This is a genomic window from Actinoplanes sp. NPDC051346, assembly GCF_040682215.1.
GTDB lineage: Bacteria > Actinomycetota > Actinomycetes > Mycobacteriales > Micromonosporaceae > Actinoplanes.
In genome coordinates this window covers 1-115,343 of sequence record NZ_JBFBAJ010000006.1, presented here as the reverse complement: position 1 = coordinate 115,343, position 115,343 = coordinate 1, and the positions used below count along the sequence as shown (strand labels likewise).

Below are 115,343 nucleotides of genomic sequence, written 5' to 3'. Positions count from 1 at the left end.
GTGTAATTGCCGTTGCCCAGCTTGTGGAACAACGCCGCCGACGACTCATCATCACCCTGCCACTGCTTGACCTCATTGCCGTTAGCGTCGTACAACACATGCTGGTCACCAGTCGTTGCGACATAGTTGTCGCCCCGGTACTCAAACGTCGTGACCTTGCCATCCGCACCCGTCTGCCGCACCAGATGACCACCGTCGGTGAACTCGGTGACGGCCCCGTTCGGATCGGTCAGCGTGTAATCACCGTTGCCCAGCTTGTGGTAGAACGACGCCGACGACTCGTCGCCGCCCTGCCACTGCTTGATCTCAGTGCCGTTAGCGTCATACAACACATGCTGATCACCAGTCGTCGCGACATAGTTGTCGCCCCGGTACTCAAACGTCGTGATCTGACCGCCCGTGGTCTGCTGCACCAGGTGACCGTCAGACAGATACTCCGTCACCGTCCCGTCCGGAGACGTCAGCGAATAGTGCCCACCGTCGAGCCGGTGATACAGAGCAGCCGAAGACTCGTCGCTGCCCTGCCACTGCTTGATCACAGAGCCGTTGGCGTCATAGAGCACATGCTGATCACCAGTCGTCGCAACGTACTGGTCGCCGCGGTACTCGAACGTCGTGACCCGCCCATCGGGCCAGGTCTGACACATGGCGCGGCCGGACGCGTCGTAGTCGACGACTGAGCCGTCCGGCTGGGTCCTCTGCTGATCGGGCATCGACGAGCTCCTCATGGACCGCGGACATCCACGGACGTTGCCGCGCGGATCTGACGACGCGGGCGCGAACCGTAGCCTGCCAGACAGTCGTGGGGACGCGGCAGTGACCGATTCGGACGACAAAAGAGGTGACCCCGTGAACCGCCGACCTTCGGCGTCCGTTAGACGGTCATGGTTGCCACCACACCGCCGCGCCCGCGACCGATCGCGGGTCGTGCAACGCAACGCGTCGCCGCCAAGGGTTGGGGAAGCCATCGCACGATAGGGGCGGCGCTGCGCGCCGCGAGCAGCGGTTCTGTCATCAGTGTCGGCCCCGGGTCGTACCACGAATGCGTCGTCATCGACCGTGACGTCAGCATCGTCGCCGACCGCGAGCGCGGCGCCGTGGAGTTGATCTCAACGAACGGTCCGGCGCTAGTCAGCAGGGCCGGCGAGGCGACGGTGCACGGTCTGACGGTACGCGGCGGCCCGTCCGGCGCGGCGGTGCAGATCAGCGCGGGGACGCTGACGATGGTGGACTGTGACGTCTCGGTCGGCTGGGTGGAGGCGGAGGGCTGGGCCAAGTCGGTGTTGCACGGGTGCCGCATCCACTCGGCCACGGGCACCGGGCTGCGCGTGCGCGGCAACGCACAAGTCGCCGTGATCGGGTCCACGATCGAAGACATCGACGGTGACGCCGTCCTGGTCGGGCAGTCGGCGCGAGCCGTGCTGCGCGACTCCACGGTCAGCCGGCCGACCGGCAATGGCCTGGTGCTGTCCGAGCGCGCCTCGGCCGAGCTGGACAACTGCGAGATCGGTCATACCGGCGGCGTCGGCGTGCACGCGCAGGAGGAGGCGCGGGTGGTGCTGCGCGGCGGGCGGGTCAACGACACCGCCGGCGACGGCATCCGCCTGGTCGGCCCGACACCGGGCGAGGGCGGTTCGGCCAGCGCGGACGCCGGGGCGGATGAGGACACCTGTGTTGCCGAGGTCACCGAGACGACCGTGGTGCGCAGCGGGTCGCACGGCCTGGCGGCGTACGGTGCGGCGCGGATGACCGTTCGCAGATCCACCGTGGACAGCGCTGGACGCAGCGGGTTCTATGCGGAGTCGGGTGGGCGGATCGCCCTCGACGAGTGCCGGGTGAATCTCAGCGGGAGCACCGGCCTGGTCGCTCGGGGCGCGGCCCGCATGGAGGCCTCCGAATGTACGGTGACCCGCGCCGGCGCCAACGCCGTCTTCCTGGACGGCGACGCTCGCGGCGTCCTGCGCCGGTGCGTGCTGAGCGGCTCGGCGTTCAGCGCGGTGCATCTGGCCGGTAGCGCCGCGGCGGAGCTCGACCAGTGCACGCTGTCCGGGACGCCACAGCACGGAGTGCGGGTGACCGGCCGGTCCATTCTGCGGATGACCGGCGGCAAGATCGACAACGCCAAGATGAGCGGTGTGCAGGTCGAGGACGATGGCGACGCCACCGTGCGGCACGCCTCCATCGAGCACGTGGCGGTTGGGATCCGGGTGGAGACGTCGCACCGGCCGCTGTTCGAGGACTGCTCGGTCGGCACCGCCGGCCAGGCCGGCATGGAGATCGCCCCCGGCTCCGACGCGACGGTACGCGACAGCCGGTTCGCCGAGAGCGGCGGCGCCGGAATCTTCCTCGACCGCGACAGCGCCGCGACCATCGAGGACTGCGCGATCCTGGACGCGGGCGGCAGCGGCCTGGTGGTGTGGAGCGCCGCCAGGCCGATCGTGCACACCCTGCGCATCGAACGCTGCGGCAAGAACGGGGTCTACCTGGCCGCGGACGCCCGCGGCGCGCTGGACGACGTGTCCATTTCGGCGAGCCAGCTCCCGGCGCTGTTCGTCGGCGAGCGTGCGAATCCTCGCGTACGGCGCTGCCACGTCGACAACACCGAACGCGACCTCAGTGTGGCGGACGGCGGGGAGCCGACGTTCATCGACTGCTCGACGAGCAACGTACGGTCAGTCAGCATGCCGGCGACCACGACGGCCGCACCTCGGGTGCTCACCAGTCAGCCCGGCGGTTCGTCGGCACCCGAGGCGGCTGGCACACCGAACGAGATGGACTTGGACAGCCTGCTCCATCAGCTCAACGGCCTCGTCGGTCTCGCCCGGGCCAAACACGACGTCAGTACCTTGGTGAAGCTGATGCAGATGGTGAAGTGGCGCCAGGAGATGGGGCTCGCTCCGCCGCCGCTGTCACGCCATCTCGTCTTCGCCGGCAACCCCGGCACCGGTAAGACCACTGTCGCGCGGCTGTACGGGCAGATCCTCAACGCCCTCGGCATGCTCGCCAAGGGGCACCTGGTCGAGGTGGACCGCGGACACCTCGTCGGCGAGTACGTCGGACACACCGCCCCGAAGACGCAGGCGGCGTTCAAGCGCGCGATGGGCGGCGTGCTGTTCATCGACGAGGCCTACGCCCTCGTGCCGGACGGCCAGTCGAGCGACTTCGGCCAGGAGGCGATCTCCACGCTGGTCAAGCTGATGGAGGACCACCGCGACCAGGTCGTGGTGATCGTGGCCGGATACCCGGACCAGATGGGCCGCTTCATCGCGGCCAACCCTGGCTTGTCGTCGCGCTTCAACCGCACGCTCACCTTTGACGACTACCTGCCGGACGAGCTGGTCCAGATCGTCGCGCAGCAGGCCCGCGAGCACGACTACGAGTTGCCCGGCGTCACGGTCGAGGCGTTGGCGGTGTACTTCTCGTCCGCCGACGCCGGCAACGGATCCGGCAACGGCCGCTTCGCGCGGCAGGTTTTCCAGGAGATGACCGAGCGGCACGCCTACCGGGTCGCCGATGTCGGCATCCCGACGAAGGAGCAGCTGAGCATGCTGCTGCCGGCCGACGTGCCGGAGCACGTCGGCGTTGACGCGGAATAGCCGACAACGAGGAGGTTCAATGGCCGACGACGACAAGAAGCCACCGCCCGACGTCAATCCGCCGACGCTGGAGATGAACGCCCCGGGCTGGCCACTGCCGGCTACCGGCGATATCCCGAACCTGAAGGGCGACGGTGAGGAGCCCAAGGGTCCGCCACCGGAGGTACCTCCCTTCTCGGTGACCGTGGAGACCATCCGCGAGGCGCAGAGCGCCGTGCTGCCCCATGCGGAGACCGCGGTGAACTCGTACGAATCGCTGAGGAACTCGACGAACGCGAAGAAGGGCTGGATCTTCCAGCAGAAGCATGGCGGCGACCTCGGTGAGACCCAGACCTGGAACGTCGCCTCACAAGGTCCGGGCCCCGTAACGAGCAATGAGGCCGACAAGTCTCTCGCGGCCGAGACGCCGGTCATCGCGGAGAGCCTGGACAAGGCGCTGCTGTCCATCGCGGATACGGTGCGTCTGGTCGGCGACTTCACGTCATACATGAACCTGGCCGTACAGACGTACGTCCGGGCGGACAAGAACTCGTTCCTGCCCACCGAGTGACCGCACGGCGCGGCGGCCCCGTCGTCGACGGGGCCGCCGTGAACCGAACTGGTAGATCGAAACTCGACGTCGTTACCAGACGCAGATGGTTACCGGGCCGGCAAGGATGGTGTAGCCGTCGTTGCTGAAGTAGTAGACGTCGTAGTCTCCCCGGCCGAAGTCGGCGGTGAAGGTGACGATGTTGTTGGTGCCCGGTGTGTACTGCCAGGCGGTGGAGTGCTCGTCGCCGGGTGTGTCGCCCGGCCTGTAGACGCCGATCCAGTTCGTGGAGCTGTTCATGGCCGGCGGCGTGCTGTACGAGAAGGTGATCGACTCGCCGTCCTCCACGGTCGGTGTCGAGGTCGTGAGTGTCGGGACGCGCCTCGGCGACGACGTCGGACGCGACGGCGGCGAGGGAGACTCCGCCGGCGACGTGGACGGAGACGCCGGCGGGGACGGCGAGGGGGACGCGGACGGCGACGCGGACGCGGACGGCGAGGGAGGCGGTGAGGTCGGGGTGGATGCCGCCGGGTCCAGCCTGGTGTCCCCGGAGTAGTAGTCGACATAGCCCATCGTCTGTTGGATCTGGCTCAACAGGACGGGGGACGGCGGTAGCCCGCCGGCCTGGCGCACGGCGGTGACGCCCCACCGGTGGGCGGCCAGCGCCAGCACGTACGCGTCCGACGAGGTCAGCGGCGCCAGTTGGGTGCTCAGGTCACACAGCGCCTGGCCGAGCGTCGTGATCGCCGAGCTGGGGTTCCACGGTGACACGTTCGCCGGCGCCTTCGGCCCGGCGTGCTGCTGCCACGTCTGCGGCGTGAACTGCGCGATGCCCTGGCCGCCGGTGGCGGACCGCAGGTTGGGGTCGAACTTGGAGGCGGCCATCAACTGGGCCGCGATCCGGGCCGGGGTGACCGTCGGGCAGATGTGGCCGGCGCGCACGATGTCCGCGACGTACGCGTCGGGTACCCGTCGTGCGTCGACGGTGGTCGAGCCGGACGGGGCGGCCGAGGCGGACGGGCCGACGTTCGGGCCGCGGAACTCGGGGCGGCTGGCATACCAGTTGGCGTACGAGCTGTTGAGGTCCACGAAGTTCCGCGCGCTGGCCGGTATTCCCTTGGCCGCGACTATGGCCGGCAAACCCACCCGGGTGGCGGCCACCGCCGCCAGCCACTGGTCGCCGCCGATGTTCGCGGCGCGCACCTGACCGGCCAACTCGCACGTCTGATGAGCCAGCGCCAGGATGTTCGCCCGGTCATCGGTACGCTTCGCGCCCTGCCACGGTATCCACTTCTTCCATGCGGCGTCATCCATGCCGGCCAGCCCCTGGCCGCCGTTCGCGCTCGCCGCGCTGGCCTGGAAGCCGGTGGTAGCCATGATCTGCGCGGCGAGCCGGGGGCCGGTCAGCACCGGGCAGGACAGCGCCGCGGTGACGACGGTTTCCACCTGGTCGGCCGGCACCGGCACCGGGGTAGTCCCGTCGGCCGCGGCCAGACCGAACCGGCCGTCGCTCGAGGTGCCGCCCACGGCCGCCACCAGAAGCAGGACCGCACCCAGGGCCGTCCACCTGTGACGCCCGCCGAGCAGGCCGTCCAAGAGGGCCTGACGTGCCCGGCGGCCCGCCCCGGCCGTGAGGCGGTTCTTCCACCGCGAGGGAGTCGCTGCCATGACTATTCTCCTAGTAAGACGGAATCAATACGACGACGAGCCGAGAAGGCAAACCGGATCACGGACCGCTCCTGCGCGGAGCAGGATCGCGGGCGAGGTGCGCCGACACCACGGCGCTTCCATCGCCATGCACGACGGTGAAGAAGGCGAGCGTCGACTCGAAGGCCGGGACGGTTCCCTCGAGATCCCGCACCTCCCTGGCGCCCACCCAGCCACACACCACGAAGGTCCGACCATCGGTGGTCACGGCGAACAACTCGTATCTGGCACCGGCCCGCAGGCCGACCACGGTGGCCCGCACGTCGGTGCCGGGCCCGTTGCCGACCACGGACACCGACAGGGACGCACCGCTGGAGGGGTCGGAGGCGGTCGCGGTAGCCGCGACCGGGACGGTCGGTCGCGAGTGGTCGCCCGGCTGACCGCCCAGGCGCAGTCCGAGCGCCACGCCCGCGGACAGGACGAGCAGCACGCCGACCATGGCTACGCTGACGGGTGCCTGGATCCGCCGTTCGCCCGCCCCGGTCCGGACCAGCAGCGCGCGGTGCGGGCGGCTCCGCGGTCGGCCGGGTGACCCTCGCGTGGCGGGCGGCGCCGGTGGCGGCGACTCGGCCGCCGTCGGGCCCTGAGGGTGCAGGTCCCGCACATCGGCGAGAGTCAGCCGCAGCATCGCCTCGGCCACCACGCCGAGCGAGTCCGCCTCCGCGCAACAGCTCTCGCACTCGGCGAGGTGGGCCTCCACCGCGTCCAGCCCAGCACCCCGCAGACCACCGAGCACATACAAGCCAAGCAGATCGCGTACCTGCGTCTGCGCGCCCCGCTCGCAGCGCTCGCTCATGGCACCAGTCCCTCCGCGTCCGAAGTCGTAGCCGAATCTCTCCCTCTACGACGTAGCGCGGCGCCGGTGGTTCACTCGACGTCACGATTTTCTCCCCGGGGTGCCACTGTCGACGGTCTCCTGGCCTGTCGGAACCCGAACCCGCACTCCGACCGACCAGCGGGCGCGGGGCACCTCACCCAGCAGGATCGGGAGCAGCCTTCCGGGGTTCGCGGTGGCCAGCCGGCGGGCGGACGCCGTGGCGCCCGGGCCGGCACAGAACACGACCCCGAACCGGTTCGCCGGTTCCGGCGGCTCGGCCGGGATTTCGTCCAGGGCGCGTGCGCCCGACGGCGGCTGGTCGCCCAGAGCGCCGGAGAGGACGAGAACGTCGGCTCCCGCCGTGGCGACGCGCTCGGCAAGCCGGCGGGCGACCCGGCGGCAGTTCTCCGTCTCCCCGGTGACGGTGAGCACGTCCGGGGTACGGGTGAGGTCGACGTAGAGCCGGCGCCCGCCGTGATCGCCCAGCAACACGAACGCGGGACCGTCCGGGGTCGGTTCGTCCGTGCCGCACCATACGAAGGCAGGCTCGTCCGCCTCTCCTCGCGCGCCGAGCAGCGAGACGCTCAGCTCGTCCTGCTCGCACGTCACCCGGGTCACCAACAGTTCCGGAATGGCCTCGCCCGGCATGCCCGCCTGCCGGGCGTCGACAGCCGCCGGGACGGTCGCGACCGCCGCGACCCCGGCCGCCGCGCCGTCCGGACCATGTACCGCGGCCGGGACCGGCGCCGCAGCCAGGACCGGGACCGCAGCCAGGACCGGGGCCGGGACCGGGACCAAACTGCCGGGCGGCTCCGTCGGTTTGCTCGGGCCGACGGTCGTCACGCCCACGGTCGCGACCGCGGGCCGAGGCGGTCGCGGGCGGCGCCGGCGGGGCGGTGCGGCCACGAACGTCCCGGCCAGCAACGCGAGGATCACCGCCAACGCCACGCCGCCCCAGCGCACGGCCGGCGTATCGCGCCACGAACCGTGGCCCGCACCGACCGGCGCGGGACCCGGCTGCGGTGAGCCGCTCGCCGCCTGCGGAGCGCCGGTGGTGGCCGGCGGCACCGTGGGCGGCGCGCCGACGCGTACCCCCGGCCCGGACGCGTCGGCCGGCAGCACGAGGATCCAGCCGACGTGCAGCCGTAGCGGGTCGGTGAGCCGGTCGCCGTCCGGCTGCGGCCGGTCGGCGTTGAGCTTGACGATCTCCGGGTAGCGTTTGCCGTTGCCCAACGTCCGGACCGCGATGTCGTACAGGTACTGCGGCTGACCGGTGGGCGACGTGCCGACGACGTAGTACTTCGCGTGGCCCGGGCCAGGCGGCGGTTTCGCGACAGCCGGTCCGGGGTGCGTCACCGTGACCAGGGCGACGATCACCGCCACGGTCGTCAGTCGCGCCCGCACCGATGTGTCACGTACCCGCCGCACCCAGCGCCGCACGAAGCCCTCGCAGGCCGTAGTGTGCCCGCGACCTGACGGTCCCTTCCGGAATGCCGAGCCGCTCCGCGACCTCACGCGCCGTCCGTCCGCAGTAGAAGATCTCGATCAGTACGGTGCGATGGTCCACGCTCAACGTGACCATGGCCTCCCGCACCGTCAGCCCGTTGACCACCTGGTCGACCTGGTCGTCGGTGGCGAGGAACTCGGCCGCGTCCACCTTCACCTCGATCGGCCGGACGTGGCGCTCCCGCGCCTGGTCGATGGCGATGCGCCGGGCGACGGTGAACAGCCACGGCCGCAGCGCGGCCACGTCGTCGCCCGGAGTCCGCGCCTTGCGCCAGGCCCGCAAGAGGGTCTCCTGCAACAGATCCTCGGCCAGATGCTGTTTGCCCAGCGTCAGGCGCAACAGGTACTGGTAGAGCGGTCCCGCGTGGGCGGCGTACACCGCCCGCATCCACGCCGCACCGCTGCCGTCCTCCGGACCCTCCGACGCCTCGAGTGGAGCCGAGCCAACGCGAGTCAACACGACACAACCGCCTCCCCCTCGGTGACAGCCGGACCGCCAACGCGACGTCTACCGCACACCGCCACCCGTCGCAGCGCATCGGCCATCCCCCTCACCCGACCGCGGGTATGTCGCGGCAAGGACGATGAATGGGACCCTCGGGTTCACGTCCGGGAACTATCGGTGTCAATGTCTAGCACCCTGGGCGATACCGGTGACCCGTCCGCGGACGATCGGGAAGGCACTCATGTCCGTCCGTACATGTGGGGCTCAGCGGGCCGCGACCGCGCGGTCGTCGTGACTGTCCTTCCGCGGACCGCTCGGCGCGGTGTCCGCGTCGGTGTCCGCGGGTTCCGACGCCACCGGCCCGTCCTCCGGCTCGTCGGCCGAGGTGCGCACCAAGCGCCGTACCCGGACCACCAGCAGCACGACCGCCGCGCCAACGACGGTGACCAGCACCAGCACCACCACTTGGCCGGCGCCGGACTGGTGGGACCGGCTGCCGCTTTCCGCGAGCGTCGGGGCGTCGGTCTTTTCCTCCGCCAGTACCGTCGTGACCGCCGAGGCCGGGTTGATCAATCCCCATCCGTGCTTCGCGTCCGGCGCCTGGCCGCCACCCTGCGGGTCCGAGGTGACCTTCACCCGATGGACCACCTGACCGGCGCTCAGGTTCGGATACGCCGCACGCACCAGCGCCGCCTCACCGGCCGCGAAGGCCACCGCGTACTGGGTTCCGCTGACGGTGGTGGCACCGACCCCGGTGATGCCGAGGGTCGTCACGTTCGCGCCGGGCGCCATCACGTCCACCGCTCCGGGTTGGTACTTGGCCGCCGCCTGGCCATCCACGCCCACGGCACCCACCCGGAGTACCCCCTTGGCCGCCTCCTCGGCGCTGACACCTCCGGCGCCGGGGGCGGCCGCGCCGACCACGACGACCACGTTGTGTGCCAACGCGTTGGCGACCGCCTTCGCCACACCCTTGTCGGCGACGTCGACGTACGCGCCGAGGGCGATGACCGTGGCGCCGGCCGCGACGGCCACCTCGATCGCGGTGACCTCGTCGCGGGGGCGCGGACGCGGCGAGTTGGTGACCACCTTGACCGGCATGATGGTGGCGTCCGGCGCGAGACCGACGAGGTTGCTGCCCTGGGCGGGCTGCGCGGCGATGATGGCGGCCATGGCCGTACCCGAACCGAGGCAGTCGGCGCCCCCGTTGCCGCGGCCGCTGACCACGTCGGCGCCGACGGCCATATGTCCCCGCAGCGGCGCGAGGTTCGCGTCCACGCCGGAGTCCACGACCGCGACCATCTGCCCCTGACCGCGGGTGTGGGCCCACGCCTGGTCGGGGGCAAGCCGCAGGAAGGCCCAGTCGGTCTGCGAGCTGGACCCACCGGATGCCTGGCAGGACCCCTTCGGCTTGGACTTCGACTTGGTCTTGGTCGCCGGCGACGACTTCGCGCCGCCCGGGTCCGCCAGGCGCTGGGCCGGCGGTTTCTGCCCCGCCGTCTGGTCCGGGCCGCCGGGCTTGACGCGGGGCGGAGGGGCGGCCCCGGCGGTCGTCGGCAGAGTGCCGTGCCGCACGCCGTCGCCGACCGCGTCCCACGGCAGGACGAGCTGCCACCCGGCGCGCAGGTTGGTGTGGCTGGTCACGGCGCCGCCGTCTGGCTGCGGCCGGCCCACGTTGAGGTTGTAGATGTCGGCCGCCCGGTTCGACGAGCCGAGGAACCGCCCCGCGATCTCCGCGAGGTCCTCCGGCTTGCCCTGGTACGAGGCGGCGACCGTGTAGTACTTCACGTAGTCCGGCTCCGCGGCCGCCGCCGACCCGGCCGCACCCGCCAGTCCGGCCCCCAGAACGCCCATGACGATCACCAGGACCAGAGCCGGGAACCGCTGCCTTCCACCGCGCACCGCGCGTCTCCCTCCACAAGAGCCATTCATTTGTACGAATCACTCGTACGCGACACGAAGCCCCGACTCAGCAGCGCCTCACGCAGCGCCTGGACCGCGTAGTACGTCCGGGACTTGACCGTGCCGGGCGGCACCCGCAACACCTCGGCCGCCTCGGCGACCGAGCTCTCCCGGAAGTACACCTCGATGAGTACCTGCCGCAGCCGCTCCGGCAGGGACCGCACCGCCTCGCGTACCTCACGAATGTCGATCATTCGTTCGATGTCGTTCGCGGGACCGGCCCGGGCGTCCAGCCGCTCGTCGGCCAACTCACCCGGCCGGGCCTGCGCCGCCCGGATGTGGTCGATCGCGATCCGCCGGGCGACGGTGAACAGCCACTGCCGGCTCCACGTGCCGCTCGCCCCCCTGGCCTGCGGATGCCGCCAGGCCCGGATGAGCGTCTCCTGCACGATGTCCTCCGCCTTGTGCCGGTCACCCTGCAGCAGCTTGATCAGGTAGCTGAGCAGCGCGGAGCTGTACTCCTGCGTCAGGACGTACAACGCCTCGTCAGGGGCCGTCTCCGCCCCCGCCGGGGCTCCGGCCGTCCTGGACGTTTCCGCACCGCCCGACACCGTAGAGCGCTCCTCACCGTCGCCGACACGACCGGGCATGCCCCGGGCGCGCTCCTCGCCCCCCAGCTACGAGCGGGCCCTGCGAACCCTTCAACGGATCGGCATATTTCTTTGAAAAAAGTGCCGCGTCGGTCCCGGCATTGACTCAGATCGGCCGCTCATCCGTAGAAGGGCGGGAACCTGGCAAACCCGGGACGACAGACGGAGGCGGCACGCGATGACAACCATCCCTGCACCGACCGGCCGCTCAGCGACGCGCACGACCGCGTACCGAGGCGTCAACGGCCTGGTCGACGTGCGGCTGGAGGCTGTCGACGGCGGCCTCGTGCGCCCCGGCACCGGGTACCGGCCCCTGACCGCCGATCAGGTCGCCGACCTGGTCATCAACCGCGGAGCAGCCGGTGAGGACGTCCGCGTGCTGCTCGACGACGGTGCCTCACACGCCGCGTTCTTCACCGAGCTGGCCGGGCTGCTCGGCCGCGACGTTCTCATCACCCCGGCCCACGCCCGACTCAGCGACCGGCCGGCCGCCGGACAGGGTCCGGGGCACGCCGTGCCCGTCGACGAGTCGGGCGAGCCGGTGGACTGGCTGGTCGTCCAGCCTTCCGGCCGGGCGACGACGCTGCCCGGCTGGTTCCAGCTGGCCGACGGAGAGGTGCGGCCGCACACCGGCGTCGTCACGCTACCCCTGCCGGACGGGGTCGTGCTGGCCACCCGGTCGGACTTCACCGCCCGCCGTGCCGCCGCCGCCCGGCTGCGCCCGCACGGCGACCCGGCCCTCGCCACCATCGGGGTCACGGTCCGCTCGGGCGCCTTCCTCGTCGGCGACTACCACGGCGGCCAGCAGGTCCACAACGGGCGCTCGCTCGCCGGAGTACTCGCCGACCTACCGCTCTACGGCGCCCACGCCAGGCTGTGGCTCGCCTGGCCGACCGATCCGACCGAACGGGAGCAGCTGACCGGCAACCTCCACGCGCTGGCCGACGCCACCGGCGCCACCCTGTGGACTCCGCCGCCCGGCGGCGTGGTCGAGGTGGCGAGCGAGCACGCCGACCTCGTCGCCTACGACGAGTCCGGCCGCACCACCACCTGGCGGCCGTGCCCGCCACGCGGAGCGGCCGAAACCGAGCAGGCGGCGTTCACGGTGGACGGTCGGCTGTTCACCGTCGGCTCCGACCCCCGTCTCCGCGACACGCCGTGGCAGCAGGCGGTGCCACCCCCCGCGCCGCTCCCCGCCATCGAGGCGGTGCAAACCCCGGCTCCGCCCCCCGTGGTCCGCCCCGCCACCGTCAACCGCCCCGCCGATGGTCGACCGTCCGGTCTGGAGTGGCTACCCCCCGACTCGCCTGTCAACGCGCACGCCTTCGACCTGTACGTGTCCAGCACCGCATCGCCGAAAGAGGCGGTCACCACCGGCATACCCAGCCCGCACCTGTACCTGCTGGGCTCGTTGCAGCCGCCGGCGATCGACCAGCTTCGGCCCGGCGAGAACCTGTTGAAACTCCGGATCGAACCCGAGGGCGCCGTCGCCCTGGCGGACCTGGCGGGTCGGGTACCGGCCAGCATGCAGCACCTGGTCACCGCGTCCGGCGTGTACCTGCTGCCCGCCGGCTGGCTCTCCCACGCCTGGTTGAGCGAGGCGCGGGGGCTGGACGGCACCGGCACGCCCGCCGAGCAGCCCACCGCCGACGGCACCGTCGTCCTACGCTGCTCCGGCGCCCGACACGGAGTCAACGGGCTGCCCGCCGAGCTGCAGCGGTGGCCCCAGCGGCGGACCACCGCGTACGCCCTCGTGTCGCAGAAGGCCCGGTCTCTGCCCGCCGGGTGGATGGTGCTGCACCGTCGACGGCCACCGGCCAAGCCGGGTCACTGGCTGCTCCGGCTACGCCTGCCCAGCCGGGTGGCCTTGGACGTACCCGGCTCGGCACATCTGCTGGAGCCGTTGGCGTCCGTGCGGTCCTGGTGGGGACGGCTGCACGCCGCCCGGGTCGAGCTGATCCTGCCGAGCCGCTCTTACGACCGGGTGATGGTCGTGGGAACGCTGACGTGCACCGGGCGCCGGTGGCGGCGACAGCGACTGCGCGGCACGGTATCCCTCCGCCACCTCGCTGTCGCCGCCCCGAAACCGGCCGGCCAGTGACCCGAGGCTGAACCACGACCAGGCACTGGACCTGGCTTTTCTGATCAGTGAGACGTTGACCGCCCACGCGTGAGCTCAGTCGGGGTCGCGGGGTGACCAGAACATCAGCAGAAACTCGATCGGCACGACGGCGGCGGAGTCGTCGTCGGGCCGGTTGAACTCCTCCATCAGGTCGTGCAGCCGGGATCGGAACTCGGTGGCACGCTCCGGGGAGAGCTTCCTGTCGAGCGCGACGACCATCGGAGTCGGCGCGCTCGACGTCTGTTCGGCCCCTGACGCCGCGCCGAGCCGGCCGGCCAGGATGTCCCGGACCAGCCGTTCGCGGAAGTCGTCGAGCGTCGCGCCGAACGCCTCCGCCAGCTCGCCGGCGTTCCCCGGCGCTGACAGCAGATCGCGGCTGAGCCGCACCGCCAGCTGGGCGACGCGGTACTGACTCTCCTGGATCCCGGAGACCATCCGGGTGCTCGCCACCCGGATGAGGTCGGCCGCCTCCAACACCTTCATGTGCCGGTAGAGCTTCGTCGTGGGCTCACCGAGCCGCTGCGCGATCTCCTTCACCGTGTACGTCGAACTGGTGTCCTCCATCAGCGAGCGCATGATGCCGAGCCGGATGGGGTCGGACAGCGCCTTGAGCGTCTCGACGTCGCTGACCTCGCGAACGACCTCCGGCTCGGTGGGGCCGCTGGGCTGGGCCATGGGAGACCTCCTTTTAACTCGTGGCCAACGTTCACCCTCGATGCTAGCATTCACGAATGGGTGAAAGCTTGAACAACAGTGAACGGTCAGACCAACGTGAACATGGCGCTTCGGGTGAATTGAAAACTTCTACCATGAGGACGCCCGTCCCGCTGCGCCGCAACCACCGGTTCCAGCTGCTGTGGGTCGGCGCCGCCGCCGCCAACCTGAGCCTCGAGGTCGTCGAGGTCGCCTATCCGCTGCTGATCCTGGCGCTCACCGGCTCTCCGGCCCTGGCGGGACTGTTCGGCTTCGTCCAGGTCGGCACGATCATCCTGGTCGGGCTGCCCGCCGGCGTGCTGATCGACCGCTGGGACCGCCGCCGGGTGCTGCTGATCGCGGAGGCCGTCCGCGCTCTCGCCATCGGCGCCATCGTGGCCGGCCTGGTCGCCGGCGTGCTGACCATCGCCTATCTGCTGGTCGTCGCGGTCGTGCTCGGCATGGCCAGCGCCTTCGGCGCCACCGCCCGGATGCTGATGATCCGCGCGGTCGTCCCCGACGAGCAGCTCACCACCGCGCTGAGCCAGGACGAGGTCCGCGGCGGGGTCGCCGCGCTGGCCGGTCCCCCGCTCGGCGGCGCCCTGTTCGTCGCGGCCCGCGCCTTCCCGTTCGTGACCGCGATCGCCGGCTTCGCCATCTCCTTCGTCTGCGCGCTGATCGTCAAGATCCCGGCCGTGGAGCACAGGGACCAGACCATCCGCAGTGCCTGGGCCCCGATCACCACCGCCTTCACCGGGATACGTGAGCTGGTCGCCGACCGGTTGCTGCGCGCCGCGCTGGCCCTGGTCAGCATCTTCTACTTCAGCGTGACCGCCGGCATCCTGATCGTGGTCTACAGCATGCAGCGGCAGGGCGCCCCCGCGAGCCACATCGGTTTCGCCGTCAGCGGCACCGCGATCGGCATGCTGCTCGGCGCGGTCGGAGTCCCCCGGCTCACCAAGGTGGTGCGTCCCGGCGCGATCCTGCTCACCGCCTCCGCCCTCACCACGGTCGCGGTCGGCCTGCTGGCCCTGCCGTACGGTGCGGTCTGGGTCTTCGCGATGCTCTTCGTCGCCGCCCTCGGCCTGCCGGCGCTCAAGATCCTGGTCGACATCCTGATCTTCCGGCAGACCCCCGACCACCGCCGGGGCCGCGCCATCTCGGCCACCTTCACGCTCATCGGCGTCGGCTCCCCGCTCGGCTCCCTCGTCGGCGGTCTCGCCCTGCAGGTCGCCGGCGTCACCGGCGCGGTCCTGCTCATCGCCGGCATCCAGGCGGTCATCACCGTCGCCGGTCTCGCCAACCGCCACGTCACTGCCGCCCGCTGGCCCTCCTGACCCGCCTCCCGCCCGTCAAGACTCTCCGAGCGAAAGGGGAATGTCATGCTGAAGCAGCCCATCTTCATCGTCGGCCACCCCGCTCCGGCACGAGCCTGGTCCGCAGCCTCATCGAGCGCAGCGAGCCCGACGTCGACGTCTCGGGAGTCTTCGCCGTCACCACCCTCGAACTGGGATGACCAGGCAAAGGTCAAGATCGGCATTGGGGCGGCCGCGACCAGACCGCGCAGCCCGCGCGCGACTGAGGTGAATCTAGGCGCAACCTATGAAATTTACAAGCATGGATGCATTGCTTTCGTGTGACTCCGCCGCTACGGTCGACGCTAATAGTTAAACAGTTTGTCAATCATGGTAGCCCTTCAGCCTCACCGCGCATGTCGGCACCTCCTCACCCCACCCCCAGGGAGGCGCCCGAACCCCGCCTTCTCCTCCTGGCTGGCCAGTCTGATCGGCCAGTGCGGCGTCCGCCGTCGGCGGGCGTCCGACTGACCTTCACGTTGGCTGCGCCAACGCGCCCCGCCGTGCGCCAACCCGACTGACAGCACGGCCTGCCACCACCCACCTCGAACAGCGCGGTGCCCGAGACCGATCGACTTCCTTGGCGGGCGTCGCGTCGATTCCCCCTGCCCGCATCGCGGTCCTTACCCCGTACCCGAAGGAGAACCATGCTGTGCGGAGTCATCACTTCGGCCGTCGCGGTCACGACCGCACTTCTTCCACCGGCCCTCCTCGCCGCCACCCCGACCGCGGCCTCGGCCACGCCGTCGGTGCTGTTCACCATCGCCGACGAGCGCATCCCGGAGCAGGACCAGGGCGACGTCTGGCCGGGTCCCGAATGACGCCCCACACCATCGGGCGACTTCCCCAGCGACGAGGTCGACACCAACGGCCCGGTCTTCAAGCGCGGCAACACACGCGAGATCGACGAGGAGCAAAGAGGAGCAGAGAATGAAAGCCATTCCGACCCGGGTACGGCGACGCATCGGCATCACGGCGGCGGCCGTTCTCGTCACCGTCGCCGCGATCGTTCCCGCCGGCGAAAGCTGGGCGCAGGAGACCCTGCTGTCACAGAACCGGCCCACCACGGCGTCATCGAACGAGGACGGCGCGCTCACCCCGGACCGGGCCGTCGACGGCGCCCCGGACACCCGGTGGGCGAGCGCCGAGGGTGCCGATCCACAGTGGATCAGTGTCGACCTCGGACGTACCGCGACAGTGAGCCGTGTCGTTCTGTCCTGGGAGGCCGCGTACGCGACGGCATACCAGATCCAGGTGTCGCCGGACGCGCGGACCTGGAGCCCGGTCTACCAGACCAGTACCGGTAACGGGGAAAAGGACGAACTCCACGGCCTGAACGCCGCCGCCCGGCACGTGCGGGTCTACGGCACCCGACGCGGCACCGCGTACGGGTACTCGCTGTGGGAGCTACAGGTATACGGCAGTACCGGCGCGGCCGACGCCCAGCCGCCCAGCACCCCTGGCAACCTGCGGATCACCGGTACCACGGCCAGCACGGCGACCCTGGCCTGGGCCGCCTCGACCGACAACACCGGTGTCGTCGGTTACCAGGTGCTACGTGACGGCGGCGTGGTCGCGACGGCCACCGGTACCGCCCACACCGACACCGGGTTGAGCGCGGCCACGTCATACACCTACACGGTGCGGGCGCTCGACGCGGCTGGCAACGTCTCGGCACCGGCCGGGCCGGTAAACGCCACCACCGCGCCGCCCGACGCGTCGTTCACCGCGGTCGCCGCCGGCGACATCGCCGAGGAATGCGGCACCGATGACGACGAGTGCGCCCATCCCCGGACAGCCGCCCTGGCCCGATCGATCAACCCGCAGTTCGTCGTCACGATGGGCGACAACCAGTACGACGACGGCACCATCGAACAGTTTCGCGCGAACTACGACAAGACCTGGGGCACGTTGAAGAGCCGTACCCGGCCGAGCCCCGGCAACCACGAGAGCTACGACTCCTCCGGCTATCTGGCCGGCTACCGGGCCTACTTCGGGTCGGCGGCGTTCCCCGCCGGAAAGCCGTACTACAGCTACGACGTCGGCAACTGGCACTTCATCGCGCTCGACTCCAACACCTTCGACGAGTCCGCTCAACTCGACTGGCTCGCCCGCGATCTGGCCGCCACCAGCCGAGGCTGCCTCGCCGCCTATTGGCACCACCCGCTGTTCAGCTCCGGCGAGCACGGCAACCAGCCGGTCGCCCGACCGGTGTGGGACCTGCTACTGCGGCACCGCGCGGACCTGGTGCTCAACGGTCACGACCACCACTACGAGCGGTTCGGCCGACAGAACGCGGCCGGACGCGCCGATCCGAACGGCATCGTCGAGGTCATCGGCGGCACCGGCGGTGCCAGCCCGTACGAAATCGACAACGTCCAACCCAACAGCGAGAAACGGATCACCCACGAGTACGGGGTGCTGAAGCTGACGTTCACCGATGACACCTTCGCCTGGAGGTACCTCGACGTCGACGGTAAGACCCTCGACGCCTCCCCCACCCACACCTGCGACCGGGGGTAGGCGTGTATCTCGCCAGTGTCCGGTCAGGCCGTCCACCCGGCGTCCCGGCCGGGGACCCGATGCTACCCGCGTCGGGTCCCCGACCCGCCGTCGCCGGTACCGTTGTCGCGCTCGGTGCGGTCAGCTTCTGCACCGACGTGTCCAGCGAGATGGTGGCTGCCGTACTCCCGCTGTATCTCGTCGTCGGGCTCGGCCTGAGCCCGGTGCAGGTGGGCCTGCTCGACGGTGCCCAGAATGGAGCGACCGCGCTGCTGCGCCTCGCCGGCGGTCACCTGGCCGACCGGTGGCGCCGACGCAAGCTGGTGGCCGGCATCGGTTACGCGATGTCCGCCGCGGCGAAGGCGGCCCTCGTGGCGGCCGACACCGCGGCGACCAGCATCGGCGCCGCGCTGCTGCTCGACCGGCTCGGCAAGGGCCTACGCACCGCACCCCGCGACGCGCTGATCTCGCTGTCGAGCCATCCCGGCACGCAGGGACGGGCATTCGGCGTGCACCGGGCCATGGACACCGCCGGGGCACTGCTCGGCCCGCTCGCCGCACTGGCGGTCCTGGCCGCCGCCCCCGGCCACTACCCGGCGGTGTTCGTCGCCAGCACCGCCTTCGCCGTGCTCGGACTGGTCGTGCTGGCAGTCTTCGTCACCGAGCACCCCGCACCGGCCCGGCGTGCGGCCGCACCGGTGCGGGCCGGCATCGCTCTGCTCCGCCGGCCCGGTGTGCCCACCCTGTGCGTCCGCGTCAGCCTCCTCGGCGCCGTGACGATCGGTGACAGTTTCGTTTACCTGATCCTGCAACGACGCCTGGACTTCCCCCTCGCCTGGTTTCCGCTGCTGCCCCTCGGCGTCGCGGCCGGATACCTGATGCTGGCCGCCCCGATCGGCCGCCTCGCGGACCGGGTCGGACGGTGGCGGACCTTCCTGGGTGGGCATACCGCGCTGCTGGCGACCTACCTGACGCTGGCGGTGCCGTCAGCCGCCGGTCCGCTGGTGGTGGGAGTGATCGCCCTGATGGGGTTCTACTACGCGGCCACCGACGGGGTCCTGATGGCCGCGGCGGCCCCGCTGTTTCCCGCCGAGCTGCGGACCACGGGCCTTGCCCTGGTGCAGACCGTGCACGCCCTGACCCGGGCGGTCGGCGCGGTGGCCTTCGGCGCGGCGTGGACCGCCTGGGGACTGTCGGCGGCGCTGACCGTCGCAGCCGGCGGCGCGGTTGTGGCACTGCTCGCGGGAGTCATCGGGCATGGGCGCGACAGGTTCCCCCGCCAGGTGACGGGCGGTGTGCGGTGAGCCCGCGATGGCGGCTGGCGGTGACGACCGCGGCAGCCCTGGCGCTGGCGCTCGGCGTCGCGGGCTACCTGCTCCTGGTGCCGCCGCACTCCACCACGCCGGCACTGGGTCCCACGATTGCTCCGGTGCTGGCCCAGCCGGGACGGCTGTGGTTCCGGATGAGCGCCGGGACCACACACGGCACCATCGCCAGCGCGCCGTCGGGCGCCGGTCAGGCGATGCCCGCGCCGGTTCCGCTGCACTGCGACCGCTTCCACACCGCGGGTGGGACCGGCGTGTGCGTGCGGTCGGTGCCGGGTCCCGTTCCGACCTCTGAGGCACTGGTGACCGACGCCCGGCTCGTCGTGCGGCAGCGCGTCGCGCTGCCAGGGGTGGCCTCGCGCGCCCGCGTGTCCGCGTCCGGCCACCTCGTGGCGTGGACCACATTCGTGACCGGTGACTCCTACGCGCAGGGCGGCTTCTCCACCCGCACCGGGCTGCTCGACCTGCGCGGCGGCAACCTCGTCACCAGCATCGAGGACATCCCGCTGTACCGCGACGGAAAGCGCCTGCGTAGCCCCGACCTCAACTACTGGGGCATGACCTTCGCGGCCGACGACGACCGCTTCTACGCCACCGTCGCCACGAACGGCCGCACCTACCTCGTCGAGGGGCGGCTCGGTCGGTGGCGCGCCGACGTACGGCGGGAGAACGTCGAATGCCCGTCGCTGGCGGCGGACGGGAACCGGGTGGCGTTCAAGAAGCGCGTCGACGGCGCGAAGGTGTGGCGGCTCGCCGTCCTCGACCTGGCCACCGGACGTGAAACCGAGCTTCCCGGCACCGACGGCGTCGACGACCAGGCCCTCTGGCTCGACGACCAGACGCTCGCCTACGGCATGGCGGTGGCCGGCGGACGCACCGACATCTTCGTGGTCCACGCCGGCGCCGCCACACCGCCCCGGCTGCTCCGCTCCGACGCCACCTCCCCGGCCGTCACCTGATCCTGTCCGCACATCCAACCCGTTCCAGGAGGTGCCATGAACGAACAGCGCGGCGCTCAGGCCGCGCATCTGGGGCATCGACCTCCAACCAGCGCCGGCGGTCTACCGGCGACGTCCGTCATTGACGGACGCCTGCTCCGTCTTGCGAACACGGCTACTGGCGCGACGGTCGCGAGCTCCTGCGACGCCGCCTGGCGACGTCGGCGGTCCGCACACCGTCCCGCCCACCGACGCACCGCGGTGTGGCCTCGGACTACAGCGGCGGCGGCCGGCCCTGCGTCGTGCTGACCGCCGGCCTGGACCGCCGCGCGAGGCTGCCGATCGAGGTGTCCTCGCCGAACAGCAGGCTGGCCCCGGCCGCCGTGGCGAAGCCGGCCGCGGTCAGCGCCGCCGGGCTGATCGCGGACCGCAGCCGGGCGGCCAGCCGCGGCTGCCCGACGTTCTTCGCCACCGCGTACGGATAGTCCGCCTCGACGGCGCCGTCGGCCGGATCGCGGCGACGAGCTTGACCGGCGAGCCGCCGCCGCGGTGGACGGCGAGCTGTTGCGCGGTCGTCGGAAAGACGCCGGGAGCATCTGGAGTAGACACGGTGAGAGCTCGCCGGAGCGTGGTTGCCGGATCGGCCGCCGCGTTCTTGAGCTTGCTGCGCAGGGTGAGGGCGCGCAGCTGGGCGATGCCCGGATCCGCGGTGGTACGGGCCATCGCCCGTCCAGCGCCGAGCTCAGGAGCAGACCGAGCCACAGCAGCACACCGGCGACCAGCACCGCTAGCGCGGCCGTGCCGGCGGCGGTAAAACCCAGCGCCGGGACCAGGGTCGATGCGGCTGTCACGCGTTCCTCCGCCTGTCGTCACGATCGCGGCGGCCGGCTGCTGGCCCCGAGCCGCGGCGCCGGCGAACGTAACAAGGCCCGCCCGGGCCGTGGCGGCGAAGTGCTATCGGGGGGATGCATCGATGCGCGTACGTACCTGCTGTCCAACGGGGAGCAGTGCCCCGGCCGCCACGACGGCCGTAACATCTTCGAGCATTGGTGTCCGCGTGCGCTTCAGTGAGCCGGTCCTCTGTGTTGCCTCGATGGTGTCCAGGCGTGGCTACGGGATGTCGTTACGGAGGAGGCGGCGGCTGGTGAGCTCGGACCGGCTGTCCAGGCATACCCGGTTGCGCCCCTCGCGCTTGGCCTCGTAGAGGGCCTCGTCCGCGCGGGACAGCAGGGTCGACTGGGTGCTCTCGGCGGTGGCCGAGGTGACGCCGACGCTGACCGTCACCGGGAGGTCGCCGGTGATCGGCTTCCAGTCGTGCTCGGCGACTGTGCGGCGCAGGTCTTCCAGGATGAACACCGCGGCCGACAGGTGGACGCCGGTGATGACCAGGAGGAACTCCTCGCCGCCGACGCGGGCCACCATGCCCCGGTCGCCCACCGGAACCTGGGCGAGCAGGGTGGCGCACTCGGCGAGGACGCGGTCGCCGACCTCGTGCGACAGGGTGTCGTTGATGCGCTTGAAGTAGTCGAGGTCCAGCAGGGCCGTGGTCACCTGGGCACCCTCCGCGGCCACGTCTTTCAGCAGCGACGGTAGAGCCTCGTCGACGAAGCGGCGGTTGCGCAGGCCGGTCAGCGGGTCCCGGCGGGCTTGGTCGCGGAACGCCTCGGCCTGGCGCCGGGCCTCGTCGACCTCGAACAGCGCCTGCCGGTTGCGGGCCTGCGCCTCGCGTTCCTGGTTCAGTTGCGCCTTCTCGACGGCGCGCTGCTCGCACATGGTGTGGAAGGCGCTCTCGAAGTCGCCCGACGCGGCGTAGAGTTGCGCCTGTTCCAGCAGGTTCTTCACGGTCAGGCGGTCGATGTGGGCCGCGTCGGACAGAATCTTGCTCGCGGTCAGTGACTCCTGTGCCTCCTCCAGGGCGCCGCGGTGCCGCTGGACGGCGGCGAGGGTCAACAGCAGGTCGGGTTCGGCGTCGGATTCCGAGTGGTCGCCGGTGCGGTAGGACTCCAGGGCGGCGAGCGCGGCGGTCTCGGCCTCGAGATAGTGGCGCAGCCGCAGCTCCACCCGGGCGATCGTGTCCAGGTCGCAGTAGTCGAGCTCCCAACCCTGCACCTCGCTGAGCGCGACCAGCCGGTCGAGAACCTGGCGTGCCAGGTGGGCGTCGCCGTGCTCGTACTCGCGGTAGGCCCAGTTGTTGAACACCATCGCCTGCAGGCGCAGGTCACCCAGGTCCTCGGCCATCCGGAACGCCTCTTCGTAGCGCTCGCGGGCCGCGGTCAACGACTCCGTCTCGGCGAACGCGTCGGCGAGCTTGATCAGGGACTTGACCGTGACGGTCGGCGGGGTGGTGTCGTCCAGGGCGTCGACCGACTGGATCCGGTGTTCCAGGTTCGCCACCAGGTCACCCATGTTGCGAAACGCCCGGCCGAGCATCTCGTGAGCGCGGGACAGCACCCGGTTGCAGCCCGCGGCGGTCGCCCACGCGTGCGCTTCCCAGGCCAGTTTCATGGACTCGATCAGGTCGCCCCGCCGTTCCACCAGGTCGGCCCGCAGCACGGTGCACCGCCAGCGGAGCACCGAGTCGCCGAGGTCCGCGGCGAGCTGTTCGAGCATCGCGACCCGGGGCAGGGCCACCTCGACGTCGATGCCGGCCTGCTCGGCGAGCGCGTCGATCTCGGCGTCCAGCGCGATCGCATCGAGGGCCGTCGCCGCCACCGCCTGCCCACTGCTCGCCGCATCGCTCATGCCGCCACCCGCCTCCTTCCGCGCCGGGCCGGTACCCGCGGCGCTGAGAAACCGGCCACCATCGCACCATATCGGCGCAGGCTCGCCTGGCTTGAGCCTTTGAATACCCGTTCGGATGACCGCAGCCGTGGAACAGACCAGTTGAGCATGGCGCCCTGGTCGCTGGCCTTCCCCTGTCAGATCTAGCAATCGTCTGCGCGAGGTTGCGAGGTCGCCTACTCTGGGCGGCGTTGGAGCGGGATCACCGTCGCCGGGGCTTCGCGGGCGAACTGAGCCATCGTTGCGCCCGGTGACGCTTGTCGTCGTCGCCGGACTCGTGTGCCGCCGCGAGTAGTCGCTCTCGCAGTTCAATCGGTAGTCGGCCGATGTCTCGTGCCTGGTGCGGGCGGCTCTTCCAGCCGCAGAGGTGCCGGACGGCACCGGCGTCGATCCGGGCGTCTGTGGGGAAGGACTTCACTTGGCCACCATCACGCAACAGGGCATCGCCGTCCCAGCCTGGCCAACGCAGCGAGACCCCGTGATGGAAGCCGACGACAGCGGCCCGACGATCGCTGCTGTCGAAGAACTCGAAAGCAAGATCCCCCAAGCACATGCAGTGCCCGTCGGTCGTCTGCTCCACGGCCAACGCGCCGCGGAGTAGTCGCAGTGCCGCCGGATCAGCTGTGTCCAACAGGATGTGCTCACCCAACACCCGGTCCTCGGACGCACCTCCTTCAGTTACCCGTACCCGGGCAACCTCGCGTAGCACCTGGTCGAGCGATTCCATCGATGTCACCGTGGCATCCTCCTATAGCGGGCAGTCGCAGCCTGCTCGGCCCGCCAGGCGGGTCGCTCGGCGAATTCCCGTACCGCCGTGGCGGAGAACACCGCCGACGCTTCCGACCACGGCTTGTGCGCCTGGTCGTGGTCACCGGCGGCGGGATGCGCTCTCCAGTGGTGAGGCCACCCACGAAGAGGCGAACCAGCGTGGAAGCCAGCAACGTGGCGGAACCTTCGGGTGCGGACGACGTCCGTATGTCAGGTGATTGCAATGCCTGAGACGGTCGGTGGATCGCTGGGCGGCCGCATACCGCTGCTGGCTCGGACCCGCCGTACTGGTGGCCCTCCAGACCGTCTGGATCCTGGTACTCGTGTACTACCGCGTTGCGTCGCCGAGTTGACCCACTGCCAGCGACGGCAGTGATCCACCCGCTGGATGCCACACGTCCTGCATGGCACCAACTCGCTAAGACGGCTGTCGAGCCTCGTGCGCTCTGCTCGATCAGCGCTCAGCGTGGTTTGAGGTGGGAAGACTTCGGGTTGTGAGTCGTCTCCGTTGCTGCAGCAATGACCCTGAGACTCTTTGGGCCTGGTTTGCTCTGCCGCTGTCGTCGAACGTGATCCCCTCGGAGTCCAGAACCTCCCGGCAGCTTTGTGTCATCGTCGGGTCAGTCCATCGGAAGCCTTCGGCCGGTATTCCGGTAGAGGTCAGCACCCGATAGGTGCCTTTTGGACACTCGATGCAATTCGCGATGTGTTGGCCCACGCTGATGGCCGGAACGCCGATGATCTGCGCAAGCTCACCATAGTTGGTCCACTCGCCCGGTTGAATGCGTTCGATCAACTGGTGAAGGTCTGCCCAGTCACGGGAAGTCCGGCCGAATGCGAGCGCAGTCAGGTCAACGCCGTCCTTGGTCACCCACCAAGCCGGACCCCGTCCTCCCCGGTCGCGCCCGGTGGCTTGCTTGATGATGTGCCGAACCAGGGGTGTCGGCCGCCATGTGTTGCCGTCACCTTCCCACCGCAGCGGACCGGCCGGTTCGGCCGTCCAGGTGGCTCGGCCGCGACGTGGTTCCTCAGCCACCCACGCTTCGATTGCTGCGCGCATGTCGGCCGGAATCTCCGTCGTCGGCTGCAAGGTCAACGCGGCGTCGACATCCAACAGGCCGTTATCGACGATCTGCCGCACGGTGTTTGCCGCCCGGGTGGCTTCGGCGGTCTTTTCTGCGATCGTGGATGTCGCCGTCGTGCCGATGTCTGTGGGTGACAACAGTTTCTGGTCAATCCCGACCACCGGGTACATCACGTCGAACCGTACGGCGATCTGGTCACCGATCCGCCACGCGTTCACTGTGCGCAGCTCGATCTGGAGCCGGTTAGCGCTGACCTCGCAAAGCCAATCCACCGCAGTGACCACCTGCGGTGGATGATCAGACGCGAGCAAGACGATCCGAGGATTGGCCAATACCTGGGGGTCAAGGTCGCCTTCGACATGATCCCGCAGCTGGGCCTCCGCCTCCTCCGGTGCGGTAGGCCGGCCGCGACGGGTCAGGAAATCGGCGTGCACAGCCGCCAGAGTCGTCGGTGTGAACCGTGAGACCAACGCGGCGTAGGTCAACGCCTGCAGGTGGATGTCGCGGTCCTGTTCCCTCTTCAGTTCGGCCACTACCAGCTGGCCGGCGCTGCTGAGTCCCAACACGTCCAACCGTTGGCGCGCCGTGGTACCTGAGCCAGTCGACCACTTGTCATATTCGATCGTGATGATCCGTACGCCGTCTCCGATGACCTCCGGATGGTCGACTACCCATTCCTGGAGATCGCCGCGCTCCTTCAAGCCCGCATCGGCCAACGATATGCGAACGGCTGGAGTCGCCATCGGTCCCTTGACGAGATAGATCAAGTCTTGTCCCATCGGCTCCTCCACCTGGCTTCGTTCGTGAATATTCAATCATCTCGCGAACGAAGCCACCCGAGCCTGGCGGTGACCGGCTTCAGGCACCGTAGGGCATCCAGGGCGCAGGCGTCGGGCACTGCGGGTACGGCTCAGGTTCGCCGCTAACCGGATACGCGACCGACTGCGCCGGGAAGCCGGCCTGGCCGAGGCCCGAATAGCCCCGGCTGAGTCTGTATCCCGGCCGCGCCGAACAGACCATGGACTGGAAACTCGGCTGACCGGGCGGGACGACTCACCGTGACAGTGAGGGACGTGGCTCCCTGAAATACTTAAGCCGGGGCGAGGCATCGGACCAGCCACTGCACCGCCCGCAGCGCAACGATGCCGAAGGCGCCGAAGGACATGTCGACCAGTACAGCAGGTGCCGACCGGGCCCCCGGGTGGCATCCGCTAGGCGCCGGGGGGTCTATGTCCATCGTCCTGTGGGCGGCGACAATCCGGTCCTTCGTGGTCGGCGTTATGGCCGGCCGGGATCATGTGTTCACTCCCCTGCCGGCGCGGCTGGGCCGTAGATGTGGCCGCGAACAATATCGTCCTGTTCGAGGATGGTGTCGACGATCTTCCAGAACTCGGCGAGGCGGACATGGCCCAAACCCTCGTCGCGGCTGAGCTTCTGGCCGTAGATCGGGCTGTCCGGCGCCGCCGCCCCGCCGTCAACGAGCGTGGCCGCAGGCACTGGCGAATCGGCAACAGGTCCGACACGACACCCGAACGTGATGTGATCGCCGAACTCATCGTGACCCCAGGTGCCGAGGATGGCGTCGATCCAAGCCTCGTGAACGCCGTTGTGGTGATAGCAGCTCGCGTAGTAGACGGCCACCGCCGCGCCGTCGCGGTACACATTCGCCCACGTAGGGTCGGCCTGAGCGCTACAGCAGTCGCAGACGAACTGTCGTACCTGTCGGCTGCTTTCATCGATCACAAGGTTCACGGACCGAACAGTACTAAGGACCAGGGACTGCCGAAGGAGGCATCCCGTCGCGCAAGCCTCGCTCGGCGCACCGGCACCACGCCGTCGGGCACCGCGATCGAGGTCAACCGCACGGTCAACACCAACCGAGCTGGTCCGCCTCCGCGACGCCCGGCCCACCGGCCCGCCACCCCAGCCACCCGGCCGGCCCGGCGCGGGTGGAGCGGCGGATCAGCTGCCGCGGCGCCCTAGCCGTGGCCGGGCAACGCATCCACGTCGTCGGTCCACGCCGGCCGCATGGTAGGCGGCGGGTCGTTGCGGCGACCTGCTGTGCTGACCGCGAGTATCGCGGGCTTGGAGTCCTCGGGGCCCTGGTCGGGACGTCGACACTGGCTGGTGATCGTGACGCGACTGCAGACGACCAGACCGGTGCGCGTGGCGTCCGAGATGGCCACGGCCAGGTAGGCGAGGCCGAGCGGGTTGTGGATAGCGACGTCGGTCAGCGCAGTGGGGTCGTCGGCGAGGTGGATTCCCCGGTAGCTGCGGTGAAGTTGCATGTATTGCACGGCCTCGAAGAGCAGGTCGATGTGGGAGGTTGAGTCGGCGCCGGATCGGCTGGAAAGCAGCAGTTGCGAGTGCCCGACGCCGTAGCGCCAAACCCGGAAGTCGCCCGGGCTGGTCCAGGGCAGGGCCCCGGGAATCGGTGCGGAGGTCTCTGATGGCACGGTTCGATCATCCATGGCCTCGCGTGGATCATGTTCGCTGACGGGGCAACTCAGTCTTACGGGGTCGGTGGGCCTTGATGCTGCGGACCGGTTGGTCGTTGGTGCGTACGAAGGTGCGAGGGCCGTCGTCGCATCCGACGACAAGTTCGGTGGCCGCTTGCGCCTGAGCGATCGAGAGGCCCAGCAGACGCGCCATCTCCCGGGCCGGCAACACCGCAGTCGCCGCGAACATCGTGGACAGGTCCGTGACCGGCACCGAGCGCGGCGACAGCCGCTAGATGCTGCCTGAACGGCTGCCCCTTGGCGCACCTGACACGGGGAGGCGCCAAATACCTTCGAGCGCGTCACACTCCGGTGATGCTGTGGAGGCGGCATGGCTACTGCTGAAGACCTTATGGCCTGGTTGCACGAACCGCTGGTCGATCTGAGACAGGGGTTGTCCGACCAGCCGGATCTGACATGGCCGCAAAGGCGCACCCAGTTCCTCACGGATCTGGGTATCGACGATGCCTACCGGCATCCGGTCACCGACGACCTGCTGGACCAACTGGACGCGATGCCTGACGAGAAACGCGATGACGTCCTGAACAGCGACGAACTCCAGGCGTTGGCCACGGCCGTCATCGACCAGGTCTGCGCGAGTCAGCCGCCCGACGAATACGACGCGGGTGAGCCGTACGACGAATCCGCATGGCTCGCACTGTTGACCGAAGTGCTGGCCGACTGGGACGGTTACGCGTCGTCATGGCCGGCATTCGCGGCCGACACCCTGCTCCCACGGGCGAAGCAGGTCGGGTTGGACGGCCCGACGGAACAGCTGGTGCGGTTCGTCGCCGACATGAGCAACGAAGACCGCATCGCCACCTTCGAGGCCTACGGCGTCACCATCGTGCAGACACCGCCGGCGAACTGGTACCCATTCCTCGCGCAGACGCTAGCCGAATGGGACGGCTACGCGTCGTCATGGCCGGCATTCGCCGCCGACACCCTGCTCGCCTGGGCACGCCAGGTCGGGTTGGACGGCCCGACGGAACAGCTGGTGCGGTTCGTCGCCGACATGAGCAACGAAGACCGCATCGCCACCTTCGAGGCCTACGGCGCCACCATCGGTTCCGTCAATACCGAGCCGGTGTTGCCGTCGAGCCAGGAAGAGGTCGTGATCGACGCGGCCGCGGAAGAGGTGTTGGCACGGGTCCTCGACAAGTATCCCGATCTCGCCACCCTCTCCGAAGAAGATCAGCGAGACGTGCTTCTGGACGTTCTCCGCGAACGTGTCGCGCGACAGGGCGACAGCCGGCCGGGGGACCACCTGCGAAATGGAGAACAGTCATGACGTACGCAGTGTCGTCGGGCGGCGGTTCCGGTGGCGACGACGGGGACCGCGATCGCGATCGAAAGAGAAAGACTCTGCGCGACAAGATCCTCGACGAATTCGGCGAGGAGCAGGACATCGACGACTACCTCGACAACAAGGACGAGGACGAAGACGAGGACGATCGACCCAAGGCGAAGAGGAAGAAGGCCACCGACCGAAGTCACGAGAGCACAAGCAGCACGCTGAGTTCCATCGCCGCTCGCGCCAAGGCGCGAAGCACCCTCAGTCGAGGCCAGGAAGGTAAACGGAAGTCCCTCCGAAGCTTCACCGCCGCACAGGAGGCCCTTGATGGGTCCGGCGGGGGCCGATCCTCTCAGCCGAAGAGCTATGTAGAGCCCAAGCAGAGGGGCGTCTGGGACAGCCAACGACGGGCGACCTACGACCCGGCGACGTGGCAATACGTGCTGTCGCGGATGCAAAGACGCGGCGAGCTATACGTGTGTCCGGAATGCGGGGAGGCCTTCGCGCGGTACGACCCGCGCCGGCCGCACGTGAATGGAATCACCATCGACCATGACACGAACTTTCGGGACTACATCAATGACAACGCCGCGCCGAACGACGACGGCAACATCAGCAGCAGCGCCGCCCGGGCGGCCTACAACGACGTGAACAACCTGCGGGGAATGTGCCGTAACTGCAACAGCGGCAAGAGTGGGCCCAAGGGAAAGTACTGATCATCTGTCGCGGCGCGCGCCGTCGGTCGTCGCGCCGGACCCGCCGAGATGGGATGGTCTCGGTCCCGGCGCCGGCCCGTACACGCTCAGCGAGGTCGCGGCGGGCGCTGGACGCCAGCTGCCCGGCTGGCGGTCCCCGCTGCTCAAGCTGCCGGCCGGACCGGCGCGACGCGCCGCCTGCCGGCCGTCCGCAGGACCGTGACGGAACAGGCGGACCGCGGTACGGTGACCTCGGCACGCTCCCGTGCCCAACCTCCTCCCGGGCGCCCACGCCGCCCGGCACCGCGGAGGCAAAGGGGTGTCCGGCCTCGGGAGAGCGACCGTCCAACGCTGAGACGCACCGACGGTTGTGCGCACCGCCGCCGCGTGGGGGTCGCGGCGTGCGCGTGACCGGACGGGACAGCGATGACCGAGCAGAAACACCTCAAGGCCCGCATCCGCGCGCGGATGGCCCGGACCGGCGAGCGGTACGCCGCCGCGCGCCGGCACGTCGTCGGCGACGCCGAGCGGCCCGGCACCGACCACGACTGGCCCTTGCGGGGTGGGCGGCATCCGGAGACAGCCGCGGTGGCGCACGTGCTCGCCGGCCACGGAGTTGAGCTGTCCGAGGCGATGGTCCTCGGCATCGGCGGCGGCCTCGGCGCCGGGTACATCCTCTGGGAGTTCGCCGCGCACGACACCACCCACCTGACGCTGGGCTTCCGGCGCCGGTGGAACTACCTCGACTGGACCGACCAGACCCTGGACCGGCTCGGCGCCCGCTACCGGGTCTACACCACGTCGGGAGCGAAGGGCGCGGCGGCTGCCCTGGACGATGCGCTGGCGGTCGGCGAGCGGGCGATCGTGGTCCCGGACCGGTACCTGATCGGCTACTGGCACCTGCCGTCGCACCTGGAAGCGCACGGCGGCCATGCGGTGGTCGCCTACGCGGCGACCGATGCGGGGGTACGCATCGACGACCGCAACACCCGTCCGCTGACCGTCCCCGCCGACGTGCTGCACCGGGCTCGAGCGCGCGTCGTCTCGTACCGGAACAAGCTCCTCGTGGTCGAAGCCGCGACCGCGCCGGAGAATCTCGCCGACCTGGTCCGCGACGGCGTCCGCGAGTGCGCCGGGCACCTGGGCGGCACGTCCGCGTCGTTCGCGCTGCCGGCCTGGCGGAAGTGGGCGAAGCTGCTCACCGACCGGCGTAACGCGAAGGGCTGGCCGACCGTCTTCGCCGACGGACGCGGACTGGCCACCGCGCTGATGACGGTGTGGGACGAGGTGGAGCCGGTCGGCATGAGCGGCGGCCACCTGCGCGACCTGTACGCGGACTTCCTCGACGAAGCCGCGCCGCTGCTCGGCGAGCGGGCGACGCAGGCGGCGGAGGCATTTCGCGAGGCCGGCCGACGCTGGCACGCGTTCGCCGAGGCCGCACTGCCGGCCGACGTTCCGGAGTATGCCCGCCTGCGCGACTTGATGGCGGCGGTGGCCGAGGGCGTCGCGCTGGGCGACGACGGCGCGGCCGGCCGGGCCGAGGCAGCGGCCGAGCTGTGGCAGCGCCGGGCCGAGCTGGACCGCAAGCCGCCGGTAGCGCCCGATCTGGGCGTCCTGGCCGACCGGCTGCGCGCGGTGCACACCGCGGAGGCCGAGGCGGTCGAGGTGCTGCGGACGCTGTGAACGCCGGTGCGGCGCCCGACTATTGAGCGACGGGTTGATGTCAGTGGCCGACGCCCGGGTTGTTGTCAGCGCTGACGGAGGTGGCCAAGGGCCGGATGCCGGTCAAATCGAATCGCCGGCCTCCCCTGCGAGATCAAGGTCAGGTCGGAGAACCGTGTTCTGCCGCCGGGTCCAATCCTGATGTCACGAACAGCGGCCGCCACTCAGTCGTCGTCCTCATCGTCGCCGTCGTCGCCGTCGTCGTCGTCATCTCCGGAGCCGCCCGGGCAGCCGGTGAGCGTCAGCAACACGCCGGCGGCGCCGGCGAGCCCAACCGTACGGCCGAAAAAGAGTCGCCGGCTCATCCCGCCACCGGCCCGGGTGTCGTCCTCTGAGGTGGTTCGCACATCCTCCATCCCGGCATTCTCGCAGCGCCGCACCCCTGCCAGGAACCCCACACCGAAACTGAAGCCAGAAGTGTCAGCCGCACCCCGGATTCGTGACCTGCTGAGTCTTGAGATAGAACACCGGCGCCTGCGCTGGTTTGGCGCTTTCGATGACGCCAGCCAGCAGGGCGCGAGAGGAACGTGGCGTCTGATCGCGCTTAGGCAGTCGTGTGCCGTTAGGCGTCGCGGTGTTGGTCACCCAGCGTTGGCCAGCAGTTGGGTCTTGTCCCCAGTGAGGGATCGTGTCGGCGATGACCTTGCCGCCGCGCTGGTGAATAACGCGAATCTCGGGACCATCAGGGGCAGCCGGCGACCACCCCTCAAATACCCATTACGGCTGCGCGAAGGTGGCCACCACGGGGGCGTGATCCGAGCTCGGGGCGTCACGGCGGGCAGTGGGGTCGGTCGCGTCGATAGAGGCCAGTGGCGCTTCGATGATCGCCTGGGCCGACACCCCGCTCACAGGCGTGACCAGGAACTTGGACGCGAAGATGTGGTCGATCAGCTCACGGCGGCCCTGGTTGACGCGCGAGTAGTCGTGGCCTGTCGGCATGAGCGGCGCCAGGTTCCACATGCGGGCGGCGTCGCCGTGATCCGGCTGGTCGAAGCCGCGGGTGCCGATTTCCGAGCCGGGTGGCCCTTGCAGCAGCTGGGTGGTCGCCGCCTGCACGGTGTCGTTGAGGTCTCCGGTGAGGATCACCGCACGCTGCTCGCCGTCACCGGCAAGGGACGCGGTGAGCGCGGCGCGCAGGGTCGCGGCCTCCGTGGCGCGGCGGTTGAGGGCGTAGGTGGCGTAGCGGGCGCGCTCGTCTTCGTCGCGGGGGTTGAACCGGCCGCCGGGGAAGCTGAGCAGCTTCGACTTGAGGTGGCAGTTGATCAGCCGGACACCGACGCCCGTGTCACTGGCGATGGTGACCGCGAGCGCGCCGCGGCCCATCCGAGCGACGGTGGTGCCGTCGTCGTCGATCTGGACCGGCTGCAGCGGTGGCGCGTGGGCGACGATCTCGGCTGGGTCACTGATCTGTCGGGGTGACAGCCACGCGACGCGGATACCGCGACCGTCGGGATGTGCGCTCACCTGCCGCTGCCAGGCGCCGTTGAGCAGCCCGGTCAGGTCATCCAACGCGGCCGGGTCACCGACCTCCTGCAAGGCGAGCGCATCGGGTGCCTGCTCGTTGATCATCTGAGCCAGGCCTTTGAGCTTCGCGTCGTACACCGATGCGGTGCCCGGCCCACCCGGCTCGTCGGGCCGGAACAGGTTTTCCACATTCCACGTCATCACCTTGAACACGACAGCTTGCCCTCGCCAGCACACGATCGAGATACGAATATCGCACCAGTATCACCACTTCCGCCGCCCTCAACGGCCTGTCGCACGCAGGACACGCGGCGCAACTCGAACGTGGGTCCTACTGAGTCGGCTGCCGGCCATACGCAGGGCATACCTGCGGGGACGGCGGGCAGTGCGGGACACTGGTGGCGTCAGTGCGTGGCCCCTGAGGCGGTCGGGCGAGAGCATGATTTCGGGGCGAAGACGGGCTCAGGGCCCTGTCCTGCCGCTCAGGGGAGCCAGCACGACCACCCGGCGCTCGGGCACCCCGAAACCCTCGTGCGGCTGCCAGATCTGGATGGCGAGCACGTACGCGGCGACGATGAGCACCGGGGACAGCCACGCGATCACCCGCGAGCGCCGCCCCAGGGCGATCAGGACCACCAGCACCGCGGTCGGAGCCGTTGCCACGACCACACCGAGCAGGCTGAGCAGCTCTCCGGGCCGGTGCATGCACTCGAACGAGTTGCCGCCGGTCCCCGAGCAGTAATCCCGCACGGCGGTCGCGTAGGCGAGCAGCGCTAGCAGTCCACCCAGCAGCCAGGCAACCCCGCCGAGCACCTGCCCGACGATGTGTCCCGCGGCGATCCGGTCCGCCCTGGACCACATCCGCGTCCGTCGGGTACGCACCGCGTCGATGACCACGAGGGCTGCCACCGCCCCGGTCACCGCCGCGACGACCAATGTCTTCAGGCCCCACCTCTCGAAGGAACCGCCGAGAGCGTCGCCCGACAGCAACACGAAGACCGCCACGAGCGCCGCCCAACCTCCGGCGATCCTGGCCAACTCCCCCCAGCCCTGCCGACTCTCCACCCCGCTATCGAAAGCCACGCCGCGAGGCAGCGCGAGTACTACAGGGCGCCTCGTGGAACCTGATCCCGTACGGGTACTACAAACTGGGCTTCCTGATCCACCTCGCCGCCGCCGCGGCGGCGCCTGCCCTGGCCGCCCGGCGTGGGTGGCACTGGCTGGGCGGCATCACCCTGATTCTCGCCACCGTCTGGGAGTTCACCGCCGTGGTGCCCTACGGCCTGCTCGGCGTCACGATGGTGCCGTTCCTGCCACTCCGCCAGCACCTCGCCATCCAGCCTGAGTCTCCACGGTGGAGGTGAAGCGGCCTATGCCAGAATCCCCGACGTTCTTCGATTTGAGCAGAGGTGTGAGATGCACGAACCAACGATGGAGACGACCCGTGACGGCGCGTCAGGGGCCGCTGTCCGCGCGCGGCGTGGCCGGCTGAGGCGTCGAAGGCCGTGGTTGATGATGGCGGCGGCAATGCGAGACCTGTCCCCGTCGCGCCGAAACTTGGCCACTGCCGCCATCTCGACCACCATTCTCGCTGTCCTCGGCGCCAGCATGCCCGGGGTGGCGACCGCTGCCGGCAGCGACGGCATACCGCCGGCGGCACCTCGGGTCGGCATCGACTGGCAGGGGCTGGGCTACAACCAGGACCCCCAACACGTGGACAGAATCAGGTGGGACGACGACCACACCGCATTCGAACTGATGAAGCAACGCGTCGGCTACATCAGTCCCGGCATCGTGCGCATCAATGTGCACCGCTTCTGGTTCGACCCCGAGGGCACCGAGGACCACCAACCGGTGGTGTACGACTGGGACGACAACGACAACAAGCAAATGGCGGACCTCTACAAGATTCTCGGCATGTACAAGGAAATGAATGTGCCGGTGCAGCTCGGAATCTGGGACACTACGCAAACGCCGAACAAAACGGACGAGCCAGACGAAGAGGAGTACATCAGCGACGCGTTTGCGAACGCTCAGGCGGCGCTGATGAAGCATCTGATCATCGACAAGGCGTTCACGAACATCACCCGCTACAGCGGGATCAACGAGCCCAACGGATACTCGGAAGAAAAAGGAAAGCACTACAGCTTCGTCGACTGGCAGACGGCGACCCAGAAGCTGCTGGATCGTCTCCCCCACAACGACCAGGACCCCTATCACCTCAGGAAACGCGTCGTCGGTCCCGACATGGCCGGCGCCGGCATCTCGGCCTATGAGGGTGACCTTGGCCTCAAGTCGGTGACTGCCGACAACTCGAGCACAGAACAATGGCTCACCTGGAAGCTCCCGGCAAAACCGAAATCCTTCACCGCCAGGTTCTACGTCAACCACATCGGTTTCGTCCCCGACTGGTCCTTCTGGAGCTCCGCCGATGGCAGTAACTGGAATCGGGTCGCCGGCACCAACTCACCCCAGCCCAAGACAACCTCGATTGAGAACGTTCAGTACCCCGTCGTCACGACAGGCGCCTTCCCGGCCGACTCCAACCAGCGCTACATCAAGCTGGTAATGTCGATCCGCCCGCAGGGCAACACCATCGAACGGGCGATCGCGAGCTTCGAGGCAACCCCAGCAAGAGACGGCGCCCCAGCTTTCGTGGATCCCATGAACGACCTCAGCAAGGTCTCCGGGTCCTCGACCGGCTGGACGTCTCCCCGGAACAAGGACAACTTCTGGTTGAAGTCGATGCAGACCAACCCGATCCTGGTGTCCGGGTCCGACGTGCATTTCTACGATTACGAGGTGGGTCTCAGGGACGACCCCACCTTCGACCCGAGCTATGCGGAGCGCACCGTCAAGACCGCGGTGGACCAGGCCCACGCACTACACCCGGGCGCTCCGGTGATCTTCAGTGAGACCGGCTATCAGAAGCCGAAAGTCGGTCAAGGCGACGACCCGTTCACGTTCGCCACTGAATTCGACCACGGCGTCCGGATGGCGGACCTCGCCGTGCAGGAAGCTCGCGCCGGTCTTGACGGCGCCGCCGCGTGGTGCCTCGACGGCTACGACGCCGACACGAAGTGCGGCATGTGGGACCAACATGACTACAAGCTCAGGCCGTGGTTCTACACCTGGAGCCTGCTGTGCCGATACCTGCCGGCCCACTCGCAAATGTACGCCCCCGCCCCACAAGACAACGGCACCACGCGTGAACTCCACGCCAAACTGCCCAATGGAGGTTGGACCTTCGTGCTGGTCAACCGGGACAAGACCAACCCGGCCCAGTTCACCGTAACGGCGCCGACCGGGCACCTTCCGATGCACAAGTACGTGTACAGCGCCAGCTCACAGAAGGTGGACGCCAACGGATTCCCGGTGCCAGTTGGCCGCCCGATCGACGTATCCGCCGACTCGGGTTTCAAGGTCTCTGTTCCGGCCAACAGCGTGGTCATGTTCACGTCGATGGCGCAGTAGCTCCACGCCAAGCGTCAACCCGGGCGTGGGCAGGTCGTAGGTGGACCTGCCCACCCGCGGGTACATCCCCCAGTCAAACGCGGTGCGCGCCGTTCCCGCGACTGTCAAGTGTGCGGACCCGAGCACTGGCGCGCATGGCGTGCGGTCCCCAGGTGGTCCCCGTCGGTCCCCCAGGTCAGCACGGGATCAGCGCGCACTGGCTGCGGCACACGGCCTCAGCCCAGCGCTTCCGTCGCTAGCACGTCATTCCCGAGCCGAACCCGAGTTCCTGCGGCAGATCTTCCCCGCCGATCCCGGTGTACAGCACGAACAAGATGCCTGTAGGCACGGCGGTCTCGGCCTTGGTGCGTCTGCGGCCCCAAGTACCGGTTCTGCAACTGTCCGAGTCCGGGAGGCGCAACCGGCACGGCCAACCCTGAGCAGATGTTTGACCAGGGCTGACACCGGAGGAATCGACGTTGGTACCACTGGCACCGCCGCAGGAGCGCGCGGGCGGCGGCGCGCCGGCGCAGGCCGATCCGACTAACGGGCTCGGCCGCTTCGCCGGCCCGCCGCCGTACACCGACGCGGCGCTCGCCGAGGCGATGGAGGCGATGGAGGTCGCCGCCGTCTTGGACTTCCGGTCGGTCGCCGTCCCGGCTACCCGCGCCGAACGGTTCGCCGCGGAGCGCGGCCGGGTGGACCTTCAGATGCGGGCACGGCTGCTCGGCGCCGCCGTGCGGTGCCGACGCGGAGACGTGGCCACGGCGGGGCGGATCGGCATGGAGGTCAACACGTGGGCCACCGAACGTCAAGAGGCCTACGTGCTGGCGCGTAGCCACTGCCTGCTGTCAATCGTCTTCCGAAACATCGGGGACCCGGCCGAGGCGCTCACGCACGCCGTGCAGGCGGTCGCCCACACCGCTGATGACGTCACGCCGTGGCTGCGCGCCAGCCCGCTGGTCGTCCTCGGCGTCGCGCTGACCATCAACAGTTCGGTCGAGGAGGGCACCCGCCGGTTCACCGAGGCGCTCGACATCGCCGTCGCCGCGGGTGACGCCGCCATGATCCTGATGGTGCTCAACAACATGACGTACGCGGCCTGTTCCACCGGCGACCCGCAACGAGCGTTGGAGCTGGCCAACCGGATGCGTACGATCGCGGCAACTCACGGCATGCCGCTGTACGGCCACTACCGCGACACCATCGCCCGGGTGGAAATGACGCTCGGACGCTACGCCGAGGCCGAGCAGCTCCTACGCCCGGTGCTCGACGACCCGGACGGGCCGCTGCTCAACGAGGGTGACGCGCTGGCCGACTGCCTGCAGGCGACCGCCGAGGCGCAGCGCCTGCAGGGTGCCACCGAACGCGCGCAGGTAACCCTCGACCGCTCCTTCCAGGTCTCGCGGGAACGCGGACTCAAGCAGGCCGCAGTCTGGGCGCACCAGGAACAGGCGGAGCTGTACGCCGCGACCGGCCGCTACAAGGAGGCGTTCGAAGAGTTCCGCCGGTTCCACGACGCGCTGCTGGCGCTACAGAGCGTCGAGCGGGAGGTCCGGGCACGGACCATGCAGGCCATCTTCGAGACCGAGGAAGCCCGCCGTGCCAGCGACCGGTTCCGCGAACTGGCCCTGCGCGACCCGCTCACCGGCCTGCACAACCGCCGCCACGTCGACCAGCAGCTACCGGCCCTCATCGCGCACACCGCCGAGCAGCAGACCCCGCTCTCGGTGGCCTTGCTCGACCTCGACTACTTCAAGCGCATCAACGACACGCTCTCCCACGATGCCGGCGACCACGTTCTCAAGCAGGTCGCCGACCTGCTCACCGGCGCCGTCGCCGCCCCAGCAGTCGTGGCCCGCATGGGCGGCGAGGAGTTCGTGGTGCTGCTACCCGACGCCGACGCGGCGACGGCCGCCACCACCTGCGAGCGGATCCGCCGGACCGTTGGCGACCATCCCTGGCACCCGATCACCGGCGACCTGCCGGTCACCGTCAGCATCGGCGTCACGACGGTCCACAGCGGCGCGGCCACGGCGTCGGCCTTGCTCGCCGATGCGGACCGCAACCTGTACGCGGCGAAGCGCTCCGGCCGCGACCGCGTCTTCAGCGACCCCTGCTGAAAACCTGGTCATCGGGCGGAAGTTGGCTCACCGCGACTCGCACCGTCGGACGGTGCTCAACGGACGGATGCGCCAAGCCCTTCGCCAACATCAGCCGGACCGGCCGGTAACGACACTGCTCGCCAGGCTGCGGGAATCAACGTCCACTGCTACGAACTCAAGGGGCTCGCGGATCCTTCGAACCGCGTCGTTGGCTAGAGGCGATGCTGGAACCTCCACGCAGTAGTCCCGCATGACAGCTGCGCCTCGGCGCCTGTCTCGGACATGCCGTGCAGACCACTGACGTCACGCATATGTCACGACGTGTTCGTCCTCGCGCTCGTGGACGACATCGTCGGCAAAGGGGTGTTCGGCCAGATAGCCGCGCGCATCGTCGAAGCTGAGGCGGAGCGGCTCGGTCCTGGCCGTTCGTCCCCCACAACGCTCGACCGGCCTGAGAGCTATCCCGCTGGTCACCTCGATCATGCCTGGCAGGGCAGCGGTCGTGCCACCAGCAGGTAAGTAGCCGATGAGCGGATGTCGCGGCGATCCGGTACCGGGCGCCGAGCCCGCGTCACCCCCGTACCCGAGAAAGGCTCTGCCGCGGGTAAGCGGCCCAGCCCGGCAATCGGTCGACGACCAACACCCCACCCTCCACGGAGAGCCAGGGGTCGAGGTCACGGGCTCGATCCAGACCGCCACTGACTACGCCGACATGACGCACGTACTGGATCGCTTCATCTGCAAAGGACCTCGTGAATGACGACATCACCGGCTGGCGTCGACGGCGGAAGCACCGCTGGGCAGCAGAGACTTCGCCGGGCGTTCGCCTGCGGCGCTCCACGTGATGCCGCGCTCCAGCGCACACGCACTCGTTGAATGGTGATCACGGTTTACCCGGACGTGCCAAGCGGCCAGACCGCCAGCCGTTATCCGGATCTAGCCGCCGATCGTGCGCGCGGCCTCCCGCCGTAGCGTCACGATCCGTGTCGCCGTCTCGGCGCGTCGAGCGCACACTCGTGCCGAGTTGAGCGCGTGCGACCGCAGGACCGAGCGCACCCGACCCTGCGGGCTTGGGGATGGCGTTAGGGTCGCCGAATGACGGGATTACCAGGGGCCACCGGAAAGTCCTTCGCTGGCCTAGACCTGCGGCACCAGATCCTCGACGGCCAATTCTTTAAGTTGTGTGACTTCCGCGGCGCAAACCTGCGAGGCGCCTCTCTCCGCGGAACGAGCTTCTCTGGTTGTGACTTGAGGGATGCCGACCTGCGCGACACCGACCTGTCCTACGCGAAATTCAGCGCCATCCGCACTCACGATCCGGAATACGGACGCACGAATGTTACCGGCGCGCTCTGGCAGGGGGCCACCCTCCGGAACGTCACCGTCGAACGCGTTGTGGGCTGGCCGGACGCTTTTTGAGGCCGACGCGGTTGGCTTGGCAGTTTGCGCCAGCCTGCGCCCTGAACCGCCGATGTGAGTGCGTCGCGCGCACCGTCGTGCCGAGATGAGTGCGTCGATCCGGTCTTCGAGTCCAGCCAGTTCTCAGCTTGATCACAGACGGCCGTTGACAGCGCCGGCCATCATGGATGTGTGACCGCTATTCAGGAACGAGCTTTGGTGAAACCGCCATCGCGCCAGGCCATCTGGGCCGCCTACGCGGCCGTCGCGGCGGCCACCGTCGGATTTCTACCTCTGCACGTGATCTGGGCACTTGGCATCCCGCTGTTCGCCGATCCCGAACGGTTTGCCGTGTGGCACGCCGATGGGGGTGGCACCTACCTGATCACGCTCAACGTGCTGGCGGTCCTGCCCGCGATTCTCGCACTGGCCTTGGTGCGACCGTGGGGACTGCAATTCCCGACCTGGACGCCGATCTGGCGGGGCAAGGCCGTGCCCCGGGCGCTACTGCTGGTGCCGGGCTACGGTCTTGCGGTGGTGCTGGGCGCGTACACAGCCTTTGCGGCCGTGCTCGCCGTTGTGCAATGGGGTGATCCGAGAGCCATCTTCAGCCCCTGGACCGGCGTCTACGGTATTCCGCAGTTCATCATCTGGGTCGCCGGGCTCACCATCGCCACCACGTCGTACGCCCGACGCACGGCGCGCTGACATCCACCGCCCTGCTGACGGCGCCGGCCGTCACGTCACCGCGAGTCAGTCGTCGAACTCGAACTCGTTGGACTCGCCGAGCCACGAGCAGGGGCGTCAGACAGCGAAACACTCACCATCGAGGCCATGGTTCCTGCCCTGATCCGCATGAGGCCACGAGCACTCTCTTCCGCGATCCGGGCGGTCGAAAGAGACTACGTTCCGCGCGTCGGCGCGGGCTCCAGCCGCACTCGGCGTCCCGGCCGGTCCACTTCGGTGATCGTGACGCAAACCGTCTCTCCCATCGCTGGCTGGTGGGTCTGGACTGACTCGTGAAGCAGTCCCGCGATGCCCGGCGCGACGCGAATGAAGACGCCGAACGGCACAATCTTGATGACCGGCCCGCACAGCGCCTCACCAACGCGGTTCGCGAACTTGATCAGTGGATCCTCCTGCAACGCTTTCAGTGAAAGCTGGACCTGTCCGCGGGTGACGTCGAAGTCGAGCACCTCGACGGAGACCTGCTGGCCTACGTGCACCACGTCGGCGGGATCATCGAAAAACTCCCAAGTCAGCTCCGGAATCCGAATAAACCCAGAGCCGGGTTGGCCAGCCGGATCCCCTTCGAGACGTACGAAGACGCCGAAGTTATGGATCTCTGAGACGATTCCACGCACCACCGTGCCTTGCTCCGGGCGACCTCCAGACATGGCAGAACTGTATAGCTGAGGTAGAGATTTGCGACTTCTGGCCAGGTGCACGCTTCTGCCGCGCTCCGTGCGCGCCACCAACCGGGGCCCAGTCACTGGGATTACGCTCCGCGCTTCCTGACCGTAGTGACGTCGGCCTATGATCCCACCGACGAACCACCTACCACAGGATCGGGCACGACTACGGAGCCCGACCCGCGTGCGTCGGCGAGCACCAGCGCACGTGGCGACGCAGCCGTCTGGTTTCTCACGTTCACCGCCCAGGTCTCGCGACTGGGCTGCAACAGCGGGGTCACGGGGCTCAGTCATCGCCTCTAACCTGCCTCCTAGATGAACGAGGGGAACGACATGGGCGCATCGCATTGGGACTATTACGTTCCGTACCAAACTGACCTACAGGCTGCACTGGATGAGTTGCGGCGGCACGTCTTCGAGACCGGGGACTACTGGTGGGCCGTGCCGTACGAGGTCGGCACGTCGGCCGCCGACTTTCCGAACCGCCCGCAGACCGAGGACGAGCTGTGGGCTGACGAAGTCGTTCAAGAGTGCGGTACTCACTCAATCCTCGACATGCAATGGGTGGTGACCGAGCTCAAGGACGCCGACTACGGGACGGTCCGGACTGTCAGCGAGGCGGAAGCGCTTGAGCGGTTGGGTGTCACCAAGCCGACCCGGGCACACGTCAAGGCATTGGGACCACTGGCCCAAGAGCGATGGTTCGGTAGGTGTGCAGTACTGCACGACACTGCCGGGAAACCGAACGAGATCTACTTTTGGGGATACTCCGGAGATTAGCCGCCGCGATGGCCGCTAAGTAAATGGCCGGGCGACCTCCTCGGGTTGCAAGCCATCTGGCAACCGGATCTGCCGCCCGGGCGACTCGCCGAATGGGCGGTCCTGTCGGTGGCGTCGTTACGGTACGGTCGCGCGGTGAGCACCTCGTCCGAGCCGGTGGTGTCCGGTGTAACGGTATGCGGCCATCGGTGCCACGACGCCTGGGTGGTGGTGCAGTTCGCCCGGGTCGCGGTCCTGGGTGCCGGGGTAGCCGAAGAACACCTGCATCGGCGGGCGGCAATCGCAGGGGTGGCCGCGCTAACTGGCACGCATGCCGATCGTATTGAACAGGCCTTGCCGCTGTACCAGGGTCGGCACGAATACCTGGTGGAGATCGCCGACGGCTGGCGTCGTGCCGCAACCGAAGCGGCGTTGGTTTCGCCGGACGCGTTGACCGGTCGTCGGATCACGTTGAAGCAGTTCTACGGCCCGGACTTCGACGCCACGACCGGCATTCTGCACGAGCGGTCGACGTACGAGTTGGACAATGACTTCGGCCAACGAGGAATCGTCGCAGCCTTGCTGTACCCGCCGTACGGAATCAAACCCGACCGGGCCGGCTACCGTGACGAGCGTGAACTCCTGATCGACGTCATCACCGACGTCATCTGTGCGCCTGACATCACCACGCCGATCTGGCACTGGACCGGGGACTGGTGCCGGTACTTCGACGCCGGGAACGACTGGTGGGGCGCGGCGGCGTGGACGCTGCGAGTCGGGCCGGACGAGATCCTCACCGCCGCCGCATCCTCAACAGACTGACCAGCATTCCGGGATCACATCGTGAGGGTGCGGATCGTGGGCCGAGGCGCGGTGGTTCACAGGTCGCCCCATAGTGCGATCCCTAGTCCTCGTCCGGCCAGGTCAGCTGCGGCGGCGCGCAGTTTCGTCATGGTTTCACGATTCATCAGCACCGAGTACGCGTCCGGGTCTGTGGCGGCCATCGGAGCGTCCGGCCGCAGGTCGCAATGCGCAAGCGCGGCCGCCAGTGCGGTGGTCTCGTCGTGGTCGAGCCAACCCTGCAGGCCCCCGGACCCGTCCCAGCCGATCACCGCGCCCCGCCTGGCCAGCCGCAGCAGGAGTCCGGCGAGCGGGTCAGTGTAGAGGTAGCGGCGAATCATCTCGGCCTGATGGCCGTGGTAGACGTCCAACCCGAGATCTTCCAGGAACCATTCCCGCAAACTCAACCAGGTGGCGTATCGGCCTACCCAGCTCGGCTCGCCGTACAGGCAGTGCTGTTTGATCAGCCCCTGCACGGCGTCGGTGAACGACTCGTAGGCCACGCCGTGGTGCTCGTCGGCAGGGCCGAGGTCGTGCAGCGGGCAGTCGGACAGGTCCGGGCACCGCATCACCCGGCAGGGACCGACAAAGGTCCCGATCCTCACCTCGAGGTCGCGTGCACCGAGATCCGGGCCGATGGCCTCGCAATTGCCGAGCACGGACAGCTCAAGATGGGCGAAGTGCCTGTCCAAGACCTGACGGGGTGGATCGCGCAAGTGGGCATGTCGGTCGGCCCAGCGCGGGTCGTCCCGCACCGGTGCCGAGCCATGCGGCCGCTCGTAGCCGGCGCGCACCGTCTCCAGGATCAGCGGCGCCACCACGCGATGCAACGCCTCCGCATCAAAACCAATCAGTGCGTAGATCGTTCCCACCCAGCGAGGCTACCGGCATACCCCCGCCGACCTCTCCACCATTTCCGTCGCACAGGAGGCGAGTAGCCGACCTCCGATCAACCGGAACCGCGAGTCGATCGAATGCGCACATCTGCTTCGCACAGCTTGCATCTCACCTCCGGACCGCCTTCGGAGCATGCTGTTCCAGCACTGGCCAGGACAGCGGTTACCTCCGAAGAGCTCTCTTCTGCGACGATGCCGAACTCGCGGAGTTGCTGTACCCCGATGATGCCGTTCATGCCGCCGATGGGTGGCGCCATGGGCGGCATGGGCATGCATAGCATCGCGTCACGATGGCGCCGCATGCTCGGTCCGTCCGGCCCAGCTGCCGCGCACGTGACCGATGTGACGTTGCATCAGGCGCTCCAGTTCGGTCATGTCGCCGGCCTCGATGAGCTCCAGCATCCGCACGTGCTCCAGCGCGGAGGAGGTCAGCTCGCCGGTGTCCGCGAGCCGTTGCAGACCGAACAGCCGGGAGCGCGAGCGCAGCTCGCCGACCAGCGTCACCAACTGCAGGTTGCCGGCCAGCGACAGCAGGTCGAGGTGGAATTGGCGGTCGTGCTCCAGGTACGACACGAGGTCCTTGCGGCCGGCCGCGTCCACCAGCCGACGCGCCACCGCTCCCAGCCGCCTCAGGTCGGCGCGCGTGACCTTGGCCGCCGCGCCTACGGTGGTGGGCACCTCCAGCAGCATCCGAATCTCGCAGATCTCGTCCAACTCACGATCGGACAGCTCCCGCACGCGGAAACCCTTGTTCGGGACGGTCAGCACCAGCCCTTCCTTGACCAGCTCCAGCATCGCCTCCCGTACCGGCGTCGCGGACACGCCGAACCGGGCGGCGAGGACCGGCGCGCTGTAGATCTCCCCTGGTCGCATCTGTCCGGCGATCAACACGGCACGCAGCGCGCGGATGATCTGGCTGCGCCTGCTCGGACGCTCGTTCAGGACCGGAAGTTCGAGCGATTCGGTCATACTGCCTTCCTCGTGCATGGGCGACCCTCTCACAGCAGGAAGCCGGCCGGGAAAGGGTCGGTGGGATCGAGCAGATACTGCCCCATGCCGGTGATCCAGGCGCGTCCGGTCACGGTCGGCACGACAGCGGACAAGCCGCCGACGGTGGTCGTGCCGACCAGTCGCCCGACGAACCGGCTGCCGATGATCGACTCGTTGACGAACTCCGCGCCGAGGGCGAGCTCGCCGCGGGCGTACAGCTGGGCCATGCGGGCGGAGGTACCGGTGCCGCAGGGGGAGCGGTCGAACCAGCCCGGATGGATCGCCATGGCGTGCCGTGACGTGGCTGCATCCGAGCCGGGCGCCGCGAGGTACACGTGATGACAGCCAGAGATCTCCGGCTGCTCCGGGTGCGTGGGCGCGCGTTGCCTGGTGACCGCCTCCATGATTTCCAGACCCGCCTGGAGCATGCGTTGCCGCGCCGGCGGGTCGTCCTGCGTGTACGGGATGCCAAGGGCGGACAGCTCGACGATGGCGTAGAAGTTGCCGCCGAACGCGACGTCGAGCCGCAGCGGTCCGAAGGTCGGGGTCTCGACCAGCGCGTCAAGCTCGTAGGCGAATGACGGCACGTTGTGCAGTGTCACCGCGGCGGCGCGCCCATCGCGTACCCGCACGTCGGCCACCACGAGGCCGGCCGGGGTGTCCAGCCGGATCTCGGTGACCGGTTCGGTGACGGGGACCATTCCGGTCTCGACGAGTACGGTGGCCACGCCGATCGTGCCGTGGCCGCACACCGGCAGGCAGCCGCTCACCTCGATGTACAGCACACCCCAGTCGGCGTCGGGTCGGGTGGGCGGCTGGAGAATCGCACCGCTCATCGCACCATGCCCGCGCGGTTCGTACATCAGCAGTGTGCGCAGGTGGTCGAGGTTGTCGATGAAGTACCGGCGCCGGTCCGCCATCGTGGCGCCGGGGATGACGCCGACCCCGCCAGTGATCACGCGGGTGGGCATACCCTCGGTGTGCGAGTCGACGGCCGCGAATACTTTGGTGGCGTGCATGGCGTCATCGATGCCCGGCGGCTGCCACCGTCTCGGTGGCTTCCCGAACGCTGTCTGCCTGCGAGGAGAGCAGGGGCGTGCGTGGCGGCCGGCACGGCCCGCCGTAGCGGCCGACGAGGTCCATCGACAGCTTGATCGCCTGGACGAACTCGGTGCGCGAGTCCCAGCGCAGCAGCGGATGGAGGGTGCGGTAGAGCGGCAGCGCGGTGGCGAGGTCACCGGCCCGGGCCGCTCGGAAAAGCTCGACGCATGCGCGCGGGAAGACGTTCGGATATCCGGACACCCAGCCCGGCGCGCCCGCCAGCACCAGCTCGAGGGTGACGTCGTCGGCGCCGGCGAGCACGTCCAGCCCGGGTGCCCGCTCAGCGATGTGGTAGATCCGGCGCGCGTCGCCGGTGAACTCCTTGACGGCCACGATCAGGCCCTCGCCGTGCAGCCGGGCCAGGAGCTCGGGGGTGAGGTCGACCTTGGTGTCGGTCGGGTTGTTGTATGCCACGACGGGCAGCCCGACGTCCGCAACCGCCCGGTAGTGGGCGATCACGGCCCGCTCGTCGGCACGGTATCCGTTCGGTGGCAGCAGCATGACCGCCGGACAGCCGGCCTCTGCCGCGTCCTCGGCCCACCGGCACGCTTCGGCCGAGCCGTACGCCGCGACCCCCGGCATGACGGTGAAGCCCTCCGGGGCGGCGGCGGTCGCCGCACGCACCACCTGAGACCGCTCCCTGGGGGTCAGTGTCTGGTACTCCCCAAGCGACCCGTTGGGCGCCACACCGTCGCAACCCTCCGCGGCGAGCCACGTCACGTGTTCGGTGTACCGGTCGAAATCGATGGTGAGGTCGTCGGTCAGCGGCAACGCGGCCGCCACGATGACGCCGTGCCAGGCACGGTGGTCGGCAACCATGGGATCTCCGTCCTCTGGGGACTCTTGCTCAGTACAATGTCACATGGCACTGTGACCTTCAATGGACCTGACCTTCGACCTCGTCGTGGTCGGCGCCGGCGTCGTGGGTGCCGCCTGCGCCTACCACGCCACGCGGTCCGGGCTGAGCGTCTGCGTCGTCGACCGCGCCTCGCTGGCCGCCGGCACCACCGGCGCGGGCGAAGGCAACGTGCTGGTCTCCGACAAGGAGCCCGGCCCAGAGCTCGGCCTCGCCCTGCTCTCGAACGCCCTATGGCGCTCGATGGCCGCCGTTCCGGTCTGTGGCACGACGTTCGGCGCGCGTGCCGAACTCGACCCGAAGGGTGGGCTCGTCGTCGCCGCGTCGGCCGCGTCCCTGTCGGACCTGGCCGACCTGGCTCAACGGCAGCGGGCGGCGGGCGTCGAGGCGGAGCCGGTCGCGGCGGACGCGCTGCGCCAGCACGAGCCGAACCTCGCGGCCGACCTCGCGGGCGGCTACCGCTACCCGCAGGACATGCAGGTGCAACCGATGCTGGCAACCGCGCTGCTGCTGCGGCTGGCCCGGGATGCCGGTGCGGTGCTCCTGCTCGGCGAGGCGGTCACCGGCTTCACTCGTCACCGCGGCCGGGTGACCGGCGTGCGTACCCCGCGGCGTGAGCTGGCCGCCGGCGCCGTGGTCAACTGCGCCGGAACGTGGGCCGGCGAGGTCGCGGCCCTGGCCGGGGTACACGTGCCGGTCGCACCCCGCCGGGGGTTCGTGCTGGTCACCGAAGCGCTGCCGCGCGTGGTCCGGCACAAGGTGTACCTCGCCGACTACGTAACCGGAGTGGCGAGCGACTCCGCGGCCCTGCAAGCGTCCCCCGTCGTCGAGGGAACGCCGTCGGGGACCGTACTCATCGGCGCGACCCGCGAACGCGTCGGATTCGATCGCACCTGGTCCCCCGACGCGGTCCGCAAGCTCGCCGCCGGAGCGGTGCGGCTCTTCCCGTTCCTGGCCGACGTGATCGCGCTGCGCGGATACCGCGGGTTCCGGCCCTACTGTCCCGACCACCTCCCGATCATCGGCCCGGACCCGCGAGCGCCCGGCCTGTGGCACGCCTGCGGCCACGAAGGCGCCGGCATCGGGTTGTCCGCCGCGACCGGCCGCCTCATCACCCAGAGCCTGCGCGCGGAGGCGACTGACCTGCCGCTGGACCCGTTCCGACCCGAGCGCTTCGACGAGGTGGCAGCGTGATCGAACCGTTCAGCATCACCTTCGACGAGGTCGAGATCGCCTGCCGTGACGGCTGGACGATCGGCGCGGCGCTGACCGCGGCCGGCGTGCGGTCGTGGCGCACGACCCGGCGCGAAGGGCGACCGCGCGGGCTGTTCTGCGGCATCGGCGTCTGCTTCGACTGCCTGGTCACCGTCAACGGGCGTCCATCTGTACGGGCCTGCCTCGCCGTCGCCCGCCCCGGCGACACGGTACGCACCCAGGAAGGAACCGGCCACGATGACCATGCCTGCTGAGGCCCGGTTCGCCGACGTCGCCGTGGTCGGTGCGGGTCCCGCCGGTCTTGCCGCGGCGGCCGCAGCGGCCCGGAGCGGGGCGTTGGTGCTTCTCATCGACGGCGCGTCCCGCCCCGGCGGGCAGTTCTGGCGCCACGGCAGCGCGCCGCCCGACCGGCGGCTCTACCATGGCTGGCCGACTTTCGAGCGGCTGCGCCAGCACGGCGCACCGACGCTGCTCACTCGCCACCATGTCCGGACCGTGGCGGCCGACGGTGATGGCTGGTCGCTGACCTGTGTGGTGGGTGACGAACCCTCCACCTCGACTGTCACCACCGTCGTGCGGGCACGGCGCCTTGTGCTCGCCACCGGCGCGTACGACCGCCAACTTCCCTTTCCCGGCTGGGATCTGCCCGGCGTCATGGCCGGCGGCGGGGTGCAGGCGCTACTCAAGTCGCACGGCGTACTGGCCGGGCGGAGCGTGGTGGTCGCCGGCAGTGGGCCCTTCCTGCTGCCGGTCGCCGCCGGATTGCTCGCCGTCGGAGCACGGGTGTCACTCGTCGCTGAGGCCAACTCACCGGCCGGCATCACGCGGCACCCGCGCGCCGTGGCGTCGGCCGGCGCGAGACTGCGCGAGGGCCTGGGCTACGCGGCCCGGCTCGCCAGGCACCGGACCCCGTACCGTCCCCGGCACGCCGTGGTACAGGCGCTCGGCACCGATCGCCTCGACGCGGTGCTCGTGGCCCGGCTCGACCGGCACGGACGCATCCGCGCCGGCACCTTCCGCACCGTCGCTTGCGATCTGCTCGCCATCGGGTGGGGATTCACGCCGCAGCTCGAGCTGTTTCTCCAGCTGGGTTGCGCGACGGCGGTCGGCGCGGACGGCAGCCTCGTGGTCAAGGCCGACGCCACCCAGGCCACGAGTGTGGCGCGGGTCTGGGCGGCCGGAGAGTCGACCGGCGTCGGCGGCGCGGACCTGGCCGTGGTCGAGGGCGAGATCGCTGGCCGCGCCGCGGCCGGCGCGCCGGTGCCACCGGCGCTCATCGCCCGCCGCACGTCGCTGCGGCGCTTCGCGGACGCGCTGCATGCCGTCCATCCGGTGCCGCGATACCTCGTCGATGATCTCCCCGGCACCGTACTGGCCTGCCGCTGCGAGGAGGTGCCGGTGCGGGCGGTCCGCGAGGCGGTTCACGACCTCGGCGCCACCGAAGCGCGCACAGTGAAGATGCTGACCCGCACCGGAATGGGCTGGTGCCAAGGGCGGGTATGCGGCTTCGCGGCGGCGACGGTCACCGCACACGCGTGCGGACGTCGGACCTCCGAACCGGACCTGAGGGCCTTCGCCGAGCGGCCCCTGGCAGCACCCACCACGCTCGGCCAGTTAGCTCGCGAGGAGCCGCGATGAGTACCGTCGTCAGCGTCGATCCCCGAACCGCGACCGAGGTCGAGGTCGTCGGTTCCGAAACCAGCACCGGCGAAGTCGATGCCCCTCTGCCGGGCCGCTGCGCGGGCGGGACGCTCGTTCGGCGCCGAGCGGGCGGACCGTGCCCGCCTCTTGCACGCCGCCGCGGACGCCGCGGCTCTCGCCGCAGGCTGTCCGGTGGTGGTCAAGGCACACCCGTCCCATCCCGCGACGAGCCGACTCATGGTCGAGCTCGCCAACGCCCGCCGGGCTGCCGTCCGGCATCCTGAGTCTGGTGTACGGGCGACAGGCAGGCGCCGATGTGGTCCGGCATCCGGCGATCCGCGCGGTCGGCTTCACGGGCTCGCTCCAGGGCGGCCGCACCCTGCACGACCTTGCCGCCGCACGTCCCGATCCGATTCCGTTCTACGGCGAACTCGGCAGCATCAACCCGGTGGTCGTCACGCCGGCCGCGCTCTATGCCGATGGCCCAGTTGGTCTTGAGCGCGATGGCGGCCACGACGGTTCCCGGGCTCACCAATCGCGACGTGGGGCGCACCTCTTCGGCAGCTGATTCCACACCGTCACGAACCCCGGCGGGAACTCCCGCACCGGCAGCGAATGCGCCCACCGTTTGCCCTCCCAGCCCCACCAGCCGTCTGGCAGCGCGCCGGCGCGGCACATACCGGCGAGGAGCCCGGCCCGATAGCGGATCAAATGCATCGCCAGTTGGGCGGCTCCCTCGGTCACCGTCCACCCGGGCTGCCAGCCGTGGAGACCGCAGGCCGGGGTGGGGGCGGCGTCGACAGCGAGCCGGTCCAGCCACGCCAGCCAGGCATGCGCAGCCGACATAGTGTGCGGCCGCGAGGCCAGGTGCAGGTACCAGGCGGCTGGCAGCCACCACGGGCCGTCGGACGTCCTCGACCAGTGAGACAACGCGTCGTAGTGGTACTCAGTGGGCGGGGCGAACCAGTACGGTTGGGCAAGCGCGCCGATCAGCACATCCACTCCGTACTGCGGCACCGGCCCGGTCACGGTGAGCAGCTCCCGCAGCCGGGCCCACACCGCCGCCCGCGCCGGGAAGCCGTACTGCTCCGGACCAGGCAGCAGGGCGCGGTGCGCGTCGGTCAGAGTGAAGTCTTCGGTCACCACCGGCAGCGGGACCGACGCCTGGAACCCGGCCAGGTCCAGGACGCCCACGTTGGCCTTGTAGGGCCGGTATGCCACCACGTCGCCGTGGACCAGCAGATCGTCGTCAATCTCGCGCAACTCCATCCGATCGCCGGTCAACCGCAGCGCGATGGTGTCGTGCTTCTCGGTGTAGATCACCAGCAGGGCGTCGCCGTGGAAGCGCATCAGGTGCACGTCGCACTCGAAGTACGGGTTGTAGGTCGGCACGTCGACAGTGACCAGCTCACCGTCCTCACCCTTGACGTGCAGCAGGAGGTCGACCGGCAGATGGCCGTCCGAGTCCGGCCGGCCCGCCCTGTACTCGACCCAGGCGACGCGCTCGCCATCGACGACACCGGCGAGAACTCTGACGCGGGTGCCGGGTTGGTGGCCGGAGCCGCTCGGCTGCGACTCCTGGTAGGGGCCATCGTGGCCCAGGGCGACGCCGATGGCCGCCATCAGATCATTGTTCACGGTCGTCGATCTTATGATCGACTTCGCATACGTGGCCACCGGAAAATTCGGCGCACGTCGAGACCCTGACCCCGGTGATGCGGGACGTCCTCGGCAGAGCTCAGGATGATTGGCCGCCCTCGGGGCCTTGCCCCCGACTCGCCGTGCGGCCGGTGCGTCGGCAGCCCGGCGGGTCCGGCTGGCCAACGGGCAGAGACTGCGGCCACGTTGCGTCGGTTAGCCTGCCGTCATGGCGAGCGCCGAGCTGGATGAGTTGATCGTCGCGGACGCCGAGGCGCTGCGCGCGTGGTTGTCGGCCAATCACGCCACGTCACCCGGCGTCTGGCTGGCCCTGACCAGAAAGGGCGGCACAGTCACCACGCTGACCTGGCAGCAGGCGGTCGACGAAGCCCTGTGCTTCGGCTGGATCGACGGGCAGACCCGGAAACGGGATCAGGAGACCTCTTGGATCCGGTTCACCCCTCGTAGACCCCGCAGCTCCTGGTCACAACGCAACGTCGCCCACGTGGCTCGGCTGGAGGCACAGGGGCGAATGCTGCCACCGGGTCGCGCCGCGGTCGACGCCGCGAAAGCGAACGGGCGGTGGGCGACGGCCTACGCCCCGCCGTCGGAAGCCGAGGCACCGGCCGACCTCCTCGCCGCCATCGCCGCCGTCCCGGCCGCCCAAGCCATGTTCGACGTACTCACCAAGACCAACCGGTTCGCTCTCATCTACCGCGTCAATGCCGTCAAACGGTCGCAGACCCGCGAGCGAAAGATTGGCGAGTTCGTCGCCATGCTGGCCCGCCACGAGACGGTCTATCCGCAGAAGGCCAAGCCTCCGAACTCGCCGTAATCGGCACCTCCACAATCGTGCGTACTGATCTGGCCGCAGATCCAAGCAATCCTCAGCCTGCACCGCGTAGGGAGCAGTAGTTACGCCGACGAGAGCCTGCCCTGATCCGCTCGTGCCGCTGTTGGGTCGACTGCGCGCCCCCGGAGCCCGACCGGAATCGTGTCGGTCACTCGGCCACGTGTTTGTCGAAGCCGATGTACAGGCGGGCCGCCGCGTTCTCGCCCAGGGCGCCGAGCGTCTCCAGCTCGCGGAGCCGCAGTAGCGCCGGGTGCTGCGCGTACGCCTCGGCGGCCGCGGCCAGCCGGCGCAGCGCGTCCACCTCGGCGTCGGCGCGGATGCGCTTGGCTTCGGCGTCCGCCTCGGCACCGACCCGGGTGGACTCGGCGCGCGCGGTGGCCTCGAGCGTCTCCCGGTCGGCGCGTGTGCGCGCCTCGACCATCTGCGCCTCGGCCATCCGCTGCGCGGTGAGGACCCGGTTCATGACCTCCTGGAGATTGCCCGGGAAGACCAGGTCCTTGACGTCAGCGCGGATGATCTCGACGCCGTAGCCGACCGAGACGCCTTCGACGTCGCGCAGGATGTCCTCGCTGAGCTGGTTGCGGTTCGTCAGGATGGCCTCGAGCGTCATCGACGCGAGCGACCGCCGCGCGGCCAGCTGGACGTCGCTGTAGATGCGGTCGTCGAAGTCGGCGACCCGCTCTTTCGCGGCGACCGGGTCGACCACCCGGAAGTGCGTGATGATGTTGACCCGCACGGCCACTTTGTCGGCGGTCAGGATTTCCTGGCCCTTGATGTTGAGCTCGCGCTCACGCACGTCAACCGGCACGATCTCGACCTGCGGCACCCGCCGGCCCCCGAACCGCCTCCGGGGCAGCTCGTATCGGCCCGGCTCGAGCACTTCGCTGAGCCGGCCGTCTACGTAACGAAGGCCGCGGAATCCGCTGCGAATGATCACCTCTGGGTAGTTCTTCACGGAACACCTCGATAGAAAACGAAAGAATAAGGTGGCCCCGTAGCGGATCCGATGGGAAGGATCGGTCGCCGTGAAGGCGGCGGATAAGCGTGGTGTGATCGCCAGGGCATCCGCCGCGGAGGCGCTTTCTTCTGAGTCCGCCGGGGCCGAGTAAAGGTTCTCAAGGACGCCGATCATCCACAACGCAATATGTCCACACACCGTTCGAGCCGGCCAGCCCGTCGTGCTTATCGACTACCCACGGTGCTCCTGGACCAAGTGGAGAGCTTTTCACCCCAACTGCTTGATCCGGGGCCAGGGCGGGACCAGCGGCACACGCTGATCAGACGGGGTCGCGCTCCGGACGGAGGGTCGTCACCGCGGCCAATGCGCTCGGGTCACTCAGCGCGAGTTGCGGCAACCGCCGCCCAGCGCTCAGCGCCCGGGTTCCGGCGCCGGCGGCCAGGAACACGCTGCCGAGCAGGAGCCACCCGGGTAGCCCGAGCCCGATGGCCGTCGACGTGACGACGACCGGGGCCACGGCCCGGCCGATGGCCACACCGGCCTGGCTGACGCCCTGGTAGGCGCCGGAGTTGGCCGGATCGGCCCATTCGAAGGCCAGTTCCCAGCCGCCGGTCTCGGAGACGATCTCGCCGAGACTGTGCGCCACGACCGCCGCCACCAGCAACGCGACGGCGAACCCGGCACCGCTCGGGTATCCGGCCGCCGCGTAGCAGAGACAAGCCGCCAGCAGCAGGACCGTACCGCGAAAGACCGCCCGCCCGGCCGACGGCACGTCGCCGACCAGCCGGGTCGACCAGACCTGGAGGAACGAGACCAGGCCGGTGTTCAGCAACAACAGCAACGCGACAGTCACGTCCGGCGCGGCGGTGTGGCCGGTCACCCACAGCGGCATCCCGACGGTGAGCAGCAGGAACTGCACACTCACCACGGCGTGCAGCGCGGTTGCGGTCAGATACCGGCGATCTTGCAGCGGTGACCGGCCGCCCTGAGCCGGCCGGTCACCGTCACCCCCGTTGAGTGCGGGCAGAGCCCGCAAAGGCACAAGAGCGACCAGCGTGAGTACGGCCGCCGCCAGCACCGCCGCCAGATAGGCGGACCGGCTGCCCACCGCCAGCGCTACGGCGGCGATTCCGGATCCGGCCGCGATGGACACGTTGTCCACGACCCGCAACCTGGCCCGCACCCCGACTCGGTCCGGGCCGGTGAACGCTCGGGCCAGCAGCGCGACGTGAGCGGTCCGCTGCACACTTTCAGCACCGACCGCCACGCAGGCGACCAGCACGAACATGCCGGCGTCGCGGGTCACGCAGTACGCCGCGAGCGCCGCGCCCTGCGCCGTGGCCGCGACGATCAGCACCGGCCGCGGCCCGAACCGGTCGCAGAGCCGCCCGGACGCGAACGCCGCCACCACTCCCCCGGCCCCGGCGACGGTGAGGCCCACCCCGACGGTCGCCGGGCTGATCCCGGCCACCGTGGTGAAGAACAGCGCGCTAACGCTGAACATCACCCCCTTGGCCGTCGAGGTGGCCACGGTGGCCCAGATCAAGACTCGTTTCACAGGCACGGGCACAGTGCACCCGCCCCGGGCGGAGGACACGATTGATGTAGCGTTCTGCTTCATGCCGGTGCGATACAGGCTCGTCGGCCCCGACCTGGCAAGCGTCCGGTTCGCCGTCTCGCCCCTCAACGAGCTGGTCCTGTCGCTGCGAAGCTGGCGCGATCCCGGCCGCTTCCCGATCCACCTGCCGTGGATCCGCCGCATGCAGCAAGCCCGCGACGCCCTCGATACCGAGATGCTGCTGGCCCTCGTCGACGAGCGAACGTGGACCCCCGACTTCCTTACCCCGCAGCCACGCTCACCGCTGACCCGCATTGAGGACGAACTCGCCGCGATCGCGGCCACCCCACCCGACGTGGTCCACCGGGGCCTGCGCCTGCTCTACCGCGCCGACGAGCGCATCCCACCGCCGCTCCGTGAGCCGGGCGCGCTCGCCCGCGTGGTCACCGCCCTGGCCGGCTACTGGGACCGGTGCTTCGCCGCCCACTGGCCCCGGATGCGCTCCCTGCTGGATGGCGACGTCACGTACCGCGGGCGCGAGATCGCCCAGCACGGCCTGGCCACGATGTTCGCCGGCCTGTCCGACCGGGTCACCATGACCGGCGACACCGTGGAGGTGCGCCTGCACTCCAACGTCCATTACACCCGCCCGACCCTGGGCGGCCTCACCCTGGTCCCGACCATGTGGACCCCCGCGGTGGCGGCACCCATCTCCCCCGACGAACCCTCGATGATCATCTACCTGGCCCGGGGTTCCGGCACCCTGTGGCAGCCCGAGCCCCTGCCCGCCCCGGGAGCCCTGGCCGCCCTGCTCGGCGCCCACCGGGCCGGCCTGCTCGCCCGTCTGGACACCCCCGCGTCCTCCACCGAACTCGCGACCCGTCTGGGCGTCACCACCACCGCGGTGAACCAGCACCTACGCGCTCTCCGCGCAGGCGGGCTCCTGGTCAGCGCCCGCCACGGCCGTTCGGTCCTCTACCGCCGCTCCGATCTGGGCGACCGGCTCCTGGCCGGATCAGGGCATCCGGAGCGGCTGTCTCGCGCGGAGCGCGGCGGCGCGCCGGCCCGCTGATCCGGCCGAGAGGCCGGTGTCACAGCAGGGTCCAGCGCTGGTTGTCGCCGCAACTGCAGGAGCTCGGCCCGCCGGCGGTCATACGGATCGTCAGGTCATCCAGCAGAGCCGACCGAACGCTCGGACTGCATACAACTCGCGAACCTCTATAAAAATCGGCCGCAACCTACCGGATGGAGCCAGCCGATGACTGCCGCGGTTCGCTGCGATACGGCTCGGGCACGGCGGCGGTCCGCCGGATGTCGTAGTCGGGCTCCAGAGTTCCGAACAGGCGATCCCACACGGTGGTGTAGAAGCCAAGGTTGTAACGCGGGTCGGCGTGGTGCCCGACATGCATGGTGGGGGTGGCGATCCAGCGGAAGATCACATTGCGGCGCACGGGCGGCGGCAGTGGTTCCACTCCGAGGTGGCCCAGGATGCCGAAGATGAGGTTGAGCGCTGTATAGGCGGCCAGAGCCCAGACCGAGAACGGGTGGACCGCGAGGACGATCAGCCACATCGCCCCGAAACCGATCGCCTCCAGCGGATGCAGCGCGAACAGCGTGATGGGGCGAGCGTCAGCGAAGACATGGTGCAGCCGGTGCACCCAGGGGAACAACACGCGAAGATGAACCGTGGCGTGTCCGGCGTACATCAGAACGTCCATAGTCATGATCAGCACTACGAGTTCGGCGATCGTTCCGAGGTCGAGGTCGGTCCGCAGAATGATGACGTCGGCCTTCCACAGCCACCAGCCGGTGACGGTGATCGCGGTGTTCACCACTGTGGTGCTGGCGACCAGCGCGAGTTCCTGCGCGCTCACCGGACCCGGCTCCGGCGTGAGGCGCTGAGCAGCAGGCAGCCGGAACGCCGCATGTCCGAGCAGGGCACCCAGTCCCACCAGGAGAATATTTTCCAGCAGGGCCAACAGCGCGAACCATCCGGGGTGCAGCGTCTCGAGAAACTCCAGCATGCCGATCACGGCCTTCGCGACATCATCGATCTTCGTTCCTCAGGCCGGCCGACACCAACCCCAGCATCTTGCTGCGGCGCCGGCGCCGCCGCAAGGGCAAATCGTGCGCCCGGGTACGCCCGGTCAGCCCCGAACCACCATCCCGGAGTCGAGGCTCATCCCGGGTCATGGGGCCGGCGGCCCTACCCGCCGGAGGCCATGCGCCCGCCGCTCCCATCCTTCGCGGCTCGCTAAGGCAGTGCCCGCAGGCTGGTACCGCGCGGGCTAAGTATCTTTGGCTGGCCGGACCGCCCCACTCACCCATCCCTCGACGCGGCAGGTACCGCTCCTGCTCCGTGAGGTCGACCGCTACGAGATCGGATTCGCCCATGCTGTGATCTTCGCCGACTTCGACAATTCGGGCCCGCAGCCGCGCCACACCGCCGGAAACCGCGCCCAACACCACACCGAGGACGTCACTACTGTGGACCGTAAAGATCACCTCCATGAACAGCTGCTCCAGATCATGGCCCCGCTGTTGATGGCGCCTTGCGGGCCGCGGCCCGCAGACGTGGTGCGCCTTGGTGGTGTTGTCCGCGCCGGTACCGATCGGACTCGCATCGGTGTACATAGAAGCGGTTTCGATGGCTGGGTGTGCCCGTCGTGCGCGCCGTAGACCTGACCGAGCGGTGCGTCGTCGAGTCGCCTCAGTTCACCCGTCACGATCACCAGCCACGCTCCCGGCCTGATCGACCACAGAGTGGCCAACTTTTCCTCGGCCGGGCTGGGATGTTCATCGGGTCTCGCGGAGGTGGTCGACGGCGAGTCGGCCGAGGGTGCCGATGAGCGCGTCGAGCCGGGGTGCGGTGAAGGAGGTGACGCCGGAGCGGATCAGGACGCAGAGGGCGTACCGGCCGCCGTCGGGGTAGCTGATCACTCCGGCCTCGGCGCGCATGGTGGGCAGGCTGGCGGTCTTGCCGGCCACCACGACGTCGTCGTAGGGGAAGCCGCTGGCCAGGCGGTGCGGCCAGACCTGGAGGGTGAAGGGACGGCGTAGCTCGGCGCAGCTGGCGGGGGTGGCGACCTGGTCCAGCCAGATGCCGGCGAACAGGGCGGTGGTCTCCGCGGCGGTGGTCCGGCTGGTGCGGGCAGGGTCGAGGACCCGTAGGCGTCCTACCGCCTCGGGGTCGGTAAGGGGGCGCTCACGGCCGGTGTGCGGGTCGATGCCGGCGTCGGTACGCATGTCGGCGAAAAGCTGCCGCATGGTGGTTGCCACACGCGTGCCGGTGAGTCCGAGCGCATCGAGGTGGTGGTTGATCGTGTCCAGTTCGACGCGGCGGAACAGGACGTCGGCGGCGGTGTTGTCGCTGACGGTCACGGCGAGGGTGGCAAGGTCGCGCAGGGACAGCCCGGCGTCGTCCTGGAGCACGGACAGCCCGGTGGGGCCGGGTGAGCGATCCGCGGCGCCAATCGTGACGGTCTCTGCGAGGTCGAGGAGCCCGGCGTCGGCCAGCCGATACAGGGTAACTAGCAGGGGCACCTTCGACAGCGACGATGCCGGCACCGGCTCGTCGCCGCGCAGTGATAGCTCGGCGGCGGTGCCGAGGTCACGAGCGTGGATCCAAGCGGTCGCGTCGTGCGCGGTCAGCAAGGCCGTGGCGGCGGCGGCGAACGCGGTCACGTCAGGAAGCCGCTCGATGGGCGGGGCAGACCGGTGGTGACCGGGCCCGGGTCGGCGGTGGGCGGCGGCAGGTACCCGAGGGTGTCGCGCAGCACGTCGGCGGCGGCCTGGCAGACGTCGATGGCTGCCTCGGTCGTCGGTCTGGTGGCAACCAGCGACAGCGTGCGCCACAACGGCGTGCCGATCAGGGGACGCCACACCGTACCGGGCGCCCCGGTCGGCCCCGGTGGCGGCTGGTCGGTGAGCGCGATCCCGGTGCCGGCCGCAGCCAGCGCCAGCGCCACCTCCGTCTGGCGGGTCGGCACGACCTCGCGCAGCGCGGCGCCGTGCTGGCGGCAGGACGCCAGCACGGCGCGGTGCAGCGGGTCGACGGATTCCGCCGGCATCAGGATCAGCGTCTCGCTGGCCAGGTCGCCCAGGTGTACCTCGGCGTGGCCGGCCAGGTCGTGCCCCGTCGCGAACAGCACGCCGAGCGGCCGGGCCAGGACGGCGTGCACCAGTAGCCGCGGATGCGTCACTTCCCCGGCCAGGACAGCTACGTCAAGGCCACCGTCGAAGAGCCCGCGCACCGCCTGCGCCGTCTCCGCCTCCGTGAGGTGCAGGCGTACGCCAGGCAACCGGTGGTCGAGCGCGGCCAGCAGTGCGGCGACGAATCCCGTCGGTCCGCCCGCCGGCACGGCCGCCCGCAACGCGGCCTCACCGCCCCAGGTCGCGCCGGCGGCCACGGTGAGCAGCCGGTCACGAGCGGCAAGGAGCAGCCGTGCCTCGGCCAGCACCAGCCGACCGGCCGGGGTGGGGGCGACCCGGCGCGGGGAGCGCTCCAGCAGCAGCACGCCGAGTTCCTTCTCCAGCCGGCGCACCCGCTGGCTCAACGCCGGTTGTGCGATCAGCAGCCGCTGCGCGGCCCGCCCGAAGTGCAGCTCCTCGGCGACCACGACGAAGCACTCCAGGTGTCGTAGCAGATCCACTGGCCAGCAACGATAGCGAAAACATTATCGCTGTGCCACGACGATCCGTCTTGGACACCGGCTGTCAACGCGTGATCGGCTGATCAGGCGGGCACGTCGTGCGCGCCGCTCCACCTGGGGCGTACCCGAGCCGAGGGAAGACCTCCATGACCGCCTCACCGTCCACCCCGACCACCCGCCGCGGACTGTTGCGCACCGGCGCGCTGACCGCTGCGGGCGCCGGCGCCGCAATGCTCGGCGGGCCCCCCGCGCCGGCCGCCGCCGCACCCCGTCCGCGGGGCCGACGGCCCGGCACCAGCGGAGTGACACTGCGGTGGTTCGGCGTCAACGGCTGGGAGATCCGCACCGCCACCCAAACCGTCCTGATCGACCCCTGGATCACCCGGTTCCGCACCGGCATGTTCTCCCCCAGCGGCATCGACCCGACCACTGCGCTGCGCGTCGACCCCGCCACCATCGATCGCTACGTCACCGCTGCCGACGTCATCCTCGTCGGACACGGCCACTTCGACCACATCCCCGACGTGCCCTACATCGCTGGCAAGACCGACGCCACCGTCCTCGGCACCGCCTCGCACGGCCACGCCCTCACCGCCCTGGGCATGAACCCCACCCAGATGAACGTCGTTCGCGGCGGCGAGTGGCTGGACTTTGACTCCTTCTCCGTCTCCGTGCACCCCGCGCTGCACTCCGTCGTCGGCAAGCGGCGCAGCGTGCCGTTCCCCGGCGACCTTCCCGTCCCGGCCGCGACCGCGCCACACACCATCGCCGACCTGCCCGACGGGGGCACCCTCATCTACCAGATCACCACCCACGACGGCTTCTCGGTCTTCAACATGAGCACCGCGAACTTCGTCACCGACACCATCAGCGGACTGCGGCCCGACGTCGCGATCGTCGCGGTCGGCGGTAAGGACGTGCACGACTACCTCGGCCGGCTCGCCGACGCCATCGGGCAGCCGACGGCGATCGTGCCGACCCACTGGGACGATCCCGACCAGCCGCTCACCTCCCCCGCGGCCGACCCGAGAGGCCAACTCGCAGCGTTCCGCGACGCGCTGCCTCGGTACTTTCCGCGCAGTCGTCTGGTCGTCGTCGACCACCTGCGGACCTTCACCCCGTGACCGCACCGCACGCACCCGGCCGGCCGCGACGCAGCTCCCGCTGGCCGGCCCGACTTGCCAGCACTCACGGTCTGATCTGCCGCTTGTCCAGGCGGGGCGGTACTCGATGATGTTGACGCCGAAGGTGAGCCGGTCGACGATGGCGGCGCAGAGCCGCGGGGCTTCAGTGGCGGCATCGCTGCAACCGTGCTGCTCGGCCCCCTGGTCGTTGAAGCCAGTCGGCCGGCCAGTGCGGCGATCGCCGCAGTGTGTGGCGCAATTCGTTCCAGGATACGGGCAATCTGCTCGTCAACCCGTAGTGGGCATGCACGGGCGGATGGCGGAAGTCGTCGTTCAAGACCCTTGCCACCTACGGAATCAGTGCAAAGATGGGTCCGAAAGTGTCCAATCCTGTTCCTGGAGGCCCAGTGACCGCCAAGACCGTGCTGCACAACGTCATCGCTGGGGCCGCGGCGGCGCCCGCCGAGGGGCGGTACGAGGACCTGATCGACCCGTCCACGGGCGAGGTCTTCGCGTCCGCACCGGTATCCGGCAAGCCCGATGTCGACCGCGCGATGGACGCCGCCGCGACCGCCTTCGAGCAGTGGCGCGACACCACGCCGAGCGAGCGGCAGCACGCCCTGCTCAAGTTCGCCGATGCCGTCGAGTCCCGCGCCGGCGACCTGGTCAAGGCGGAGTCACAGAACACCGGCAAGCCGCTGGGCCTGACCGCCAGCGAGGAATTGCCGCCGGCGATCGACCAGCTCCGCTTCTTCGCCGGCGCGGCCCGGCTGCTCGAGGGCCGTTCCGCCGGGCAGTACCTGAACGGCTTCGAGTCGTACGTCCGGCGCGAGCCGATCGGCGTCTGCGCCCAGGTCACACCCTGGAACTACCCGCTGCTGATGGCTGTCTGGAAGCTCGCCCCGGCGATCGCCGCCGGGAACACGGTGGTGCTCAAGCCCTCCGACACCACCCCGGTCACCACCATCATGCTGGCCGAGATCGCCGCCGAGTTCCTCCCGCCGGGCGTGCTCAACGTGGTCGTCGGCGACCGGGACACCGGCCGCCGGCTGATCAGCCACCCCACCCCGCAGATGGTCTCGATCACCGGCTCGGTCCGGGCCGGCATGGAGGTGGCCGCGGCCGCCTCCGCCGACCTCAAGCGCACCCACCTGGAGCTGGGCGGAAAGGCCCCGGTCGTGGTCTTCGACGACGCCGACGTCGAGGCGGCCGCCGCGGCCATCGCCGAGGCCGGCTACTTCAACGCCGGCCAGGACTGCACCGCCGCCACCCGGGTGCTCGCCGGCCCCCGCGTGTACTCCGACTTCGTCGCCGCGCTGGCGGAGGCCGCCAAGGGCACCCGCACCGGCGCCCCCGACGACGACGACGCCTTCTACGGCCCGGTGAACAACGCCCGCCAGTTGGACCGCGTCGCCGGCTTCATCGACCGCCTCCCCGACCACGCCACCCTCGACGCCGGCGGCGCCCGGGTCGGCGACCGCGGCTTCTTCTACTCCCCCACGGTCGTCTCCGGCCTGCGCCAGACCGACGAGCTGATCCAGGACGAGGTCTTCGGTCCCGTCATCACGGTCCAGCAGTTCTCCGACGAGGACGAGGCGGTCCGCTGGGCGAACGGCGTCGAATACGGCCTGGCCTCCTCGGTCTGGACCAAGGACCACGGCCGCGCGATGCGGATGACCCAGCGCCTGGACTTCGGTTGCGTCTGGGTCAACTGCCACATCCCGCTGGTCGCCGAGATGCCGCACGGTGGCTTCAAGCACTCCGGCCACGGCAAGGACCTCTCCGTGTACGGCATGGAGGACTACACCCGCGTCAAGCACGTCATGCACTCCCTGGGCAACTGACCCGCACGCGGTCGCGCCGGGGATGGACCAGCGGTCCATCCCCGGGACGCCTCAGTGCTCCCGGATCGCCCAGGGGCTGCCGTATTCGGTCAGCTTGTCGAGGAACGGCACTGCGTCGAACGCTTCCGGGCCGAGGACGCCGGCGCCGGACCAGATGCCGGCGGCGAGCAGTTCGAGGGCGACGATCGGATTGACCGCGGTCTGCCAGACGACGGCCTGGGCGCCGTACTCGCGCATCGACCACTCGTTGTCGACGACGTGGTAGAGATAGACCTCGCGGGGCGCGCCGTCCTTGCCCAAGCCCTTGACGAGGGTGCCGGCGCAGGTCTTGCCGGTCATCTTGTCGCCGAGGGTGGCCGGGTCGGGCAGCACCGCGGCGATCACGTCGCGCGGGGAGACCGTCTGGTCGCCGACCAGCACCGGCTCCGTGCGGTCGAGGCCCAACCTGTGCACGGCCTTCAGGACGTCGATGAACTCGCGACCCAGGCCGTACTTGAAGGTGACCTTGCCGGCGTCCACCCAGCGCGGTACGAGCAGCACTTCCTCGTGCTCGACGTGTACGCACTCGACCGGCCCGATGCCGTCCGGGAAGTCGAACATCTCCGGCTCGCTGAACGGCTCGGTGGTGTACCACCCGCGGCCCTTTTCGTAGATAACCGGCGGGTTGAGGCATTCCTCGATGGTCGTCCACACCGAGAAGGACGGCGCGAAGTCGTAACCCTCGACGACCAGGTTGCTGCCGTCGCGGATGCCGACCTCGTCGATGACGGAGAACAGGTGGTCCGCGGCGTACCGGGCGAAGATGTCGGAGAGTCCCGGCTCGACGCCGATGCCGACGAGCGCGAGCCGCCCGGCCGCATGCCAGGCGGGTTCGGCGGCGAACTGTGCGTCGCCGAGCTTGACCCCCGTGGAGGTGAAGGGGTCGTCGGGGTGCGGATAGGACAGCGACATGGCCATGTCGAGGTAGTCGGCGCCGGCGGCATGGGCGCCCTCGAAGACCGGCATGACGAATCGCGGGTCCACAGCGTTCAGGACGTGGGTAATGCCGTGCGCGCGGCAGAGCGCAGCCACCGCCTCGGCGGAGGAGGCGTCGACGTGCGCCGCGACGAAGCGGTGGTCCTGGAGGGAATCCACCGCCCGGGCGGCGCGGTCGAGTTCGTAGTCGGCGACCACGAAGCGCTCGAAGAAGGCTCGGCGGGCTGCAATGCCGGCAGCGGCGGAACCTACACCGCCGGCACCGACAAGGAGGACGCGCATGGGAATCGCACCTTTCACGCACTTGGGATCGGCCTCGTTGCTGAAACCGTGTCAAGTGAGCCTCCTGGCAACGGAAACACTTGTCAAGAGCGATCAACTATGCGATAAACGCAGATGCCTGTGGCGCGGCCAGGGTGGGCCCCAGTCATCGTGCGCAACGGATTCCATGGATAGCCACGAACCGGACGAGCGATTCCATTGCCGTACGCCGCAACGCAGGGAAGAATCGCGGCGTGACCGACCCAACCCTGGACGACATCAACAAGCAGATCATCGAGCACCTGCAGCGCGACGGGCGCATGTCGTACGCGATGCTCGCCAAGACGATCGGGCTGTCCGAGGCCGCCGTGCGACAGCGCGTGCAGCGGCTGCTCGACGGTGGACTCATGCAGATCGTGGCGGTCACCGACCCACTCACGCTCGGCTTCGCGCGCCAGGCCATGGTCGGCCTGAAGATCAACGGTGATCTGCGCGCCATCGCCGACGAGCTCGCGGCGATCCCCGAGGTGGACTACGTGGTGATCTGCGCCGGCGGCTTCGACCTGCTGGTCGAGTTGGTCTGCACCGACGACGAGCACCTGCTGGACCTGCTCAACGAGAAGATCCGGGCGGTCGAGGGCGTCACCGTCGCCGAGACGTTCATGTACCTGAAGCTGGCGAAACAGACCTATGCGTGGGGAACCGGATGAGCCCGTCCTTCTGGCTGAACAGCATCGGCCCGGTCGAACCCCGCACCGCGCTGCCGGGTGACCGTGGCGCCGACGTGGCCATTGTGGGCGGCGGTTACACCGGGCTGTGGACGGCGTACTACCTGTCCCGGCTCGCGCCGCAGCTGCGCATCATCGTGCTGGAGGCGGAATACTGCGGCTTCGGCGCCTCCGGCCGCAACGGCGGCTGGGCCTCTGGACTCTTCCCGGTCGGCGAGGCCAAGCTGGCGCGCCGGTACGGCGCGCAACGGGCCGCCGCGATGCACCGGGCGCTTGCCGGCGCCGTCGACGAGGTGGGCCGGGCCGCCGAGGCCGAGGGGATCGCGTGCGACTACGCCAAAGGCGGCACCATCAGCCTGGCCCGCTCCCGCGCCCAGCTGCGTCGGGTCCGCTCGGCGCCAGGCCTCCTCGGCGCGGACGAGGCCCGGGCGATCTGCGGCGCCACCGATGTGCTCGGCGGCGTCTACAGTCCGGACTGCGCCGCGCTGCACCCCGCGCGCCTGGTCCGCGGCCTGGCCGAGGTGGTCGAGGCCCGCGGCGTCGAGATCTACGAGGGGACCCGGGTCCAGCGGATCGCCCGCGGCTCAGTGCTCACCGACCACGGCACCGTCCAGGCCGGCACCGTCGTGCGGGCCCTGGAGGGCTACACCGCGCAGCTGGCCGGCCACCGGCGCGTGCTCGCCCCGATCTACTCGCTGATGATCGCCACCGAGCCGCTGCCCGCGTCCGACTGGGAGCGGATCGGCCTGGCTCGCCGCGAGACGTTCAGCGACGAGCGGCACATGATCATCTATGGTCAGCGGACCGCCGACGACCGGCTCGCCTTCGGGGGACGCGGCGCGCCGTACCACTTCGGCTCCCGGGTCGACCCCCGCTTCGACCGGGTCCCGGCCATCTTCTCCAGCCTGCGGCGCACGCTGACCGAGATGTTCGGCATCGACCCGCCGATCGCGTACCGCTGGGGTGGCCCGCTCGGCATTCCGCGTGACTGGATGCCGTCGGTGGGTCTGCGCGACGGCATCGGCTGGGCGGGCGGCTACGTGGGCGACGGCGTCGCCGCCGCCAATCTCGCCGGGCGTACCCTCGCCGACCTGATCGCGGGCAAGGAGAGCGACCTGACGGACCTGCCGTGGGTGGGCCACCGCTCGCGTCGCTGGGAGCCGGAGCCGGTTCGCTGGCTCGGTATCAACGCCGGCCTGCACGCCACCACCCTGCGCGACACCCTGGAACGCCGCACCCCGGCGGCCCGCTGACCGCGGCTCGTTCTGAACAGCGGAAAGGGAGCCGCCCCACGGTGAAGCAGTCGGCTAGAGCCGGTTGCTCGCCTCGGTGAGGACCGAGCGCAGGATCTGTTCGATCTCGGCGAACTGGGTCTCGTTCGCGGTGAGCGGCGGCGCCAGCTGGATGACCGGGTCGCCCCGGTCGTCGGCGCGACAGTACAGGCCCGCCTCGAACAGCGCGCTGGAGAGGAAGCCGCGTAGCAGGCGCTCGGACTCGTCCTCGTCGAACGTCTCCTTGGTGGCCTTGTCCTTGACCATCTCGATGCCGAAGAAGTAGCCGTCACCGCGGACGTCGCCGACGATCGGCAGGTCGGTCAGCTTCTCCAGGTACGAGCGGAACAGGCCGCTGTTGTCGCGGACGTGCTGGTTGAGGTTCTCCCGCTCCATGATGTCCAGGTTGGCCAGCGCCACCGCGGAGCCGACCGGGTGGCCGCCGTAGGTGACGCCATGCGCGAACCAGTTGGTGCCGTGCAGGAACGGCTCGGCCAGGCGCTCGGATGCGATCATCGCGCCGAGCGGCACGTAGCCACTGGTCAGGCCCTTGGCAACGGTGACGATGTCGGGTGTGTAGCCGTACTTGTGGCCGCCGAAGTATTCGCCGAGGCGGCCGAAGCCGCAGATCACATCGTCGGAGACCATCAGCACGTCGTACCGGTCGCAGATCTCGCGCACCCGCTGGAAGTAGCCGGGCGGCGGCGGGAAGCAGCCGCCCGCATTCTGCACCGGCTCGAGGAAGACGGCCGCGACCGTGTCAGGGCCCTCGAACTCGATCGCCTCGGCGATCCGGTCGGCCGCCCAGACACCGAACTGCTCCGGCGACATCGATTCGTCAGGACGCCGGTAGTAGTTGGTGTTCGGCACTCGGAAGGTGGACGGCACCAGCGGCTCGAAGTCCTGCTTGAGCGCCGGGATGCCGGTGATCGACAGTGCACCCATCGAGGTGCCGTGGTACGCGATCGACCGGGACAGCACCTTGGTCTTGAGCGGCTTGCCGGTGTGCTTGAAGTAGGACCGGGCGAGCTTCCAGGCGGACTCGACGGCCTCGGAGCCGCCCGTGGTGAAGAAGACCCGGTTGAGATCGCCCGGGGTGAGGTCGGCGAGCCGGTCGGCCAGCTCGACGGCCTTGGGGTGCGCGTACGACCAGATGGGGAAGTAGGCCAGTTCGCCCGCCTGCTTGGCGGCCGCCTCGGCCAGCTCCTGACGGCCGTGCCCGGTCTGCACGACGAAGAGTGCGGACAGGCCGTCGAGGTAGCGCCGCCCCGTCGAGTCCCATACGTAGCAACCGTCGCCGCGCACGATCATCGGAATGTCGGCCTTCTGGTACGACGACAACCGGGTGAAGTGCATCCACAGGTGGTCGCGGGCGTCGCCGGCCAGCTTGTCGTAGTCGGGTGACTGGGTGTCGGTCAAGGGGTGCTCCAACGTTCGGCGGGTTTGCGTGGCGGTTGTCTTAGGTGGCGGTTGTCTCAGAGGCGGCGAACGCCTGCCCGAGGAGGGTGAGCCCGCGGTCCAGCTCGTCGTCCGTGATGATCAATGGCGGTAGGAGCCGGATCACGTTGCCGTAGGTACCGCAGGTGAGCAGCAAAAGGCCGGCCTCGTGCGCCGCCCTGGCCACCGCGGCGGTGGCGGCCGGGTCCGGCACCGGGCCGAGCGGGCCGATCTCGTCGGGCACGACCAATTCGAGGGCGAGCATCGCGCCGCGGCCGCGGACCTCGCCGATCGCGGGGTACTTGGCGGCGAGCGCCAGCAGGCGGGGCACGGCGGTCTCGGCGATCCGCCGGGCGGCGGCGGCGAGGTCGAGCTCGCGCAGCGTCTCGATGGTGGCCAGGGCGGCGGCGCAGGCGATCGGATTGCCGCCGTAGGTGCCGCCGAGACCGCCCGGGTGCACCGCGTCCATGATCTCGGCACGGCCGGTGACGGCGGCCAGCGGCAGGCCGCCGGCGATGCCCTTGGCGGTGGTGATCAGGTCGGGCTCGACGCCCTCGTCCTGGCACGCGAACCACGATCCGGTCCGGCAGAAGCCGGTCTGGATCTCGTCGGCGATGAAGACGGCGCCGGCGCTGCTCGCCCACGCGGCGATGGCCGGCAGGAAGCCCTCGGCCGGGACGATGAAGCCGCCCTCGCCCTGGATCGGCTCGATCAGCACGGCGGCCACGCTGTCGGCGCCGACGTGCTTCTCGATCGCGGCGATCGCGTACGCGGCGGCGTCCGCCCCGGATCGGCGGTCGCGGAACGGGTACGACATCGGGACCCGGTAGATCTCGCCGGCGAACGGGCCGAACCCGTGCTTGTACGGCATCACCTTGGCGGTCAGCGCCATGGTCAGGTTGGTCCGTCCGTGGTACGCGTGGTCGAAGACGACGACCGCCTGCCGCCCGGTGGCGTGCCGGGCGATCTTGACGGCGTTCTCCACCGCCTCGGCGCCGGAGTTGAACAGCGCGGAGCGCTTCTCGAACGTGCCGGGTGTCAGCTCGGCCAGCCGCTCACAGACCTCCACGTACGGCTCGTAGGGCGCGATCATGAAGCAGGTGTGGGTGAACCGCTCGGCCTGGGCCCGGACCGCCTCGACGACCTTGGGCGCGGCGTTCCCGACGTTGGTCACCGCGATGCCGGCCGCGAAGTCGATCCACTCGCGTCCGTCCACATCGGTCATCGTGCCGCCGCCCGCGGTGCGCACGTAGGACGGGATCATGCTGCTGACCCCACGCGCCACCACCGCGCTCCGGCGCCGATGCAGCTCGGCGGATGTGGGCGAGTGACCCGGAGAACGCATCTCAACTCCTTCAAGCTTCGAACCTCGATCATTCCACTGATTCCGTCGCACGCAAGAGTCTGGACAACTATTTCCGTGCCCAAACTCCGGGTACGCTGCCGTCGTGATTCCCTTCCACGTGGCCGGCCGACCCACCATCGGCACCGACGTCCTTACCGTCCGTAGCCCATACAACACAGAAGTGGTAGGCGTTACCAGCCTGTCCACCGCGGAGCAGGTGGAGCAGGCGGTGGCGGCGGCCGTGGGCGCCACCGGACCGGCCGCCGCCCTGACCGCCGCCGAGCGGGCCGCCGCCCTGGATGAGATCAGTGCTCGGATCAGGCAGCGGGCTGAGCAGTTCGCCCAGCTGATCACCGCGGAGAACGGCAAGCCGCTCAAGTGGGCGCGGGCCGAGGTGGCCCGGGCCGTCTCCACCTTCCGCTGGGCCGCCGAGGAGGCCCGCCGGTTCTCCGGGGAGCTGCAGCGCCTGGACACCGATCCGGCCGCGGCCGGGCGGATCGCCATGATCCGCAGGGTGCCGCGCGGGCCGGTGCTCGGCATCGCGCCGTTCAACTTTCCGCTCAACCTGGTCGCCCACAAGGTGGCGCCGGCGCTCGCGGTCGGCGCGCCGATCATTGTCAAGCCGGCCCCGGCCACCCCGCTGACCGCGCTGCTGCTCGGCGAGGTGATGTCCGGGCTCGACCTGCCGGCCGGCATGTTCTCGGTGCTGCCGATCCCCAACGAGCGGGTCGCCGAGCTGGTCGCCGACCCGCGCCTGCCGGTGGTGTCGTTCACCGGCTCCGGCCCGGTGGGCGCTCAGATCCGGGCCGCCGTGCCCCACAAGCACGTCACGCTCGAACTGGGCGGCAACGCCGCCGCGCTGATCTGTCAGGACTGGACCGATTTGGACTTCGCCGCGCAGCGGATCGCCACCTTCGCCAACTACCAGGCCGGGCAGAGCTGCATCGCGGTCCAGCGGGTGTTCGTGCACCACGACCAGCTGGCGGCGTTCACCCCGAAGCTGATCGCCGCGGTCGAGGCGCTGTGCACCGGCGACCCGCGCGACGAGCGCACCGACGTGGGCCCGGTGATCGACGAGCGGGCGGCCCGGCGGATCGAGGAGTGGATCGGTGAGGCGGTCGCCGGGGGTGCCCGGATCCTCACCGGCGGAGGCCGCGACGGCACCACGCTGACCCCGACCGTCCTGATCGACGCGCCGGCCGACGCCAAGGTCTCCGCCGAGGAGGTGTTCGGTCCGGTGCTGGTGCTGGCCGGGGTGGACACCGACGCCGACGGCCTCGCCGCGATTGACGACTCCGCGTACGGGCTACAGGCCGGCGTCTTCACGCACCGCCTCGACGTCGCCTTCGCCGCGCACCGGCGGCTGCGGGTCGGCGGCATCATCATCGGCGACGTGCCGAGCTTCCGGGCCGACCAGATGCCGTACGGCGGCGTGAAGGGCAGCGGCTCCGGCCGTGAGGGCGTGGCCAGCGCGATGCAGGACTACACCGAGCCGCGTGTCATGGTCCTCACCGGTCTGACGCTCTGACCCCACCGCGACCGCTCCGGCCGACAGCGACCGCTCGGATCCATGGCACCGCGGCCGCCGCAAGGTGGCCGCGGTCCGCTGTCGGTTAGGAGTCGAAGCCCAGCCCGACCTTGTCCAGGGTGCGCAACCACAGGTTACGGCGGCCCTCGTTGCGGTCGGCCCGCGCGATCGACCAACGGGTCAGCTGGATCACCCCGGTCCGCACCGGCTCGGGCGGGAACGGCAGCGGCTTGCTGCGCACCACCTTCAGCGCGGTGAGCTCGGTCCGCTCGCCGCCGAGCAGGTCCAGCATCACCTTGGCGCCGAACCGGGTCGCCCCGACACCGAGGCCGGTGTAGCCGGCCGCGTACGCCAGCCGCCCGCGGTATGCGGTGCCGAAGAATCCGCTGAACCGGCTGCAGGCGTCGATCACCCCGCCCCACTTGTGGGTGAAGCCGAGCCCCTCGAGCTGCGGGAAGGTGTCGGCGAAATGCGCGGCCAGCACCTCGAACGTCGCCTCCCGCTGATCCTGCTCGGGGAGGATCCGGCCGCCGTTGTAGTACACCGCGTCGTAGCCGCCCCAGAGAATCCGGTTGTCCGAGGTGAGCCGGTAGTAGTGGAACTGGTTGCCGGCGTCGCCGATCCCCTGCCGGTTGCGCCAACCGATCGCGTCGAGCTGGGCGCCGGTCAGCGGCTCGGTCATCAGCGCGTAGTCGTAGACCGGGACCACGTAGTGCCGCAGCCGCTTGAGCAGTCCACCGTGCGCACCGGTGGCCAGCGCCACCTTGCCCGCGTCCAGCCGGCCACGGAAGCTGTGCAGCCGCAGCGCCGCCCGGGTCGCCGTGATCCTCTCGACCGGCGTGTTCTCGTAGAAGCGGACGCCCTGTTGCTGGCACGCGCGACGCAGGCCCCAGACGAGTCGGGCCGGGTCGACCATCGCGCAGCCGCTGCGGTCCCACAGGCCGCCCAGGTACGTCGGGGAGTCGACCTCGGCGCGTACCTCGTCGCGGTCGAGAAGTCGCACGTCGAGACCGCGAGCGGTCTCCTCGGCGTGCGCGGCGACGAGGTCGCGCCAGTGCCAGTCGGCGGTCGCGACGTTCATCTCGCCGGTGCGGGCGAAGTCGCAGTCGATCCGGTACCGGCGGACCGTCTCCTCGATCTCGTCGAGGTTGGCCCGGCCGAGCCGTTCCAGCTGGTCCATCTCGTCCGGGAAACGGCTCAGGCCGTTGTCGAAGCCGTGGGTGATCGAGGCGGAGCAGAACCCACCGTTGCGGCCGGAGGCCGCCCAGCCGGCCGTGCCGGCCTCGATCACCACGACGTCGAGGTGCGGGTCGCGCTCCTTGGCCAGCAGCGCGGTCCAGAGTCCGCTGTAGCCGGCGCCGACTACGGCCAGGTCGGCCGAGTCGACGCCGTCGAGCGGGTCGGCGGGGGCCGGAGCCCCCGCCTGGGTCAGCCAGTAGGGCTCAGGAATCGCATCGGAGAGCGAGGGCACGCGTTATCAATCCCGTTTACCTTGTCGCGAGCGGATGGTGGAGACGACGGCGAACAGCACACCCACCCCGAAGATCAGCGTTCCCCAGACGTTCACCTGGGGCGGAATGCCGACCCGGGTGGCGCCCCAGATGAACAGGGGGAAGGTCTCCGTGGTGCCCGCCGTGAAGTTGGTGACGATGAAGTCGTCGATGGACAGGGCGAAGGCGAGCAGCATGCCGGAGAACACGGCCGGCAGGATGATCGGAAAGGTGACCTTCCAGAACGTGACCCACGGGGTCGCGCCCAGGTCGGCGGCGGCCTCCTCGACGGAGCGGTCCAGGGTCATCACCCGGGCCCGGACCACGATCGCGACGAACGAGATCGAGAACATCACGTGCGCGATCGTGACCGTGACCGCACCCAGGCCGAGGTTGAGCGAGACGAAGAGCGACAGCAGCGACGAGCCCATCACCAGTTCCGGCGAGGCGATGGCGGCGAACATGACCAGGTTCATCGCACCCGAGCCGCGGAACGAGTAACGGCCCAGCGCGTAACCGATGCCGGTGCCGAGCGCCCCCGAGATGACCGTGCTCGCGGCGGCGACGAGCAGCGAGGCGACCAGGGCCTTGGTCAGGTCGTCGAGCTCGAACAGCCGCCCGTACCACTTGAGTGAGAAGCCGTTCCAGGTCTGGTTGTACCGGCCCTTCGTGTCATTGAAGCCGAACATGATCATCACGAGGATCGGCAGGGCCAGCCACGCGATGATCAGCCAGGTGTACGTGCGCAGCAGGCCACCGCCGGTGAGCCGACGACGCGGCTTGGCGGCCGGCGCGGGTTCGGCCGGCGTGGGCTGCTCGAGGGTCGGTGCCGTCATCGCGCCGCCACCTTCATGACGTCTTCGGTGCCCAACGCCCGCGCGTAGGCGAAGACGCCGATGAGCAGCACCGCCATCAGCGTGAACGAGAGCGCCGAAGCCGTCGGCAGGTCGGAGGTCTGCAGGAAGCGTGCCTGGATGACCTGTCCGATCATCGTGGTCTCCGAGCTGCCCAGCACCGCCGAGTTGACGTAGTCGGAACTGGCCGGCACGAACACCATCAGGACGCCGGCGAAGACGCCCGGCAGCGCCAGCGGCAGGATCACCTTGCGGAACGAGGTGGCCGGGCTCGCGTACAGGTCCCGCGCCGCCTCGATCACCCGCGGGTCGATCCGCTCCAGCGCCACGTACACCGGCAGCACCATGAACGGCAGGAAGTTGTACGCCAGGCCGGCGATCACGGCGAAGGATGTGCCGAGGATGTGGAACTCCGCCGGCAGTAGCCCCATCTCCTTGAGCGGCTGCAGCAGCGGTCCCTCGTCGGTGAGGATCTGCCGCCACGAGATGGTGCGCAGCACGAAGGACACGAAGAACGGCAACAGGATCAGGAAGAGGTAGGTGGACTTGCGCTTGCCGCCGTAGAACGCGATCCAGTACGCCACCGGGAAGGACAGCACGATCAGCACGACCGTCGCGATGACGCCGTAGACCAACGACCGGACGAGCTGCGTCTGGTAATTCGACAGGGCGTCGCTGTAGTTCTGCCAGTGGCCGGTGAACCGGTAGCCGCTGACGATGTCGCCCTCCTGCAGCGACAGCGACAGCATCGTCACCATCGGGACGGCGAAGAAGATCAGCAGCCACAGTCCGCCGGGTAACACCAACAGATAGGGAGCTATCTGGCGTTTCATGCGGTTCATCCCAGCACGATCGGTTCGAAGGTCTTCTGGAACTCGTTCTGCTTGGCCACGGCGTCGAAGGCGACGTAGTAGTGCAGCTTGGCGTAGTCCTCGGCGGCCGGGAACACCAGCTTGCTGGACGCGACGGCCTCCATGGCCGCGCGGTCCTCGCCGGTGAGCTTCGCGGCGTCCTTCGTGATCTGCTCCTGAGCGGCCGGCACCGGGCACACGAAGTTGATGTACTCGGCGAGCGTGGCGGCCACGTCGACCTGGTAGAAGAAGTCGATCAGCATCATCGCGTCGACCGGGGCGGTCGCGGTGATCGGGATGGCGAAGTTGTCCGTCCAGATCGTGCCGCCCTCCTCCGGGATCACGAACTCGAAGTTCGTGCCGTCGGAGACGTTCTTCTGGAAGATGTCTCCGGACCACGCCTGCGTGATCCACACCTCGCCCTTGCCGAGCGCGTCCACGTAACTCTGGTCGTAGTAGTTGCGGACAATGCCGTCGCTCTTCTGCTTCTTCAGATGCTCGGCGGCCTTCTTCCAGTCGTCCGCGGTCGACGTGGCCGGGTCGATGCCGAGCGCCATGAGCCCGAAGTTGGCCAGCTCCTGGGTGTCGGAGAACATGCCGACCTTGCCCTTGTACGCCGGGTCCCACAGGTCGGCCAGCTTGGTGATCGGCTTCTTGACCTTGGCGGGGTCGTATGCGATGCCGGTGATCCCGGAGGTCCACGGCACGCTGTAGACGTTGCCCGGATCGAACGCCTCCTTGGCGTAGGCCGGAGCGGCGTTCTTCCTGTAGTTGGTCAGCTTCGTGTGGTCCAGCGGAGCCAGGAAGCCGGAGTCACGGAACTGGGTGAACTGGATGCTGTTGGTGATGACCATCAGGTCGAAGCCGATCGACTGACCGGCCGACAGCTGCGGCTGCACCTTGGCGAACCAGGGACCCATCTCCTGGATGACCTCCTGGTAGCTCACCGCGATACCGGTCTCCTTGGTGAACCTCGCCAGCTCGGGACGCTTCGGGTCCATGTAGAGCGGCCAGTTGGCGAAGCTCAACTTTCCGGTCTTCGTCTTGCCGGCCCAGAACTTGGCCGCGGCGTCCGGCGCCACACTGGCGGCCGGTTTGCCGGTCCCCCGCACACCACAGGCGGCGAGGGCGAGCCCCATCGCCGAGAGACCGGAGAGCCGAAGAGCGTCACGGCGGCCCAGCCGACGCTGGGTCAGACCGCGGATCAGGGACGGGTCGGGGAGATTCGACGCGGACATTCAGACTCCGATCGGGTACGAGTGCCGGGGGGCCCAAGTCAGGAAGACGCGATCGCCGCGCTCTGCGAGATCCTCGGCGTTCGAGGCGTTCTGGTCGAAGACCGTGAAATCCGCACCGGTCGCGGTGGACACGGTGTAGTTGGTGGAGGTCCCGTGGTAGACCACCTCGCTCACCACACCGGAGAGCACACTGCCGCCGGTCGCGGACACCGGCGGCACCTCGCGGTGCAGATCGATCTTCTCGGGACGGATCGACACCTCGAGTCGGTCGCCGGGCCGCACCGTACCGGCGACCGGCACCACGACCCGGTCCTGGGGGCTATAGGTGAGCAGGGCCAGCCCGTCCTCGACCCGGTCGACGTTCCCGTCCACCAGGTTGGAGGTCCCGATGAAGCCGGCGACGAAGCGGGTCGCGGGGCGCTCGTAGATCTCCCGCGGCGAGCCGAGCTGTTCGATGACGCCCGCGTTCATCACGGCGATCCGATCCGACATGGTCAGCGCCTCGCCCTGGTCGTGCGTCACGTAGACGAACGTGATGCCGACCTCGCGCTGGATCCGCTTGAGCTCGACCTGCATCTGTTCGCGCAGCTTGAGGTCGAGCGCGCCCAGCGGCTCGTCAAGCAGCAGCGCCCGCGGCCGGTTGACCAGCGCCCGGGCCAGTGCGACGCGCTGCTGCTGGCCGCCGGACATCTCCCTGGGAGCGCGTTTGTCCATGCCGGTCAGCGAGACGATGTCGAGGATCTCGCCGACCCGCCGGCGGATCTCGTCCTTGCCGACCTTGCGGCGCTCCAGTCCGAAGGCCACGTTCTGGTATGTGTTCAGGTGCGGGAAGAGGGCATAGGACTGGAAGACCATATTGACGTCACGCTTGTTCGGCGAAACGTCGGTGACGTCGCGTCCGGCCAGGAACACCTTGCCGCCGGTCGGGTCCTCGAAGCCGGCGATCATCCGCATCGTCGTGGTCTTGCCGCAGCCGGACGGCCCGAGCAGGGAGAAGAACTCCCCCTGCCCGATCGCGAGATCCAACGGCTTGACGGCCGGCACGACGTCGCCGTGCGAAAGATAGTCCTTGTGGACGCCGACGAACTCGATCGCCGGCGTGCCGTCGGCCCGGCCGCTCGGTGGCCGGTCGTGCAAGACGCTGTGCGGGCGGGTGCTCATCTCGTACCTCTTCGCGCGGGGGACGTAGGGCGGAGGCCGGGGTCCGGTCAGCCCAGGTGACTCATCACGTGCTTGATCCGGGTGTATTCCTCGAACCCGTACATCGACAGGTCCTTGCCGTAGCCGGAGTGACCGAAGCCGCCGTGCGGCATCTCGGAGACGAACGGCAGATGGGTGTTGATCCAGACGGCGCCGAAGTCGAGCCGCCGCGACATCCGCATCGCGCGGCCGTGGTTCTGGGTCCAGACGCTGGCGCTCAGGCCGAAGCGGACGTCGTTGGCCCACCGGACGGCGTCGTCCTCGTCGTCGAACTGCTGCACCGTGATGACCGGACCGAACACCTCGTCCTGGATCATCTCGTCGCGCTGGTGCAACCCGGCCACGACGGTCGGCTCCAGGAAGTAGCCGCGGTCGCCGATCCGCTGGCCGCCGGCGACGATCCGGGCGTGGTCCGGAGTCCGGTCCAGGAACCCGCGCACCCGATCGAGCTGGCCGGCATTGTTGACCGGGCCGAAGTACGCCTCGGTGTCGTCCGGCCCGCCCACCTTGGTGGCGGCGGCCGCGGCGGCGAGCGCGTCGGTGAAGTCGGCGGCGATCCGGCCGTGCACCAGGACCCGGGTGGCCGCCGTGCAGTCCTGGCCGGCGTTGAAGTAGCCGGCGCCGGCGATCGCCTCGGCGACCGCGGCGACGTCCACGTCGTCGAAGACGACGACCGGCGCCTTGCCGCCGAGCTCGAGGTGGGCCCGCTTCAGGTCGGCCGCCGCGGCGACGGCGACCTCCATGCCGGCCCGGGTCGAGCCGGTGATCGAGACCAATTGCGGCGCCGGGTGCTCGACCAGCGACCGGCCCGTGTTCCGGTTGCCGCAGACCACGTTCAGCACGCCGGGCGGCAGGAACTCCGCGGCAATCTCGGCCAGCAGCAGGGTGCTCGTCGGGGTGGTGTCGGAGGGCTTGAGCACGACGGAGTTGCCGGCCGCGATGGCCGGCGCGAACTTCCAGACCGCCATAACCATGGGGTAGTTCCACGGGGTGATCTGGGCGCACACGCCGATCGGCTCCCGCCGGACGTAGGAGGTGTGGTCGCGTAGGTACTCGCCCGCCGACTTGCCTTCCAGGTTGCGGGCCGCGCCGGCGAAGAAGCGCAGCTCGTCCAGCAGCGGCCCCATCTCCTCCTGCCTGGTCGCCTCGACCGGCTTGCCGGTGTTGCGGCATTCGACGGCGACGATCTCGTCGGCCCGCGCCTCCACGGCGTCGGCGATGCGGAGCAGGGCGCGTTGCCGCTCCGCCGGGGTGGCGTCGCGCCAGGTCTCGAAACCGGCTGCGGCCGCCGTCATCGCCGCGTCCACGTCCTGAGCCGAGGACACCGGGGCAAGGGCGTAGCCGTCGCCGGTGCTCGGGTCGATCACGGACGAGGTCACGCCGTCCACGGCGTCGGTGTACGTCCCACCGACGAAGTTGCGCAGAACCGGCAGCGCGGTACTCACGAAATGAGACCTCCCCTTCGCGGGCTTGTGACAGCCCCCACACGACGACGTGCAGGGACCCTGACACATGCAAAGGACCGAGGACAAGGGAATCCGAGGGAATTTCCCAGACCGAAACGGAATCAGGCGTCACTCATCCTCACAGCTACGTAATCCGGAGTCAGCCGCGGTAGAACCGGTCCGCCTCGGTGAGCGCCCGGTGACGTGGGTGAGCGGCCAGAGACCCCGCTCCTCGCAGGCCGCGGCCCCCTCGTTCATCGGCCCCGCGGCTCTCGGGTGGCGCGGCACCTTGACCAGCTCGATCGCCCAGAAGACGCCCAGACCGCGCACGTCGCCCACGCTCGGGTGCCGAGCCGCCAGCTCGGCCAGGCCGGGCGCGATCACGTCCCGATGAATGGCTGCCTCTCCACCGCACATCCGCCTTTCGGCCCGCCTAGATCGGCCAGCTGGGCGCTCGGCTGGCGGGTTGTAGCGTCGGACGCATCACGTTGCGGTTCGGGTGCGTCTTCCTCATGTGAGCACCCACGGTGCCGATATCGGGAGAATGCACAGTCGGCCGGCGGGGATGCTCGGGTGGACCAGGTCGTGGTTCACCGTCCTGGCCATAACGGCATGCCTGACAGCGGCCTCGGCCGTCTCTGCCACAGCGACGCAGCCCGGATCGTGGGGCGTCCGACTGGCGACGCGCCACTACAAAGTTGCTCAGGCGCTGGATATCACGTCCGGAGCCGCGCGGCGACACCATTGGACCAAGCAGATTGCCCCGTCCACCGGGCCAGGCGGCCTCGGACAAAAGCACGTAGACCTTTGGGCGCGTCTGGAAGCAATCTCGGCAAACGAGCGTGACCAGGTGGCTGTTCTTACTCTCGCATCATCTGGCGTAAGGACTCTCGGTCGAGCTGCTGGTGCACGACAGCGAGCAAATCTCCCCCGGTAGATGGCTGCAACAGCGACCCGAGCCGCGGCAATGCCGCGACCCGGGTGTGGGCTGGAGCATCAAACCGCGGCGGCTACCGAGCTTCGGGCGGGGTTCCACACACCGAGCAGTCGCAGCTTGTCGAGCATGGCGGCGGCGGTGAACGGCTTGGCGAGGTATTCGTCGGCGCCGGCCGCCTTGGCGCTGTCGATGTGACTCTGCGCGGTTTCGCTGGTGACCATCATGATGGCGATGTCGTTCCACTGCGGCCAGGCCCGGATCGCGGCGACGAGTTCTACGCCGTTGAGTCGGGGCATGTTCGAGTCGCACAGGATCGCGTCCGGTCGCTGGGCCATGCCACTCAGCATCTCCAGGGCGGCGGCTCCGTCGCTGGCCTCGACGACCTCGCACCCGGCTGAGGTCAAGGTGCGTCGGATGAGCGTCCGCATGACCCTGGAATCGTCGACGACGAGAACCAGCACGATCTTCACCTCGTTGGTGCGGTGCGGCGCTGCTCGCCGCTGCGTTTGAAAGTATCGGCGGCGTCGAGGAGCTGACAGCGAGTCCGCAGGGTGCAATCGGGGAGCGGGCCAGATCCACCAACAACGATCGAGGTCGCAGGAGCGGCGTCCTTCCTGACCCCTCGATGACCGGTGGAGGCACTTACGCGCCGTGACGGCGGCGCGCGTCGGGAGAGTGATTGCCCAACGCAGCTGACCGTGCTCGTCGCTGCAGATCCGGATGTCCGGTTCTCGCAGCGCCCAAAGCGGCGCGCTTCAATGGCGGCGATCGGTCATTGCGCACTTCTGTGAGGTGTGGTGTCAGCGGGCATCCGGGCGATCACGTCGTCCCAGATGCCTTCGGGCCAGTCGTGGCCTACACCGGGGTACTCCACGAACTGCGCGCCGGGGATCTGGGCGGCCAGGTCACGGCCTGCGCTCGGCTTGAGCATCGGATCGTCGGCGCCCGAGACGACCAGGGTTGGCGCGGTGATGCCGGACAGCGGTGGCAGCTTCACGGCTCGGCCGGCGGCCAGGTGCCGTTGGGTGGTGCGCGGATCGCGTGGCGCGCGGGTGTGGCTGAGCGTCGCTGCTTCCCGGACCCACTGTTCGGGGAACGGGTAGCCGGGCGAGGCCTGCGCCCGGTAGATCGCGACCAGGTTGTCGATCTCCTGCTCGGGTGTGGTCGCCTTCGGTAGCTTGCGGAATTCGCGGAAGATGCCGAACTTGATGTAGCGCAGGGTCTGCAGAACTCCCGCGGTGGCCGGGCTGCTCATGCAGAGCGTGAGCCCGCGCACTCGTTTGGGGTGCAGCAGCGCCATGGCCTGCGCGATCGCCGACGTGCCGCCGAGCACGTGCGCGTCGGACCAGCCGAGCGCGTCCATCACCGCGAGCCCGTCGGCGGCCATGTCGGCGATCGTGTAGAGGGGACGAGTCCGGCCGAGCAGCGCCCGCCACGGGCTGCCGTCCGCCCGCTGCGGATAGTGCGTGGACAGTCCGGTGTCCCGGTTGTCGTAGCGGGCCACCTGGTAGCCCGCCTCGACCAGACGCTCGCAGAACGCGTCGGGCCACCAGACCATCTGATAGTCCAACCCCAGGACCAGCAGCAACGGCTCACCAGCCGCACCGAAGGTCTCGTACGCGATCCTGGCGTCACCGTTCACGGCGTACTCGATGCCCATGCCTGCCTCCCCACGTTTTTTAATGCGATCGCATGATAACGCTCGCCAGGTATCGATGGCAATGCGTTCGCATGAGATAGGTTCGGTGGGTGCCGAAGCAGGTCGATCACGAACAACGCCGCCGCCTCCTGACCGAAGCGGTCTTCGCCGTCATCAGCACGCAAGGGTTCGAGGCGGTGAGCCTGCGCGACGTCGCCCAGCAAGCCGGCTTCTCGATGGGCACCGTGCAGCATTACTTCCCCACCAAGCAGCAGATGCTGTCGTTCGCGCTGTCCCACATGCGCGAACGCGTACTGGCCCGGCTCCAGGCCACCGTTGCCGCACTGCCGGAGCCCACCCGCCGCGATCTCATCCGTGCCGCTACCGCGGTGATGCTCCCGGTCGACCCGGCCGGCCGCGAAGAGGCGTGCGTGAACATCGCGTTCTTCTCCGCCGCGACCGTCACACCGGCATATGCCGAGCAGCTTCGCGACGGATACGGACGCATCCTCACGGTGTCGATCGCCAACTTCCGCGAGGCGTCTCGACTGGGCGAACTGCGCGACGGAATCGATCCCGACGTGGAGGCACCCGGGCTCTACTTCCTCACCCAGGGTTTGGTCGGGCCGATTCTCGTCGGCCTGTACACCCCGGACCAGGCACTAGCCCTCGTCGATGCCCAGCTTGACCGAGTGTTTCGACCGATATCACCGTGAACGGATCATGAACGGAATCCGCTACCCGACTCCGTTCGAAGCCGCGGAGACATGCCCAGGATCGGACATCCATTCATCGGCATGTGCGGAAGACCGGCTATTGCCTCTGCCCGGAACAGATCTCGATCACCGGATCACTGCCGGTCGTCACGTGCCGTAGCCCCCAGGCCCGGGGGCGATGCCGCTTTGGGTGGGGCCAGAGCTCGTTCGGGCTCAAGCGGTAGTCGATCAGCAAGGTAGGGCCGAGTTTTTGTTGGTGCCGCGTGGCAAGCTCGTGTCCGTGATCGATGATTTCGCGAAGGACTACCTGCACCGCCAGCTCAAGCTGACCCGTGAGGCGCTGGTCTGGAAGCTCGACGGTCTGTCCGAGTACGACATCCGGCGTCCCCTGACGGCGACGGGAACCAATCTCCTCGGCCTGGTGAAGCACATGGCGACCTGTGAGGCATGGTATTTCGGTGAGGTCTTCGGTCGCCCGTCCCCGGAGCCGCTGGGGCGATGGCAGGACGCGGACGGCAGCGACCTGTGGGTGACCCCGGACGAGACACGAGAACAGGTCATCGACTTCTACCGGCGCGCCTGGGCGCATGCGGACTCGACCATCGAAGAGCTTCCCGTCGACGCGCCTGGCCACGTGCCTTGGTGGTCGCGGCCCGACATCAAGCTGTTCAACATCATGATCCACATCCTTCAGGAGAGCACCCGGCATGCCGGCCACGCCGACATCCTGCGTGAGCAGCTCGACGGCCGGACCGGGGTGATGGTTGAGTACGAGGAGGCGATCGACACAGCGGCCCGCGTGACATACCGGGCGAAGATCGAGCGGGCTGCGCAGGCAGCGGTCGGCGGCGCGGGCCATGCCGGTCCATCTGCCCCACACGGCGCAGTCGAGACTACGCCTTGATCAGCCCTATCTCGCGGCCGTCGTGTTCGATCTCTAGCCCACGGACGGTGGACTCTCGATCGGGTTGTCCAAGGGGCTGTTCGTTGAGTACCTGGGAGAAACGAGCACCGATGATCTAGTGGTCGGCATCGACTACCCACCGAATATCTGCGATCGCCTCTGGCATGGGCATCCGGGGATCATCTGGGAGCCGACGATGCAGCATGTGCAGGTCACGTGGGCGGGCTTGGAAGAAGCCGCTGTGAGTTTCGGAGTGGGCCACAGTTGCGACGACCACGGCTTCTACGGGTCCTTGGGCGTTATTACACCTGCAGATTATGAGAAGCGGCGGCTTCGCGTCCTGGCAGGAGAGCCTCCCTTGGGCTGACGGTCAGAGCCTGCCTGAAGCCCGGGGATCAATCGAGGGGCGGTTGGTCAGGAAGCCAACAAGACTCGCTTACGCAGAAGGTCGAAGCCCGCGCGGCCGTACATCTGTAGTACGACGCCACCGGGCGCCCGAGGTCCTGCGCCGATCCGATCATCAAGCGGATCGTCGTTACTACGCGCGGGCCGCCATCGTGGACAGCAATTCGTACGCGGCGTGCGACGCGGCGATGCCGGTGATCTCGGCGTGGTCGTACGCGGGTGCTACCTCGACTATGTCGGCGCCGACGAGGTTGAGCGTGGCGAACGACCGGAGGATGGCGAGCAGTTCGCGGCTGAGCAAGCCGCCGGACTCCGGGGTGCCGGTGCCGGGGGCGAACGCCGGGTCGAGGACGTCGATGTCGACCGAGACGTAGACCGGCCGGTCCTCCACGCGTGCGGCGATGCGCTCGATGACGCCGCGGGTGCCGAGGTCGTCCATCTCGCGGGCGTGCACGATCTGGAATCCGAGCTCGACGTCGTCGGTCAGGTCCTTCGACGAGTACAGCGGGCCGCGGATGCCGACGTGCATGCAGCCGGACTGGTCGAGTAGACCCTCTTCGGACGCGCGGCGGAACGGGGTGCCGTGGGTGTACGGCTCGCCGAAATAGGTGTCCCAGGTGTCGAGGTGCGCGTCGAAGTGCACCACAGCGACCGGGCCGTGTTTCGCCGCCATGGCGCGTAGCAGCGGCAACGCGATCGTGTGGTCGCCGCCGATGGTCAGCAGTCGGCGGGACCGCTCGAGCAGATGGCGTGCACCCCTTTCGATGTCGGTGACGGCATCGGTGATCGAGAACGGGTTGACCGCGATGTCGCCGGCGTCGGCGACCTGCTGGCGGCCGAACGGCTCGATGTCGAGCGCCGGATTGTACGGGCGCAGCAGCCGCGAGGATTCCCGCACGTGGGCCGGGCCGAAGCGGGCACCGGGCCGGTAGCTGACGCCGGTGTCGAACGGCACCCCGACGACCGCCACGTCCACGTCGGACACCTCGTCGATGCGCGGAAGGCGGGCGAATGTCGCGGGCCCGGCGAAGCGGGGCAGGACGCTGGCGTCGATGGGGCCGATGTTGGTCCCTGAGACGACGCGGGGCTGGCTGTTGCCGGAGGCGACGCCGGGGTGATTGTCAGTCATACATTTTCCTCGGTGCGATATATGGGCGCGTAGAGCTCCGGCCGCCGGTCGGCGTGCACGTCGTTGCGTTCGCTGAGGCGTTTGTCCCGCGCCGTGTCCAGGTCGAGGTCGGCCAACACGGTCGTCGCCCGGCCGAGCGCGAGCCCGCCGATCGGCCAGCCGTCCGGGTCGACGAGGACCGTCCCACCGACCCAGTCGACGCCGCGCTCCTCGCCGATCCGGTCGGCGACCGCGACGAACATGCGGTTGGTGGCCGCCACCGCCTGGACCCGGACGACCTCGCTCGGGCGCTCACCGTCCGGTCGGGGCAGGTCGGGCCAGTTCACCGGCGCGCAGAGCAGCTGCGCTCCGCGCAGCGCGGGCAGCCGGATCCACTCGGCGAACTCCAGGTCGTAGCAGATTACCGCCGCGATCTGCCCGTACGCGGTGTCGACGACCGGCGGTGCGGCGTCGCCCGGGACGAAGACGAGCTTCTCGCGGTCCCACAGGTGCACCTTGCGGTACAGCGCCCGCACGCCTGTGGCATCCACCACGACGGCCGAGTTGCGCAGCCGCCCGTCGGGGTCCCGTTCGCAGAACCCTCCCACGAGGACCAGGTCGAGCCGGCGGGCGAGGTCGATCCAGCCGCTGACGGTCGGCCCGTCGACGGGCTCCGCCATCGACATGGCCTCCGCGGCGTCGGCGAACACGTAGCCGCTGTTGGCCAACTCCGGCACCACGACGATGCGTGCGCCGGCTTCCGCGGCGGCCGCTACGGCGCGCCGCACACGCCCGCGGTTGCCGGGGACGTCGCCGATGGTGAGGTGAACCTGGCAGCAGGCCACCCGTACGGGCGCCATCGGGTCACGCGACCGGGTCGACGGAGTGACGGTGTCCCTGCTGGTCCAGCGAGCGCCAGACCTCTTCGTTCCGGGCCCGCGAGGCGTTGTGGAATGCAAAGCTCGCGACGTGGCGGTCGGCGTCGTGCGAGCCGAACGCCGACACGGGTTCCCGGTCCAGCACCTCGTCGCGTGGATCCACGATTACCTCCGACTGATGTACTTGCTCCGGCGCACGTGATGTTGCCATATGTGCAACCCTAGTTGCAAGGAAGTAAACCCGCTGCAAACGGAAGGGTCAAACGGTGAAACCGGTCCCGGTCTCCCCCAGTAACGACAGGCTCCGGATCGGGGCGCGACTTCGCGCCGCGCGCCAGCGGCAAGGGCTGACCATTAATCAGGTGGCCGCCAGCGCCGAGGTGACCAAGGGGTTCATCAGCCGGATAGAGCGTGACGAGACGTCCCCGAGCGTCGCCACGCTCGTAACGCTCTGCGAGGTGCTTTCCCTGCCGATCGGGACGCTGTTCGAATCGCCGCGCACCGACGTCGTGCGCAAGGACGACGCGCCGAACATCCAGCTCGCCGGCGCCGGCGCCGACGAGCGCCTGCTGACCCCGCGCGGGCAGGCTCGGCTCCAGCTGATCCGGTCGGTGATCGATCCCGGTGGCACGGGCGGCCCGGAGCTGTACACCCTCAACTGCGAACTTGAGGTGCTCCACGTCCTCGAGGGAACTATCGACGTCGTGTTCAGCAGCGGGACGGAGCGGCTCGGTCCCGGAGACACGCTGACCTTCTCCGGGCGGGAGCCGCACAGCTGGATGAACCCCGACGGGCACCACGGCGCGGAGGTGCTCTGGGTGATCGCTCCCGCCCCGTGGGACACCTCGGCCTGACCGGATAGGGCGTCAGGCCGATCGCCCCTCCTCCACTCGGTTGACTGCGAGGCGACGGGTGTTGACTCATAGGCAAACTCAGTTCAGCATTGGGCAACTCATCCAGGGGTCCTCGCATACCCCGCTGTAAGGGAGTGGTCCGTTGACAATGGATTCCCCGGCGCCGGCCGCCGCGCCACTCATCGAAGTCCGCTCCATCGACTGGGTACCCGACGAGGAGCGCCACGGCCGCCTCTGGCACCAGGCACCCCTGTGGTTCCTGGGCAACTTCCAGTACTTCACGATCCCGATCGGCTTCATCGGTCCGTCCATGGGCCTGTCGCTCGGCTGGACCGTCCTCGCCGGCGTGCTCGGCATCGTCATCGGCACCATCTTCATGGCGTTCCACGCCTCCCAGGGGCCGACGCTGGGCCTCCCGCAGATGATCCAGTCGCGCGCCCAGTTCGGATACCGTGGCGTGATCCTCCCGCTGTTCGCCACCCTGTTCACGTACGTGGCGTTCAACGTGGCCGACCAGGTGCTGCTCGGCGACGGGCTGCACAGCGCATTCGGCTGGAATGCCAACCTGGTCGGCATCGCCGCCGCACTCGGCGCTGCCGCGCTGGCGATCTTCGGCCACGACTGGGTGCACAAAGCGTTCCGCGCCCTGCTGTACGTCTCGCTGCCACTGATGATCATCGTGACGATCGGCGTGATCACCGGACACGGCGGCGGCGGCCCCAGCGACACCCACTACGGGTTCGGCTGGGTGGCCTTCATGGCACAGCTGTCCGCCTCGGCGGCCTACAACATCACCTACGCGCCCTACGTCTCGGACTACTCCCGGTACCTGCCGGCGTCGACGAAGCCGGGCGGCGTCATCGCGTCCGTCTTCTTCGGCGCGGCCGGCTCGGCGGTCTGGCTCATCGCGCTCGGCGCATGGCTGGCCATCCGGCTCGGTGCCACCGACGGACTGGCCGGGCTGCAGACGGCCGGCAACAACGTCATCCCGCACCTGGGTCAGGCGGTGGCGCTCCTGTCCGCGCTCGCGCTCGTCGCGACGATGGGCATGAACGCGTACGGCGGGATGCTCACCGTCCTCACCGCGGTGGACTCGGTCCGATCGATCAAGCCGACGCGCACCGCCCGGGTCGTCACGATCCTGATCCTCACCGTCGTCTGGTTCGGCATCGCGAAGTTGATCTCGGCCGGCTCGGTCAGCACCGTGTTCACCGCGCTGACGCTGATGCTGTACCTGCTGGTGCCGTGGACGGCGTGCAACCTGATGGACTTCTTCGTCGTCCGCCGGGGGCACTACGCGATCACCGACCTGTTCAGGCCGCACGGCATCTACGGCGCGTGGGGCTGGCGCGGGCTGACCGCGTACGCCATCGGCTTCGTCGTCGAGCTCCCCTTCATGGTCCTTCCTCAGCTCGGCAGTTTCAGCTTCACCGGTGTGCTCGCCAAGCAGATGGGCGGCGTCGACATCGCCTGGCTGGTCGGCCTGGTCGTCACCGGCGTCACCTACTGGCTGCTCAGCCGCTCGCTCGACCTCGCCACCGAGCAGCGGGCCGAAGCCGCCAGCGACCGCGAGCTGGGCACCGCACACGTCGGGCAGACCGCGTGAGCATGACCCCCCGGATCGAACACGTCATGGAGACTGAAGTGAGTACCGTTCCTCAGCAGCGCCTACTGCGCACCGAGATCCCTGGCCCACTGTCGCGGGAACTGCACGCTCGCAAGGCCGCCGCCGTCTCGTCCGGCGTCGGCACGACCCTTCCGGTCTACATCGAGCGCGCCGGCGGCGGCATCCTCGTCGACGTCGACGGTAACCAGCTCATCGACTTCGGCTCCGGTATCGCCGTGACGTCGGTCGGCAACGCCGCGCCGCGGGTGGTCGAGGCGGTGCGGGCGCAGGTCGCCGACTTCACGCACACCTGCTTCATGGTCACACCGTACGAGGAGTACCTGGCGGTCTGTGAGGCCCTCAACGAGGTGACCCCGGGCGACCACGAGAAGCGCTCGGCGCTGTTCAACTCGGGCGCCGAGGCGGTCGAGAACGCGATCAAGGTCGCGCGGCACGCGACCGGCCGGAGCGCTGTCGTCGTCTTCGACCACGCCTACCACGGTCGCACCAACCTGACCATGGCGCTGACCGCCAAGTCGATGCCGTACAAGCACGGCTTCGGGCCGTTCGCCGGTGATATCTACCGGGTACCGATGGCGTACGCGTACCGCTGGCCCACGGGTGCGGACAACTGTGCCGAGGAGGCGTTCGCGACCTTCGTGGAGCAGGTGCACACCCAGGTGGGCGAGTCCCACGTGGCGGCCGTACTGGTGGAGCCGATCCAGGGCGAGGGTGGCTTCATCGTCCCGGCGCCGGGCTTCCTGCGGAGAGTGGCCGACTGGTGCCGCGAGCACGGCATCGTGCTCATCGCCGACGAGATCCAGAGCGGCTTCTGCCGCACCGGCGACTGGTTCGCCTCGGAGCACGAGGGCATCGTCCCCGACCTGATCACCACCGCGAAGGGCATCGCGGGCGGGCTGCCGCTGGCCGCGGTCACCGGCAGGGCCGAGCTGATGGACGCCGTCCACGGTGGCGGGCTGGGCGGCACGTACGGCGGCAACCCGGTGGCGTGCGCGGCCGCGCTCGCCACGATCGAGACGATGCGCGCCGACGACCTGGCCGGTGCGGCCAAGCGGATCGAGTCCATCATGGTGCCGCGCCTGCGGCAGCTGGCAGCCAAGTACGACGTCATCGGCGACGTACGCGGCCGCGGTGCGATGATCGCGGTCGAACTGGTGGCCGGCGGCGGCCTCAAGGAGCCCAACGCCGCGCTCGCCGCCGCGCTCTCGGCCGCCTGCCACCAGGAAGGCCTGGTAACGCTCACCGCCGGCACGTACGCCAACGTACTGCGCTTCCTGCCGCCGCTGGTCATCGGCGAGGACCTGCTGAACGAGGGGCTCGACATCATCGAGGGCGTACTGGGGAGGCTCGCGTGACGGCGACGGTTCCCGCCGGCACCCCGACCGACCAGTTCGTCGGTGGTGCCTGGATCACGGCCGAGCAGGGCGACTTCGCCGTGCTGAACCCGTCGACCGGCGAGGAGATCGCGCGGGTGCCACGCGCCGGCCAGGGCGACGTCGCCCGGGCGGTCGAGGCCGCCTCGGCAGCGCTGCCCGGGTGGGCCGCCACCGCGCCGCGGGAGCGGGCCGAAGTGCTGCGCCGCACGTTCGAGCTGATGATCGAACGTCGCGAAGAGCTCGCGTACCTGATGTCGCTGGAGATGGGCAAGTCGCTGTCGGACGCCCGGGGCGAGGTCACCTACGCGGCGGAGTTCTTCCGCTGGTTCTCCGAAGAGGCCGTCCGCATCGGCGGTGAGCTGCGCACCGCGCCGTCCGGCGCCAACCGCATCCTCACGTTCAAAAAGCCGGTCGGCGTGGCGCTGCTGCTGACGCCGTGGAACTTCCCCGCCGCGATGGCCACCCGCAAGATCGCCCCGGCCCTGGCCGCCGGCTGTACGGTGCTGCTCAAGCCGGCCGAGGACACCCCGCTCACCGCGCTGCTGCTCGGGAAGCTGCTGGCCGAGGCCGGAGTCCCGGACGGCGTCGTCAACGTGCTGACCACCGACCGACCCGGCGAACTGGTGGAGTGGGCACTCGCCGACTCGCGGGTACGGAAGCTGTCGTTCACCGGCTCGACCGGCGTAGGGCGCGTCCTGCTCAAGCAGACGGCCAACCGGATCGTCAACTCCTCGATGGAACTGGGCGGCAACGCGCCGTTCATCGTGCTCGACGACGCCGACCTCGACGCGGCGGTCGAGGGGGCGATGCTCGCCAAGATGCGGAACGGCGGGCAGGCCTGCACCGCGGCGAACCGGTTCTTCGTCCACCACCGCGTCGCCGCGGACTTCGCCGACCGCCTGGCGCGGGCGATGGGCGCGCTGCGGATGGGACCCGGCACCGACGAGCGGACCCAGCTGGGCCCGATGGTCAACGCCAAGCAGGTGAACGGCATCGCCCGAAAGGTCGAGGAGTCCGTCGCGGCCGGCGCGAAGGTGCGCCTCGGCGGCATCCGCCACGACGGGCCGGGCTTCTTCTACCCGGCCACCGTGCTCACCGACGTGCCGCCGGACGCCCCGGCCGGCAAGGACGAAATCTTCGGCCCGGTCGCGCCGATCATCACGGTCGCCGACGAGGACGACGCTCTACGCCTGGCCAACAACACCGACATGGGGCTTTCCGGGTACGTGTACACCGGTGACCTCGCCCGGGGCCTTCGGCTCAGCGAGCGGCTCGAGGTCGGGATGGTCGGCCTCAACCGCGGACTGGTCTCCGATCCGGCCGCCCCGTTCGGCGGCGTGAAGGAGTCCGGCCTCGGCCGGGAGGGCGGCTACGAGGGCATCGAGGAGTACCTCGAGACCACGTACGTCGCCACGCAGTGGTGAGCGACTGAGCCTGGCGGCGGTCGCCGGGCTGTGCCAGCGCGCTACCGTGAGCTTGCGCCGGTCAGAGGGTGCGCCCGAACAGTTCCAGTGCGTGAGTCGCGACCGCGTCGGGTCGGTCGTCCGCGAGGTAGTGCCCCGCACCGTCGACGACATGACCGACCAGGTCGTCCGCCTGGTCTCCGTGAACGTCGAGCATTCCTGGCCGGACCCCTGCGTCGGCGCCGCCGATGAGCGCGACGGTGGGGACCGTGAGGCGTCGCTTGCGATAGGCCCCGGAGGAGAAGCGACCCATCTCGGGCAGGATGAGGTTGCGGTACAGCGCCGAACCGGCCTGGGGGTGCCCCGGCGCGTGCAGGCGCGTGGTGAAGCTCGCCAGGTCTTCGTCGGTGATCGACTCGGCCGTGGCGGTGCCCCCGCGCAGCAGGTGGCGGGCAAGCCGGTCGGTGCCCAGGGCCCACGGCCCCAGCCGCGGTGTGGCGACGACCGGCTGGAACCACAGCTTCGGGATACCCGCCAGCATGTGCGGCTTGAAGCGCAGGTAGGGGTGCGGGCCAAGGCACAAGAAGGCCGCGACCCGTTCCGGGTGGTCGAAACAGAGCCTGTAGCCGAGGAAGGCGCTGAAGTCGTGTGCGACGAGGCCGACCCGGCGCGGACCGAGTTGGTCCAGCAGCGCGAGCACGTCGGCGAGGACGTCGTGAACGGAGTATCCGTGAGCCGGTGCGTCCGTCCACCCCGCGCCGCGCAGGTCCGGCGCGATCACACGGTAGCCCTCGGCGAGCGCAGGGATGACCTTGCGCCACTCCCACCAGTGCTGCGGGAAGCCGTGCAGGAGCAGAATCGTCGGGGCATCTGGTCGGCCGGCCTCGACGACGTGCATCCGTAGGCCGGTCGACAGCGTCATAAACGCATGGCTCACGCCAGGCAGGTGCGGCAGGTCGGACTCGCCGGGTCCGCGAGGCGTGTCATGAGTACTTGCCACCAGACCGTTCTACTCCGCTTCAGCGCCGACTCACCATCGGACGTTCGCTTCGTCTGGGCCCAGACTCCGTGATTCTCCTCGACTGCCGCTGGTTTCAAGATGCGCCCGAGGTTGGCGGATCCCGGCATCTCGGTTCACGCCGCGGCGAGGTGATTCTGCCGGAGCAGCTCGTCGATGCCGGCGGGCGGCATCGGCCGGGCGAAGTGGAATCCTTGCGCATGGCGGTAGCCGAGTTCGGCGAGCCGCCGGGCTTGATCGGCGGTCTCGACGCCCTCCGCGACGGTGCGCAGGCCCATCGTTTCGGCGATGCCGGTCAGGGCGGTGGCGATGGCCTCCTGCTGCGGCGTGCCGCCCAGCCCGTCGATGAACGACTTGTCGACCTTGATGGCGTCCACCGGGCAGGTGCGTAGCAGGCCGAGGGACGAGTGTCCGGTGCCGAAGTCGTCCAGGGCGATAGCGACCCCGAGTTGCGAAAGGGCGTGCACGGTGGCCAGGGCGCGTCCGCCGCCGAAGACAGCAGTTTCGGTGATCTCGATAGTGAGCTGGCGCGCCGGGACACCGTGGCGGGCGAGCGCGGCGGCCACCATGTCCGGCAAAGCCGGATCGAGCAGTTGCCGCGCCGACACGTTGACAGCCACTGACCGTAACGCGTCGGCGGCGTGCTCGCGCCGCCAGGCGGCAGCTTGCGCGCATACCGTTTCGATGATCCACGCGCCCAGTTCCACGATCAGCCCGCTGTCCTCGGCAACCGGGATGAACTCCGTCGGGGATATGACGTGGCCGTCCGCACGGTTCCAGCGGATCAGAGCCTCCACGCCTGTCAGCCGTCCGTGGGGCAGTTCGACGATCGGTTGGTAGAGCATGTGGAACTCGCCCGCGACCAGCGCTCGGCGCAGATCCGCCGCCATCGTCGCGCGGTGGCTCAGCTGACGTTCCAGGGAGGCGTCGTAGACGACGGCTCGTCCGCCGGCGGCCACCGCCGCACGCAACGCAACCTCAGCTCGCCGGTAGAGGTCGCCCGCGTCGCCGTAGGCGATGCCGACGAACACGTCGACGAGCACCTCCTGGCCGGCGGCGTGCAGCGGCTCGGCGTTGGCGGCCAACAACCGGTCGGCGAAATCAGGTTGCTCTTCGTGCAACAGCAGGCCGAATTCGTCACCGCCGAGGCGGGCCACCAGAGCCTGGTCGGCGACGAGCCGCCGCAACCGGCTGGCGTATGCGACGAGCAACTCGTCCCCGACCTGCGGCCCCAACCCGTCGTTGATTTCCCGGAATTGCTTCAAGTCGATGAGTACGACCGTATGCACGCCGCGGGCACGGGCAGCGGCCGCGGTGAAGTAGCGGCGACCGACCAGGCCAGTGAGCTCATCGTGCATCGCCTGATGGGCGACCTTGTTCAACAAAGCCGTGTTCTCACCCAACGCCACCGCCTGACGTGTCACCACGAGCAGTAGCAACAGGGTGGTCCCGGCGACCTGCACCAAAGTCAGATGTCCGGTACGCAGAAAGACGACGGCCAACGAAAGACTTGTCAGACCCGTCGCGACCATCGGCACGACGTTGCCCCTGCGGTACGCAAGTGCCGGCACCACCACCGCCGCCGGCGCGCGTTCGACGGACGCGGCACGGCACTGCGCCCGTGCGGCGAGCACGCCGAACAGGCCGACGAAGGGCAGCACCGCAGCGGTGCCGTTCAGGTGTGGCCAGGGGTGTAGCAGCGATATCAGGACAGTGGACAACGGGCCGAGGAGCCCGATCGCTGCCAGCCACCACAGGGCGCCCTGCGGCACCGGGCTGCGCCGGGCAGACATGATCTTGATGACGACCACCACGCCCGCGACGGCGATCGCCGTCATGGCGATGTTCAGCCACCGGGCCGAGACGCTGGCGCCGAACCGGTCGTTGAACCAGTCCACGTATTGCGAGGCGGCGATCCCGGAGGTCACTGCCACGACCGCCACGTCGAGCACGGCCGTGGTCAGTTGTCGCCAGCTGCGGCCGCCGCCGGGCAGCCTCAGCATCGACCAGACGGCGAAGAAGGTGGCGACGGCGTATAGCAGCAGGGTGCGCCCGCTGATCGGCGGCATCCCGGAGTACGCGGTAGTGCTGATGTCGACGCTCTGACTGAGCGCCGCCAACACCACAGCGACCATGCCGAGCGCAACGTGTCGCCAGAAAACGCGCAGCGCCCCGTCAGCCAGCATGACGAGCCTTCCGCAGGCGGCCACCGCGACGGCCGGGCCCGCGACAGCCGGCACCCACACCAGCTGTCTCGAAAAGCCGACGTGCATACCTAACAGCAGAAGAAGCAGCTGGACAAGCGCCACCACGACGATGAGCGGTGTGATCCAGCCCGGCCACCGATGCGCCTTCCGCTGAGGCGCTATCCGGGCCATGTTGCCTCCTTCCCTCCGGGACGCCACCTACATCCGGCAGGAATCGGCCACGTTGACACCGAGCTGAATGTTCTTGCAAGACATCTGCATCCGAGCAGAAAGCCAGCCGCCAGGCGAGTCCACGCATCGCGTCAGGCGGTTCGGGACAGCCGGGGCATGCTCTAGTCACCACATCGAGATCGCCGGCCACTACTACGGTCAACTCGTCGTCTGCCTCGGCAGCGATCGCGAACGCCCGGGGCATGCCCGGCGCTGGTAGCGTCTCAGACCGCTGCGCGACTCGTCCGAGCCGCCGGGTCCGGTGGCTGGAGGGGCGGGAGTGAGAATGGCCTTGGCACAAAAGGGCAGCCGATTGATCGTGGTGGACGGCGTCAGCTTTCGGTGGGCGGTGACCGCGAGGTTCGATGCGGATCCCGGCTTCGTGGTCGAGCTCGCCGAGCAGCCCGGCCGCCGGCTCGTCTGGAGCACGTCCGACTACGCCTGCGCCCCGGTGACGCCCAGCCGCGTAGCGGCCGGCATCGAAGCGGCCAGAGGAATGGGCTGGGACCCGCACCTTCCTGGGGCGGACTTCCTCGTGGTGAACGGGCGGCCATCCCACCCGGCCGTGGGCTCAACCGACGGCTGAGCTGCTGGGCGCCGAGGCGATGCTGGACTCTCAGTCTCGACGGGGCTGGCCTCGGTAGGTGCCGAACGACCACCTGTTGCCCTCTGGATCGCGGACCATGAACTCTCGCGACCCATGGTCGGTTTCGTAGGGTGCCTTCAGGACTTTGGCGCCTGCGGCCACCGCCCGAGCGAACAGTTCGTCGGGGGCCTCTGCAACCGCGTATGCGCCGAAAGTGCCCGGGAGTAGCGGCCACTCGTCGCCGTCGGTGGCCCGGGCCGAGCCGAGCATGATCCCACCGCCCGGCGGCCAGGCGAGTTCGGCGTGGTGCACGGTGGTGTCGTCGCCGTATACGACGGTCTGTTCGAAGCCGAAGGCGGTCACCAGGAAGCGGATCAGAGCGGGGGCGTCGGTGGCGCGCAGCGTCGGCCACACCTGCGGGGGCGGTGTTTGCTCATTCGTCATGCCTGTCATCGTGGCCGTCCCGGCCGGCCATGGCTTGAACGAATCGGAATTCCTCGGCTCGCAGGACGCTCGCGCTGACCCCGGCGAACGCGCGGAAGTCTCGGGCCAGGTGTGCCTGATCGGCGTACCCGCACGCGGCGGCCACGTCGGCGAATCGTCCTGGCATGCGACGCGCCCGGTCGAACCGAGCCACCCGCGCAGCCACCTTCGGGGACAGGCCCACCTCAGCCCGGAACCGCCCCGCCAAGTGCCGGGTACTCCATCCGACCCGGCCCGCGATCTCCTCGACTGTGCTGTTGCCGCGCTCGACGGCCCGCCACGCGTACTGCAGCTCCGGCGCGACCGGCTGCTCGCGCAACTGGCGGGTCAACACGGCGTCGAGCACAGCGAACCGTGCCGGCCAGCTGAACGCGGCGTTCATGCGCTCGCGCAGCTCCCCGACGACGACTCCGAGCACCGCCTCCGCGTCGATGTCAACGCCAGACAGCTCGCCCGCAGGCAGTCCCAGCAGCGTTCGGCACCCCAGCGGACGTACGGCCACCTGCACACCAGACTGCCGGCCGTCGTGAGCGATCAGCGCGGGCGTCGTGTGCAGCCCGCCGAGCAGGCTCGTGTAGCGGTCCGGACGGTCGCACGGATTCGGGTGCGCAACCATGACCAGCGGGTCGTCGAGGGTCACGATCAAGGTGAGGTACGGCGACGGCAGCCCGCGGTGTATCGCTGGTAGCACGCCGGCCTGCCGGTAGCCGCTGTACCACGCGACATGCGGCCGCAACGCCTGAGCTGGTGCCCAGTGCACGTACTCGTCGACCACCATGGCCCCAGGGTATGCGGCCGGTGACGCCTCCTGCTGGCACGCACTCTGCGTGAATGCTTGCTGCCCCAGGTGAAACGTCATACACGCTCGCCGATCCCCAGGCGTATCTGAGTCTGTCGAGGCCGTTCGGCTGCGGCACTCGCACCGTAGCGCCGCGCCATCTCCTCCGAACTCCGCCCCAAGTACCCGCGAGATAGTGCGGAGCAGCTGAGGGGCGCTCACGGGCTTGTCTAGCAGAACCGGCCAGGCTTCACTGCCTGCCGGAGGCCGCGACGAGCATGCGACCGTGCCGTCCGGGCCCAGCACATCCAGGTGGCCGCCCACGAGGCCCTGCGCCTGATCCTGCGCAGCATCGAGGGCGCGGTCTCCGTCCGGTGAGGACCGGTCGACGCGACCGTGGTGGGGCGCTTGAGCTTTCACCAGCCGGGCCGGCCGGGCTCGTGGTGCGGCGCTTGAGTTTCCACCAGCCGGGCCGGCCGGGCTGGCTGCGGCCCGGGCAGGTCGTGATGCACGTCGTGTCCCAGGCGCCATGACGAAGCGCCTGTATCGGTCGTCGCCGACGAGACCTGCGCCCCGGTCGGCGGGCAGCCGGCCCGATGTTCCAGCGCCGTGCCGATGCGGGATCAGGTAACCAGCAGGCCACCGTCGACGTACAGATCGTGGGCGTTGATACCGGTGTTACGGAGCAGGAAGTCCGTCGCGTCGGCGATCTCGGCCATTGTCACGAGGCGTCCGATGGGCGTTTGAGCGGAGTGCGGTGGATTCGGTACGTCGCGCCATTTTGGACTGTCACCGATCAAGCCAGGATGTACGGCGTTGACGCGATGCGGGGCGATCTCGACCGCGAGGGTTTTCACCAGTCCGGTGATGCCGGCGTTGAAGGTGGTGACGATCGTTGAGCCAGGGTACGGGCGTTCCTTGGCGAGTCCTCCGAACAGCACGACGGAGGCTCCGGGGTTGAACCGCTCGCGGAGTACTCGTACCGTTTCGGCGTGGCCGACAAGCTTCATGGTCACGGCCGTGACCGCGTCGGTGATGTTGAAATCGGCCAGCGTGTTCGCCGCCTGACCGACCGCGGTGATGACCAGATTGTCGACGTCGCGCACATCGGCCAGCGCCGCGCTGATCGTTTCCGGTCTGGCCAGGTCCAAGGCCAGGCCTCGAGCGCCGGCGCCGATGGTGGTGGCGATGGTGGCGGCCCGGGCCTTGTCCCGACTGGTGACTACGACGTTGTCGCCGCGATCGGCGAAGTGCTGAGCGATGACGCGACCGAGGCCGCCGCTACCGCCGACAACGAGTGTGCTGGTCATGCGGTCACCACATCGCCGTTGGTCGCCCCCAGGCTGTCGAGGGTCATACGGGCCTGCTCCCGCATGGCGGGCAGCCCGTCGAGGGCCGCTTGCGGCAGGTTCGCCGCGACGGCGGCGAGCTCGCCGGGAGTGCCCACCTGCTCGAAGAAGCCGATGTTGAGGTGCGGGGCCACGGGAGGAGCCGAGCTGATAACGGCACGTGAGAACTCCGCCCACGCGCGGTCGGGCATGTGCGCCGCCAGTGCGGGAAACAGGAGAGGTTCCTCGTGATCCAAGTGTTCATGGACGAGATCGCGGACCCTCGTAGCCGCGGCGGCCAGTGGCGCCCGGTCCTGCCCATCCGATACGGGCACTGCGGCGAGCTTGTCCAGCGCCGCATCCAGTTCGTCGTGCTCCGCGCCGAGCTCGACCAGTCCCGCCCCGGCCGCGGGATCCGCCACGAGCAACTGTGGCCAGAGCACGTCGTCCTCACTCTCGTGGTGATGCCGCAGCGCCGCCACGAGGAAGTCGCGGAGTTCCGCCAGTGCCTCCGTCGGACTATCGCGTCGGTGCGCGGCGTCGACCAACAGCGACGTCGCGGCTCGATGCATCTTGTGCAACAGCCGTGTCTCGGCGATCGCCACGTGTTCCGATTCCGTCCCGGTCACAGATGCTCCTTCTCCTAATGGCCACTTGGCCATTAAGACTACCCGGGCGCCGCAAGCCCTCCAAAGCGGCAGTACAGTGACCCGCATGAGGCAGTGGCGATGAGTCGGCAGGATCCATCCGAGCAGCCGGTGCGCAGGCGCCGACGCGACCCGGAAGGACACCGGGCAGCCATCCTGGAAGCTGCCCGCCACACCTTCTCCGAACGCGGCTACGCTCGTACCACCTTGCGGGAAATCGCCCGTCGGGCCGGCGTCACACACGGCCTCATCTCCCGACAGTTCACCTCCAAGGAACTACTGTTTCTCTCAGCTGTGCCAGGCAACCGCGACCTCGAACCGATAGCGGCGGGCGACCCGGAGACGTTGCCCGACCGGATTGCTCACGGCTTCGTGCAGCGGATGGAGACCGGCGCGGCAAACGACCCGCTCGTCGCACTGCTGCGCAGTGCCGCCTCCGACGAGGGCAGCGCCTCTGATCTGCTTCTGGCGATGCAGCAGCGCAGCGTCGCGGTGTACCGGTCCGTACTCGCGCCCGGGACCCCGGCGGCATCAGGCGACGACCTCGATGTCCGTGTCGCACTGCTGGGATCGCATCTGATCGGCTTGGCGTTCAGCCGTTACATCGCGCGCACTGAACCGCTCGCCTCGATGCCGCCTGAACAGCTCACCGAGCACCTCGCCCGGACGTTGCGTCACATCCTTCTGGATTGACAGGGCGACCGGCCGGGCCACCGCTCACGGCCGGTGCGGCGCAGCGCCCCCCGCGGAAGCGTGCTGCCGGCCTCGAACGCGGCGACCTCGAGAGGCCGATGCCCGCCGGCTCACTTGGATTCGACCCGTCCGAGCGGGTCGGGGCTGGCCGCCAGCGCGTCCTGCGCCGCCTGCCAGGCGGAATCCCCGGGGTAGAGCTCGGTGCGGAGGTAAGCCCAGGTGAGCCGCTGGACCGTAGCGACTCGCTCGGGGTTGTCGTCCGTGGTCTCGGCGACGTCATATCCAGAGATCCCGCCGAGCCCGTGCTCTGCGTCAAACAGGGTGAGCAGGGACTTGGCGCCCGGGGAGAGGAAGTACGGATCGGTGTGCCAGGCCGCGCCCCGAACCGTCAGGTGGGCAGAGGTGTCCTTGTCGCCGGCGATCACGAGAGCGGGCGTCGTCATCTCGGAGAAGTCCGTGGTGGAGAAGAAAGAATAATTGTTGACCACAAACTCGGTGAGGGCATCGCCGCCTCTGCCGGGCGCGGCAAGCAGCACGCCCGCCTTGATCCGGGGCTCGACGAGGTTCACTCTTGTTCCGTCGTGCGGATCGGTGAGCCGCGCACCCAGCAGCAGGCTAGCGGTGTGGCCGCCCATCGAGTGTCCGGCTGCGGCGACCTTGCTTCGGTCCAAGCGGCCGATGAGTTGGGGGACCGCGGCCTCGATCACGTCGAGCCGGTCGAGGATGCGCTTCATGTCCTCGGCCCGCGATCGCCAGTGCGGAGGCGCCTCGGGGTCGACGGGATGCAGGCTCAGCGTCTTCGAATCCAGGTGCGTGGGCTGAATCACGACGAAGCCGTGTGCCGCCCAGAAGTTGGCGAGGGGGGCGTAGCCGTTCAGTGAGGAAAGGTGGTTCGAGTAACCCAGGCCGTGCGAGAGCAGGATGATCGGCAGCTCGCTTCCGGTCACGGGCGCGGAGATTCGCACCTGCAGATCCACGGGGCGGCCGGGAGCCGGCAGCACTACCGGGCTGACTGAGAGGACAGGAGCGGGCGCGCTCACGATGTCGGCTGCGTACATGATGGGGGTATTCCTCTTTCCACGGGTTTGCCGCCGGTCTCATTTCGGTCGGCGGCGGGTGCGGGACGGGAGCGCTCGGCCTCGGCTATGCTCAAGCGGAACGTTGTTCCGCAAACATACGGAACAACGTTCCGCTTCGTCAACCATCGTCCTGCGGGAGAGCGTCGTGTCCACTCCAAGCCAATCCGCGGAGGTACCGGCCCGGAGCAAGCGGGCCGACGCGCTGCGCAACCAGCAAACGCTGCTTTCCGCCGCCGCCGCGGTGTTCGTCGACTCCGGCGTGGACGCACCGATCCGGGAGATCGCGACCAAAGCCGGCGTCGGGATCGGGACGATCTACCGCCACTTCCCGACTCGGGCGGATCTCGTCGTCGCCGTCTACCGCCACCAGGTCGAGGCCTGCGCCGAGGCCGGTCCGACCCTGCTGGCCGGCGTCGACTCCCCGCTGGCAGCACTCCGTCAGTGGGTCGACATCTTCGTTGATTTCCTGGTCACGAAGCACGGACTCGCCAACGCGCTGCAATCGGACAGCAGCGGCTTCGACGCGCTACACACCTACTTCCTCGACCGCTTGGTGCCAATCTGCGCGCAGTTGCTCGACGCCGCGGTCAACGCTGGCGAAATCAGGCCCGGTACGCACGCCTACGAACTGATGCGCGGAATCGGCAACCTCTGCATCGGACGTGACAGCGACCCGCGCTATGACCCCCGCCGTTTGATCGAAGTGCTCCTCCAAGGACTACAGCGACCGCCAGACCAGTTTCCACCCGGCGAATCCATACCGGCCTCGAGACGGTAGCCCGGTGGCGACGAGACTGGGCATACACTCCAGACGGAGGCGGACGCACCGGTCACGCCGCGGTCGCGGCTCCAAGCCCTACCACTGCCAACCGATGCCCAGCAGCCCGCCTGTCATGTCGGCGGCCACCAGGTGAACGGCGTGGTGGGAGGAAAGGGTCAGCTCGCCGGTACGGCGGCGTTCAGCGGCCAGACCATCCTGGACGAAGCTGTAGCAGGACACCGGCAGCGCCGAGGGGTGAAAGCGCACCTCCAGCAGGTACTGACCGACCGCATGGCGAAATCCGTAGGCGTGCACGGTGCTGATCCCCTGCGACCGGTTCCGGATCAGGGTCTCGAATATCCAGGTGTCGCCGACGTGCAGCGTCTGGCCGAAGAGCAGCTCAGCGACCAGCACCGGAGCCCGCGGGTGCCGCAGCACCCGGCCCACCCGGCAGTTCTCCAGCGGCACTAGCTCGACGGCGGGGGACGAGCCGTCGGTGTCGCCGAAGTAGCGGACGACGTACCGGTCGACGCCGTCGCGCGACGCCCGCACACAGGTGCGCTGCCACATCGAGGACGATCGGCGCTGGGCGTCGACGAAGACCTTGTCCTGGCGGCTGAGCACCCCGAGATCGACGCGGCGGGAGCCAGGCAGCGCGTCGAGCAGCTCCGCCAGTGCACCGTCGCGCTCGGCCAGCCCGGTTGGCGGCGGTGGGTCGGCGGGGGTCTGCAGCAGCGCGACGAGCGCACCGGGCGGCAGCCGCAGAATCTCGTTGAGCGCCTCGACGGCGAGCGGCGACGAGGGACGACTGCGGCCATGCTGCCAGTCGCTGAGGGTGGACAGTCCCACCCGGACGCCGCGCTCCCCGAGCCGGACCCGTAGCCGGTTGAGGGTGAGGCCGCGGGCGGCCACGGCGGCACGCAGGGCGCGATGGAACGGCCCCGTGTGCAGGAGCGTGGCGACGTCGCCCGTCACAGCCGAGCATTGTAGGCCGAACATCGACGGACATCGAACGGCGAAATTCCGGTTCTTTCGCGGGCAGGCGATCAGGTATAGAAAGTTAACAATTCCCGTCCCCCTTCCGGAGGTGCTCATGCGCCTACGTCAGCTCAGCATGCCCGCGCTCGCCGCCGCCCTCGTCGCGCTGACCGCGTCGACGGCCGTAGCAGCGGGCGGCAACCGGCCTCCGCCCGTCGATCCGCGCATCGTGGGCGGACAGCCCGCCACGGAGGCCTACCCGTTCGCCGCATCCCTGCAAAGCCGTGGCGGCGGGCACTTCTGCGGAGCCGCCCTCATCCGCCCGGACTGGCTGCTCACCGCCCGGCACTGCGTTCAGGGCGACAGCCCGTCGAACGTGCAGGCCCGGATCGGCTCGATCGACCGTACGTCCGGCGGGACGGTCAAGGTGGCGGTGCGCATCGTGACCCATCCGGCCAGCCCCAGCGACGTGGCGGTCGTGCAGCTCTCGTCGCCCGTGCCGTACCCGCCGGTGGCCATCGCGCCGAGCGTGCCGATCGGTGCGCCGATCCGGCTGCTCGGCTGGGGCGCGACCCGCGATCCCAACCCGGGGCCGCCGCCGACCATCCTCCAGCAGCTCGACACCACGGTGCTGCCGGACAGCCGCTGCGGCACCGGCGGGCCGCAGCTGTGCGTCGGCAACGTCGACGGCTGGCGCGGCGCCTGCTACGGCGACTCCGGGGGGCCGGCCGTCCTGCGCGCCGGCGGCGGCTGGCAGCTCGCCGGGACGACCACCGGCGGCACCTCGGCCGTCTGCGGCCAGGGCCCGTCCATCTACATGGACGCGGCCGTGCATCGCGGCTGGATCGATTCGGTCGTCGGCGGGAGCGCACCGCCGCCGACCGATCCGCCGCAGGGTGGGACCTGGGCGCCGTACACGGCTTACGCCGTGGGCGCGGCCGTCACGTACGGCGGCACGAGCTATCGCGCACTCCAGGCACACACCTCGTTGCCCGGATGGGAGCCACCCCACACGCCCGCCCTGTGGCAGCCACTTTGACCGTACGGGAGCGACGGCAGCGACCGGCGACCGCCGGTCGCTGCCTGGACGATGTGGAAGAACGCGCATCCCTGGCCGGCCATCCGGACCGGTGCACACCGTAGGGCGGTCGACGCCGGCGGGCCACATCTGCGGCACGCCATTTTGCATAGCGGAACTATCAGGCCCCGTTCTTGCCGGTTTGCGCCAACCGTGCCTAGCGTCACGCAACACATCGAAGTACATCGCAGCACTGCGACAGCGGAGGTACCTCGTGAAGACGCACATGGGAACGGGACTCGCAGGGGCCGCGCTGATGCTCGCGTCCTGCACACCGTCCACCGCGCCTCGGGCCACCGGGGGCGACGACAAGACCGGCACGGTGCGGGTCTGGCTCTTCGACGAGCCCAACCGCGTGCCAAAGGAGAAGGTTGTCGCCGACGCGATCACCGAGTTCACCGCGCTGCACAGGGGCGTGACCGTCGAGGTCAGCTACATCGCGGTACAGACCCGAAGCGAGAAATTCAAGGGTGCCTTCAACGACCCGGCCAGCGCGCCCGATGTGGTCGAGTACGGCAACACCGACCTTCCGGAGTACGTCGCCGCCGGCGGCCTGGCCGACCTCACCGCCGACGTCGACGTCTGGGCCGAGCGCAAAGATCTCGGCACGAACCTGCGGGCAACCGCCACCGTGGACGGCAAGCTCTACGGCATCCCCTGGTACGTCGGCGTCCGGGCGCTGTACTACCGCACCGACCTCTTCACTGAGCTGGGTCTGGCGCCGCCCACCTCGCGGACCGACCTGGTCGCCGCGGCGACCACGATTCGCTCGGCCAAACCCGACCTGTACGGAATCGCGGTCGGTGGCCGATACACCTTCGCGGCGCTGCCGTTCGTCTGGGACGCCGGCGGCGACCTCGCCACCCGACAGGGCGACCGCTACCTGGCTGCCATCAACTCCGTCGAGTCGCGGGCCGGCGTGAAGGCATACACCGACCTAATGGTGCCGGCCATCTGCCCGCCGCAGCAGTGCGCCGACCTCACCGGCGGGAGGACCGTCGAAATCTTCGCCAGCGGCAAGGCCGGCATGGCGATCCTGGGCAACTTCAACCGGGCGGCCGTCGACGCCGGCGGGGCCAAGGGAAAGTACGCCGTCGTGCCGCTGCCGGGTGCCCGGCCGGGATCGATCGCGCCGGCCTTCGCCGGCGGGAACAACCTGGGCATCATGAAGAGCGGCAAGCGCCGCGGCCTGGCGATGGAGTTCCTGCGGCTGCTCGGCGGCGCCAAGTACCAGAAGCGGATGTACGAGGCTATGGGCAACCTGCCGACGTTGACCTCGACACGTACGGAACTCGCCGGCCGTGACCCGTTCCTCAGGCCGTTCCTCGACACGATGTCCGCCGGCACTCGCTTCGTCCCGCTCGACCCGGGCTGGGGCAAGATCGACGCGCAACAAATCGTCCCGACGATGCTGCAGAAAATCGTCACCGGCAAGGCGACCGTGCAACAGGCGACCGACGAGGCGGCGGCCGCGATGGACGCGGCGTTCGGCCGATGACGGCCACCTCGTCGCCGCGGCTGGCGAGGCCGCGTGGCCGGATCCGCCAGCACCGCGCGGCGCGGCGCCGCCGCCGGCTGACCCCCCTGTGGCTGCTTGTTCCTGCTGGGGCGGTGCTCATACCGCTGCTCGCGTACCCGATCTACCAGCTCGGCCTGCTGTCGCTGTACGAGTACCGGCAAGCGCAGGTCAGCGGCGGCCAACCGAGCCGCTTCGTCGGTGCGGACAACTACGCCGAGCTGCTGGGCGACAAGCAGTTCTGGTCGGTGCTCATCGCCACCGTCGCCTTCGCCACGGCGTGCGTGGTCGCCACGCTCGCCGTCGGCGCTGCCCTGGCCGTGCTCACGGCCCGGACCGGCCGCCTGCCGCGGACGCTGCTGTTCCTGGCCGCGACGGCGGCCTGGGCGGCTCCGGCGGTCACCGGCTCGACGGTGTGGATGTTCCTGTTCGACGCCGACCTCGGCCTGGTCAACCAGGCCCTCGGGCTGCGCGGATTCAACTGGACCTACGACCGCTATACCGCGTTCGCGCTGGTCGGCGCGGTGGTCGTCTGGCACTCGTTCCCGTTCGTCATGGTCACCCTCTACGCCGGCATCCGCGCCGTCCCGGACGCGGTTCTGGAGGCGGCGGCGCTGGACGGAGCCAGCCCCGCACAGTCGTTCCGGCTGGTGGTGCTGCCGATGCTGCGGCCCCTCGTGACGATCGTGGTGATCCAGTCGATCATCTGGGACTTCAAGATCTTCACGCAGATATACGTCATGACCGGCGGCGGCGGGATCGCCGGTCAGAATCTCGTCCTCAACGTGTACGCGTACCAGGAAGCGTTCGCCGCGTCCGAGTACGGCCTCGGCGCCGCCATCGGCGCGGTGATGATGGCGATCCTGCTCGCCGTCACGCTGGCGTACCTGCGGGCACTGCGTCGTGCCGGGGAGGCACTGTGAGCCGCGTCGGTACAGGCCGGCACCGGCTCGCCGACGTCGCCGCGATCGCGGTCGCCGGGGTCACCGTGTTCCCGATCTACTGGATGGTGCTCTCCGCGGTGAAGCCACCCGGGGAGATCCAGTCGCTCGACCAGCGGCCGTGGACGCTGACACCGACGCTGGACAGCTTTCGCCGGGTGCTGACGGTGGGGAGCTTCAGCACCTACTTCCTCAACAGTCTCCTCGTCGCGCTCGCCGTGGTCGTACTCTCGAGCCTCGTCGCCTTCCTCGCCGCGGTGGCGCTCACCCGGTACGCGTTCCGGCTCCGCACGACGATCCTGGTGATGTTCCTCGTGGCCCAGATGGTGCCTGTCGAGGCGCTGACAATCCCGCTGTTCTTCCTGATCCGCGACATCGGCACGGTGGTGCCCGGCGCCGGGCTCAACACGCTCGGGTCCCTGATCCTGGTGCACCTGGCGTTCTCGCTACCGTTCGCGATCTGGATGCTGCGCGGATTCGTCGCCGCCGTCCCGAAGTCGATCGAGGAGGCGGCGATCATCGACGGTGCCGGCCCGGTGACGGTCCTGTGGCGGATCCTGTTCCCGCTGGTCGCCCCAGGACTCGCGGCCACGAGCGTGTTCTCCTTTATCGTCGCGTGGAACGACTTCCTGTTCGCCAAGACGTTCATCATCAGCGCCACCGACAACCAGACGATGCCGATGGCGCTGCTGGTGTTCTTCAAGCCGGACGAGAACGACTGGGGCGGCATCATGGCCGCGTCCACCCTGATGACCGCGCCGGTGCTGGTGTTCTTCGTGCTGGTCCAGCAGCAGATCGTCTCCGGGCTCGGCGGCGCGGTGAAGGAGTAGGGCATGGTGGTGGCCCGCCTGTCCCCGGCCGGCTACCGACAGCGCGGCGCGGGAGGCCGCCCAGGCGCTGCGTGCCCTCGCCGACACCCCGTACCCCTACGCCGGCCCGGCGGCCTGAACCCGGCGTCATGACGCGCCGGTGACCGGCGCCGTGGCCGTGCGGGCCACCCACCCGGCCGCGACCACGACCCACCCGAGCAACAGGACGGTGACGATCCGCTGCGCCAGGCCAGCGACCGGTAGGCCAGAGACCGAGGCGCCGACGAACGCAACCAGGGCCGCGGCCCCGCCGTAGGCGAGCACCCCGAGCGGGCGCAGCAGCTCCGGCCGGCGGCCGTCGAGATGCAGCGTCCGCACCGACAGCACCGCCCCCGCCGCCAGGCAGGCAAACTTCGACAGCGCGGCGATCGCGTGGATGGTGCCGATCGGTGTGATCGGGGCGCCGCTGAGAAGCACGTCGGTCGGGAACGCCGCCGACAGCACCATCCCGTCGCTGGCGACGCCGAGCAGCGACCACACCGCCGAACTCCGTCGCGACTGGTCGAGCGTGGCGCGCAGCGCCGCGGCCAGTCCACCGAACGCGACCGCGTTGGCGAGGAACGCCAGGACCACAACGACAGCGCGCTGGAACATCCTGAGTGGTCGGTGCCCGACCCGCGAAGTGCTGGGGCGGATCTCCGAGATGTGGACGGTGCCGGTGACCGTGGAGTACCGGCTGACCGACCTCGGGCACAGCCTGGCGACGGCCGTGAGCGTCATCCGGGTATGGGCCTACGCGAACGTCGAGGCCATCCTCGCGGCACGCGTCCGGGCCGAGCAGAGCGCGGCTGGCGCCGGCGACCTATCGTCTGCGCCATGACGATCGACGAGAGAGCCAACGCACCGGACGGTGACGCCACGAGTCTATGGTTCCGGACCCACCACAGGCTGACCGAAATGGCCGCGACCCTCGGTGGCGAGGAGGAGCTGCACGACGCCGAGAACCGCTGGGAGTGGGTCTATGTCGCGCTGGACGGCGTGCGCCTGAACATCAGCCGTGATCACACCAAGCGGTGGACCAGCGCCGACGTCACCATCGCCATGGCCGGTCACGACCTTCCGGTGGGATTCCCGGAGCCGCTGCTCCACCGGCTGGTCACGGCGCTGAACGACGCCGGGATCCGGCCGGTGTACCTCGGCTGGAACGTGTACGAGGGCGGCAACGACTTTCGCAAGGTGGTGCAGAAGCGCTTCGACTAGTCAGTGGCCCTGCCACGCGCGGCCGAGGCCGGCCGCGCCGGTGAGCTGGCAGGTGAACCCGTACAACGGCTGCCGGTCCTACGGATCCAGCGCTGTCCGGGATATCGACATCGAGGTGGTCAAGCGCAGTACCACCGTGGCTGGGTTCGTGCCGATCGCCAAGCGGTGGCCGGTTGAGCAGATCGACGGCACGCCAATGCTGCACCGCCGCCTGCCAGTCAGGCCGCGTGACCACACCTGTCACCTGTCGGTGCAGCAGACCCCCTGGCCAGGCTGACGACACTAGTCCTGACCTGCCGGACAAGCTCAGGCGGTTTTGCCGCGCGGCTAGCGCCCATCGGCTCAGTCCCAGCGCCCGCGTACCGATGGGAGTAGGTGCTGCCCGAACGTTGGCATCGGTACCGCGCGGTCAAGGGAGAGTGCGGCATGTCGTGGTTGGCCGCGTCGGTCACCGGCCGACACCTGTGGCGCCTGTTCGCGATCGTCGGCGTGTCGGCGACCGTATTCTATGCGCTTGAGCTTTCCTCCGTGATCAATGTCGGCTGCTCGGCCGTCGTGGGGGTGGGCGGTGTCTGGGCCTGCTTGGCCGGGCCACGCCGCTGGCGCGCCGAGCCCCGCGGAGGCTGGCGCCTGATGGGCGCCGGGGCGCTCTGCTTCCTGCTCAGCATCCTGATCCGACCGCTGATCGAAGGCCACGGCCCGGCCCTGCATCTGCTTCCCCACGCCGCCGCGATGTGCGGCTATGTGTCGCTCTTCGTCCTCCTGGTCCGGCTGCTGCGAGCCCGGCAGAGCCTGGAACGGCACGCCGTGCTCGACGCCCTCACCGTCTGCATCGCCCTCGGCCTGGCCAGCGTGTTGCTCCTCGCCCTGCCTGCCCTCGACATTCCGGGCCGACCACCGGTCGAGGCGGTGATCACCGCGTTGTACCCGCCGCTGGACGTCATCGTCCTGCTCCTCACCGTGAACGTCACGTTCACCGCCACCAGGTTGCCGGTCAGCCTGGTCGCCTGGATCACCGGTGCCACCATAATGTTCGTCGGTGACGCCGCCGCCGCGATCACCACCCTCTCCGGCCGGACGTCAGCGTCGCCGCTGCTGGACGTCCCCGCGCTGCTGACGTTCACGATGCTCGCGGTGTGCGCGCTGCACCCCTCTGTGGCAGAGCTGAGCCGGGCCGACCGCCGCCCGACGCAGGCCTGGTCCGGTGCTCGGATCATGGTGCTCGCACCCGCACTGGCGACACCGTTCGTGCTGCTCGCCACGATCGGCGGCCGGTCGACCGAAACCCGGCTGCTGATCACCGTCGGCGGAGTGCTCACCGTGGTGATGTTGCTCCTGCGCGCGGTCTCGGCGGTCCAGACCGGGGCCGCGGCGCAACTGAGCTCCGAGCACCAGGCCCGCCACGACCTGCTGACCGGGCTGCCGAACCGGCAGAGGATGAGCAAGGAGATCGCCCGGTTGCTCCACGACATGTCGCCCGGCGACGAGGAACGGCGGGTGTGGGTCTTCCTGCTCGACCTGGACGGGTTCAAATGGGTCAACGACTCCTGGGGGCACGACACGGGCGATCAGCTGGTGATCGAGGTGGCCAGGCGACTGCGGGCCGCGCTGCCGACGAACGTGCCGGTCGGGCGGGTCGGCGGCGACGAATTCCTGGTCGTGTACGTCGGTGACAAGAACGGGGCACTGAGCCGGGCCGACGAGATCCGCGGCTGCTTCGATCGACCCGTACTGGTCCGCGACACCGACGTGGCGATCAGCGCGTCGATCGGCATCGCCCATGGAGCGGCCGACCACGAGCAGGCCGCGATGACCGCCGACGCACTGATGCGCGACGCGGACACCGCGATGTACCGGGCCAAGGGCGAGGGCCCCGGCCGGATCACGTTCTTCGACACCTCGATGCACGACCAGGTGCGGGAACGGACCGAACTGGAGGCCGCGCTTCGCCAGGCACTCAGCGCCGGCCAGCTGTACGTCGCGTACCAGCCGATCGTCGCGATCCAGAGCGGCCAACCGGTCGGCGCCGAGGCCCTGGTCCGCTGGGTCCATCCCGAACGCGGCCAGGTCCCACCGTCCGCGTTCATCCCGATCGCCGAGGAGGCCGGGCTGATCGGCGTGATCGGCACCTGGGTACGCCAGGAGGCGCTGCGCCAGCTCAGCGAGTGGCGGGAGAACGGCACGGTCGGCACCGACTTCTACCTGTCGATCAACGTGTCCCCGCGGCAACTCACCGACCCTGAGCTACCGCTGATCGTCGCGGACGAGCTGCTGCGCTGCGGTGTGCCGGCACACTGCGTCGCGCTGGAGATGACCGAGTCGGTGATGGTGGACGGCTCCCGGGTGACCGGGCAGGTGCTCTTCGAACTGCGGAAGCATGGCATCAAGCTGCTGATCGACGACTTCGGGACGGGCTTCTCGGCGCTGGGCTACCTGCGCCGTTTCCCGGTGACCGGGGTGAAGATCGACCGGTCGTTCGTGACCGGGCTCGGGTCGAGCACCGAGGACGAAGAGATCGTCCGGGCCGTGGTGGCGATGAGCCACGCGCTAGGTCTGAGCGTCATCGCCGAGGGCGTCGAGACCCCGCTCCAGCAGGGCGCGCTCGCCGCGATGGGCGTACCGAACGGGCAGGGTTGGCTGTGGGGGCCGGCGGTGCCCGCGGCCGAGTTCGCGGCGCAATGGCACGTCGGGGGGCGGGCCGCGCTCGCCGCGGCCACCCGCGACCGGGCCGGCGGCCCGAGAATGGCCGGATAGCTACCCGAGCAGCAGGCCCAAGCCTCAGCCCGGAACCCAAGTGCGCTGGATCAGCGTGGGCCTACGGTGCCTCACCGACGACGCGCTCGGCGTCCACAGCGACTGGAAAACCGACGACACTGGGTGGACGTCCGTGGTAGTCGTCGTCGAGCCTGTCATCGGGTTGGGCCATCCAAGCGCCCTTCTCATGAACGAGGGCCCCGACGCGGAAGCGCCGGGGCCCAGGGCTACGGGTTGAATAACACCATCTACCGACACGTTCGTCGGCTTGTCGTATCCACACCTCGCCGCTAGCACTGTCAGCGGCGAGCGGTGCGAGGATCGCATAAGCGTGACCGGAGACCACCTCACGTGCGGTGGGACTACGGTGTCCACCTCAGAACCGACTTCGTCCTGGCGGTGGGCGATCCAACGGCGTCCAAGCCCTCCCTTTCCTCTACTTCCCATTACCTGTACTACTTGTCGCACCACCCCGCTGGTGTCGGAGCCCCACGCAAACTTCACGACCCCACACACGTACAGCGGATGTGTCCTGCATCAGCCAGAGCCCTGAACCTTGACTGGCCCTGCCCGCGGTTGCCCTGACCTGGAATTACGTCAAGGTCTTGTCCTGCACTTCTTGCCTTGCCCTTACTGGTGCGGTGAGGCGTTCCACCGCTTGCCGAGCGAGCCACGAAGGTTCCGGGCCCTGCTTAACGCTCGGTCCGGTTCGTCTGCGTTTCAACCGGTCTCTGCTGTCACCTCGAGGAACATTACCCGGCTATGGCAAGGATGTCTAGTCCACACGACCGAGATTTTCTCGGCGATCGTCCAGGGTTTTCAGCGCGTCGAGCTCGACCGGAAGGTGGCGGTGACAGCGGCGAGAAGGCGTCCACGGGCAGGCGTAGCCGCCGGCTGCCACACCCGAACCGGCCCGTCGGTAGAACCGCTCGCCACTGGTTGTCTTTAGGCGGTGGTGGTGTGCGGGGCGAGGCTGATGGCGATGCAGCGGGCGGTGAAGGCGGCGATGGTCAGGGCGTGGAAGAGCTCGTGGAAGCCGAACCAGCTCGGGCTGAGCCGTCGTGCCGTTGAAGGCCGTAGACGACAGCACCGAGGGTATGCCGGCGACGCGTGAGTGCCGTCGGCTGCAGGTGCGCTACTCCCCTACCTCGCTGCGGCGTATCACAACGGCTCAACATTGTTCCGGTTCGCTGATGCGTCTATAGCCGCCAATTGAGCCGCAAGGGCCCCGCCGATTTTGATTGACCACGCCGGATTCCTTGGTTCGGGTACTCGATCTTCCGATAGTTCTGGCGGATCCGTCGCGGCATCTCCCTCGGCGGTCCTCACCCCCGGAGAGTCGCATGTCCAGTCGCCAGTTCGTCACCTTCGAGGTCGCCGGCCAGTTCCTCGGCGTGGACGTGGAGGCTGTGCAGGAGGTGCTGTCGTACGGCGAGTACACGCCGGTGCCGCTCGCACCGAACGCGATCGGGGGACTGTTCAATCTGCGCGGGCAGGTGATCGCCGCGGTGGACCTGCGTGTGCAGTTCGGGTTGCCGCGCCGGAACATGTCCGGCCCATTGATGAACGTGATCGTGCGGTACGCCGGTGAGCCGGTGAGCCTGCTGGTGGACCGCATCGGGCAGGTCGCCGACCTGGACGCCACGTTGTTCGAGGAGCCGCCGGCGCATCTGACCGGCCCATCACGGGCGCTGGTCACCGGCGCGTACAAGACCGAGGGGCCGCTGCTGCTAGTACTGGACGTCGCCCAGTGTGTGAACACCGCCCGCGTCACGGCCTGAGCTTTCCGTCTGGCCGAAGCGGTCTGCGTCAGCGACCCGCGCCTGCACCGGATGGCCCGCACTACTGAAGAGGGAAGCTCACCGTCCATGGGTGCCTCAGGCTGGAAGTACGAGGCCCGCCTCCGTGCCTCGCAGGCATACGCCACGGCTGAAGCCGAGTAAGCGGCGGTGGAGAACGGTCGGCGCACGCTTCTTCCTGGACTTCGCGGTCCAGCGTGTCGGCCCAGTCTTCGCCGTCCTCTGGGCGGCCTCCGGGTAACTGCCAGTGCCGGCCGTCGTCGGTGACCAGGACTACCTGGCCGTCGGTGAGGCACACGCCCGCCGAGCCGTGCGCGGTGCCGGCCGGGACGTCTGTGGGCGAGTGCCAGGTCGACTGCCAGTGTTGGTCAGGGGTGACGATGTCTACGGCAGTGCCGGCCTCCGCGATGTTCACCGCGTGATGGTGCCGGACACTTCCCTGCCGTCCAAGCAAGTTTCAGGTGATGCCGTTGTGGTAGCCGACCGAGCGGAAGACCACGACATGTTGCGGAGCAACGACGTGGGTGGTCGCTCTCGTTCCGCGCCGACAGTGGCAGCGGCAACGCAGCGCTGGCGCAGCGATACGGTGACGCAGCGCCTGTCGGAACTCAGCCCGGTCGGCGGGGTCCATACCGGATTTGGCGAGGGGGCTACTCGGCGATGGCCGCGGCCTGGGCGTCACTACCGTGCAGGCCACAATGGTGACCGGCAGATCGGGTAGGCCGCCAAGAACGCGTCCTGACCTTGAGGGCGTACCCGTCTATCGCGATCTGCGCACCGTGCGGTAGAGCGGCCCGCGGGCGCATCGATCCGTTCAAGCTCTCGGGCGGCTCGGGATGTTTAGCTGAGCGGCGCTGTCCAGTCCGGCGGGTCGGCGGGACGCAGGTGCGCGTCATCGATGGCGAAGGTCCGTACCGGTCCCGGCGGGCTGGTAGGGCCTTCGAAACGGACGCTGACGCGGCCCATTCCGCTTCCCCAGACCCAGCCGGGGCCGTACTGCTCGTGGTGAACGTCTTGACCGGGTCTCCATGACAGCGCGGTGGTGCCCGATGGTCGTGACGCCGTGTTTGACGGCGCCGGGGAAGGCCTGATTTCGGTCTCGGCGTTGGTGGTGGTGTTCGTGAACAGGTCGTCTTGGACGAAGTCGGCAAGCGTGGTGACTCCGACGCCGAGCAGCCGGATTCCGGTGGCGGTGTCGACGTCGGCGAGCAGTTTGCGGGCGAGTTGGGCGATCAGCCGGGGGTCGTCGGTCGGCTGGAATCGGGTGCTCGAGCGGGTGATGGTGGTGAAGTCGTAGTGCCGCACCTTGAGCGTCACTGTGCGCCCGGACAACCCGGCCGTGCGTAGCCGGCCGCCGACCCGGGCGGCGAGCAGGTCGATCTCGGTGCCGAGCCGGGCCCGGTCGGTGACGTCGACGTCGAAGGTGTCCTCCGCCGACACCGACTTCGCCTCCCGTTCCACGACGAGGATTCGGTTGTCGTCGGCGCGGGCCAGGCGAAACAGCCCGTTGCCATGGGCTTGGCCGAACCAGTCCACCAGATCCGCAAGCGCTACCTGCGCCAGGTCCCCGATCGTGTGCACGTTCGCGCGGCGCAGCCGGTCTTGGGTGGCCGGGCCGACCCCGGGTAGCCGGCCGACGGAAAGGGGATGCAGGACCGTTTGTTCGTCGCCGGGGGCGACGACGGTGAGTCCGTGGGGCTTGTTCAGGTCTGAGCCGATCTTCGCCACCAGCTTTGACGTGCCGACCCCGATCGACCCGGTGACTCCGCCGGTGGCAGCGGCGATGGCGTCTTTGACCTGTCCCATCAGCATGGTCACGGCGGCGACGGACAGGTCGTGGCCGGCGGCGGCGAGGTCGATGTACGCCTCGTCGATGGAGACCTGCTCCACCAGCGGCGACACCTCGCCCAGCAGAGCCATGACGACTTGGCTGGTTTTGCGGTATGCCGCGCCGCGCGGCGACAGGAACGCCGTGCCGGGCGGGCAGCACCGGCGGGCTTGCGCGACCGGCATCGCCGAACGCGCCCCGAACACCCGCGCCTCATAGGAGGCGGTCGCCACCACGCCGCGTCCCCCGACACCGCCGACGATGACCGGTTTGCCCCGCAGTGACACCTTGTCGCGCTGCTCGACCGCAGCGAACATCGCGTCAAGATCCACGTGAGCGATGCTCGCCTCCCGCCGCACTGACTCCCCCATCGGTTCGCACACTGTCGTCGCTGCTCAGCGTAGATACCTGGTATGACAACACCGCGTTGAGCAAACCCGATCCGTAACGCGTGCAAGGAGAAGTTCGCTGTTTCAGCCATACCGGCGGTGTCCGCTTGACGATCACAGAATGTGCGCGGCCACGGGTTACCTCCCGCCATCGCGCCGACGCTGGCCACGCCAGGGCCGGTACCGACCGGTGCGGGATGGGCGGCAGAGTTGTAGCACGACGGTTCTCCAAAGACTCTGATCTGCCTCAGGTGACAGTTCGTACTCACAAGAGACCAACGCCGTTATAGCGTTGCGCGGACGCACAGATGATCATGCTGCGAGGCTGGCAGATGCGGACAGGGCAGCTTTCGCCGTCCGTGGTGTCAGGACAGCGGGTAGCCCACCACCGTCTGGAAGTTGCCGGCGGAGCCGGTGATGACCAGCGAGTCACCGGCTATGGCGGCCGTGTTGTCGATGCCCATCTTGCCCACGCAGGAGAGGCAGTCCGCCAGCACCGGCGTCGCCGCGCCCGTGCGGCGGTCGATGAGCAATGACCGCCCGTGCGGGCCGCTGTCGAGCAGAAACATGCGTGTCGGGGTGAAGGCCGCTGTTGATGCGCCCGCAGCCACGGTCCACATCGCCTTGCCGGTGCGCAGACTACGCGCTGTCAGCACTCGCGCGGGCCCCTCCTTTGCCGGCACTTCCGTGAACAGTTGCTGTCCCGCCGCGAAGGCGTCCAGGGCCGGTCCGCCGGCATCTTCCACAGGGCGGACCCCGTCGGCCCGTACGCGACGAGCGTGGCAGACGCTGTACCGGTGGTTCCCCCGCTGGCAGAGTGACGGTGTCTGGGCGCAGATCCTGGCCGTGCCGCAGACCCGGGCGGATGCAGCCGGCTTGATCGGCTGGACGATGAGCGTGGACTCCACGACAAGCTGCGCGTTGCCCGCAGCGGCGGTGGCCGGCCGCGGACCCGCCCGGACATCGTGCTGGCCGACAAGGCGTACACGTCCGGGGCCAACCGTGCCCACCTGCGCCGCCGCGGTATCGCCGGGTGTGTCCCGAGTAAGGCCGACCAGGACGCCCACGGTAAGGCCAAAGGATCCAAGGGCGGACGCCCGCCCGCTTTCGACCCCGAGATCCACGGCCTGCGCCATGCCGGGCTGGGTCGCACACTTCATGATCACGTGAAGGCTGTCTCGGGTTGATGCCGCACTCCATCCCAGACGTGCGCGCTCGCATTTGCTCAGCTTGCGGTCGCGGTTACCGACAGAAGTCTCTGTGTGGGCTCAAGAAACCGGCGGCGTTGCCGTCCAGACGGCACCCTGCCCGGCGGTCCCGGCGGGTGCGTTGAGTGCCACGTCGCTGGCCTATCTCGGTATTGACCGGCTGGGTTTGATCACGGACTGGAACCCGGCGGCCGAGCGGATGTTCGGTTGGACCCGCGCGGAGATCGTGGGGCAGTCGGTGGCCGACACGATCGTGCTGCCGCGGATGCGTGCCGCGTTCCTGGTCGAATTCACCCGCCATCTGGTGACCGGCGACACCGCAGGGCTCGGCCGGCGCCTGGAGTTGCCAGCGCGTCACCGTGACGGCCACGAGCTGCTCATCGAGATCACGATCGACCCGGTCAACAACGGCGCGGACGGGTTCTGCGCGTTTGCTCACGACAGCACTGGTCGGCGTGAGGCCGAGCAGGCGCTGTGGGAGAGCAACTCCCTGGTGCAGGCCATCCTTGATCACACCACCGCGGTGATCTCCGCGAAGGACTCCGACGGAAGGTACCTGTTCGTCAACCGCGAGTTCGAACGCCGCTTCCAGGTCGCCGCCGGTGAGCTGGTCGGGCGTACCGAGGCCGACGTGCTTCCGGCCGCGCTGGCGGCGGCTTCCCAGGAGCGCGACGAGCAGGTGCTGCGCTCCGCTACCGCCTCGACGACCCTGGAGGAGATCCCGGCCGGCGACGATGTGCAGCAGTACATCGTCACCCGGTTCCCGCTGCTCGACCCGGCTGGATTGCCGCGCGGGGTGTGTTCCATCTCGATCGACGACACCGCGCGCCGACGCAGCGCGGAGGCGCTGCGCCGCAGCGAGGAACGCTTCGAGCGGATCGTCAGCAACATGCCCGGCATGGCGTGCCGGTTCGAGGTGACCCCGGACGGGTTCACCTCGTACACCTACGTCTCCGACGGCTGCCGCGAGGTCTTCGGCGTCGAACCCGAAGCGGTCCTCGCCGACGCCAACGTGGTTACCAGCCTCTTTCCGCCCGAGCAGCAACAGGCGCTCCGAGCCAGCTTCTGGGAATCGGCGTACAGCCTCGAACTTTGGCGCTGGGAGGGACACGCGATTCTGCGCGACGGGCAGCGCCGCTACGTGCAGGGCATCGCCCGGCCGGAGCGCCTGCCGGACGGCACCGTGGTCTGGGACGGGCTGCTGCTGGACCGTACCCGGGAGAAGGAGGCGGAGCTGGAGTCCGCCCGCACCCGCCGCCACCTGAACCAGCTGATCTCGTCGCTGCGCGGCTACGCCTTCACGGTCAAGGCACAACCCGACGGCAGCGTCCGCGGCGTCTACAGCACCACGGACGGCTCGGAGATCTTCGGCGGACCGATGACCGCCCACGGCGACTCCCTCGCCTCGTCCATCGCGGCGCTGGTGCACCCCGAGGACCAGCCGAAGTACGCGGCCTTCTGGGACAGCACCCGGGCCGGTCGCGCGGCCGACCTCAACTGCAGGATCATCGGCTACGACGGTGTTCAGCGATCGGTGTTCATCCGGCTCCGCCCGCGGCCGGAGGACCCCACGACGCTCGACGGCGTCTGCTGCGACATGACCCCGGTGCCCACCGCCCCGGCGCTGTCATGACCGGCACCATGGCGCCCACTGGCACCATGGCGCCCACTGGCACCATGGCGCCCACTGGCTACCAGGAGCGCATGCCTCGCCAGGTCGGTGAGCTCGCCGTGCCGGTGAAGCCGGTCGCGGCGAGTACCCCGCTCGCCGCCGTTCAGGCGATCCTGCGCGGGAATCCGTTGCTTCCCGGTGTTGTCGTGCGCGCGCCGGACGGTCAGCTCCGGCTGCTCAGCCGTGCCCGCGTCGAGCTGGCCGACACCGGCGCCGCCGGGTCCGACGGGGAACCCGGCACTGCTCGCACGGTCGGGGACCTGCCGGTGGCCGAGACGTTGAAGCTGCGGGCTAGTACGCCCGTCGACGCCGCCGCCGAGGCCGCGCTCGCACGTCCGGCGGCCACCCGCGACGACGCCATCCTCATCACCTGGCCGCACGCCCGGTACGGCATCGCGCCGATGCTCGACCTGATCGCCGCGATGGCCCGCCGCTACGTACGACTCACCCGCACCGACGCCCTCACCGGACTCGCCAACCGCCATGCCCTCACCACCCGCGGCGACGAACGCCTGAGTGAACAACCACAGGGTGCGCTGCTCGTCATCGACCTCGACCGGTTCGCCGAAATCAACGAAGCCCTCGGCTACCAAGGCGCCGACCAGATCCTGCGCCAGGTCGCCGCCGCCCTCACCGCAGCGACCAGCGACGACGACATCGTCGCCCGCCTCGACGGCGACCAGTTCGCGGTCCTCCTCGGCGAGCGCCCGAGCAACGACGCCAGCCCCGACGGCTGGCCAGAGCGGATCGCCCACCAACTCGCCCAACGGGCCCGCGGACCGTTCACCGTCACCGGCGTCCCCGTCAGCGTCGAGATGAGCATCGGCGTCGCCCACCTCACCCAGGCAAACGACGACATCGACACCCTGCTGCGCCGGGCCACCATCGCCATGCAAGCCGCCAAACGAGCCCGCACCGGCGTCGAAACGTGGGATCCACAAGCGGCCTCGGCCCGCGGCGCCGACCTGCGCCTGATGGCCGAGCTACGCGCCGCCGTCCAACGCGGGCAACTACGTGTGCACTACCAACCCCTCATCCACGCCGCCAGCGGTCTACCGCACGGCGTCGAGGCCCTCGTCCGCTGGCAACACCCCGACCGTGGCCTGCTGGCACCCGGGGTGTTCCTGCCCGACGCCGAACGCTCCGACATCATCATCGACCTCAC

At 69.4% G+C, this 115,343-nt stretch carries 102 protein-coding genes and 3 pseudogenes (1 of these 105 running past the window's edge); 49 read left to right on the top strand and 56 right to left on the bottom strand.

What is annotated here, in order from left to right; translation table 11 throughout:
* On the bottom strand, positions 1-713 hold the beginning of the coding sequence (locus AB0M36_RS16860; protein ID WP_364158037.1) for a hypothetical protein. The gene continues 2,749 nt to the left of window position 1, outside the view; 713 of the gene's 3,462 nt are visible here — the first part of the coding sequence; the start codon lies at positions 711-713; the stop codon falls past the left edge of the window.
* Positions 714-884: 171 nt separating this feature from the next.
* Between AB0M36_RS16860 and AB0M36_RS16855 the strand changes: the two genes are divergently transcribed.
* Both AB0M36_RS16855 and AB0M36_RS16850 read left to right on the top strand, forming a co-directional pair.
* Positions 885-3,596 (top strand): right-handed parallel beta-helix repeat-containing protein, encoded by a 2,712-nt coding sequence (locus AB0M36_RS16855; RefSeq protein ID WP_364158035.1) that lies wholly within the window; start codon positions 885-887, stop codon positions 3,594-3,596.
* Between the two features lie 19 nt (positions 3,597-3,615).
* Positions 3,616-4,146 carry a hypothetical protein gene (locus AB0M36_RS16850; RefSeq protein WP_364158032.1) on the top strand — a complete coding sequence of 177 codons (531 nt, stop codon included), beginning with the start codon at positions 3,616-3,618 and terminating at the stop codon, positions 4,144-4,146.
* 72 nt (positions 4,147-4,218) lie between these two features.
* Here the strand turns inward: AB0M36_RS16850 and AB0M36_RS16845 are convergent, their stop codons facing one another.
* The 6 genes from AB0M36_RS16845 to AB0M36_RS16820 all read right to left on the bottom strand — a co-directional run bounded on the left by AB0M36_RS16845 (position 4,219) and on the right by AB0M36_RS16820 (position 11,152).
* A complete protein-coding gene (locus AB0M36_RS16845; RefSeq protein ID WP_364158030.1) occupies positions 4,219-5,793 on the bottom strand; it encodes a hypothetical protein in 1,575 nt (524 codons plus the stop codon).
* Between the two features lie 58 nt (positions 5,794-5,851).
* A complete protein-coding gene (locus AB0M36_RS16840) occupies positions 5,852-6,628 on the bottom strand; it encodes a zf-HC2 domain-containing protein (protein ID WP_364158027.1) in 777 nt (258 codons plus the stop codon).
* Between the two features lie 81 nt (positions 6,629-6,709).
* Complete coding sequence (locus AB0M36_RS16835) at positions 6,710-8,053, bottom strand: hypothetical protein (protein WP_364158025.1); 1,344 nt, start codon at positions 8,051-8,053, stop codon at positions 6,710-6,712.
* Positions 8,054-8,060: 7 nt separating this feature from the next.
* The gene (locus AB0M36_RS16830) at positions 8,061-8,615 is read right to left on the bottom strand and encodes a sigma-70 family RNA polymerase sigma factor (protein WP_364158023.1); all 555 of its coding nucleotides are present in this window, start codon (positions 8,613-8,615) and stop codon (positions 8,061-8,063) included.
* Between the two features lie 249 nt (positions 8,616-8,864).
* Positions 8,865-10,502, bottom strand: a complete 1,638-nt coding sequence (locus AB0M36_RS16825; RefSeq protein ID WP_364158021.1) for a S8 family serine peptidase — start codon at positions 10,500-10,502, stop codon at positions 8,865-8,867.
* Between the two features lie 26 nt (positions 10,503-10,528).
* Positions 10,529-11,152 carry a sigma-70 family RNA polymerase sigma factor gene (locus AB0M36_RS16820; RefSeq protein WP_364158020.1) on the bottom strand — a complete coding sequence of 208 codons (624 nt, stop codon included), beginning with the start codon at positions 11,150-11,152 and terminating at the stop codon, positions 10,529-10,531.
* A gap of 178 nt (positions 11,153-11,330) precedes the next feature.
* Between AB0M36_RS16820 and AB0M36_RS16815 the strand changes: the two genes are divergently transcribed.
* The gene (locus AB0M36_RS16815) at positions 11,331-13,253 is read left to right on the top strand and encodes a hypothetical protein (RefSeq protein ID WP_364158018.1); all 1,923 of its coding nucleotides are present in this window, start codon (positions 11,331-11,333) and stop codon (positions 13,251-13,253) included.
* Positions 13,254-13,328: 75 nt separating this feature from the next.
* Here AB0M36_RS16815 and AB0M36_RS16810 read toward each other — a convergent pair whose 3' ends face one another.
* Positions 13,329-13,949, bottom strand: a complete 621-nt coding sequence (locus tag AB0M36_RS16810) for a helix-turn-helix domain-containing protein (RefSeq protein WP_364158015.1) — start codon at positions 13,947-13,949, stop codon at positions 13,329-13,331.
* Positions 13,950-14,083: 134 nt separating this feature from the next.
* Here AB0M36_RS16810 and AB0M36_RS16805 point away from each other — a divergent pair, with 134 nt between their 5' ends.
* The 5 genes from AB0M36_RS16805 to AB0M36_RS16785 all read left to right on the top strand — a co-directional run bounded on the left by AB0M36_RS16805 (position 14,084) and on the right by AB0M36_RS16785 (position 20,108).
* Positions 14,084-15,304 (top strand): MFS transporter, encoded by a 1,221-nt coding sequence (locus AB0M36_RS16805; protein ID WP_364158013.1) that lies wholly within the window; start codon positions 14,084-14,086, stop codon positions 15,302-15,304.
* 665 nt (positions 15,305-15,969) lie between these two features.
* Complete coding sequence (locus AB0M36_RS16800; protein ID WP_364158011.1) at positions 15,970-16,143, top strand: hypothetical protein; 174 nt, start codon at positions 15,970-15,972, stop codon at positions 16,141-16,143.
* Positions 16,144-16,252: 109 nt separating this feature from the next.
* Positions 16,253-17,845 (top strand): discoidin domain-containing protein, encoded by a 1,593-nt coding sequence (locus AB0M36_RS16795; protein WP_364158009.1) that lies wholly within the window; start codon positions 16,253-16,255, stop codon positions 17,843-17,845.
* Positions 17,846-17,904: 59 nt separating this feature from the next.
* Positions 17,905-19,128: an MFS transporter gene (locus AB0M36_RS16790; protein WP_364158006.1), complete on the top strand. Its 1,224-nt coding sequence runs from the start codon at positions 17,905-17,907 to the stop codon at positions 19,126-19,128.
* Entirely contained in the window at positions 19,125-20,108 is a 984-nt protein-coding gene (locus tag AB0M36_RS16785; protein WP_364158004.1) for a hypothetical protein, read from the top strand. The genes AB0M36_RS16790 and AB0M36_RS16785 overlap by 4 nt, the downstream gene beginning before the upstream one ends.
* A gap of 253 nt (positions 20,109-20,361) precedes the next feature.
* Here the strand turns inward: AB0M36_RS16785 and AB0M36_RS16780 are convergent, their stop codons facing one another.
* From AB0M36_RS16780 to AB0M36_RS16755, 6 genes are all read right to left on the bottom strand, one after another.
* A complete protein-coding gene (locus AB0M36_RS16780; RefSeq protein WP_364158002.1) occupies positions 20,362-20,559 on the bottom strand; it encodes a hypothetical protein in 198 nt (65 codons plus the stop codon).
* A gap of 638 nt (positions 20,560-21,197) precedes the next feature.
* Entirely contained in the window at positions 21,198-22,829 is a 1,632-nt protein-coding gene (locus AB0M36_RS16775) for a GGDEF domain-containing protein (protein ID WP_364158000.1), read from the bottom strand.
* A gap of 241 nt (positions 22,830-23,070) precedes the next feature.
* A complete protein-coding gene (locus tag AB0M36_RS16770) occupies positions 23,071-23,604 on the bottom strand; it encodes a hypothetical protein (RefSeq protein ID WP_364157997.1) in 534 nt (177 codons plus the stop codon).
* A gap of 486 nt (positions 23,605-24,090) precedes the next feature.
* Complete coding sequence (locus tag AB0M36_RS16765) at positions 24,091-25,500, bottom strand: hypothetical protein (protein ID WP_364157994.1); 1,410 nt, start codon at positions 25,498-25,500, stop codon at positions 24,091-24,093.
* Between the two features lie 523 nt (positions 25,501-26,023).
* Complete coding sequence (locus AB0M36_RS16760) at positions 26,024-26,473, bottom strand: hypothetical protein (protein WP_364157991.1); 450 nt, start codon at positions 26,471-26,473, stop codon at positions 26,024-26,026.
* Between the two features lie 227 nt (positions 26,474-26,700).
* Positions 26,701-27,177: a hypothetical protein gene (locus AB0M36_RS16755; RefSeq protein WP_364157989.1), complete on the bottom strand. Its 477-nt coding sequence runs from the start codon at positions 27,175-27,177 to the stop codon at positions 26,701-26,703.
* Between the two features lie 373 nt (positions 27,178-27,550).
* Here AB0M36_RS16755 and AB0M36_RS16750 point away from each other — a divergent pair, with 373 nt between their 5' ends.
* From AB0M36_RS16750 to AB0M36_RS16740, 3 genes are all read left to right on the top strand, one after another.
* A complete protein-coding gene (locus tag AB0M36_RS16750; protein ID WP_364157986.1) occupies positions 27,551-28,510 on the top strand; it encodes a hypothetical protein in 960 nt (319 codons plus the stop codon).
* Complete coding sequence (locus AB0M36_RS16745) at positions 28,507-29,229, top strand: hypothetical protein (protein WP_364157983.1); 723 nt, start codon at positions 28,507-28,509, stop codon at positions 29,227-29,229. The genes AB0M36_RS16750 and AB0M36_RS16745 overlap by 4 nt, the downstream gene beginning before the upstream one ends.
* A 405-nt stretch (positions 29,230-29,634) precedes the next feature.
* Positions 29,635-30,891 (top strand): BtrH N-terminal domain-containing protein, encoded by a 1,257-nt coding sequence (locus tag AB0M36_RS16740; protein ID WP_364157980.1) that lies wholly within the window; start codon positions 29,635-29,637, stop codon positions 30,889-30,891.
* Between the two features lie 203 nt (positions 30,892-31,094).
* Here the strand turns inward: AB0M36_RS16740 and AB0M36_RS16735 are convergent, their stop codons facing one another.
* The 3 genes from AB0M36_RS16735 to AB0M36_RS16725 all read right to left on the bottom strand — a co-directional run bounded on the left by AB0M36_RS16735 (position 31,095) and on the right by AB0M36_RS16725 (position 33,477).
* The gene (locus tag AB0M36_RS16735; RefSeq protein ID WP_364157978.1) at positions 31,095-31,286 is read right to left on the bottom strand and encodes a hypothetical protein; all 192 of its coding nucleotides are present in this window, start codon (positions 31,284-31,286) and stop codon (positions 31,095-31,097) included.
* Positions 31,287-31,647: 361 nt separating this feature from the next.
* Positions 31,648-32,595 (bottom strand): endonuclease/exonuclease/phosphatase family protein, encoded by a 948-nt coding sequence (locus AB0M36_RS16730; RefSeq protein ID WP_364157975.1) that lies wholly within the window; start codon positions 32,593-32,595, stop codon positions 31,648-31,650.
* Positions 32,596-32,856: 261 nt separating this feature from the next.
* Positions 32,857-33,477, bottom strand: a complete 621-nt coding sequence (locus AB0M36_RS16725; protein ID WP_364157972.1) for a hypothetical protein — start codon at positions 33,475-33,477, stop codon at positions 32,857-32,859.
* A gap of 348 nt (positions 33,478-33,825) precedes the next feature.
* On the opposite strand from AB0M36_RS16725, the gene AB0M36_RS16720 reads away from it, so the two are divergent.
* The gene (locus tag AB0M36_RS16720; protein ID WP_364157969.1) at positions 33,826-35,868 is read left to right on the top strand and encodes a hypothetical protein; all 2,043 of its coding nucleotides are present in this window, start codon (positions 33,826-33,828) and stop codon (positions 35,866-35,868) included.
* A gap of 238 nt (positions 35,869-36,106) precedes the next feature.
* Here AB0M36_RS16720 and AB0M36_RS16715 read toward each other — a convergent pair.
* Positions 36,107-36,187: pseudogene (locus AB0M36_RS16715) on the bottom strand (IS5/IS1182 family transposase); the annotation flags it as partial.
* Between the two features lie 139 nt (positions 36,188-36,326).
* On the opposite strand from AB0M36_RS16715, the gene AB0M36_RS16710 reads away from it, so the two are divergent.
* Complete coding sequence (locus AB0M36_RS16710) at positions 36,327-37,970, top strand: GGDEF domain-containing protein (protein WP_364157967.1); 1,644 nt, start codon at positions 36,327-36,329, stop codon at positions 37,968-37,970.
* Between the two features lie 285 nt (positions 37,971-38,255).
* Here AB0M36_RS16710 and AB0M36_RS16705 read toward each other — a convergent pair whose 3' ends face one another.
* Positions 38,256-38,435: a hypothetical protein gene (locus tag AB0M36_RS16705; RefSeq protein WP_364157964.1), complete on the bottom strand. Its 180-nt coding sequence runs from the start codon at positions 38,433-38,435 to the stop codon at positions 38,256-38,258.
* A 612-nt stretch (positions 38,436-39,047) separates the two neighbouring features.
* Between AB0M36_RS16705 and AB0M36_RS16700 the strand changes: the two genes are divergently transcribed.
* Entirely contained in the window at positions 39,048-39,371 is a 324-nt protein-coding gene (locus AB0M36_RS16700) for a pentapeptide repeat-containing protein (protein ID WP_364157962.1), read from the top strand.
* Between the two features lie 171 nt (positions 39,372-39,542).
* Positions 39,543-40,058 carry a hypothetical protein gene (locus AB0M36_RS16695; protein ID WP_364157960.1) on the top strand — a complete coding sequence of 172 codons (516 nt, stop codon included), beginning with the start codon at positions 39,543-39,545 and terminating at the stop codon, positions 40,056-40,058.
* A 194-nt stretch (positions 40,059-40,252) separates the two neighbouring features.
* Here AB0M36_RS16695 and AB0M36_RS16690 read toward each other — a convergent pair whose 3' ends face one another.
* Complete coding sequence (locus tag AB0M36_RS16690) at positions 40,253-40,747, bottom strand: S1 RNA-binding domain-containing protein (RefSeq protein WP_364157957.1); 495 nt, start codon at positions 40,745-40,747, stop codon at positions 40,253-40,255.
* Positions 40,748-41,077: 330 nt separating this feature from the next.
* Here AB0M36_RS16690 and AB0M36_RS16685 point away from each other — a divergent pair, with 330 nt between their 5' ends.
* Positions 41,078-41,542, top strand: coding sequence for a hypothetical protein (locus tag AB0M36_RS16685; RefSeq protein WP_364157955.1), 465 nt, complete (start codon positions 41,078-41,080; stop codon positions 41,540-41,542).
* Positions 41,543-41,746: 204 nt separating this feature from the next.
* Positions 41,747-42,343: a hypothetical protein gene (locus tag AB0M36_RS16680; RefSeq protein ID WP_364157952.1), complete on the top strand. Its 597-nt coding sequence runs from the start codon at positions 41,747-41,749 to the stop codon at positions 42,341-42,343.
* A gap of 56 nt (positions 42,344-42,399) precedes the next feature.
* On the opposite strand, the gene AB0M36_RS16675 is transcribed toward AB0M36_RS16680, so the two are convergent.
* The 4 genes from AB0M36_RS16675 to AB0M36_RS16660 all read right to left on the bottom strand — a co-directional run bounded on the left by AB0M36_RS16675 (position 42,400) and on the right by AB0M36_RS16660 (position 46,167).
* Positions 42,400-43,233: a hypothetical protein gene (locus tag AB0M36_RS16675; protein ID WP_364157950.1), complete on the bottom strand. Its 834-nt coding sequence runs from the start codon at positions 43,231-43,233 to the stop codon at positions 42,400-42,402.
* Between the two features lie 309 nt (positions 43,234-43,542).
* The gene (locus AB0M36_RS16670) at positions 43,543-44,226 is read right to left on the bottom strand and encodes a GntR family transcriptional regulator (RefSeq protein ID WP_364157947.1); all 684 of its coding nucleotides are present in this window, start codon (positions 44,224-44,226) and stop codon (positions 43,543-43,545) included.
* A gap of 29 nt (positions 44,227-44,255) precedes the next feature.
* Complete coding sequence (locus AB0M36_RS16665) at positions 44,256-45,266, bottom strand: proline racemase family protein (RefSeq protein WP_364157944.1); 1,011 nt, start codon at positions 45,264-45,266, stop codon at positions 44,256-44,258.
* 4 nt (positions 45,267-45,270) lie between these two features.
* Positions 45,271-46,167: a dihydrodipicolinate synthase family protein gene (locus tag AB0M36_RS16660; protein ID WP_364157941.1), complete on the bottom strand. Its 897-nt coding sequence runs from the start codon at positions 46,165-46,167 to the stop codon at positions 45,271-45,273.
* 61 nt (positions 46,168-46,228) lie between these two features.
* Here AB0M36_RS16660 and AB0M36_RS16655 point away from each other — a divergent pair, with 61 nt between their 5' ends.
* From AB0M36_RS16655 to AB0M36_RS16640, 4 genes are all read left to right on the top strand, one after another.
* On the top strand, positions 46,229-47,398 hold the full coding sequence (locus AB0M36_RS16655) for an FAD-dependent oxidoreductase (protein WP_364157938.1): 1,170 nt from the start codon (positions 46,229-46,231) through the stop codon (positions 47,396-47,398).
* Complete coding sequence (locus AB0M36_RS16650) at positions 47,395-47,673, top strand: (2Fe-2S)-binding protein (protein ID WP_364157936.1); 279 nt, start codon at positions 47,395-47,397, stop codon at positions 47,671-47,673. The genes AB0M36_RS16655 and AB0M36_RS16650 overlap by 4 nt, the downstream gene beginning before the upstream one ends.
* Positions 47,657-49,057, top strand: a complete 1,401-nt coding sequence (locus AB0M36_RS16645; RefSeq protein ID WP_364157933.1) for an NAD(P)/FAD-dependent oxidoreductase — start codon at positions 47,657-47,659, stop codon at positions 49,055-49,057. Before AB0M36_RS16650 ends, AB0M36_RS16645 begins: the two co-directional genes overlap by 17 nt.
* 292 nt (positions 49,058-49,349) lie before the next feature.
* Positions 49,350-49,628: an aldehyde dehydrogenase family protein gene (locus tag AB0M36_RS16640; RefSeq protein WP_364157932.1), complete on the top strand. Its 279-nt coding sequence runs from the start codon at positions 49,350-49,352 to the stop codon at positions 49,626-49,628.
* Here the strand turns inward: AB0M36_RS16640 and AB0M36_RS16635 are convergent.
* Positions 49,589-50,698, bottom strand: a complete 1,110-nt coding sequence (locus tag AB0M36_RS16635) for a hypothetical protein (protein ID WP_364157930.1) — start codon at positions 50,696-50,698, stop codon at positions 49,589-49,591. The genes AB0M36_RS16640 and AB0M36_RS16635 overlap by 40 nt on opposite strands.
* 229 nt (positions 50,699-50,927) lie before the next feature.
* On the opposite strand from AB0M36_RS16635, the gene AB0M36_RS16630 reads away from it, so the two are divergent.
* Positions 50,928-51,533: a YdeI/OmpD-associated family protein gene (locus AB0M36_RS16630; protein WP_364157927.1), complete on the top strand. Its 606-nt coding sequence runs from the start codon at positions 50,928-50,930 to the stop codon at positions 51,531-51,533.
* A gap of 166 nt (positions 51,534-51,699) precedes the next feature.
* Here the strand turns inward: AB0M36_RS16630 and AB0M36_RS16625 are convergent, their stop codons facing one another.
* Both AB0M36_RS16625 and AB0M36_RS16620 read right to left on the bottom strand, forming a co-directional pair.
* Positions 51,700-52,683, bottom strand: coding sequence for a slipin family protein (locus AB0M36_RS16625; RefSeq protein WP_364158778.1), 984 nt, complete (start codon positions 52,681-52,683; stop codon positions 51,700-51,702).
* A gap of 145 nt (positions 52,684-52,828) precedes the next feature.
* Positions 52,829-54,073, bottom strand: a complete 1,245-nt coding sequence (locus AB0M36_RS16620; RefSeq protein ID WP_364157925.1) for an MFS transporter — start codon at positions 54,071-54,073, stop codon at positions 52,829-52,831.
* A gap of 55 nt (positions 54,074-54,128) precedes the next feature.
* On the opposite strand from AB0M36_RS16620, the gene AB0M36_RS16615 reads away from it, so the two are divergent.
* The gene (locus AB0M36_RS16615) at positions 54,129-55,139 is read left to right on the top strand and encodes a helix-turn-helix domain-containing protein (protein WP_364157922.1); all 1,011 of its coding nucleotides are present in this window, start codon (positions 54,129-54,131) and stop codon (positions 55,137-55,139) included.
* A gap of 166 nt (positions 55,140-55,305) precedes the next feature.
* On the opposite strand, the gene AB0M36_RS16610 is transcribed toward AB0M36_RS16615, so the two are convergent.
* The 3 genes from AB0M36_RS16610 to AB0M36_RS16600 form a co-directional block, all read right to left on the bottom strand.
* Positions 55,306-56,046: a sterol desaturase family protein gene (locus tag AB0M36_RS16610; RefSeq protein ID WP_364157919.1), complete on the bottom strand. Its 741-nt coding sequence runs from the start codon at positions 56,044-56,046 to the stop codon at positions 55,306-55,308.
* Between the two features lie 817 nt (positions 56,047-56,863).
* Entirely contained in the window at positions 56,864-57,751 is an 888-nt protein-coding gene (locus AB0M36_RS16605) for a serine hydrolase (protein WP_364157917.1), read from the bottom strand.
* On the bottom strand, positions 57,748-58,719 hold the full coding sequence (locus AB0M36_RS16600; protein WP_364157914.1) for a LysR family transcriptional regulator: 972 nt from the start codon (positions 58,717-58,719) through the stop codon (positions 57,748-57,750). The genes AB0M36_RS16605 and AB0M36_RS16600 overlap by 4 nt, the downstream gene beginning before the upstream one ends.
* A gap of 146 nt (positions 58,720-58,865) precedes the next feature.
* Between AB0M36_RS16600 and AB0M36_RS16595 the strand changes: the two genes are divergently transcribed.
* Both AB0M36_RS16595 and AB0M36_RS16590 read left to right on the top strand, forming a co-directional pair.
* Positions 58,866-59,843 carry an MBL fold metallo-hydrolase gene (locus AB0M36_RS16595; RefSeq protein ID WP_364157911.1) on the top strand — a complete coding sequence of 326 codons (978 nt, stop codon included), beginning with the start codon at positions 58,866-58,868 and terminating at the stop codon, positions 59,841-59,843.
* A gap of 407 nt (positions 59,844-60,250) precedes the next feature.
* Positions 60,251-61,687 carry a gamma-aminobutyraldehyde dehydrogenase gene (locus tag AB0M36_RS16590; protein WP_364157908.1) on the top strand — a complete coding sequence of 479 codons (1,437 nt, stop codon included), beginning with the start codon at positions 60,251-60,253 and terminating at the stop codon, positions 61,685-61,687.
* A 51-nt stretch (positions 61,688-61,738) separates the two neighbouring features.
* Here the strand turns inward: AB0M36_RS16590 and AB0M36_RS16585 are convergent, their stop codons facing one another.
* The gene (locus AB0M36_RS16585) at positions 61,739-62,944 is read right to left on the bottom strand and encodes a saccharopine dehydrogenase C-terminal domain-containing protein (protein WP_364157905.1); all 1,206 of its coding nucleotides are present in this window, start codon (positions 62,942-62,944) and stop codon (positions 61,739-61,741) included.
* Between the two features lie 233 nt (positions 62,945-63,177).
* Here AB0M36_RS16585 and AB0M36_RS16580 point away from each other — a divergent pair, with 233 nt between their 5' ends.
* Positions 63,178-63,633 (top strand): Lrp/AsnC family transcriptional regulator, encoded by a 456-nt coding sequence (locus AB0M36_RS16580; RefSeq protein ID WP_364157902.1) that lies wholly within the window; start codon positions 63,178-63,180, stop codon positions 63,631-63,633.
* Positions 63,630-64,904: an FAD-binding oxidoreductase gene (locus AB0M36_RS16575; protein WP_364157899.1), complete on the top strand. Its 1,275-nt coding sequence runs from the start codon at positions 63,630-63,632 to the stop codon at positions 64,902-64,904. Before AB0M36_RS16580 ends, AB0M36_RS16575 begins: the two co-directional genes overlap by 4 nt.
* A gap of 54 nt (positions 64,905-64,958) precedes the next feature.
* Here AB0M36_RS16575 and AB0M36_RS16570 read toward each other — a convergent pair whose 3' ends face one another.
* Together AB0M36_RS16570 and gabT (AB0M36_RS16565) are read right to left on the bottom strand one after the other, a co-directional pair.
* Entirely contained in the window at positions 64,959-66,341 is a 1,383-nt protein-coding gene (locus AB0M36_RS16570; RefSeq protein WP_364157897.1) for an aspartate aminotransferase family protein, read from the bottom strand.
* 40 nt (positions 66,342-66,381) lie between these two features.
* Complete coding sequence (gene gabT, locus AB0M36_RS16565; protein ID WP_364157895.1) at positions 66,382-67,704, bottom strand: 4-aminobutyrate--2-oxoglutarate transaminase; 1,323 nt, start codon at positions 67,702-67,704, stop codon at positions 66,382-66,384.
* A gap of 103 nt (positions 67,705-67,807) precedes the next feature.
* On the opposite strand from gabT (AB0M36_RS16565), the gene AB0M36_RS16560 reads away from it, so the two are divergent.
* Positions 67,808-69,232 carry an aldehyde dehydrogenase family protein gene (locus tag AB0M36_RS16560; RefSeq protein ID WP_364157892.1) on the top strand — a complete coding sequence of 475 codons (1,425 nt, stop codon included), beginning with the start codon at positions 67,808-67,810 and terminating at the stop codon, positions 69,230-69,232.
* A gap of 85 nt (positions 69,233-69,317) precedes the next feature.
* Here AB0M36_RS16560 and AB0M36_RS16555 read toward each other — a convergent pair whose 3' ends face one another.
* The 9 genes and pseudogenes from AB0M36_RS16555 to AB0M36_RS16515 all read right to left on the bottom strand — a co-directional run bounded on the left by AB0M36_RS16555 (position 69,318) and on the right by AB0M36_RS16515 (position 78,907).
* Positions 69,318-70,703: an FAD-dependent oxidoreductase gene (locus AB0M36_RS16555; RefSeq protein ID WP_364157889.1), complete on the bottom strand. Its 1,386-nt coding sequence runs from the start codon at positions 70,701-70,703 to the stop codon at positions 69,318-69,320.
* 6 nt (positions 70,704-70,709) lie between these two features.
* On the bottom strand, positions 70,710-71,558 hold the full coding sequence (locus AB0M36_RS16550; protein WP_364157886.1) for an ABC transporter permease: 849 nt from the start codon (positions 71,556-71,558) through the stop codon (positions 70,710-70,712).
* Positions 71,555-72,418, bottom strand: a complete 864-nt coding sequence (locus AB0M36_RS16545; RefSeq protein WP_364157883.1) for an ABC transporter permease — start codon at positions 72,416-72,418, stop codon at positions 71,555-71,557. The genes AB0M36_RS16550 and AB0M36_RS16545 overlap by 4 nt, the downstream gene beginning before the upstream one ends.
* Positions 72,415-73,665, bottom strand: a complete 1,251-nt coding sequence (locus AB0M36_RS16540) for a spermidine/putrescine ABC transporter substrate-binding protein (RefSeq protein ID WP_364157880.1) — start codon at positions 73,663-73,665, stop codon at positions 72,415-72,417. The genes AB0M36_RS16545 and AB0M36_RS16540 overlap by 4 nt, the downstream gene beginning before the upstream one ends.
* Entirely contained in the window at positions 73,666-74,826 is a 1,161-nt protein-coding gene (locus AB0M36_RS16535) for an ABC transporter ATP-binding protein (protein ID WP_364157877.1), read from the bottom strand. It abuts the gene before it with no gap.
* A gap of 47 nt (positions 74,827-74,873) precedes the next feature.
* Complete coding sequence (locus AB0M36_RS16530) at positions 74,874-76,298, bottom strand: gamma-aminobutyraldehyde dehydrogenase (RefSeq protein WP_364158776.1); 1,425 nt, start codon at positions 76,296-76,298, stop codon at positions 74,874-74,876.
* A 216-nt stretch (positions 76,299-76,514) separates the two neighbouring features.
* Positions 76,515-76,697: pseudogene (locus AB0M36_RS16525) on the bottom strand (aspartate aminotransferase family protein); the annotation flags it as partial.
* 609 nt (positions 76,698-77,306) lie between these two features.
* Complete coding sequence (locus AB0M36_RS16520) at positions 77,307-77,708, bottom strand: response regulator (protein WP_364157875.1); 402 nt, start codon at positions 77,706-77,708, stop codon at positions 77,307-77,309.
* A 311-nt stretch (positions 77,709-78,019) separates the two neighbouring features.
* Positions 78,020-78,907: an alpha/beta fold hydrolase gene (locus AB0M36_RS16515; protein WP_364157873.1), complete on the bottom strand. Its 888-nt coding sequence runs from the start codon at positions 78,905-78,907 to the stop codon at positions 78,020-78,022.
* Positions 78,908-78,996: 89 nt separating this feature from the next.
* On the opposite strand from AB0M36_RS16515, the gene AB0M36_RS16510 reads away from it, so the two are divergent.
* Both AB0M36_RS16510 and AB0M36_RS16505 read left to right on the top strand, forming a co-directional pair.
* On the top strand, positions 78,997-79,602 hold the full coding sequence (locus tag AB0M36_RS16510; protein WP_364157870.1) for a TetR/AcrR family transcriptional regulator: 606 nt from the start codon (positions 78,997-78,999) through the stop codon (positions 79,600-79,602).
* A 280-nt stretch (positions 79,603-79,882) separates the two neighbouring features.
* A complete protein-coding gene (locus AB0M36_RS16505) occupies positions 79,883-80,506 on the top strand; it encodes a DinB family protein (protein WP_364158773.1) in 624 nt (207 codons plus the stop codon).
* 538 nt (positions 80,507-81,044) lie between these two features.
* Here the strand turns inward: AB0M36_RS16505 and speB are convergent.
* Genes speB through AB0M36_RS16490 form a run of 3 tightly spaced genes read right to left on the bottom strand, consistent with a single transcriptional unit; the run spans position 81,045 to position 83,060 of the window.
* Positions 81,045-82,040, bottom strand: coding sequence for an agmatinase (speB, locus tag AB0M36_RS16500; protein ID WP_364157867.1), 996 nt, complete (start codon positions 82,038-82,040; stop codon positions 81,045-81,047).
* Entirely contained in the window at positions 82,037-82,879 is an 843-nt protein-coding gene (locus tag AB0M36_RS16495) for a nitrilase-related carbon-nitrogen hydrolase (protein ID WP_364157865.1), read from the bottom strand. Before AB0M36_RS16495 ends, speB begins: the two co-directional genes overlap by 4 nt.
* A 4-nt stretch (positions 82,880-82,883) precedes the next feature.
* Positions 82,884-83,060, bottom strand: coding sequence for a hypothetical protein (locus AB0M36_RS16490; RefSeq protein ID WP_364157863.1), 177 nt, complete (start codon positions 83,058-83,060; stop codon positions 82,884-82,886).
* A gap of 103 nt (positions 83,061-83,163) precedes the next feature.
* Between AB0M36_RS16490 and AB0M36_RS16485 the strand changes: the two genes are divergently transcribed.
* From AB0M36_RS16485 to AB0M36_RS16470, 4 genes are all read left to right on the top strand, one after another.
* Positions 83,164-83,751 (top strand): helix-turn-helix domain-containing protein, encoded by a 588-nt coding sequence (locus AB0M36_RS16485; RefSeq protein WP_364157861.1) that lies wholly within the window; start codon positions 83,164-83,166, stop codon positions 83,749-83,751.
* 148 nt (positions 83,752-83,899) lie between these two features.
* Positions 83,900-85,357, top strand: a complete 1,458-nt coding sequence (locus tag AB0M36_RS16480; protein WP_364158770.1) for a cytosine permease — start codon at positions 83,900-83,902, stop codon at positions 85,355-85,357.
* 38 nt (positions 85,358-85,395) lie between these two features.
* On the top strand, positions 85,396-86,733 hold the full coding sequence (gabT, locus tag AB0M36_RS16475; protein ID WP_364157859.1) for a 4-aminobutyrate--2-oxoglutarate transaminase: 1,338 nt from the start codon (positions 85,396-85,398) through the stop codon (positions 86,731-86,733).
* Positions 86,730-88,178: an NAD-dependent succinate-semialdehyde dehydrogenase gene (locus AB0M36_RS16470; RefSeq protein ID WP_364157856.1), complete on the top strand. Its 1,449-nt coding sequence runs from the start codon at positions 86,730-86,732 to the stop codon at positions 88,176-88,178. The genes gabT (AB0M36_RS16475) and AB0M36_RS16470 overlap by 4 nt, the downstream gene beginning before the upstream one ends.
* A gap of 61 nt (positions 88,179-88,239) precedes the next feature.
* Here the strand turns inward: AB0M36_RS16470 and AB0M36_RS16465 are convergent, their stop codons facing one another.
* On the bottom strand, positions 88,240-89,157 hold the full coding sequence (locus AB0M36_RS16465; protein WP_364157854.1) for an alpha/beta hydrolase: 918 nt from the start codon (positions 89,155-89,157) through the stop codon (positions 88,240-88,242).
* A 134-nt stretch (positions 89,158-89,291) separates the two neighbouring features.
* Positions 89,292-91,553: a bifunctional diguanylate cyclase/phosphodiesterase gene (locus AB0M36_RS16460; protein WP_364157852.1), complete on the bottom strand. Its 2,262-nt coding sequence runs from the start codon at positions 91,551-91,553 to the stop codon at positions 89,292-89,294.
* Positions 91,554-91,878: 325 nt separating this feature from the next.
* On the opposite strand from AB0M36_RS16460, the gene AB0M36_RS16455 reads away from it, so the two are divergent.
* Entirely contained in the window at positions 91,879-92,178 is a 300-nt protein-coding gene (locus AB0M36_RS16455) for a hypothetical protein (RefSeq protein WP_364157849.1), read from the top strand.
* A 30-nt stretch (positions 92,179-92,208) separates the two neighbouring features.
* Here AB0M36_RS16455 and AB0M36_RS16450 read toward each other — a convergent pair whose 3' ends face one another.
* The 4 genes from AB0M36_RS16450 to AB0M36_RS16435 all read right to left on the bottom strand — a co-directional run bounded on the left by AB0M36_RS16450 (position 92,209) and on the right by AB0M36_RS16435 (position 95,396).
* On the bottom strand, positions 92,209-92,622 hold the full coding sequence (locus AB0M36_RS16450; RefSeq protein WP_364157846.1) for a VOC family protein: 414 nt from the start codon (positions 92,620-92,622) through the stop codon (positions 92,209-92,211).
* Positions 92,612-93,439 carry a helix-turn-helix transcriptional regulator gene (locus tag AB0M36_RS16445; RefSeq protein ID WP_364157844.1) on the bottom strand — a complete coding sequence of 276 codons (828 nt, stop codon included), beginning with the start codon at positions 93,437-93,439 and terminating at the stop codon, positions 92,612-92,614. Before AB0M36_RS16445 ends, AB0M36_RS16450 begins: the two co-directional genes overlap by 11 nt.
* 623 nt (positions 93,440-94,062) lie before the next feature.
* Positions 94,063-94,749 carry an SDR family oxidoreductase gene (locus AB0M36_RS16440; RefSeq protein WP_364157841.1) on the bottom strand — a complete coding sequence of 229 codons (687 nt, stop codon included), beginning with the start codon at positions 94,747-94,749 and terminating at the stop codon, positions 94,063-94,065.
* Positions 94,746-95,396, bottom strand: a complete 651-nt coding sequence (locus AB0M36_RS16435) for a hemerythrin domain-containing protein (protein WP_364157838.1) — start codon at positions 95,394-95,396, stop codon at positions 94,746-94,748. Before AB0M36_RS16435 ends, AB0M36_RS16440 begins: the two co-directional genes overlap by 4 nt.
* A gap of 99 nt (positions 95,397-95,495) precedes the next feature.
* Between AB0M36_RS16435 and AB0M36_RS16430 the strand changes: the two genes are divergently transcribed.
* Positions 95,496-96,107, top strand: coding sequence for a TetR family transcriptional regulator (locus AB0M36_RS16430; RefSeq protein ID WP_364157835.1), 612 nt, complete (start codon positions 95,496-95,498; stop codon positions 96,105-96,107).
* A gap of 110 nt (positions 96,108-96,217) precedes the next feature.
* Here AB0M36_RS16430 and AB0M36_RS16425 read toward each other — a convergent pair whose 3' ends face one another.
* A complete protein-coding gene (locus AB0M36_RS16425) occupies positions 96,218-97,165 on the bottom strand; it encodes a chlorophyllase (RefSeq protein WP_364157833.1) in 948 nt (315 codons plus the stop codon).
* Positions 97,166-97,331: 166 nt separating this feature from the next.
* Between AB0M36_RS16425 and AB0M36_RS16420 the strand changes: the two genes are divergently transcribed.
* Positions 97,332-97,964, top strand: coding sequence for a TetR/AcrR family transcriptional regulator (locus tag AB0M36_RS16420; RefSeq protein ID WP_364157831.1), 633 nt, complete (start codon positions 97,332-97,334; stop codon positions 97,962-97,964).
* Between the two features lie 78 nt (positions 97,965-98,042).
* On the opposite strand, the gene AB0M36_RS16415 is transcribed toward AB0M36_RS16420, so the two are convergent.
* Positions 98,043-98,921 (bottom strand): hypothetical protein, encoded by an 879-nt coding sequence (locus tag AB0M36_RS16415; protein ID WP_364157828.1) that lies wholly within the window; start codon positions 98,919-98,921, stop codon positions 98,043-98,045.
* A 118-nt stretch (positions 98,922-99,039) separates the two neighbouring features.
* On the opposite strand from AB0M36_RS16415, the gene AB0M36_RS16410 reads away from it, so the two are divergent.
* The 4 genes from AB0M36_RS16410 to AB0M36_RS16395 all read left to right on the top strand — a co-directional run bounded on the left by AB0M36_RS16410 (position 99,040) and on the right by AB0M36_RS16395 (position 103,289).
* Positions 99,040-99,963, top strand: coding sequence for a trypsin-like serine protease (locus tag AB0M36_RS16410; protein WP_364157825.1), 924 nt, complete (start codon positions 99,040-99,042; stop codon positions 99,961-99,963).
* A gap of 265 nt (positions 99,964-100,228) precedes the next feature.
* Positions 100,229-101,500 (top strand): extracellular solute-binding protein, encoded by a 1,272-nt coding sequence (locus AB0M36_RS16405; protein WP_364157823.1) that lies wholly within the window; start codon positions 100,229-100,231, stop codon positions 101,498-101,500.
* Positions 101,497-102,441 carry a sugar ABC transporter permease gene (locus AB0M36_RS16400; protein ID WP_364157820.1) on the top strand — a complete coding sequence of 315 codons (945 nt, stop codon included), beginning with the start codon at positions 101,497-101,499 and terminating at the stop codon, positions 102,439-102,441. Before AB0M36_RS16405 ends, AB0M36_RS16400 begins: the two co-directional genes overlap by 4 nt.
* A complete protein-coding gene (locus AB0M36_RS16395) occupies positions 102,438-103,289 on the top strand; it encodes a carbohydrate ABC transporter permease (protein WP_364157817.1) in 852 nt (283 codons plus the stop codon). Before AB0M36_RS16400 ends, AB0M36_RS16395 begins: the two co-directional genes overlap by 4 nt.
* 126 nt (positions 103,290-103,415) lie before the next feature.
* Here the strand turns inward: AB0M36_RS16395 and AB0M36_RS16390 are convergent, their stop codons facing one another.
* The gene (locus AB0M36_RS16390) at positions 103,416-103,922 is read right to left on the bottom strand and encodes a DUF998 domain-containing protein (RefSeq protein ID WP_364157814.1); all 507 of its coding nucleotides are present in this window, start codon (positions 103,920-103,922) and stop codon (positions 103,416-103,418) included.
* 49 nt (positions 103,923-103,971) lie between these two features.
* Here AB0M36_RS16390 and AB0M36_RS16385 point away from each other — a divergent pair, with 49 nt between their 5' ends.
* The 5 genes from AB0M36_RS16385 to AB0M36_RS16365 all read left to right on the top strand — a co-directional run bounded on the left by AB0M36_RS16385 (position 103,972) and on the right by AB0M36_RS16365 (position 109,063).
* Complete coding sequence (locus AB0M36_RS16385; protein ID WP_364157812.1) at positions 103,972-104,148, top strand: winged helix-turn-helix transcriptional regulator; 177 nt, start codon at positions 103,972-103,974, stop codon at positions 104,146-104,148.
* Complete coding sequence (locus AB0M36_RS16380; protein ID WP_364157809.1) at positions 104,145-104,528, top strand: hypothetical protein; 384 nt, start codon at positions 104,145-104,147, stop codon at positions 104,526-104,528. Before AB0M36_RS16385 ends, AB0M36_RS16380 begins: the two co-directional genes overlap by 4 nt.
* A 52-nt stretch (positions 104,529-104,580) precedes the next feature.
* Positions 104,581-104,805, top strand: a complete 225-nt coding sequence (locus tag AB0M36_RS16375) for a hypothetical protein (RefSeq protein WP_364157806.1) — start codon at positions 104,581-104,583, stop codon at positions 104,803-104,805.
* A gap of 149 nt (positions 104,806-104,954) precedes the next feature.
* A complete protein-coding gene (locus tag AB0M36_RS16370) occupies positions 104,955-107,282 on the top strand; it encodes a bifunctional diguanylate cyclase/phosphodiesterase (protein ID WP_364157803.1) in 2,328 nt (775 codons plus the stop codon).
* 1,343 nt (positions 107,283-108,625) lie between these two features.
* Entirely contained in the window at positions 108,626-109,063 is a 438-nt protein-coding gene (locus AB0M36_RS16365; RefSeq protein ID WP_364157800.1) for a chemotaxis protein CheW, read from the top strand.
* A gap of 61 nt (positions 109,064-109,124) precedes the next feature.
* Here the strand turns inward: AB0M36_RS16365 and AB0M36_RS16360 are convergent, their stop codons facing one another.
* Both AB0M36_RS16360 and AB0M36_RS16355 read right to left on the bottom strand, forming a co-directional pair.
* Entirely contained in the window at positions 109,125-109,496 is a 372-nt protein-coding gene (locus AB0M36_RS16360; protein ID WP_364157797.1) for an NUDIX domain-containing protein, read from the bottom strand.
* Between the two features lie 425 nt (positions 109,497-109,921).
* Positions 109,922-111,280 carry a DNA polymerase IV gene (locus AB0M36_RS16355; protein ID WP_364157794.1) on the bottom strand — a complete coding sequence of 453 codons (1,359 nt, stop codon included), beginning with the start codon at positions 111,278-111,280 and terminating at the stop codon, positions 109,922-109,924.
* Between the two features lie 950 nt (positions 111,281-112,230).
* On the opposite strand from AB0M36_RS16355, the pseudogene AB0M36_RS16350 reads away from it, so the two are divergent.
* From AB0M36_RS16350 to AB0M36_RS16340, 3 genes and pseudogenes are all read left to right on the top strand, one after another.
* Positions 112,231-112,326: pseudogene (locus AB0M36_RS16350) on the top strand (IS5/IS1182 family transposase); the annotation flags it as partial.
* A gap of 232 nt (positions 112,327-112,558) precedes the next feature.
* Entirely contained in the window at positions 112,559-114,139 is a 1,581-nt protein-coding gene (locus tag AB0M36_RS16345; protein ID WP_364157791.1) for a PAS domain S-box protein, read from the top strand.
* The coding region (locus AB0M36_RS16340; RefSeq protein WP_364157788.1) for a diguanylate cyclase at positions 114,136-115,343 on the top strand (1,208 nt) is incomplete at its 3' end. The genes AB0M36_RS16345 and AB0M36_RS16340, both read left to right, overlap by 4 nt.

Excerpts from the sequence above, each read along its gene's own strand:
- AB0M36_RS16855 (WP_364158035.1), top strand. The coding sequence starts at position 885 with ATGGTTGCCACCACACCGCCGCGCCCGCGACCGATCGCGGGTCGTGCA.
- AB0M36_RS16850 (WP_364158032.1), top strand. The coding sequence starts at position 3,616 with ATGGCCGACGACGACAAGAAGCCACCGCCCGACGTCAATCCGCCGACG.
- AB0M36_RS16845 (WP_364158030.1), bottom strand. The coding sequence starts at position 5,793 with ATGGCAGCGACTCCCTCGCGGTGGAAGAACCGCCTCACGGCCGGGGCG.
- AB0M36_RS16840 (WP_364158027.1), bottom strand. The coding sequence starts at position 6,628 with ATGAGCGAGCGCTGCGAGCGGGGCGCGCAGACGCAGGTACGCGATCTG.
- AB0M36_RS16820 (WP_364158020.1), bottom strand. The coding sequence starts at position 11,152 with ATGCCCGGTCGTGTCGGCGACGGTGAGGAGCGCTCTACGGTGTCGGGC.
- AB0M36_RS16815 (WP_364158018.1), top strand. The coding sequence starts at position 11,331 with ATGACAACCATCCCTGCACCGACCGGCCGCTCAGCGACGCGCACGACC.
- AB0M36_RS16810 (WP_364158015.1), bottom strand. The coding sequence starts at position 13,949 with ATGGCCCAGCCCAGCGGCCCCACCGAGCCGGAGGTCGTTCGCGAGGTC.
- AB0M36_RS16805 (WP_364158013.1), top strand. The coding sequence starts at position 14,084 with ATGAGGACGCCCGTCCCGCTGCGCCGCAACCACCGGTTCCAGCTGCTG.
- AB0M36_RS16800 (WP_364158011.1), top strand. The coding sequence starts at position 15,970 with ATGCTGTGCGGAGTCATCACTTCGGCCGTCGCGGTCACGACCGCACTT.
- AB0M36_RS16795 (WP_364158009.1), top strand. The coding sequence starts at position 16,253 with ATGAAAGCCATTCCGACCCGGGTACGGCGACGCATCGGCATCACGGCG.
- AB0M36_RS16790 (WP_364158006.1), top strand. The coding sequence starts at position 17,905 with ATGCTACCCGCGTCGGGTCCCCGACCCGCCGTCGCCGGTACCGTTGTC.
- AB0M36_RS16775 (WP_364158000.1), bottom strand. The coding sequence starts at position 22,829 with ATGAGCGATGCGGCGAGCAGTGGGCAGGCGGTGGCGGCGACGGCCCTC.
- AB0M36_RS16765 (WP_364157994.1), bottom strand. The coding sequence starts at position 25,500 with ATGGGACAAGACTTGATCTATCTCGTCAAGGGACCGATGGCGACTCCA.
- AB0M36_RS16750 (WP_364157986.1), top strand. The coding sequence starts at position 27,551 with ATGGCTACTGCTGAAGACCTTATGGCCTGGTTGCACGAACCGCTGGTC.
- AB0M36_RS16745 (WP_364157983.1), top strand. The coding sequence starts at position 28,507 with ATGACGTACGCAGTGTCGTCGGGCGGCGGTTCCGGTGGCGACGACGGG.
- AB0M36_RS16740 (WP_364157980.1), top strand. The coding sequence starts at position 29,635 with ATGACCGAGCAGAAACACCTCAAGGCCCGCATCCGCGCGCGGATGGCC.
- AB0M36_RS16735 (WP_364157978.1), bottom strand. The coding sequence starts at position 31,286 with ATGGAGGATGTGCGAACCACCTCAGAGGACGACACCCGGGCCGGTGGC.
- AB0M36_RS16730 (WP_364157975.1), bottom strand. The coding sequence starts at position 32,595 with ATGACGTGGAATGTGGAAAACCTGTTCCGGCCCGACGAGCCGGGTGGG.
- AB0M36_RS16720 (WP_364157969.1), top strand. The coding sequence starts at position 33,826 with ATGGAGACGACCCGTGACGGCGCGTCAGGGGCCGCTGTCCGCGCGCGG.
- AB0M36_RS16705 (WP_364157964.1), bottom strand. The coding sequence starts at position 38,435 with ATGATCGAGGTGACCAGCGGGATAGCTCTCAGGCCGGTCGAGCGTTGT.
- AB0M36_RS16700 (WP_364157962.1), top strand. The coding sequence starts at position 39,048 with ATGACGGGATTACCAGGGGCCACCGGAAAGTCCTTCGCTGGCCTAGAC.
- AB0M36_RS16690 (WP_364157957.1), bottom strand. The coding sequence starts at position 40,747 with ATGTCTGGAGGTCGCCCGGAGCAAGGCACGGTGGTGCGTGGAATCGTC.
- AB0M36_RS16685 (WP_364157955.1), top strand. The coding sequence starts at position 41,078 with ATGAACGAGGGGAACGACATGGGCGCATCGCATTGGGACTATTACGTT.
- AB0M36_RS16670 (WP_364157947.1), bottom strand. The coding sequence starts at position 44,226 with ATGACCGAATCGCTCGAACTTCCGGTCCTGAACGAGCGTCCGAGCAGG.
- AB0M36_RS16665 (WP_364157944.1), bottom strand. The coding sequence starts at position 45,266 with ATGCACGCCACCAAAGTATTCGCGGCCGTCGACTCGCACACCGAGGGT.
- AB0M36_RS16660 (WP_364157941.1), bottom strand. The coding sequence starts at position 46,167 with ATGGTTGCCGACCACCGTGCCTGGCACGGCGTCATCGTGGCGGCCGCG.
- AB0M36_RS16655 (WP_364157938.1), top strand. The coding sequence starts at position 46,229 with ATGGACCTGACCTTCGACCTCGTCGTGGTCGGCGCCGGCGTCGTGGGT.
- AB0M36_RS16645 (WP_364157933.1), top strand. The coding sequence starts at position 47,657 with ATGACCATGCCTGCTGAGGCCCGGTTCGCCGACGTCGCCGTGGTCGGT.
- AB0M36_RS16630 (WP_364157927.1), top strand. The coding sequence starts at position 50,928 with ATGGCGAGCGCCGAGCTGGATGAGTTGATCGTCGCGGACGCCGAGGCG.
- AB0M36_RS16625 (WP_364158778.1), bottom strand. The coding sequence starts at position 52,683 with ATGATCGGCGTCCTTGAGAACCTTTACTCGGCCCCGGCGGACTCAGAA.
- AB0M36_RS16615 (WP_364157922.1), top strand. The coding sequence starts at position 54,129 with ATGCCGGTGCGATACAGGCTCGTCGGCCCCGACCTGGCAAGCGTCCGG.
- AB0M36_RS16595 (WP_364157911.1), top strand. The coding sequence starts at position 58,866 with ATGACCGCCTCACCGTCCACCCCGACCACCCGCCGCGGACTGTTGCGC.
- AB0M36_RS16585 (WP_364157905.1), bottom strand. The coding sequence starts at position 62,944 with ATGCGCGTCCTCCTTGTCGGTGCCGGCGGTGTAGGTTCCGCCGCTGCC.
- AB0M36_RS16575 (WP_364157899.1), top strand. The coding sequence starts at position 63,630 with ATGAGCCCGTCCTTCTGGCTGAACAGCATCGGCCCGGTCGAACCCCGC.
- gabT (WP_364157895.1), bottom strand. The coding sequence starts at position 67,704 with ATGCGTTCTCCGGGTCACTCGCCCACATCCGCCGAGCTGCATCGGCGC.
- AB0M36_RS16550 (WP_364157886.1), bottom strand. The coding sequence starts at position 71,558 with ATGACGGCACCGACCCTCGAGCAGCCCACGCCGGCCGAACCCGCGCCG.
- AB0M36_RS16545 (WP_364157883.1), bottom strand. The coding sequence starts at position 72,418 with ATGAACCGCATGAAACGCCAGATAGCTCCCTATCTGTTGGTGTTACCC.
- AB0M36_RS16540 (WP_364157880.1), bottom strand. The coding sequence starts at position 73,665 with ATGTCCGCGTCGAATCTCCCCGACCCGTCCCTGATCCGCGGTCTGACC.
- AB0M36_RS16535 (WP_364157877.1), bottom strand. The coding sequence starts at position 74,826 with ATGAGCACCCGCCCGCACAGCGTCTTGCACGACCGGCCACCGAGCGGC.
- AB0M36_RS16515 (WP_364157873.1), bottom strand. The coding sequence starts at position 78,907 with ATGGGCATCGAGTACGCCGTGAACGGTGACGCCAGGATCGCGTACGAG.
- speB (WP_364157867.1), bottom strand. The coding sequence starts at position 82,040 with ATGACTGACAATCACCCCGGCGTCGCCTCCGGCAACAGCCAGCCCCGC.
- AB0M36_RS16495 (WP_364157865.1), bottom strand. The coding sequence starts at position 82,879 with ATGGCGCCCGTACGGGTGGCCTGCTGCCAGGTTCACCTCACCATCGGC.
- AB0M36_RS16480 (WP_364158770.1), top strand. The coding sequence starts at position 83,900 with ATGGATTCCCCGGCGCCGGCCGCCGCGCCACTCATCGAAGTCCGCTCC.
- AB0M36_RS16460 (WP_364157852.1), bottom strand. The coding sequence starts at position 91,553 with ATGGCCCGGATAGCGCCTCAGCGGAAGGCGCATCGGTGGCCGGGCTGG.
- AB0M36_RS16455 (WP_364157849.1), top strand. The coding sequence starts at position 91,879 with ATGGCCTTGGCACAAAAGGGCAGCCGATTGATCGTGGTGGACGGCGTC.
- AB0M36_RS16450 (WP_364157846.1), bottom strand. The coding sequence starts at position 92,622 with ATGACGAATGAGCAAACACCGCCCCCGCAGGTGTGGCCGACGCTGCGC.
- AB0M36_RS16445 (WP_364157844.1), bottom strand. The coding sequence starts at position 93,439 with ATGGTGGTCGACGAGTACGTGCACTGGGCACCAGCTCAGGCGTTGCGG.
- AB0M36_RS16440 (WP_364157841.1), bottom strand. The coding sequence starts at position 94,749 with ATGACCAGCACACTCGTTGTCGGCGGTAGCGGCGGCCTCGGTCGCGTC.
- AB0M36_RS16430 (WP_364157835.1), top strand. The coding sequence starts at position 95,496 with ATGAGTCGGCAGGATCCATCCGAGCAGCCGGTGCGCAGGCGCCGACGC.
- AB0M36_RS16425 (WP_364157833.1), bottom strand. The coding sequence starts at position 97,165 with ATGTACGCAGCCGACATCGTGAGCGCGCCCGCTCCTGTCCTCTCAGTC.
- AB0M36_RS16410 (WP_364157825.1), top strand. The coding sequence starts at position 99,040 with ATGCGCCTACGTCAGCTCAGCATGCCCGCGCTCGCCGCCGCCCTCGTC.
- AB0M36_RS16405 (WP_364157823.1), top strand. The coding sequence starts at position 100,229 with ATGGGAACGGGACTCGCAGGGGCCGCGCTGATGCTCGCGTCCTGCACA.
- AB0M36_RS16400 (WP_364157820.1), top strand. The coding sequence starts at position 101,497 with ATGACGGCCACCTCGTCGCCGCGGCTGGCGAGGCCGCGTGGCCGGATC.
- AB0M36_RS16390 (WP_364157814.1), bottom strand. The coding sequence starts at position 103,922 with ATGTTCCAGCGCGCTGTCGTTGTGGTCCTGGCGTTCCTCGCCAACGCG.
- AB0M36_RS16385 (WP_364157812.1), top strand. The coding sequence starts at position 103,972 with ATGTGGACGGTGCCGGTGACCGTGGAGTACCGGCTGACCGACCTCGGG.
- AB0M36_RS16380 (WP_364157809.1), top strand. The coding sequence starts at position 104,145 with ATGACGATCGACGAGAGAGCCAACGCACCGGACGGTGACGCCACGAGT.
- AB0M36_RS16370 (WP_364157803.1), top strand. The coding sequence starts at position 104,955 with ATGTCGTGGTTGGCCGCGTCGGTCACCGGCCGACACCTGTGGCGCCTG.
- AB0M36_RS16365 (WP_364157800.1), top strand. The coding sequence starts at position 108,626 with ATGTCCAGTCGCCAGTTCGTCACCTTCGAGGTCGCCGGCCAGTTCCTC.
- AB0M36_RS16355 (WP_364157794.1), bottom strand. The coding sequence starts at position 111,280 with ATGGGGGAGTCAGTGCGGCGGGAGGCGAGCATCGCTCACGTGGATCTT.